The following is a 110,939-nucleotide window of genomic DNA, read 5'->3' on the forward strand; positions in this document are numbered from 1 at the left end:
GTGCATCGCCATCGATTTGAAAGCCTCCAGCACGCTAGCCGGGTCATCGGCGATTGGATCGGGTTCTACAACAATCAGCGACCTCACCAGGCGCTGGGCATGAAAACACCCGCTGAGGCATTCAAATTAGCGGCATAACCTGAGCAGGAAACGCTGGGTCATTACACCCGCCGCCTGCCGCATGCGATTCTTGTATTAGACGTTGCTGGTGTTCTTGGGAAGTCCCGCCATTTCGGCTCCTCAATATGCCAATGGTGTTGGCAATTTTTTGGCAAGATTATTGACGAAATGGCGGGTTTTTTCGCCGTTCGGATTAGCGGGTAATCGGCTTGTAGCGGATGCGCTTGGGCTTGGCCCCTTCCTCGCCCAGACGTTTCTTCTTGTCGGCTTCGTATTCCTGGTAGTTGCCGTCGAAGAAAACCACCTGGGAATTGCCTTCGAAGGCCAGGATGTGGGTCGCGATGCGGTCGAGGAACCAGCGGTCGTGCGAGATCACCATCACGCTGCCGGCAAACTCGAGCAGCGCATCTTCCAGCGCGCGCAGGGTTTCCACGTCGAGGTCGTTGGACGGTTCGTCCAGCAGCAGCACATTGCCGCCCTTGAGCAGGGTCTTGGCCAGGTGCAGACGCCCGCGCTCACCGCCGGACAGGGTGCCGACCGGCTTCTGCTGGTCCGCGCCCTTGAAGTTGAAGCGGCCCAGATAGGCGCGCGAGGGCATCTCGAAGCGGCCCACGCTCAGGGTGTCGGCGCCACCGGTGACGTCCTCGAACACGGTCTTGTTGTCGCTGAGATTGTCGCGGCTCTGGTCGACCATCGAGACCTTGGCCGTCTTGCCGATCACGACTTCGCCGCTGTCGGGCTGCTCTTTGCCGGTGATCATCTTGAACAGCGTCGACTTACCGGCGCCGTTGGGACCGATGATGCCGACGATGGCGCCGGCCGGAATCTGGAAGGACAGATTGTCGATCAGCAGGCGGTCGCCGAAGGCCTTGGAGACGTTCTTGAACTCGATCACCTCATTGCCCAGGCGCTCGGCCACGGGAATGAAGATCTCCTGGGTCTCGTTGCGCTTCTGGTATTCGTATTCGCTGAGCTCATTGAAGCGGGCCAGACGCGCCTTCGACTTGGCCTGGCGGCCTTTCGGATTCTGGCGCGCCCATTCGAGTTCCTTGGCCAGGGCTTTCTGGCGTGCCGACTCGTTCGCTTCTTCCTGCTTCAGGCGGGCCGATTTCTGATCGAGCCAGGACGAGTAGTTGCCTTTCCACGGAATGCCGTGGCCGCGGTCGAGTTCGAGAATCCATTCGGCCGCATTGTCGAGGAAGTAGCGGTCGTGGGTAATCGCCACCACGGTGCCGGGGAAGCGCAGCAGGAATTGTTCGAGCCAGTCGACCGATTCGGCGTCCAGGTGGTTGGTCGGCTCGTCGAGCAGCAGCATGTCGGGCTTGGACAGCAGCAGGCGGCACAGGGCCACGCGGCGTTTTTCACCGCCCGACAGCACGCCGATCTTCTGGTCCCAGGGCGGCAGGCGCAGCGCGTCGGCCGCCATTTCCAGCTGCAGATTCAGGTTGCCGCCATCGGAGGCGGCGATGATCGCTTCCAGCCGCGCCTGCTCTGCGGCGAGGGCGTCGAAGTCGGCGTCCGGCTCGGCATAGGCGGCGTAGACGGCGTCCAGCTTGGCCTGGGCCGCGAAGGCTTCGCCCAGGCCCGATTCGACCGCCTGGCGCACCGTCATTTCCGGATCGAGCTGGGGCTCCTGCGGCAGGTAGCCGATGTTCAGATTCGGCATGGGGCGCGCTTCGCCCTGGATGTCGGTGTCGATGCCGGCCATGATTTTCAGCAGGGTCGACTTGCCCGAGCCATTCAGGCCCAGCACGCCGATCTTGGCGCCCGGGAAGAAGGACAGGGAAATGTCCTTCAGAATCTGGCGCTTGGGCGGGACGATTTTGCCCACCCGGTTCATGGTGTAGACGTAATTGGCCATGGTTTACAAGTTCTCTCGTGATGCAAAGGGCATCAGCATACGCGAAAAGCCCCTGAAACAGAACGGTGTCAGGCGCGCCGCCGCCACAGTCCCTCGCCCGCATACAAGGCCAGGGCGGCCCAGATGACCAGGAAGCCGACCAGGCGCTCGGACGAGAAGGGCTCGTGGAACAACAGGGTGCCGGTCAGGAAGACCATGGTCGGGGCCACATATTGCAGCAGACCCAGCAGCGAGAGCGGAATGCGCCGCGCGCCGGCCGCGAACAGCAGCAGGGGTACGGCCGTGACGGGGCCGGCGCCGATCAGCACCCAGCGCGTCAGGCCCCAGTCGGCATTGGCGAACACATTCGTGCCGGCCGCCGATTGCCACAGCAGATAGCCGGCCGCGAGCGGGAACAAGGCCAGGGTTTCGATGGTCAGACCTTCGAGGGCGCCGAGCGCCGCCGTTTTACGCATCAGACCGTAAAAGCCGAAGCTCAGCGCCAGAGCCAGGGCGATCCAGGGCATGTGGCCGGCCTGGATGGCCAGCCACAGCACGCCGGCTGCGGCTAGGCCCACGGCGGCCCATTGGGCCGGGCGCATGCGCTCGTGCAGCAGCACATAGCCAAGCAGCACATTGACGAGCGGATTGATGAAATAGCCGAGGCTGGCATCGAGCACATGGCCATTATTGATGGCCCAGATGTAGATGAACCAGTTGGCCGCCAGCAGCAGGGCGCTGCCGGCGCAATTGGCCAGCACGCGCGGGCGCGCCAGCACGCCGGGCAGCCAGGCCCATTGGCGGCGCACGGCCAGCACGCCGGCCAGGAACAGCAGGCACCACAGCACGCGGTGGGCCAGGATCTGCAGGGCCGGAACCTCGGCGATCAGGTGAAAATACAGGGGGAACAGTCCCCAGATGACGAAGGCCAGGCCGCCGTACAGGACGCCAGTGCGCATGGTGGGCTCGCGGTGAGGTGAGAATCAAAACGACAATTATCCGCTAAGCCCCGGATCGGTGCATACAAGCAACAGCATTTCGCGATACGGAATGGTATGCTAGGCCGACGTGTTGTCAATTGACACGCATTGCTTGCTTTTTACATGTGCATCGCCTATTGTGCGACGCACCAAAAAACAAATATGGTGCAACTGTGAGTTCGCAGCACAACAAAAGCAGCCTGTCGGCCCTGACCCTGGCTGCGATCGGTATCGTCTATGGCGACATCGGTACCAGCCCGCTTTACACGCTCAAAACCATTTTTGACCCGACCCACGGCTTGCAGCTGAGCGAGGGCAATCTGCTGGGCATCGTCTCGATGATCCTGTGGGGCCTGACGATCATCGTCTCGCTCAAGTATGTGACCCTGGTGCTGCGCGCCGACAACCGCGGCGAAGGCGGGATCATGGCCCTGACGGCCCTGGCCCTGTCCTCGGTGCCGAAGAATTCGCGCTGGCAGCCGCTGCTGATGATGATCGGCGTGTTCGGCGCCACCCTGTTCTGCGGCGAGTCGGTGATCACCCCCGCCATTTCGGTGCTGTCGGCGATTGAAGGTGTCGAGGTCGCGGCGCCGGGCATGGCCCATTATGTGGTGCCGCTGACGATCATCGTGCTGGTCGCGCTGTACGCGATGCAAAGCCGCGGCACGGCCGGCATCGGCAAATGGTTCGGCCCGATCATGGTGCTGTGGTTCGCCGCCCTGGCCATCATGGGCCTGGTCAACATCGTCCGCTATCCGGGCGTGCTGAACGCCTTCAACCCGCTGTACGCGCTGAACTTCATCGCCGGCCATCCGGGCGCGGCCTTCCTCTCGCTCGGCGCCGTGGTGCTGGCTTTCACCGGAGTCGAGGCCCTGTATGCCGACATGGGCCACTTCGGCAAGCGTCCGATCCGCCTGGCCTGGTTCGCCATCGTCTTCCCCTCGCTGGCGCTGAACTACCTGGGCCAGGGCGCCTTGCTGCTGACCAATCCGAAGGCCATCGAAAACCCCTTCTTCCAGCAGCTCGGCCCGTGGAGCGTGCTGCCGCTGGTGGTGCTGTCGACCATGGCCACGGTGATCGCCTCGCAGGCGACGATCTCGGGCACCTTCTCGATGACCAAGCAGGCCATCGCGCTCGGCTTCCTGCCGCGCATGCGCGTGCTGCACACCTCGGCCAGCGAGATCGGCCAGATCTACATGCCGGCCGTGAACTGGCTGCAGCTGGTCATCGTCCTGATCGCCGTGGTCAGCTTCGGTTCCTCCGAGAACCTGGCGGCCGCCTACGGCATCGCCGTCACCGCCACCATGCTGGCCACCACCACGCTGACCTTCTTCGTGATCCGCTATGGCTGGCAGCTGCCGCTGGCCCTGTGCTTCGGCGCCACCGGCTTCTTCATCCTGATCGACCTCAGCCTGTTCGGCGCCACCAGCCTGAAATTCCTGCACGGCGGCTGGTTCCCGCTGCTGGCTGGTTCGATCCTGTTCACGATCATGCTGACCTGGAAGCGCGGCCGCTATCTGGTCGGGCAGAACCTGCTCAAGCACGCGATTCCGCTCGAGGAGTTCCTCGACTCCCTGTTCGTGGCCCCGCCTGTGCGCGTGTACGGCACCGCGATCTTCCTGCGCGGCGAGACCGACGGCGTGCCGCATGCCCTGCTGCACAATCTGTCGCACAACAAGGTGCTGCACGAGCGCGTCGTCTTCCTCACCGTGCACATCCACGACGAGCCCTATGTGCCGAACGAGCAGCGGGTGCGGGTGGCGGCCCTGGGCCACGAGTGCTACCAGCTGCACGTCGAGTATGGCTTCAAGGACGAGCCCGATATTCCGGGCGCGCTGGCCCTGTGCGCGCCGCTCGGCCTGAAGTTCGAGATGATGGAAACCTCCTTCTTCATCGCGCGCCAGACCGTGGTGTCGGCGCCCGAAGGCGGCATGGCGCCGTGGCGCGAACGCCTGTATGTGGCGATGAGCCGCAATGCGCGCGGCGCGGCCGACTACTACCAGATTCCGACCAACCGGGTGATCGAGCTGGGCACCCAGGTCGAAATCTGAGGCCGAGACAATTGCTTACATCTTGATCACAAAGCAGATCGGATCGTCCGCGGTCCGACCTGCTACACTTCCCGCTTTCCGTATCTGCTTGCGATCCCCATGAAACTCATTTCCCTGCCCGTCATTGCTGCCTTCGTTGGCCTGCTGAGCCTGACCGCCTGCGGCGGCGGCGGTACCAAGAACAACTTCGTCTCGACCGAGCCGAACCAGCCGACCGCGCTGCAGATCACCGATACCGTGGTCGGCACCGGCAATGCGGCCCAGACCGGTTCCGTGATCACGGCCAATTACACGGGCTGGCTGTGGAGCTCGACGGCGAGCGGCAACAAGGGCACCCAGTTCGACAGCAATGCCGGCAAGGCGCCGATCCAGGTCACGCTGGGCGCGGGCCAGGTCATCAAGGGTTGGGATCAGGGTCTGGTCGGCATGAAGACCGGCGGCAAGCGCACGCTGGTGATTCCGGCCTCGCTGGCCTACGGCGCCAACGGCAATCCGCCCACGATCCCGGGCAACTCGGCCCTGGTGTTCGAAATCGAACTGCTGTCGGTGCGTTAAGCCAGACGCTGAAAGTAGTAGGTGGTGCCGCCGAACTCAGGCGGCGCCACATAGGTCTCCACCGCCCCGCGCTGCACGGCCACCGGGGCGCTGAAGGCGGGTCCATCGACCACGAAGGTATGGAACTCGCCATTCTCGCCGCAGGCATCGACGCCGTCCGGCAGCTCGGCCAGAAAGCGCGCATCGAAGTCGCGCCCGCACCATTCCGGCCCCAGATAATTCCCGTTCACACAGACGACGATGGCGCGAAAGCCCGCCGCCAGAAACGCGTCGACCAAGTCGCGCCGCGCCGCGCCCCATAGCGGCAGGCTGGCGCGCAGACCGGCGGCCGCGCAGACTTTCTCCTCCCAGTCGCGGTGCGGCTGCAGGTCGATGTCGCCGAACACGGCTTCGTCGATGCCGCGTGCGCGCGCTGCCTGCAGCAGGGCGATGAAACGCGCCTCATAGGTCTGCCAGCTGGTCGGGTAGAACTGCAGCGGCAGGCCGAGCGCGGCCGCCTGGGCCTCGAGCAGATGCGGTGGCACCCCGTGCGAGCGCGAGCGCTGGCCGTCCTCGTCCATGGCCGTGACCAGCAGGGCCAGCTCGGTGCCGGCCTGGCGCGCGCGCCACAGGGCCAGGCAGGAATCCTTGCCCCCGCTCCAGGACACCAGGGCGCTCATGCCTGGCCCTTGAGGCTGGCGCTGGCGGTCTGCAGGCGTTTGACCAGCTCGGCCTGGAGCTGGCGCGTGAAGCTGTTCCAGTGCTGCATTTCTTTCTCGAGCTCGGGCAGATGCTGGCGCGCCAGCGCCGGCTCGCCGTGGGCGGCGGCCCAGATCACCAGTTCGGCGCGGCTCTCGAAGCTGCGCGTCAGGCCGCTGGCGAACAGGAACTCGGCGCGCGCCTCGTCCTGGCGGCCGGCGCGCGCATAGGCTTTGCCCAGCAGCAGAGCCACGGCCTCCTGCTGGAAGCGGGCGTCGCGCGCGCGGATCGCCAGCGCGTGCTCGATGGCGGCCTCGGTGTGGCCGCTGGCCGCATGGGCGCGCGCGGCGCCCAAGCGGATGTCGAGGTCGTTCGCGAACGGCCCCTGCAGGCAGGCGTCATAGGTGCGCGCCGCTTCCTCGGCCTGGCCGGCGGCCAGCAGCGCGGCGGCCAGGCGCATCTGGTTCTGGGCCGTCGGCGTGAAATCGTAGGCGGCGCGCGCCTCGCGCAGATCGCGCCCCGGATCGAGCGCGCGGCCGGCCGCGGCCATGGCCTTGCGCGCGCCATGCGGCAGGCGCGTCTCGGGCAGGTAGATGGCGAAGAAGTAGACCAGGCTACCGAGCAGCGGGAAGGAGAACAGAATGAACAGCCAGTACAGCTGCTGGCCGCTGCGGATCACATGGATCGCAAAGAAGATGGCCACCAGCACGTGCAGGCCAATGCCGCCGAAAAGCATGGGAGTCTCCGAAAAGCCTGAATTTTATCGCAACATTTCGACGTGCATGATCCCATCTTCCTCGTAGGGATCGCTGACCGTCGCGAAGCCGAAGCTCTGGTAGAACTTTTCCAGATACTGTTGGGCGCCGATGCGGATGCGCTGCTGTGGATACAGGGCGGTCGTATGGCGGATCGCCTCGTGCATCAGGGCGCGCCCGGCCCCCGTGCCGCGCTCGGCGCGGGTGGTCAGCACGCGCCCGATCGAGGCTTCTTCGGGATAGGCGACGCCCGGCGCCAGCACGCGCACACAGGCGGCGAAACGGCCGTCGCGCCAGCCGAGCAGGTGGTGCGCGTCCTGGTCCTTGTCATCGAGGTCGGCCCACAGGCAGGTCTGCTCGAGGATGAACACGTCCTGGCGCGCCTTGAGCATGGCGTACAGCTGCTCGACGGACAGATCGCGGAAATGGGTGAATTGCCAGTGCAGGGGACTCATACAGCGGTTTCGAAACCTTCCAGAACGTTGACGACATTGGTGCCCAGTTCGGCCACCGCATAGCCGCCCTCGAACACGAAGGCGGTCGGCAGGCCGAGCGCGGCCAGGCGCTCGCCGATGCGCAGGAAGTCGGCGCTGTGCAGCTGGAAGTGCGACAGCGGATCGCCGGCGAAGGTGTCGACGCCGAGCGAGACGACCAGGTATTCGGGGCCGTAGGCGGCGATTTTCAGGCAGGCCGTTTCGAGCGCGGCGAACCACTGGGCCGCCGTGCTGCCGAAGGGCAGCGGCAGATTCAGGTTGTAGCCTGCGCCCGCGCCTTCGCCCGTTTCGTCGGCGTGGCCGAGGAAGAACGGGTATTCGAAACGCGGATCGGCATGGATCGAGACGAACAGCACGTCCTCGCGCTGGTAGAAGATCTGCTGGGTGCCGTTGCCGTGGTGGTAGTCGATATCGAGGATGGCCACGCGCGTGGCGCCATCGTCGAGCAGATGCTGGGCCGCCAGCGCCGCGTTATTCAGGAAGCAGTAGCCGCCGAAATAATCGGCCCCCGCGTGGTGGCCGGGCGGACGCGTCAGCGCGAAGGTGGCGCGCTCGCCCAGGCGCAGCGCATGGGCGGCGTTGACGGCGCAGTCGGCCCCGCTCTTGGCGGCCATCCAGGTGCCGGCCGTCAGCGGGGTGCCGCTGTCCATCGAATACAGGCCGAGGCGGGCGCAGAAATTGGCCGGCTCGACATCGCGCCGCAGGCCATGCACGGGCCAGACGGCGGGGAAGGCCTCCTTCTCGGCATTGGCCGGGTCGAGCGCGATCCACTCGCTCCAGGCATTGCGCAGAAAGGCCAGGTAATGCGGGCGGTGCACGCGCTCGAGCGTCATCAGCGGCACGCCATGCGGCGTGACGATGCGGCCCAGGCCGCGCCGCTCGAACTCGGCGGCGACGGCGGCGAGGCGCTCGGGCTTCTCGAAGGCGGGAACGATGTCCCCGCGGAAGATTTCGTAGCGGGCGTGGTGGTGGACGTGGTGTTCGTTGAAGAACGTGAGCATGGCGTCATTCGCAGCACAGGGTGCTGTTATTGTACGCCGCCACGAAGTCATCGAAACTACCGCTGTCGGCCGCCTCGATCGCCGCCTGTTCGGCCAGCGACGCGCGCGCCATGTCTTCGAACACCGCCTGCTCCATGGGCAGCAGGGCGCCGTCGCGGAAATGGGCCGCGTGCAGGCGGCTCTGGGCCAGGCCGAAGGCGGGGAAGGAGCCGCCATGCGTGGCGAGCGCGCCCAGCACGCGCGCTGAGGGCGTGCGGTCCGGGTGCTCGATCTTGGCCAGCTGCTGTTCGAGCGCGTCGGCATGGGCGCTGCTGCCGAGGTCCTGGTCGAGCAGGGCGGCGACCGGGCGCAGCCGCTCGATCAGTTCGGCGCCCCAGACGCGCAGTTCGACCTGCTCATTGCCGCGCTGCAGAGTCAGGCCCGGCTTGCGCCCTTCCTTCACGGCGCGCGCGAAGTTCTGCGAGTAGATATCGCTTTCGAAGGGCGCGATCTTGGGACTGGCTTCGAGCGCGCAGTAGAGCAGGAAGGTGTCGAGGAAGCGCCCCGTTTCGAGCGCGATGCCGACCGGCTCGAAGGGATCGACGTCCATGCAGCGCACTTCGACATACTGCACGCCGCGCCGGCACAGGGCCTGCACCGGGCGCTCGCCGGTCTTGATCACGCGCTTGGGGCGGATCGTGGCGTAGTACTCGTTCTCGATCTGCAGCACGTTCGTGTTCAGCTGGATCCACTCGCCATCGCGTTTCACGCCCAGCGCATCATAGGCCTGGTAGGGGCGCTTGACGGCGTCGGTCAGGGTCGTCACATAGCTGTCGAGGCAGTTTTCGTGCGGGCGCAGGCCGGCCTGGGCATTGTTCTGGTAGCCGAGGTCGCTCATGCGCAGGCTGGTCGCATACGGCAGATACAGGGTGTCGTCCGACAGGCGCTCGAGCTGGTGTTCGCGCCCGCGCAGGAAGCTGGTGGCCAGGGCCGGCGAGGCGCCGAACAGATACATGAGCAGCCAGCTGTGGCGGCGGAAATTGCGGATCAGGCCGAAGTAGGCCTCGGACTGGTAGGCCAGGCGCGGCATGGCCTGCTTGCCTTCGTCGGCCGCCAGCAGCGGCCACAGGCCCTCGGCCAGCGAATAGTTGTAGTGCACGCCGGCGATGCATTGCATGGCCTTGCCGTAGCGCAGAGCCAGGCCGCGCCGGTACACGTGCTTGAGCATGCCGATATGGCTCTTGCCATACCAGGCGATCTCGATCTCGGCCTCGCCCGGCAGTTCGCAGGGCATGGACTCGCTCCAGAACATCTCGCTGCCGAGCTGCTGGGCGGCGAAGCGGTGGATGGTGTCGAGGCGCTGCAGGGTGGTGGCGATATCGTGTTCGGCCGGGGTGATGAATTCAAGCAGGGCCTCGGCGTAGTCGGTGGTGATCTGCGGATGGGTCAGGGCAGACCCCAGCGCCGCCGGGTGGGGCGTACGCGCGAGCTGGCCGGCGCCATCGACGCGCAGGGTCTCGCGCTCGATGCCACGCAGCCCCTGGCCCAGCAGGGCATGATGGTCATCCTCACCGAGGAGGGCCAGGCGGCGGGTCAGTTGTTCGGACAAGATGCTTCCTTTCATCGGGCAGCGCGTGCCTGGGCGGGCCGCGCGTCAATCAGTCGTGCAGGGTAACTCAAAATTGACGACAGCGTCGTGACAGCTTGATTTTCCTGACAAGTTATTGATTTTGCTGCGTAATCCAGCGTTCGATCTGCTGCTCGAGGACGCCCAGCGGGAGTGGCCCGTTGTCGATCACGGCATTGTGGAAGCGGCGCAGATCGAAGCGCGCGCCGAGCACGCTCTGGGCGCGCTGGCGCAGTTCCAGAATCTTCATCTGGCCGATCTTGTAGCCGAGCGCCTGGCCCGGCCAGCCGATGTAGCGGTCGACCTCGACCTCGTTGTCGCCGGGCGGATTGGCGCTGTTGGCGTTCATGTAGTCGAGCGCCTGCTGGCGGCTCCAGCCGAACGCATGGATGCCGGTGTCGACCACCAGGCGCACGGCGCGCAGCAGCTCGTCATTGAGGTGGCCGAAGTCGGCATACGGATCGCTGAACAGGCCCAGCTCGTAGCCGAGGCCCTCGGCATACAGGGCCCAGCCTTCGCCGAAGGCCACATACCAGCCGTGGCGGCGAAACGGCGGCAGCTCGCTCAGCTCGTGCGCGCGCGCCACCTGGGTGTGGTGGCCGGGCACGGCTTCGTGCAGGGCCAGGGTCTCCATCTCCCATTTGGCGCGCGTGTGCAGGCGCGTGGTGTTGACCACGAAGGCGCCCGGATCGCCGCCGATCCCGGCTTCGTAGAAGGCGGCGCTCTGCTCTTCGGCGCCCGGATACTGGATCGGGCGCACCTCGACCGCCTCCTGCGGCAGGCGCCAGAACAGCTGCGGCAGGCGCTGGCTGGCGCGCGCGATGATGCTGCGGTAGGCGGCCAGCAGGGCCTCGGGATCGGTGAAGAAGAAGCGCGGGTCGCTCGTCACATAGCGCACGAACTCGCTGTAGCTGCCGCTGAAGCCGGTGCGCGCGATGGCGCCGCGCAGCTCGCCCTGCAGGCGCGCCACTTCGCGCAGGCCGATCGCGTGGATCTCGGCCGGGGTGAGGGCGGTGGTGGTGGCCTGTTCGGCCAGCAGTGCGTAGTAGTCGGCGCCGCCCGGCAGGGCCGAGGCGGCCAGGCTGCTGCGCGTGGCCGGCAGATAGACCTGCTCGATGAACTGCTCGAGCCGGCGCAGGGCCGGCGCCGCCACCGTCTGCAGCAGCTGCGGGCCGAAGCTGGCAATGCGGTCGCGCGCCGGCTGGGCAATGCCCGCCGGGACGCGCCGGAACGGCGTCGCCAGCGGTCCCTGGGTGATGCCCTTGCGCAGCTGGCGCAGCTGGGCCGGGACGCCCTTGATCACGGCCTGGGGCGTGGTCCAGCCGCTGCGCAGGCCTTCGCGCAGCTGGGCGATCAGGCCGTCCACATAGCGCGGCAGGGCCTGGATGCGGGCGAAGTAGTTGCGGTAGTCGCGCTCGCTGGCAAACGGCATCTGGGCCGCCATCTGCACGAAGTCCAGGTGCAGGCCGTCCTGGGTGGTGATCGGCTGCCAGTTGTAGGGGTAGAAGGCGGCGGCGCGCTGGGCCAGGCTTTTTTCGTAGATGAACAGGTCGAGCGAGATCTGCTCCTGCAGCGGCAGCGCGCGCCGCTCGATCGCGCGGGCCTGCGCGAGCATGGCCTGGTCGTGGGCGGCGGCGGCCAGGCTGGCGGCCAGGCTAGTGTCGCTCAGCTTGTCGTCGTAGCGGTGGTCGCCGACCGAGGTGGCGAATTCGGGCTGGGTGCGCAGGCGCCACTGCCAGTCGGCCTCGAACAGGGCGCGCGCCTGCTCGGCCGGACTGGCGGCCAGCAGCGGTGCGGACAGCAGCAACAGGATCAGAAAGACGAGGCGGGCGCGCATGCGGCCATTGTGCAGTATCTGGCCGGGGCCGCCAGCGCCCTGTGCCGCTGGCACAACAGTCAGGTTCAGGTCAGCAGGCGGGCGCCGCTCACGCGCTCGATGCCGGCCAGGTCCTGCCAGCTGGCGATGTCGCCGAAGCGGCCGCTGGCGGCCAGCAGGGCGCGCACGGCGGCGGCCTGGTCGTAGCCATGCTCCATCAGCAGCCAGCCGTCCGGTTGCAGGTGGGCGGGGGCGCCGTCGATGATGGCGCGCAGGCAGCTCAGGCCGTCCTGCTGGTCGGTCAGCGCGCCCGCCGGTTCAAAGCGCAGATCGCCCTGGCTCAGGTGCGGGTCGGCGGCCGCGATATACGGCGGGTTGGCGACGATCAGGCCGAAGCGCTCGCCGGCCACGGCGCTGTACCAGTCGCTGTGCAGGAAGCGCACGCGCGCCCGGTGGCGCGCTGCATTCGCGGCGGCCACGGCCAGCGCGGCCGGGCTGCGGTCGAGCGCGCTGTAGTCGGCGTCGGGCCGGGTATGGGCCAGGGCCACGATGATGGCGCCGCTGCCGGTGCCCAGATCGAGCACGCGCAGGCCCGGGGTGATGCGCGCGAGCGCCAGTTCGACCAGCAGTTCGGTGTCCGGGCGCGGGATCAGCACGTCCGGCGTGACGCTGAAGGCGAGGCCGAAAAATTCGCGGCTGCCGACGATGTAGGCGATCGGCTCGCCGGCCGCGCGGCGCGCCACCAGGGCCTGCAGGCGCGCGGCCTCGGCGGCGGTCAGCGTGCGCTCGCTCTGGGTGATCAGGGCGACCCGGCCGAGGCCGAGCGCATGTCCGAGCAGGATGCGGTTTTCGAGTGCGTCGAAGGGCAGGCTGCGCTGCAGGGCGCCGAGGGTGGCGCCGGCTTCGATCGCCATCAGCGGCGGCCGCGCCGCCAGGTCAGCAGCAGCGCCAGGCTGACCAGGGCAAAGGCGATCGCCGCCCAGGTCGGCACGTTCAGGCCCAGCAGGCGTTCGGTCGCCAGTTCGCAGATGCCGTTGGCGAGGAAGACGTCGGGCAGCAGGCTGGCCGTGGGCAGGCGGTTGAGGAAGGTCTCGGTCGGGTCGATCCCGCACGAGACGCCCGGATGGGCCAGCACCCACAGATGCTTGGCGACCGTGACGATGCCGCCGGCGATGCACAGGCCGGCCACGAGCAGGCCGGCGCGCGGCGTCTTGAAGGCCGCCGCCAGCAGGCAGGCGATGCCGGCGCCGAGGAAGGCATAGCGCTGGATGATGCACAGCGGGCAGGGCAGCATGTCCAGGGCCAGCTGCAAATACACAGCGAAGGCGACGAAACCGAAGCAGACAAGGCCGATGGCGGCGAGGAGTTTTCGTTGGTCCAGCATGGCAGGCAGTCGAGACAAAAAAAGCAGAGCGCATTGTCGCACAGTTCATCGTCCTGTCATCTGGCGCGCTTAGGATGCGGCCATCCGGTCCCGACAGGTATGCATGATGAGCAGGCTTTCTCTTTCGACTGGGCTGCGCGTGCTGGGCGCGCTGGCCCTGGCAGGCGCCATCTGGGCCTGCGATCTGAACCCGCCCGAGCGGCCCGCGCCGGCCGAGATTCTGGCTTTGAGCCAGGCTGCCAATGAAGGCCAGCAGCACGCGGCCGAGCTGCGTCTGCGTCACTGGGCCGGGGCCGGCGTGGCGGCCGCGCGGCGCGAGCTGGGCCGCCTGTGGCTGCGCCGCCCAGGCATGCAGCGCGACGCCTTCCACCAGTACGAACTGGCCGCGCGCGACGGCGACGCCGAGGCCGCGCTGGTGCTGGGGAACTGGCTGCGCAATTCGCCCGACGCCCGCCAGGCCCTGCGCTGGTACCAGCTGGCGGCCGCCCAGGGTCAGGCCGAGGCCGCGCTGGCGCTCGGCCAGATGGCGCTCGGCGGCGAGGGCATGGCGCCCGATCCGGCGCTGGCCATGCGCTGGCTGCAGCGCGCCGCCCAGCTCGGCAATGCCGAGGCGATCAGCCTGGTCTCGGTCGACCGCGGCAGCGTGGTCGCCCTCTGAAAAGTTGCCTTTTCAGTCGAACGCATCCAAGATGAGCGCGGATTCAATTGTTCCTGCTCGTTATGCACGCTACTTACACCTTTGACTTTCTAACGACGGTCTCACGTCAACTGAGTGACCAACTGGAGGGGATGGAATCGACTGCGCTCAATTCCGGCACTTTGAGGCAGCTTTCTAATTTTCAGGATAAAGTTGGTTCACGCCAGGGCGTATACGTGCTCTATTACGCCGATGCCCCGGTTTACCTAGGTAAGGCCGAGAACGTTAGCGCCCGTTTGTTTCAGCACCTTGAGAAACTGCGTGGCCGGCGCGGTATCGATCAGGCAAAGATTGGATATAAAGCGCTCCTACTTGGCAAGAGCATGAGTACAGCGGCCAACGAGAATATTCTCATCAACATCTTCAAAGAGCGCCACCCAGACCTATGGAACGGGAGAGGCTTTGGCCCAAAGGATCCAGGGAAGGAGCGCGATACGACGAAGCCTGGTTGGTTCGACCAAGCATTCCCGATTGAACCAGCGTATCCGATTACCTTGACTGAGGTGGTGCAAGGGGCAATCGAGATCGGCAAGCTTTTCGAACAGATGAAGGCTCAGCTACCTTATGTGTTCCGATTCGACATCGATGCCGATCTCTTGCGTGAAACGATCGATATCACACAAGTCCCATGTGACGCGCGAAGTCTTTTTCAGGCCGCAATCGACAAATTGGGTGTGAATTGGAAGGGCGCGATTCTAAGTTATGGGATGGTGTTGTACCGCACGGACAAGACATATCCGTACGGGGAGGAGATTACTGCGCGCTTAGGCAGCGCGTAGTTGGCTGCACACACTGTCGGCGATCGCGGATGCAAGCCGGACGGGAACGGCATTACCCAACTGCCGCATGACTTCGCCCCAGGATCCCTCAAATACAAACTCATCCGGAAAAGTCTGAATCCGCGCGGACTCGCGTACGGTGAAATATCGTACCGATCCGTCGTGGCGACGAAGCATGTTCTCTCCACCGGGGACGCCGTGGTCTCCTGCCTTCAGAGCTTTCGCCGGCTCGTCCATGGGGCTACCCGTATGGCCTGGGTACGCGCGGGCACCCGGTTGGAATTTGTGCGCTTGATGCTTGTTCGAGGCCTTGCTCGACTCCGGGTCGGGTAGGTCATGGATTGCGTCCCGAACAGTCCTCCAGGGCATGCTTGGAGTTTCGCCCACTTGCTCTCTCAGTCGTTCCAATTTGGTGGCAATACCTTCAGGTGGCGCCGGACGGTGCCGTTTGGCGACCTTATGCCTGTCCCAATACTCGCCCGAGTCCCATTGGTCGAGCAGCAGCGCCGCTTCGCTATGCGTCTCGCTCGGGAAGGTCCAGGGGCGGTGCATATCGGCCCGAAAACCCACGATGAACACCCGCATGCGCTTCTGGGGTACGCCATAGTTGGCGGCGTTGACGAGCCGCGTTACCAGGTGATATTCGCTCGGTCGACCCTTGGTCTTGTGTTGCTCGAGCCGCTTCAAGTGAGCAAGCCACTCCTCGCCCCGCTTGGCCAGCAAAGACGGAAATTCCAGTTGAAGCTGGATGTAATTGAAGTAGTTGAAAAATGCGGAGCGCGTCAGGCCGCGCACATTCTCAAACACGAATGCTTTGGGACGTGTTTCGCGTACCGCCCGTATGGCCTGGGGAAACATGTCGCGCTCGTCCAAAAAGCCGCGGTGCTTGCCCCCCATTGAGAAGGGCTGGCAGGGCGGGCCACCGGTGACTAGATCGATACCGCGAAATTCATCGTAGTCAAACGTCCGCACGTCGAGTTCCGACACCTCCGGCCAATGGGCGATCGGGTGGACTTGGAGTCGGCGGTTAAGGCGAATGGTTTCACATGCGTGACGATTCCACTCAACAACGGCTCGGTGGAGCACGCCATTCGCGGAAAAGCCGAGGGCGAGGCCGCCAGCGCCGGCAAAAAGTTCGAGTGATTGCAGTGCCACGTTCAAGGACCTGATAAGTAAGCGCCTGAGCATTGTACTGTACCGATGTACAGTGTCAATTCATCGTGCCCTGGCCTACACTAAAGCGTGGGGGGGAAATGAACAATTGTGGACACGATCTCGGCAGAGGAACGGAGCCGCCTTATGGCGCGCGTGGGTGGCAAGAACACTGCACCCGAGCGCGAGGTACGTCGAGCCTTACACGCCTTGGGTTATCGCTACCGATTGCATGATCGCGCGCTTCCGGGAAAGCCGGACATTGTATTTGGCGCGCGACGCAAAGTGATTATGGTGCACGGATGCTTCTGGCATCGGCATTCCGATTGCCCGTTTGCCCGTATCCCGAAATCGAGAGTCAAGTTTTGGACTGAAAAGCTCGAAGGCAATCGCCGCCGTGACCAGCACGTCGTGGAGCGGCTGCAGTCTCTGGGATGGGCGGTTCTAGTGATCTGGGAGTGTGAGATTCGCGATCGGGCGCATTTGAATGCGCGCTTGCGGGCCTTTCTCGGCCCGACGCGGGCCTCAGTCCCCTAGCGCGGCCAGCAGCTCGGCCTGGTGCTCGGCCGCCAGCGCATTGCTCAGCTCATCGAGGTCGCCGTCCATGATGGCGTCGAGCTTGTACAGGGTCAGGTTGATGCGGTGATCGGTCATCCGGCCCTGCGGGTAGTTGTAGGTGCGGATGCGCTCCGAGCGGTCGCCCGAGCCGATCAGGCTCTTGCGCGTGGCCGCTTCCTTCGATTGCTGCTCGCGCAGCTGGATGTCCTTGATGCGCGCGGCCAGCACCTTCATGGCCGAGGCCTTGTTCTTGTGCTGGCTGCGGTCGTCCTGGCATTCGACCACGATCCCGGTCGGCAGGTGGGTGATGCGCACGGCCGAATCGGTCTTGTTGATGTGCTGGCCGCCGGCGCCCGAGGCGCGGAAGGTGTCGATGCGCAGCTCGGCCGGATTGATCTGCACGTCCTCGACTTCATCGGCTTCGGGCAGCACCGCCACCGTGCAGGCCGAGGTGTGGATGCGGCCCTGGGTCTCGGTGGCCGGCACCCGCTGCACGCGGTGGCCGCCCGACTCGAACTTCAGGCGCGAATAGGCGCCGTGGCCGATGATGCGGACGATGACTTCGCGGTAGCCGCCGAGGTCGGAGGCCGACTCGCTGACCATCTCGACCTGCCAGCGCTGGCGCTCGGCGAAGCGGGTGTACATGCGCAGCAGGTCGCCGGCGAACAGGGCCGATTCGTCGCCGCCGGTGCCGGCGCGGATCTCGAGGAAGATATTGCGCTCGTCGTTCGGGTCCTTCGGCAGCAGCATCTTCTGCAGCTCGAGGTCGAGCGCCGCCTGGCGCGCGCGCGCGGCCTCGATCTCGTCGCGCGCGAACTCCTTCATCTCGGGATCGGCCAGCATCTCCTGGGCGGCGGCGCTGTCACCCTCGGTCTGCAGATAGTCCTTGTAGACGGCCACCAGCGGGCCCAGTTCGGCATGCTCGCGCGTGAGCTTGCGGTACTGGTCCATATTCCCGGTGGCCTCGGGCTGGGCCAGCAGTTCATCCAGTTCGACGAGTCGGTTGGCCAGTTGATCGAGCTTGGCCAGCATCGAGGGTTTCATAGGGCGATAGCGGAAAAGAGATGGGGCCGCGCGCGGCGGCCGGGCAGGGCGCGCCTAACGGCGGCCGCGGAACAGCTGGGGCAGCAGCGAGGCCAGGCGCGCGCGTTCGTCGCCCTTGGCGTGGTGCAGGGCTTGCTGCGGCCCGTGCAGGAATTTGGCGGTCAGGCCGCGCGACAGGGCCTCGAGCACGGCCTCCGGGTCCTCGCCGCGCGCCAGCAGCTTGCGCGCGCGTTCGAGTTCGTGCAGGCGCAGCGCTTCGCTGGTGTCGTGCAGGTCGCGGATCAGGGGCACCACGGCGCGGTCGTCGACCCAGTGCATGAAGGACTGGACCCGGGTTTCGATGATGGCTTCGGCCTGGGCCACGGCGGCGCGGCGGCTCTCGATGCCCGACTGGACCACCTTGCCCAGATCGTCGACCGTGTACAGGAAGACGTCGTTGAGGCGGCCGACTTCGGCCTCGATATCGCGCGGCACGGCCAGGTCGACCATGAACATCGGCTTGTGGCGGCGCGCCTTGATCGCCCGTTCGACCAGGCCCAGGCCGATCAGCGGCAGCGAGGAGGCGGTGCAGGACACCACGATGTCGAATTTGTGCAGCTCGTTGGGCAGGTCGGCCAGGCGGATGGCGCGCCCGTCGAAACGGCGCGCCAGCGCCTCGCCGCGCTCCATCGTGCGGTTGGCCACGGTGACCGATTTGGGCAGCTGGGCGCCGAAGTGGGTGGCGCACAGCTCGATCATTTCGCCGGCGCCGATGAATAGCACGTGCTGCTCGCGGATGGTGTCGAAAATCCGTTCGGCCAGGCGCACGGCGGCCGCCGCCATCGACACGCTGGCGGCCCCGATCTCGGTCGTGCTGCGCACTTCCTTGGCGACCGAGAACGAGCGCTGGAACAGCTGGTGCAGATAGGTGCCGAGGCCGCCGTATTCTTCGGCCACGCGCACCGCGTCCTTCATCTGGCCGAGAATCTGGGGTTCGCCCAGCACCATCGAATCGAGGCCGGACGCGACCCGGAACGCATGCCGCACGGCCTCGTGCTGGGGCAGCAGATACAGGTGCGGGCGCAGCTCGGAAGGATTGACCTTGTGGAAGTCGGCGAGGAAGTGGGCCGCCGCGTCGAGCGCGTTGGGCACCTCGGAGGCGGCATACATCTCGGTGCGGTTGCAGGTCGAGAGGATGGCCGATTCGTCATTTCCGCGCGGCTCGATGCGGGCGAACCACTGGCGCGCGGCCTGCACCGCCTGACCGATCTGGTCAGGGCCGAACGCCAGCCGTTCGCGCAGGGCGACGGGCGCGGTCGTGTGGTTCAGGCCAACGGCAACGAGCTGCATGCAGGGTGGGGCGTAAAAGGATAGCCGCCATTATAGCCGCAAAGCCGGTGGGGAATTGCACGCGCCTCAGGCGCCCAGCTTTTCCAGGCGGTAGCCGTAGCTGTAGACGGGCACCAGGCGGTAGCCGTTTTCGGGGCGCAGCTGCAGCTTGTTGCGCACGCGCGAGACATGGGTGTCCATCGTGCGCGAGGGCAGGGCGGTCTCGCGGATCCAGACCGATTCGTGGATGAAGGCGCGCGACAGCGGCCGCCCGATATTGCGGAAGAACAGCAGCGCCAGGTAGAACTCCTTGTGCGTGACGTCGACCGCCTGGCCGTGCATCAGCAGGCGCCCGGGCCGGGTTTCGAACACATACGGGCCGAATACCAGCTGCTCGGCTCCGCTCTGGCTCGGGTAGGCGCGCCGCAGCTGGGCCTGGACGCGCGCCGTCAGTTCGCCGCGGCGCAGCGGCTTGACCAGGTAGTCGTCGGCGCCGGCGGCCAGGGCCTGGACGATATCGTCCTCGCCCGCATTGGTGGTCAGGAACAGCACGGGGCCGTTGCCGCCCATTTTTTCCTTGGCGCGCTGGAGCACCTCGACCGGGTCGGTCTCCGCCCCCGGCCACTCCATGATCAGCAGCTCGAACGGGTCCTTGCGCATGGCGGCCAGCGCGTCCTTGCCAGTCTCGAAGCCATGGCAGCTATGGCCGGCCACGCTCAAGACCTGGCAGATGAGGTCGACCTGGCTGCGGTCACTGTCGAGAACGGCAATTCTCATGGGGAAGCTCGTTCTGAGGGGAAAATGGTTAGCTTGATATTACAGAGTTTTACAATCGACGGCTACAAAACCGACTGGCCATCACTGCGCTACACTGGCCACGGTGTTGCGAAAATGGTCAATGGAGGTGGGGTATGGCCAAGCTGGCGGCGAGTGCCTGGACGGTATTGCCGGGTAGTAAGAAAGATATTGAACGACTGCGCGCCGACTGCCGCCGCCTGGTGCGCCGGCGTGCCGCCATCGCGGCCGGTCTGGGCGCTGTGCCGATTCCCGGGGTCGATGTGCTGTCCGATGTCAGCCTGTTCGCCCTGATGGTGGAAGACATCAACCAGGCCTTCGGTCTGACGCCCGGCCAGATCGACCGCCTGCATCCGCGCTACCGCACGCTGGCCTACGAGGCGGCGGCCGGGATCGGCGGCATGATGGTGGGCAAATTGGTGACGCGGGAAATGGTGCTGGCCCTGCTGCGCCGCACCGGCATGGCCGGGCTGGGCCGCTATGCCGGCAAATTCGTGCCCCTGGCCGGCCAGGTGGCGGCGGCGGCGATCGGCTTTGCAGTGTTCCGCAAGATGGGCTACCAGCATGTGGACGCCTGCGCCGCCGTGGCGCAGGACGTGCTCGACAAGACGACTTAGGCGTCCGGCAGCACCACGTTCACGTCGAGCACTTCCAGGTTGCCCTGGCGGTCGAGCGAGATCTTGATGTCGTCCGGGTTGACCTTGGTGTACTTCGAGATGACTTCGATCAGCTCGCGGTGCAGGGCCGGCAGGAAGTCCGGGCCGCTGCGGTGATGGCGCTCACGCGCGATGATGATCTGCAAGCGCTCCTTGGCCGCGCTCGCGCTCTTCTCTTTTTTGGGAAACAGGAAAGACAGCAGGGCCATTTCACTTCCCTCCGAACAAACGTTGCAGCAGGCCCGGCTTTTCGTAAGTCGTGAACCGCAGCGGAACATCTTCACCCAGGAAGCGGGCGACCACGTCCTGGTAGGCCTGGGCCACGTCGGTTTCCTTGAAGTGGATCGCCGGATTGCCCTGGTTGGAGGCGTGCAGCACCTGTTCCGATTCCGGAATGATGCCGATCAGGGGAATGCGCAGGATGTCCTGCACGTCCTGGTGGGACAGCATTTCGCCGGCCTCGACCCGCTTCGGCGAATAGCGCGTGATCAGCAGATGCTCCCTGACCGGCTCGCCGCCGGACAGGGCGCGGCGCGATTTGGCCTGGATGATGCCGAGGATGCGGTCCGAGTCGCGCACCGAGGACACTTCCGGGTTGGTCACGATCACGGCTTCGTCGGCGAAGGTCAGGGCCATCAGGGCCCCGTGCTCGATACCGGCCGGCGAGTCGCAGACGACGAAGTCGAAATTCATGTTGACCAGCTCGTGCAGCACGCGCTCGACCCCTTCTTCGCTCAGGGCGTCCTTGTCGCGCGTTTGCGAGGCCGGCAGGATGAACAGGTTGTCGCAGTGCTTGTCCTTGATCAGGGCCTGGTGCAGCGTGGCCTCGCCATTGATGACATTGATCAGGTCGTAGACGACGCGGCGCTCGCAACCCATGATCAGGTCGAGGTTACGCAGGCCGACGTCGAAGTCGATCACGGCCGTCTTGAAGCCGCGCAGGGCCAGGCCGGTGGAGAAGCTCGCGCTCGAGGTGGTCTTGCCGACGCCGCCCTTGCCGGACGTTACAACAATGATTCGTGTCACAAGGAGATCCTTTTCTTAAACAGGTTTATGTGCGGGCTACCGGCTGCATCTCGATGCGCTCACCGGCAAGACGGACCTGGACCGGCTGACGCGCCAGGTCCTTGGGGAAACCTTCTTCAAAGGTACGATACACGCCGGCGATCGAGACCAGTTCCGGCTCCATAGCCAGGGCGAAGATGCGCGCCTCGGCGTTGCCGGCCGCGCCCGCCAGTGCGCGCCCGAACAGAGGCGCGTAGACGTGGATCGAGCCGTCGGCGATGACTTCGGCGCCATTGTTGACGGCGGCCGTGATGACCAGGTCGGCGCCGCGCGCATAAATACGCTGACCGGCGCGCACCGGCTGGTCGACATACACGGTGCTGGCGCTGGCCGGGGCCGGGGCCGGCGCGGGGCTCGGGGCCGGACGCGCGGCCGGAGCGGGCGCCGGCGCCGGCGCCGCAGCGGCACTCACGGCCGTGGCCGGCGCCGGTGCGTCCGGCGTGTGCTTGGCGCTGTCGTCGAGCGTCAGGCCGAGCGCGCGGATCGCGCCTTCCATGGCGGCGGTGGCGCCGCGCACGGCGACCGCGTTCAGGTTGTATTGCTTGAGCAGGGCGACCAGGGCGGGAAAGTCGATGGCCTGGTCCTGGATATTCGACACGTCGATGACGGCGAATTCGTCCTCGAAGAAGTCGGCCACGCCGCCCGTCATGCGGCGCAGGGCCGCTTCCACGTCGGCAGCTTGCGCCGAATGCAAGATAGTTGAAATTGCAACAACTGTAGAGATCTTGATTTCGACGGGATGCTTGGACATAGAACTGAGGGTAAATGGGCCACAACGTCGCCCAAAACGGGGCGCCGGCGCTGCATTCTACTTTGAAAACGGCGGGCTGGGGAGAGTCGTCGAGTTCGTCGGGCAGGGGAGTTTCGTGATATAAAGCGACCCACTCAGGCAATTTTGTAGGCTTCTTGGATGAAACGTGGTTTCTATACAATTATGGCGGCGCAGTTTTGTTCCTCGCTTGCCGACAATGCCCTGTTCATCGCCTGTATTGCCATCCTGACGACGATGCACGCGCCGGCCTGGATGGCGCCCTTCCTGAAGTGGTCGTTCTCCCTGTTTTACGTCTTGCTGGCGGCCTTCGTCGGCGCCTTCGCCGATGCCTATCCCAAAGGCAAGGTGATGTTCGCGACCAATATCATCAAGATTTTCGGCTGCTCGCTGATCTTCCTCGACGTGCATCCGGCGATTGCCTACGGCATCGTCGGCATGGGCGCGGCCGCCTATTCGCCGGCCAAGTACGGCATCCTGACCGAGCTGCTGCCGCCCGAACAGCTGGTGGCCGCGAATGGCTGGATCGAAGGCCTGACGATTGCCTCGATCGTGCTCGGGGTGGTGCTCGGCGGCCAGCTGGTCGGCAATCCGGCCTGGTACAACTATCTGCTCAGTTTCGACATGCCCGGCATCGACACCGGCATCGACACCCCGGCCGCGGCGGCCCTGGCCGTGATCACCGGTATTTACCTGCTGGCCGCGCTGTTCAATCTGCGCATTCCGGCCACTGGCGCCGTGTATGCAAAGCAGTACCACACGCCGGGCAAGCTGATCGAAGATTTCGCCCATTGCTGCAGCACCCTTTGGCGTGACAAGCTCGGCCAGATTTCGCTGGCCGTCACCACCCTGTTCTGGGGCTGCGGGATGGCGCTGCAATACATCGTGCTGCGCTGGGGCCAGGAGCAGCTCGGCCTGACGCTGGCCAAGGCCACCGTGTTGCAGGGCGTGTTCTCGATCGGCCTGGCGGTGGGCGCGGTGACGGCGGCCAAGTTCGTCAGCCTGCGCCGGTCGCTGTCCGTGGTCTGGGTCGGGATTGCGATGGGCCTGATCGTGATGGTCATGACCCTGGTGCACCAGATCTGGCTCGCCTATCCGCTGCTGATCCTGATTGGGGCCCTGGCCGGTTATTTCGTCGTGCCCATGAATGCCCTGCTGCAGCACCGCGGCCACGTGCTGATGAGCGCCGGCCACTCGATCGCCGTGCAGAACTTCAACGAGAACCTGTCAGTACTGACGGTGCTGGCCTTCTACGCGCTGCTGCTGCGTCTCGAAGTCGGCCTCGGCATCACGATCTGCCTGTTCGGCGGTCTGGTGGCCCTGGTCATGTACCTGGTGATCCGCCGCCACCAGGCCAACCAGCGCGAATTCGACAACGAAGCGCTGATCGGCATCGACCCCAAGGCCCCCCACTAAGCCAGAGTTTCCCCCCAAACAAATCGGGGTCAGACCCCATTTATCCGCACGGATAAATGGGGTCTGACCCCGATTTGTTTGGGGGGAAAGGTTTGGGGCTGTCATCGGGATTTCATCTTGCCGCTGCAGAATCGGGGGCTCGTTCATCGTGAATGGCTCTCATGTTGGAAATCCGTCACCTGCGCACCCTGCGTGCGCTGCGCTCGGCTGGCAGCCTGGTGCGCGCCGCCGAAATGCTGCACCTGACCCAGTCGGCCCTCTCGCACCAGGTCAAATTGCTGGAGGACCGCTTCGGCGCGCCTCTGTTTGAACGCAAGTCCCTGCCGGTGGTGTTCACCGCCGCCGGCAGCCGTCTGCTGGCCCTGGCCGATCAGGTCCTGCCCAGCGTGGAACAGGCCGAACGCGATGTGGCGCGCATGCGCGCGGCGGAACCGGCCGCCCTGCGCCTGGCGCTCGACTGCCCGGCCTGCTTTGAGTGGCTGCTGCCGGTGCTCGCCCAGTTCCGCCTGCGCTGGCCCGATGTGGCGATCGACGTGGTGGAGGAGGGCGCGGCCGATCTGGTGCTCGGTGGCGCACCCGACTGGGCCCTGTTTCGCCAGGAATGGGTGCTGCTGCTGCCGGCCCGCCATCCCTTGGGCAGCCTGCGCCGGCTGGCGGCGCGCGATCTGCGCGGCCAAACCCTGCTGCGCCTGCAGCACCAGCGCGGCGCCGATCCGCTCGTCGACATGCTGCTGGCGCCGGCCGGCATCGACCTCGCCCAGGTTGACTGCCCGAGCGTCGGCGCCCTGGCCCATGCGGTCGCCTGCGGGCGCGGCATCGCCGTGCTGCCGCGCTGGGCCGTGCAGCCCTATCTGCTCGACGGCCTGCTGCAGGCGCGTCCGCTCGGCGAGCCGGGCGCCTGGCCGGAGTTCGGCCTGCGCGCCACCAGCGCCGTGCTGGGCCTGGCCTGTGTGGCCGATCTGGCCGGCCTGCTGCGCGCCCACGCGGCCGAGCATTTGCGGGGTGTCCGCCTCGCCATCTGATGTCATTGATGCAGATCAAAACACTCCGATTAGTTGGCCGGAGAATGCTTGTCTTTTGCAGGAAGTCGGCCCCTGTTGCTTTGCTGTGCTTGCCGGATACGTCAAGTCGCCAGCACGGAAACAACTGGTTAGAATGAAAGTTCGTCATCAACATACGTGAACCGAGGAGCGTAAGCATGGAAGAGGTGGTGATCGTCGCGGCGGGCCGTACCGCAGTGGGCAAATTCGGGGGCAGCCTCGCGAAAGTGCCGGCAGCGGAACTGGGCGCCACCGTGATCAAGGGCCTGTTGGCCAAAACGGGCATCGACCCGGCCAGCATCAATGAAGTCATCCTCGGGCAGGTGCTGACGGCTGGCTGCGGCCAGAATCCGGCGCGTCAGGCCGTCATCAAGGCCGGTCTGCCGGATATGGTGCCGGCCTTCGTCGTCAGCAAAGTCTGCGGTTCCGGCCTGAAGGCCACCCACCTGGCGGCCCAGGCCATCCAGTGCGGCGACGCTTCGATCATCATTGCCGGCGGCCAGGAAAACATGAGCGCCTCGCCGCACGTGCTGCCGAATTCGCGCGATGGCTTCCGCATGGGCGACGCCAAGCTGGTCGACACCATGATCGTCGACGGCCTGTGGGACGTGTACAACCAGTACCACATGGGCATCACGGCCGAGAACGTCGCGAAGAAATTCGACGTCACGCGCGAAGAGCAGGACCAGTTCGCTCTGGCCTCGCAGGCCAAGGCCGAAGCGGCCCAGAAGGCCGGCAAGTTCAAGGACGAAATCATTCCTGTGGAGATCGCGTCGAAGAAGGGCAACGTGGTGGTCGACACCGACGAATACCCGAAGCACGGCAGCACCTACGAATCGCTGGCCGGCCTGCGCCCCGCCTTCAGCAAGGACGGCACGGTCACGGCCGGCAACGCCTCGGGTATCAATGACGGGGCCGCCGCGGTGATCATGATGTCCGCCTCCAAGGCGCGCGAGCTGGGTCTGACCCCGCTGGCCAAGGTCAAGGCCTATGCCTCGTCCGGCCTGGAGCCCTCGATCATGGGCATGGGCCCGGTCTCGGCCTCGCGCGCCTGCCTCAAAAAGGCGGGCTGGACGCCGGCCGATCTGGACCTGATGGAGATTAACGAAGCCTTCGCCGCCCAAGCCATCGCGGTGAACAAGGAAATGGGCTGGGACACCAGCAAGATCAACGTCAACGGCGGCGCCATCGCCCTCGGCCACCCGATCGGGGCCTCGGGCGCGCGCGTGCTGGTGACGCTGCTGCACGAAATGATCCGGCGCGACGCCAAGAAGGGGCTGGCCAGCCTCTGCATCGGCGGCGGCATGGGCGTGGCCCTGGCCGTGGAACGCGCGTAATCCGCATCCTGTGAGCGCCCGGCCATACGGGCCGGGTTTGGACAATAAAAGAGGAGATAAGACATGGCACGAGTAGCATTGGTAACCGGCGGTATGGGTGGTCTGGGCGAAGCAATCTGCATCAAGATGGCCGCCCTCGGTTACAAGGTCGTCACCACCTATTCGCCCGGCAACACCAAGGCCAAGGATTGGCTGGCGCAAATGAAAGAGCAGGGCTATGACTTCCACGCCTACCCCTGCGACGTGGCCGATTACGCCTCGGCCCAGGCCTGCGTGGCCGAGATCGAAAAGGACATCGGCCCCGTCGATGTGCTGGTCAACAACGCCGGCATCACGCGCGACATGACCTTCAAGAAAATGGACAAGCCGAACTGGGACGCCGTCATCGGCACCAACCTCGACTCGGTCTTCAACATGACCAAGCCGGTCTGCGATGGCATGGTTGAGCGCGGCTGGGGCCGCATCATCAATATCTCCTCGGTCAATGGCCAGAAGGGCGCTTTCGGCCAGACCAACTACTCGGCCGCCAAGGCCGGCATGCACGGCTTCACCAAGGCGCTGGCGCTGGAAGTGGCGCGCAAGGGCGTGACCGTGAACACCATCTCGCCCGGCTATATCGGCACCAAGATGGTGATGGCGATTCCGGCCGAAGTGCTGGAGACCAAGATCGTGCCGCAGATCCCGATGGCGCGCCTGGGCAAGCCGGAAGAAGTGGCCGGCCTGGTCGCCTACCTGGCCTCGGACGAGGCGGCCTTCGTGACGGGCGCCAACATCGCCATCAACGGCGGCCAGCACATGTACTGATGAATGGGGGGGCGGCGTCCTGCCGCTCCCTGGCGCGGGCGGATTCGTTACAATGTGCCATTCCATCCCGCCGCCGCCGCCATGACTGCCAGTGCCACCCCCCTGTTCCCGCCGATCCAGCCGCTGCGCCATGGCATGCTCGAGGTCGACGAACTGCACACCATCTACTGGGAAGAAGTCGGCAATCCCCAGGGCCAGCCCGTGCTGTTTCTGCACGGCGGCCCGGGCGCCGGCCTGTCGCCCCAGCACCGGCGCTTCTTCGATCCCGAGCACTACCGCGTGATCCTGTTCGACCAGCGCGGCGCCGGCCAATCGACGCCGACCGGCGAGTGGCGCAACAACACCACCCAGCTGCTGATTGCCGACATCGAACGCCTGCGCGAGCTGATGGGCATCCGCCAGTGGCTGGTGTTCGGCGGCTCGTGGGGCTCGACCCTGGCCCTGGCCTATGGCGAAGCGCATCCCGAGCGCTGCCTCGGTTTCATCCTGCGCGGCATCTTCTTGTGCACGCAGGCTGAAATCGACTGGTTCCTGCACGGGGTCGAATGGTTCTATCCGGAGCTGTACGACGAGTTCGTGGCGCCGATTCCGGCCGCCGAGCGCGCCGATCTGCTGCAGGCCTATGCGCGCCGCCTGTTCAGCGACGATCCGCGCCAGTACTGGCCGGCCGCGCGCGCCTGGTCGCGCTTCGAGGGGCGGCGCGTGTTCCTGATGCCGCAGCCGGAAGACCCGCCCAATGATGTGCTGGACCTGGGCGTCGGCCGGCTCGAATGCCATTACATGGCCCATCTGGGTTTTTTTGCCGAGGACGAATTGCGCCGCAATGTCGGCCGCATCGCCCATCTGCCCTGCGTGATCGTGCAGGGCCGCTATGATGTGATCTGCCCGCCCGTTTCGGCCTACCGCCTGCACCAGGCCTGGCCCGGCTCGCACCTGCGCATGGTGGCCGATGCCGGCCACGGCGCCATGGACCCGGGCATCACGGCCGCCCTCGTGGCCGCCACCGAAGCATTCAAGCTGCACCAGCGTTTCGACTGACATGAACATCCAGATCAGCGACATCGGACACATCATCCAGCTGTCCATCGCCCCGGTTTTCCTGCTGACCGGCGTCGGCACCAATCTGATGGTGCTGACCAACCGGCTGGCGCGCATCATCGACCGCACGCGCGTGCTCGAAGACAAGCTCGACCTCGGCTACAACGAAGACCACATGGAGGAGCTCGACGTGCTGTTCCAGCGCATGGGCCTGATCAACACGGCGATCACGCTGTCCGCCATCTGCGGCCTGCTGGTCTGCTGTGTGATCGCCATGCTGTTCCTGGCCGATACCACCGATCTGCCGCTCGACAAATACGTGGCCGCCGCCTTCGTGCTGGCCATGATCGCCCTGACCACGGCCCTGCTGGTCTTCCTGCGCGAGATCTTCATCGCCTCGCGCAGCCTGCAGTCGCGCCGCCACACGCGCCCGCCCGTTCAACAGTGAGTTTCCCATGCAAGACTACCAACGCCCGCCCACCCTGCACCGCTATGGCCAGCGGGCCGATCTCGAACTGGCCCTGCGCGAGGGCCAGTTCCGCCTGGTGCCGCACGGCCCCTGCCTGAGCCTGAGCTTTTCCAGCGCCTGGGACCAGCGCCTGTTCGACGTGCTGGCCCCGGCCGACTGCTGCCTGGTGATCCATCACACCGAAGCCTTCGGCGAGCGCCTGCACCGCGCCGTGCAGCAGCTGCTGCCGGCCTGGGCCGGCATCGACGGCGCCATCGACTACGCCGGCCGCTCGCCGCTCGGCCCGATCTTCTGCAAGGACCCGGCCCAGAAAATCCTCAAGGAATGGATGTTCGCCTGGCGCCCGACCACGCCGGGTACCAGCCTGCATCCGGTCACCGTGCGCATGGGTAATCTCGAAGCCTTCGCCGAGCTGCGCGCGCGCGACGCCTACCTGGCCTGAAGCTCGCCCTCGAGGCGGGCGCGCACGGCCTGCAGCATGCGTTCGATGTCGGCGCGCACGATGGTGTTGCCGAGCAGGCGAGGAATCGAGAAATTCGGCGCCAGCCGGCCGCTGTAGCGGATGCGGGTGCCGCCCTCGGGGGCCAGATCGAATTCCCAGCGGCAGTTGTAGTGGCGCATATCGCCGCCGGCCAGGCTGATGTCGATGCTGCTGATCGGGGTTTCGCGCACGTCCACGAACAGGTGGATGTCGCGCGCGAAGAACAGCCAGCTGGCTGTGCCAAATTGTTCAAGCCGCACGTGATGGCCGTCGCGCGCGAGGATGCGCGCCCGGCGCAGATCGGGCACGAACTCGGGCATGCGCTCGTAGTCGGTCAGCACGCGCCAGACCGTGAACGGGTCGGCACGCACGGTGAGCGAGGCCTGGATGCTGAACAGCTCGTCCTGGCGCGCGACCTGGACCGCAATGGGTCCAGCCCGCGCGCTCAGGGCCCAGCACAGCAAGAGGCCGAGTAGGCAGGCGCGCAACATGCGCCCTAGGCTAGTGCAAAACACTGCCTAAGGGCAAGTACGCACGCTTCAGTTCAAGAAGCCGAGGTCGGTGACCGGGAAATTCCCCAGCTCATTCTTGAACACCTGGTTGGCCAGGGTGTCGGGATCGGCCCCGAACCATTTGCCGATGGTGGCCCCGAACTGCTGGTTGGAGATCTGCGGAATCCAGGCGCCGCGCCCGGTGGCGTCGTCCTGCCCGCCGAGCGTGAAGTCGGGGAAGGCGCCGTACAGGCCGCCCTTGACGGCGCCGCTGATGACCAGGTGGTGGTTGCCCCAGGCATGGTCGGTGCCGCCCGAGTTCGGCATGAGCGTGCGGCCGAAGTCCGACATCGTGAACGTCGTCACGTTCTGCAGCGCACCGATCTCGGCCATCGCCAGCTGGAAGGCCGCCACCGCCGCCGACACCTGGCGCAGCATGTCGAACTGCTGGTAGGCCTGGCCGCCGTGGGTGTCGAAGCCGCCCTGGGAGACGAAGAACACCTGGCGCCCCGGACCCTGGGTCTGGCGCAGCTTGATCAGCTGGGCCACGGTGCGCAGCTGCACGCCGATCGATGTACCGGGGAAGGGGGTCGAGAGCGCGCCGCCGCTATTGGCCGCGGCCAGGTCGGTGACCAGGTCCATGCCCTGCAGCAGGGCCTTGTTGGCGGTGTCCGCGATCAGGTTCGGATGGTTGGCGCTGAGGATGGCGCGCAGGGCATCCTGGCGCGCCTTGGCTTCCGAGGCCGGCCAGAAGTTCATGCCCGCCAGGCTCAGCTGGCCGCTCTGGGGCAGCTGGTTGCCGTGCGTGGTCTTGCCTTCGATGAAGAGGCCGCCCGTGCCGAGGGCCACGGCATCGAGGTGGCCGCCGGTGCCGAGCGCATCGACCAGGCGCCCGCCCCAGCCGCTGGCGGCGCCGGCCGGGCTGCCGGCCTGGTTCTGCAGGGTCTGGTCGGGGTGGGAGAACAGCTGCGGCGGCACCGCCACGCCGGCCACATACTGGGCCTTGGTCAACGGCTGGGTCAGGCTGCCCATGTTCAGCACGCAGGCCACCTGGCCCTGGCCGTAGAGGGCGTCGATCTCGGGCATGCCGTAGTGGAAGGCGAACGGCTGGTTGACCGGATTGGCCACGGCCTGGGTCGTGGCCGAGCGGCCCGGGCACAGGGTGTTGGCCGCAGTCGACAGGGCCAGGCCGGCGCTGCCGCGGATCTGCTGGTATTTCGGATAGCGCACGCCGTCGAGCGGCACGATCATATTATTGCCATCGTTACCGCCGAACATATACAGGCAGACCAGGGCCTTGTAGTCGCTGACGGCGGCCTGGGCCGGACGGGCCCCGAGCAGGCCGATGGCCGAGAGAGTGCTGAGCATGCCAGCCTGGGCCGACAGTTTGAGAAAACCGCGGCGCGAATGCGAAGTCGTCATGGTGTGGATCCTTTCGATGTCTTATTGCTGCACCGCGAATTCGCCGGTGATCGCCGTCAGGTACAGGGCCGTGATGGCGCGCTGCTTGTTGTCGCTGCTGGCCAGGATGGCATTGCCGATCTGGCTGCGCGCCGTGGCCGACATGCGGCCCTGCAGCAGATTGGCGTCCACCATGTTCAGCAGGGCGGTCGGGTCGCCGGCCACGTTCACATACGGTGTAATGTCGAAAGCCACCATGCCGTTGTACTGGCCCGTGATGAAGTTGTAGAGGAAGTTGGCGCGGGCGATGGCCAGGCTGGGCGCATAGATCTGGAACTCCGGCCCGTGGTAGCCGGGGTTGCCAGGCAGGCGCGTCAGCGGCGAGTAGAAGTTGAACACGCTCGGCGAATTGGCGATCTTCTGACCCAGCAGGAAGTAGTCCCAGAACAGATTGGACGGATCGACGAGGGTCGCGTTCATCGCACGCATCAGGCTCAGCGAGTGCAGCATCGGGTCCTTCAGATGGCCCTGGCTGCCCGTGGTCTGCAGGGCTTCGGGGTCGGTCAAGATGGCGCGCAGGGTGTCGGCCAGATCGCCGCGACCGTGCGGGCCATTGGCGAACACGTCGGCCACGCGCTGCACATAGGCCGGGCTCGGATTGCTGGTGGTGAAGGCGCGGATCAGGCGCGTGGCGATGAAGGGGGCCGTGTTCGGGTGGTTGAACAGCATGTTCATCACGGCGTCGAAGTCCGAGGTCGTGCTGCCGCCGCCGGCCAGGGTGTAGCCGTCGAGCAGGGTCTTGCTGCCCTTGTCATGGTAGTTGTCGCGCGGCTGCAGCGGACCGGTGAAGTTCTCCCAGTTGATGCCGGTGGCGCTCGGGCCCGTGTAAGTCCAGCCCGACAGGGCGCGCGAGAGATTGGCGATCGTGCTCTGGGTGTAGGTCGGGATGGTGTTGCCATAGCTGTCGAGCAGCGGCGTGCCATCGGTGTTCAGCTTGACCGTGCCGATCGTGAACAGCTGCATGACCTCGCGCGCATAGTTCTCGTTCGGGGCCGGCATCACACTATTGCCGAGGTCGAGATACTTGGCCATCGACGGGTTGAGCGACATCTCGCGCAGCAGATTATTGAAATTGCCGAAGGCGTGCTTGTCGAGCGTGACCAGCCAGGGGCGCATCTCATTGCCATACGGGTTCTTGTCGGCCGAGACGACGAACAGCTGCGAGAGCGCGAAGATCATGCGCTGGCGCAGCTGGTCCTTGCCATTGACCATATTCGTGAACCAGGCATTGCGCAGGGTGCTCAGGTCGGTGGTGTTGGCAATCGGGCTGGCCGGTACGTTCTGGATCTGATCGGTGATCCAGGCATCCACGCCCATCTGCTTGAGCTTGGCGATCTCGGCGGCCGTGGGGCCGAAGCTGGCCTTTTCGAGGAAGCGGGCGGCGGCCACGGTCTGGGCGTCCTGGGCCGGCTGCGGGCCGATCACGACCGGGGTCGGGGTCGGCGCCGGGCTCGGGCTTGGCGACGGGGACGGCGAGGGGCTCGGAGTCGGCGTGGGGCTCGTGCAGGTGCCGGTCTTCACGCTGTAGTTTTCGGCGCTGGTGCCGATCACCGGGCTGACCACCTTGATCGACAGGGTGCCGTTCGAGATGCCGGTCACATACTTGGCCTGCAGCTGGGTCGGCGAGACATAGGTCGTCGTCACCGGGGCGTTGCGGATGTAGACGAGCTGATCGGGCGCGTAGCGGGTGCCGGTCAGGGTCAGCGTGAATTCGCTGCCGCAGGGCACCAGGGTCGGCGTGATCGAGGCGATCGTCGGGGCGGCCGGCTTGAGCGTCAGCACCGTGCTGCCCGTGATGCTGGGGTCGCTCAGCGAGGTGGCCGTGATCGTCACCTGCTGATTCGGCGGCATCACCGTCGGGGCCACGTACAGCCCGTTCTGGTTGTTGATGCTGCCCACTGTGCTGTTGCCACCCACGATACCGTTGACGGCCAGCTTCATCATCTGGCTCTTGCCGTCCACCTTGGTGACAAACCACACATTACTGCCCAACTCGTACGGCGCGCTGCCCGAGAACTGGATGGTGACGGTCGCGGCGAATGCCGGTTGCGCCAAAGCCAGCCAGACCAGACTAGTCGGTAAAGCTTTCATAGGATTCTCCCTTTTTATAGAAATTGCGGAGAACCCCCAGCGCAAAAGCCGTGCCATGCGGTTTTGGGCGGAAATGGCTGACGGAATTTGTCGATCTGACGAAAATTATCATTAAAATAATCTTAAGGCGCAGAATGTCAGCATTTAATCTGCATACGATTAGAATCAAAGCACTAGTCAACTCGGGTTCTAATGCGCTGTTGCTTTCATAACCAAAAAGAAGAGACATGCCCGCCTATTCCCATCTGCTTGCCCCGCTCGACCTCGGCTTCACCACGCTCAAGAACCGCGTGATGATGGGTTCGATGCACACCGGCCTGGAAGACCGCTTCTACAACTACGGCAAACTGGCCGCCTTCTACCGCGAACGGGCGCGTGGCGGCGTCGGTTTGATCGTGACCGGTGGCATCTCGCCGAACCGCGAGGGCTGGCTGCTGCCCTTCGGCGGCACGATGAACTGGCTCGGCGACGTGCTCAACCACCGCAAGGTGACGCGCGCCGTGCACGAGGAGGGCGGCAAGATCCTGATGCAGATTCTGCACGCGGGCCGCTATGGTTATCAGCCTTTCTGTGTGTCGGCCTCCGATGTGAAAAGCCCGATTTCACCGTTCAAGCCCAAGGCCCTGAGCGAGGCCGGCATCGAGAAGACCATCCGCGCCTATGCGCGCGCCGCCCGGCTGGCGCGCCAGGCCGGCTATGACGGCGTCGAGATCATGGGCAGCGAAGGCTATCTGATCAACCAGTTCCTGTGCGCGCGCACCAATCAGCGCGATGATGGCTGGGGCGGCCCGATCGAGAACCGCATGCGTCTGCCGGTCGAGATCGTCAAGCGTGTACGCGCCGCCGTCGGCCCCGACTTCATCATCATGTACCGCCATTCGCTGCTCGACCTCGTCGACGGCGGTAATACCTGGGAGGAAGTGGTGCAGGTCGCCCAGGCGCTCGAAGCGGCTGGCGTGAGCATCATTAACACCGGCATCGGCTGGCACGAGGCGCGCGTGCCGACCATCGTTACCTCGGTGCCGCGCGCCGCCTTCGCGGGCGTGGCCGGCCTGCTCAAGCAGCGCGTGAAGATTCCGGTGGTGGCCTCGAACCGCATCAATATGCCGGACGAGGCCGAAGCCCTGCTGGCGCGCGGCGATGCCGACATGGTGTCGATGGCGCGCCCCTTCCTGGCCGATGCCGAATTCGTGATCAAGGTGGCCCAGAATCGCGTCGACGAAATCAATACCTGTATCGGCTGCAACCAGGCCTGCCTCGACCACACCTTCTCGAACAAGCGCGCGAGCTGTCTGGTCAATCCGCGCGCCTGCTACGAGACCGAACTGGTCTACAGCAAGACCAGCGCGCCGAAGAAAATCGCCGTCGTCGGGGCCGGTCCGGCCGGGCTGTCGGCGGCCACCGTGGCGGCCGAGCGCGGCCACGCGGTGACCCTGTTCGAAGCGGGGCAGGAGATCGGCGGGCAATTCAATATCGCCAAGCAGATTCCGGGCAAGGAAGAATTCCACGAGACCATCCGCTACTTCGGCCGCAAGCTGGCGCTGAGCGGCGTGCGCTGCGAATTCGGCAAGAAGGTCGGGCGCGAGGACCTGGCCGGCTTCGATGAAGTGATCGTCGCCACCGGCATCCGTGTGCGCAAGCCGGCCATCCCCGGCATCGAGCATCCGAAGGTGCTGTCCTACCTCGACGTGCTGCGCGACAAGCAGCCGGTCGGCAAGCGCGTGGCCATCATCGGCGCGGGCGGCATCGGTTTCGACGTCGGCGAGTACCTGCTGCACGACAGCAGCCATCCGCTGCCGATCGGGGTGGCGCAATGGGCGCGCGAATGGGGCGTTGACCTGCATGGACATCAGGCCAATGGCGGCCTGGTCGAAGCGGCCGCGCCGAACCCGATCCGCCAGATCTACCTGCTGCAGCGCAAGGCGAGCAAGCCCGGCGCCGGGCTGGGCAAGACGAGCGGCTGGGTGCACCGCGCCGTGCTGAGCCGCAATGGCGTGGCCATGATGGGCGGGGTGCAGTACAAGAAGATCGACGATGAAGGCCTGCACATCCAGATCGGCGATCAGGAGCGCCTGCTGGCGGTGGACCACATCGTAATCTGCGCCGGCCAGGACCCGCTCGACGAGCTGATGCCCACTGGCGAGCAGAGCGGTGGCCCGCGTTACCACAAGATCGGCGGCGCGGCCCTGGCGGCCGAGCTGGACGCCAAGCGCGCCATCCGCGAAGGCGCCGAACTGGCCGCCCGCCTCTAAAACTTACCTGCCAAACAAATCGGGGTCAGACCCCATTTTTCTGCCGAGACTTATTTCTTGCGGACGACGACGCAGCCGATCGAGTAGCCGGCGCCGAAGCTGCAGATCACGCCGTGGCTGCCGCTGGCCATGTCGGCCTGGTGCTTGTGGAAGGCGATGATCGAACCGGCGCTGCTGGTGTTGGCATAGGTGTCGAGAATCACCGGCGCTTCGCCGGCCTCGGCGTCGCGGCCGAGCAGCATGCGCGCGATCAGCTGGTTCATGTTGAGGTTGGCCTGGTGCAGCCAGAAGCGGCGGATCGCGCCGATCTCGAGCCCGGCCTTGCCGACCGTGTCCTTGATCATCTCGGCCGCCATCGGGCAGACCTCCTTGAACACCTTGCGGCCCTGCTGGCGGAACAGCTTGTCGGGCTGGCCGATGCCGCTCTCGTCGAAGCGGTTCATGAAGCCGAAGTTGTTGCGGATATTGTTGGAGAACTTGGTCTTCAGGCGCGTCTCCAGCACTTCCCATTGCTGGGCGCTGGTGGCGCTGTCGCCGGCTTCGAGGATGATGGCCGTGCAGGCGTCGCCGAAGATGAAGTGGCTGTCGCGGTCGCGGAAATTCAGGTGGCCGCTGGTGATCTCGGGGTTGAGCACGAGCACGGCGCGCGCCTGGCCGCTCTGGATCGCGGCCACCGCCGTCTGGATGCCGAAAGTGGCCGAGGAGCAGGCCACGTTCATGTCGAAGCCGTAGCCGTCGATGCCGAGCGCTTCCTGCACCTCGACCGCCATGGCCGGGTAGGCGCGCTGCATGTTCGAACAGGCGACCAGCACCATGTCGATGTCGGCCCCGCTCTTGTTGGCGGTGGCCATGGCCTCGCGCGCGGCGGCCACGCAGATCTCGGCCTGCAGCGACAGGGTCTCGTCGCTGCGCTCGGGGATGCGCGGGGTCATGCGGGTGGGGTCGAGGATGCCGCTCTTTTCCATCACATAGCGCGACTTGATGCCGGATGCCTTCTCGATGAAGGCTTCGCTCGAGGGTTCGAGGGCGCTGCAGGTGCCGGCCGCGATCTCAGCCGCATGTTCGGCGTTGTAGAGTTCGACGTAGGCGTTGAAGGCGGTGACCAGCTCGGCGTTGGAAATCGACTGGGCGGGGGTAAACAGCCCGGTGCCGCTGATGACGACAGATTGCATTGTTATTCTCTCTGGGGGGGGGGTAAGTCCGGCCAATTGTACACAATGGCCCGTCTTCTGCCGTGAATTTTAGGGGTGGCGCTCTAGCTGGCCGTAGCGTGCCGCGACCGATCTGGACAGCTGCACGGACTGGCCCTTGAGGTGGCGCAGGGCCTGCTGCAGCTGGAAGTCGGCGGCGCTGCCGTAGTCGACCGGCTTGCGCGCGGCCGCCAGGCGCGCGGCGGCGGCCAGCTCGGCTGCGCTGCGCGCGGGCGCCGGCTCGGCCCCGCCCTCGCCGCGCAGATGGCGTTCGAGGTCGGCTTCGCGCAGGCGCAGGTCGTTGAGGTCGCCATCGGGCCATTCATCGACGGCGAAATCGGGAATGATGCCCTTGGCCTGGATCGCGCGCCCGCTCGGCGTGTAGTAGCGTGCCGTGGTCAGCTTGACGGCGGTGTCCTTGAGCAGCGGGCGGATGGTCTGGACCGAGCCCTTGCCGAAGGTCTGGCTGCCGAGGATGGCGGCGCGTTTGTAGTCCTGCAGGGCGCCGGCCACGATTTCGGAGGCCGAGGCGGTGCCGCCATTGACCAGCACCACCAGCGGCAGATCCTTGACGGCGGCCGGCAGGCGCGCCAGCGCGTCCTCGCCGCGCAGCGAGTAAAACTCCGGCCGGCTGTAGAAGGTCTGCTTGGCCTCGGCCAGCTGGCCATTGGTCGCGACGATTTCGACATCGCGCGGCAGGAAGGCCGCAGCCACGCCGATGGCACCCTGCACGAGGCCGCCGGGGTCGTTGCGCAGATCGAGCACGAGGCCTTTCAGATCGGGGTTCTCGGCATACAGCTTGAGCATCTGTTTGACCAGGTCCTCGAGCGTCGGTTCCTGGAACTGGGCGATGCGCAGCCAGGCGTAGCCGGGTTCGACCATGCGCGCCTTGACGCTGCGCTGGTGGATCTCTTCGCGCATCACGCTGATGTCGAACGGCTGGGCCAGGCCGCTGCGCACGATGCTGAGCGCGACCTTGGTGCGCGGTTCGCCGCGCATGCGCTTGACGGTCTCGTCCAGGCCCAGACCCTGCACCGACACCCCGTCCATGCGCGTGATCACATCGCCCGCGCGCAGGCCGGCGCGCTCGGCCGGCGAGCCTTCGATCGGAGCGATGATGCGCACATAGCCGTCGTCGGTGCTGACGACTTCGATGCCGAGGCCGACAAAGCGGCCCTCGGTGCCTTCGCGCAGTTCGCGGTAGGCCTTCTGATCGAGATAGGCCGAATGGGGATCGAGCGCCGCCACCATGCCGTTGATGGCCTCGGTCAGCAGCTTGCGGTCATCGACCGGCTCGACATAGTCCGACTTGATGAGGCCGTAGACATCGGCCAGCTGGCGCAATTCTTCCAGCGGCAGGCCCTGCTCGACCGGTTTCTGGGCGAGCGCCGAGAACTGCATCGACGCAGCGATGCCAGCAAGGATGCCCAGACCAATGAGGGCGGCGTTGTTCCAGCGGGAGCCCATGGGCGCCGAGTATAGACGGATTTCCTGTGAAGCGCTGTGAAGGCCGATGTGGCAATTGTTTGCAGCCGTTACCAATTGTAATAAAGCGCGCGGGGCCAAAAACCGAGGTATAGAGTGAACTTGTTTTTCTCTCTCCACAGTCAAAGTGGTCTTGCCCGCGGCCCCCTCCGCGGGCTTTTTTTGCCCAAAACATATGCACCTCCGATCGCTTGCCGCCTGCTTCGCCCTGAGTGCCGCGCTGTCCCTGCCGGCCGCTGCCGTCCCGCTGGCCGAGATGCGGGCCGAAGACCTGATGCTGCTGGCCGCCGATATCAAGACCCAGCTGCAGCTGAACGCCAACCAGACCACGCTGTGGCAGCAGACCGAGGCCAAGGCGCGCGCCATCCTGCGCGACCGGGCCAGCCGGCGCGAGGCCCTGCAGAGCCAGGCGCGCCAGATGCTGAGCACGCCGGCCAAGGTCGAGCTGCGCGAACTCGGCGCCCTGATGGACGCAGAGACCCAGGCCACGGCCAACGAGGAAAAGCAGCTGCGCGCCCTGTGGCTGACCGTCAATGACGCGCTCGACGACCGCCAGCGCCAACTGGTCGCCACCCAGGTGGTCGAGCAGATGCTGCGCGTGCTGCGCCCCGAGGCCGGGGCGCGCGAGCGCGGACCCGAAGGCGGCCAGACGCACCAGCGCGGCCCGAATGGCGGCGGCCGCCGCGGCGGCGGCATGCCGGGCGGCGCCGGTCCCAACGGCTAAGTCCCGTCTCTTGCTCTCGCGCACCAGCGCGCTGTCTGCCGTCAGGCGGGCGGCGCGCTATTTTTTTCATACATACGTGTTGTACAAATTTAACCCGGCCCTGCATTTGCCTGCGGGCGCGAGTAAGATGCTGGCCGAGGCGTGCAGACGGGCGATCTGCGACACGCGCCGCCCATCCGATTGAATTGAACGAGGAGAGAGAAGTGAAGTTGTGCATCCTGACCCTGAGCCTGCTGACCGCATTCGCCCAGGCTGCCGATACCGCACCCGTGGTGTCCGGCATCGAGAAGCGTTTCATGGAACCGAGCATCCGTCCGCAGGACGACTTCTACATGTACACCAATGGCCAGTGGCAGAAGACGGTCGAGATTCCGGCCGATCAATCGCGCTGGGGCAGCTTCAATGTGCTGCGCGACGAGATCACGCCCAAGCTGCGCGGCCTGATCGAACAGGCCCAGGCCGACAAGAGCAAGAAGCACGGCTCGGAAGCCCAGAAGCTGGCCGACTGGTATGCCAGCTACATGGATGAGGCCAAGCGCGAGGCCCTCGGCGTCAAGCCCCTGCTGGGCGAGCTGAGCCGCATCGAACACCTGAAGGACAAGAAAGGCCTGCCGGCCCAGTTCGCGCACCTGTCGCGCATCGGCGTGGGCGGCCCCTACGGCATCGGCGTGTCCCAGGACGCGCGCAACGCCACCCAGTACGCGGCCTATATGGGCCAGTCGGGCCTGGGTCTGCCGGACCGCGACTACTACCTGAAGACGGATGACGCCAAGATGAACGACATCCGTGCCAAGTACGAAGCCCATATCGCCAAGACCCTGGCGCTGGCGAACATCAAGGATGCCGAGGCCAAGGCCAAGGCCGTGGTCGCGCTCGAAACCGAGCTGGCCAAGGTGCAGTGGACGCGCGTGGAAAACCGCGACCCCGTCAAGCGCTACAACAAGACCGAGATCGCCAAGCTGGCCGAGATGGCCCCCGGCTATGACTGGAGCGCCGCCCTGGCCGCGGCCGGCATCGCCAGCAAGACCGACACCGTGATCGTGTCCCAGCCCAGCTACCTGAAAGGCTTCGCCGAGATCGTCAACAAGACCGACCTCGACAGCTGGAAGGCCTACATGAGCTGGCACCTGCTGCGTTCGTATTCGGACGTGCTGTCCAAGCCCTTCGTGCAGGCCAACTTCGCCTTCTACGGCACCACCCTGACCGGCGTGACCGAACAGCGTCCGCTGTGGAAGCGCGGCGTGTCCTCGGTCGAGAGCGCGCTCGGCGAAGCGCTCGGCAAGCAGTATGTGAAGGCCTATTTCCCGCCCGAGTACAAGGCCAAGATGGAAGTGCTGGTGAAGAACCTGCTGGCCGCCTACAAGGAAAGCATCGACACCCTCGATTGGATGAGCCCGGAAACCAAGCAGGCCGCCCAGGCCAAGCTGGCCAAGTTCACGCCGAAGATCGGCTATCCGAACAAGTGGAAGGACTTCAGCAAGCTCGAGGTCAAGGCGGGCGACGCCGTCGGCAATGCCATGCGTGCGGCCGAATGGGCGCGCAACGAGAACGTGGCCAAGCTCGGCAAGCCGATCGACAAGGAAGAGTGGGGCATGACGCCGCAGACCATCAATGCCTACTACCGTCCGACCGCCAACGAGATCGTGTTCCCGGCCGCGATCCTGCAGCCGCCTTTCTTTGACGCCAAGGCCGACGACGCCGTCAACTACGGCGGCATCGGCGCCGTGATCGGCCACGAAATCAGCCACGGCTTCGACGACAGCGGCGCCCAGTACGACGGCGACGGCAATCTGCGCGACTGGTGGACGCCGGCCGACAAGGCCAACTTCAAGGCCAAGACCGACCAGCTGGTGGCCCAGTACAACGCCTTCAGCCCGGTGCCCGGCTACAACGTCAACGGCCGCCTGACCCTGGGCGAGAATATCGCCGACAACTCCGGTCTGGCGATCGCCTACAAGGCCTATAAGCTGTCGCTGGGCGGCAAGCCGGCGCCGGTGATCGACGGCATGACGGGCGAGCAGCGCCTCTACCTCGGCTGGGGCCAGGTGTGGCGCAACAAGGCGCGCGCCGACGAAGCGATCCGTCTGATCAAGACCGATCCGCACTCGCCGGGCGAATTCCGCGCCAATGGCACGCTGCGCAACCAGGCCGGCTTCTACGAGGCCTTCGGCGTCAAGGACGGCGACAAGATGTATCTGGACCCGAAAGAGCGCGTGACCATCTGGTAATCCAGGTGCTACAGTAGGGGGCTGGGCCATAAGCCCGGCCCCTTTTTCTTTAGAGAAATCAAATACATACATCACGGGAGTCACAGTGAAACGCCATACCCTCAGCGCCCTGATCCTGAGCATCTGCGCCGGCTTTGCCAGCGCCGCCGACCAGGCCCCGAAAGCCCCCGCCCAGCGCAGCTCGGGCGTCGACCTGCAGTACATGGACAAGAGTACGCGTGCGCAGGACGATTTCTTCCGCCATCTGAATGGCGAATGGCTGAAGACGGCCGAGATCCCGGCCGACAAGTCGAGCTGGGGCAGCTTCGTCAAGCTGTACGACGACACCCAGCCGCTGCTGCTGAAGATCATCGAAGAAGCGGCCAAGGGCAAGAACAAGGCCGGTTCGGACGCCCAGAAGATCGGCGACTTCTACGCCGCCTTCATGGACGAGGCCAAGCTCGAGAGCCTGGGCGTGAGCCCGCTGGCCGGCGAATTCGCGCGCATTCAGGCCGTGCAGGACAAGGCCGGCCTGGCCGCCCTGATGGCCCAGCTGTCGCGGCGCGGCGTCGGCCTGCCGTTTGACATCGCGATCCACCAGGACAACAAGGATTCGACCAAGTATGTGGCCGACCTCTACCAGGGCGGCCTCGGTCTGCCCGACCGCGACTACTATCTGAAGGCCGACGACGCCAAGCTGGCCGACTACCGCGCCAAATACGTGACCCACATCGAGAAGATGCTGGCGCTGGCCGGCGACAAGGAGGCCGCCGCCCACGCCCAGGCCGTGATGGCGCTGGAGACCGAGCTGGCCAAGGTCCAGTGGTCGCGCGTGGAAAACCGCGATCCGGTGAAGACCTATAACAAGGTCGAGATCGCCAAGCTGGGCGAACTGATGCCCGGCTTCCAGTGGAAGGCCTGGCTGGACGGCGTCGGCATCGCCGGCAAGACCAGCTATGTGATCGTGTCGCAGCCCAGCTATCTGCAGGGTCTGGACAAGGTCATCGCCGGCACCGATCTGGCCACCTGGAAGGCCTACCTGACCTGGAGCACCCTGCGCGCCTACAGCGACTACCTGAACAAGGCCGTGGTCGACCAGCAGTTCGAGTTCTACGGCAAGACCCTGTCGGGCACCAAGGAACTGCGTCCGCGCTGGAAGCGTGGCGTCAGCACGGTCGAAGGCGCGCTCGGCGAAATGATCGGCAAGCAGTATGTGGCCAAATACTTCCCGGCCGAGCGCAAGCAGCGCATGGAAGCCCTGGTGAAGAACCTGCTGGCGGCCTACAAGCAGAGCATCGACACGCTCGACTGGATGAGCCCGGAAACGAAGAAGGAAGCCCAGGCCAAGCTGGCCAAGTTCACGCCCAAGATCGCCTATCCGAACAAGTGGAAAGACTATTCGGGTCTGGTGGTCAAGCGTGACGATCTGGTCGGCAACGTGATGCGTTCGCGCGAGCTCGAGCACAACCGCGAGGTGGGCAAGCTCGGCAAGCCGATCGACCGCGCCGAGTGGGGCATGACGCCGCAGACGATCAATGCCTACTACAACCCGGAGATGAACGAGATCGTGTTCCCGGCCGCCATCCTGCAGCCGCCTTTCTTCAACGCCAATGCCGATGATGCCGTCAACTATGGCGCGATCGGCGCCGTGATCGGCCACGAGATCAGCCACGGCTTCGACGACCAGGGCGCCCAGTACGACGGCGACGGCAATCTGCGCGACTGGTGGACCAAGGCCGACCACGAGAACTTCGACAAGAAGACTGGCCAGCTGGTGGCCCAGTACGAAGCCTTCAGCCCGCTGCCGGGCTACCACGTGAACGGCAAGCTGACTCTGGGCGAGAACATTGCCGACAACTCGGGTCTGGCGATTGCCTACAAGGCCTACAAGCTCTCGCTGAAGGGCAAGCCGGCCCCGGTGATTGACGGCCTGACGGGCGACCAGCGCTTCTTCATGGGCTTCGGCCAGGTATGGCGCAGCAAGATGCGTGACGACGCGATGATTGCGCGTCTGAAGACGGACCCGCACTCGCCGGGCGAGTTCCGCGCCAACGGCACGCTGCGCAACCAGCCGGGCTTCTACGAGACCTTCGGCGTCAAGCCGGGCGACAAGATGTACCTCGACCCGAAAGACCGCGTGACGATCTGGTAAGCCAGTCACCCGGTCCCAGGCCTGGCCCCCGCAAGGGCGCCAGGCCTTTTTCATACCCCAAAGAAAAATCGGGGTCAGACCCCATTTATCCGGGAAGAAAAATGGGGTCTGACCCCGATTTTTCCGGGCGAAAAAAAACCGCCCGGGGGGCGGTTTTTGTGGCGGCGCGGGACGCTTATTTGGCGGAGGCGGCGGCGCTGGCGCTGGCGGCGGCGGCCTTCACTTCGGGTTCCTTGAACGCGGCGCCCGATTTGTTGGCCATGTAGACCACGGCACGCGCCACTTCGACGTCGTCCAGATCCGGGTTGCCGCCCTTGGCCGGCATCGCGCGCAGACCTTCGATGGCGTGCTTGATCACGGTGTCCTGACCCTGAGCGATACGGGCCTTCCAGGCACCGGCGTCACCCAGCTTCGGCGCACCCGCAGCACCGGTGGCGTGGCAGGCCTGGCACACGGCGGCGAACACGGCTTCACCGGTCTGCAGCACTTTCGGACCGGCCGCATCTTTGAAGTTGTAGCCGTCGTCGGACACCGGACGGATGCGCGCAGCAATCGCTTCCGGCGCCTGGCTGTCAGTGCCGGCCCCCGTCAGCTTGCTTGCGGTCACGTATTCGACCAGCAGGACGATACCGAAAATGGTGACAACAAAAAAGCCGATGACAGCCATGATGAGCTGCTTCGGAGTCTTGATCGCGGATTCGTGTTCGTTGTGTGCGTCGCTCATGATGTCCTTCATGCAATTTGGAAGACGGCCGGCGCGGGTGGGGCGCCGAATACGCGATTATAGACGGAAATGCCTTGACTTGGAACGTGTTTTCCCGCCGCCCTGGCGTTTTGCATGGACGGCGCCGGGGAAAACCGGTATCCTTCGGGCTCTCCGCGCTCCCGTAGCTCAGTTGGATAGAGTGACGCCCTCCGAAGGCGTAGGTCGCACGTTCGAATCGTGTCGGGAGCGCCAGTCCCTCTGCCCGCCCGTGTGCGGCAGTCCGCAGCCGTGTCAGCCCTGCAACAGCCGGGCCGCTGTCACGCAACTGTCATCCCCCGTCCATACGGTTGTCATGTTTCCGCGCCATGCTCGTGGGCTTTGTTCCCTATCTCGCGAGACATCATGCCGACCCCGCCCCGCCGTTTGCCCCTGCCCCTGCTGATCGCCAGCGCCCTGTTGACCCTGCAAGCCCAGGCGGCCGATCCAGCCGTGCCCGAGGGCGGCCTGCAGACCGTGGTGGTGTCGGCCACCAACGGCAGCTACCGCAAGGACGAAAGCGACAAGGGGACGGCCACGGCCGTCGCGCCGACCCAGGCCAGCCTCGATGCGACCCAGCCGCAGTCGATCATCACGCGCGAATTCATCGAACTGTCGGTGGCCCCGACGGCCGAGTACACGCGGGTCGTGAATATCGCGCCGAGCCTGTCGGGCGATTCGGCCAATGGCCCGGGCCTGTCGGAAACCAAGAGCACGATGCGCGGCTTTTCCGACGACCAGTACAACGTCACCTATGACGGCATCCCGTTTGCCGACACCAACAACCCGGCCCACCACTCGACTTCCTACTTCCCCGGCGCCGTGATCGGCGGCGCCATCGTCGAGCGCGGCCCGGGCAATGCCAGCAATGTCGGCTACGCCACCTTCGGCGGCTCGATCAACCTGTATTCGAAAGCCCCGGCGCGCGAGGCCCAGGGCAGCGTGTTCGGCTCGCTCGGCAAATGGCATACCAGCCTGGCCGGCATCGCCCTCGAGACCGGCCGCATGAGCAGTCTCGACAATGCGACCCTGCAGCTCAATCTGCAGCGCCTGAGCTCGGACGGCTATCTGACCGGCAACCGCATCAAGAGCGAAAACTATTTCCTCAAATTCCAGCGCCGCCTGCTCGCCTCGACCAAGCTGACCATCGTCGCCACCGACAATGAGATCAAGTATGTGCAGCCCGATAACAGCAAGGGCCCGACCCTGGCCCAGGTGGCCCAGTTCGGCAAGAACTACAGCCTGAACGAGGACCCGAACAGCTTCAACTACAGCGGCTACAACTACACGCACAAGAACACGGATTTCAGCTATCTGCGTCTGGAAACGGCCTGGGGCGACGGCCTGCAATCGGAGAACACCGTCTACACCTATGCCTACAATAACCAGACGATCTCCTCGACCGACCCGACCGGCGCCAGCGCCCCGGGCACCAAGGCGGGCCCGGCCGGTAACAAGAACATTCCGGGCATCGACAAGCAGAACAAATACCGCGTCTACGGCGACCTGTTCAAGCTGACCCAGACCCTGCGCTGGGGCCTGCTGCGCGGCGGCGTCTGGCTCGAACATTCGAACACCGACCGCCACCAGTACGACATCGACCTCAGCCTCGGGAATATCCGCGATCCGCGCGAAACCAAGCCGACCCCGCTGCAGTTCCCGAGCGTGCTGTTCGATCAGCAATCGAGCATCCGCAATGTCCAGCCCTTCCTCGAGGCCGAATGGGCCGTCACGCCGGACCTGCGCCTGAGCCCGGGCTTCAAGGCCGTGCGCATCACCCGCAATGTCGACGCCGCCGTCAATCAGAGCACGCGCCAGCCGCAGCACACTTCCGTGGATTACCACACGGGCCTGCCGTTCCTGACGGCCAACCAGCAGCTCGGCGACAGCCTGGCCGTGTATGCCCAGTACGCCAAAGGCTTCCAGATCCCGGACCTGAAATCCTTCTACATCGCCGATCCGACCCACAACAGCCCGGAACCGCAGCTGTCCACCAACTACCAGCTGGGCATCGTCGGCAAGCGCGAGCACCTGACCTGGGACCTCGACGTCTACCAGATCGACTTCAAGAACAAGTATGTGTCGAACGGCCTGGGCGGCACCGCGGCCGCCTATGTGAACATCGGCGGCGCCACCTACAAGGGCCTGGAGGGGCAGCTGACCTGGGTGCTCGGCCATGGCCTGGCCCTGTATGTGAACGGCTCGCGCAACGTGGCCGAAGCGAATGACACTGGCAAGCAGATCTCGGGCGCGCCCGACATGACGGCCGCGCTCGGCGCGCTGTATCACGCCGGCCCGTGGTCGGCCTCGCTGATCGGCAAGCGGACCGGCAAGGTGCGCCAGGTCGACTATGACGCCAGCAAGCCGGCCGCGTATGACAGCTACCAGACCCCGGCCTACACGAGCACCGATCTGTCGCTTGCCTACAATGTCGAGCGGCCGGGCCTGGGCATCGGCGTCAAATCCCTGAAGCTGCAGCTGAATGTGTTCAACCTGCAGAACCACCAGGCCATCGTCAACATCTCGACCGGCAAGACGGTGGCCTTCGACCAGTACACCTTCCAGGCGCCGCGCAGCTATCAGGTGTCGCTGAAGGCGGGCTTCTGATGCTGCTGGCGGCGCTGGCGGCCAGCGCGTTCACCGTGCTGGGGCCGGATGGCCAGGCCAGCGTGCGCGTGCTCAGCGCGGGCGCCTGTCCCAGCCTGCGCGTCGACGGCCGCATGCAGCCGAGCCGCGAGCGGGTCGGTCCGGCCAGCGTGGCGGCCCGTCCCGACAGCGCCCAGGCCGAGCGTCAGGATGCCGTCTTCCCCAGCCGCGTGTGCGAGCTGGCGCTGGCGCGCGGCGCCCAGCGCGTGCAGCTCGGCGCCCAGCGCTTGCCGCAGGCGCCGGCGCGCGTCACGCGCTTTGTCGTTCTCGGCGATTCGGGCTGCCGCCTCAAGGGCAGCGAAGGGCGCTTTCAGGATTGCGCCGACCCGGCCGCCTGGCCGTTCGCGGCCGTGGCACGCGCCGCCGCGCGCCTACATCCGCAGCTGGTGGTCCACCTCGGTGACCTGCATTACCGCGAGAGTCCCTGTCCCGACAGCCAGCCCGGCTGCCGCCAGTCGCCCTGGGGCTATGGCGAAGCGGCCTGGCGCGCCGATCTGTTCACGCCGGCGGCGCCGCTGCTGGCGGCCGCGCCCTGGGTCTTTGTGCGCGGCAATCACGAGAGCTGCGCCCGCGCCGGCGTCGGCTGGTTCCGTTTTCTGGCCAGCGAACCGTGGACGCCGGTACGCGCGTGCGTCGATCCGGCGCGCGACAGCACGGCCGACTTCAGCACGCCCTACGCGGTGCCGCTCGGCGGCGCTCAGCAACTGATCGTGTTCGATTCCGCGCGCGTCAGCGGCAAGGCGTATGCGGCCCAGGATCCGGCCATGCTGCGCTACCAGCAGGACCTGGCCAGCGTGGCGCAGCTGGCGACGCGGGCGCGCGCCAATCTCTTCCTCAGCCACCACCCGATTCTCGGCCTGGGCCCGGCCAAGGATGAGGGACGCGGCGCGCCGGGGCCGTCCGTGCTGGGCCTGGCCTCGGCGGCGCGCGCGCTCTATCCGGACAGCCTGCTACCGCCGGGCATTACGCTGGCCATGCATGGCCATGTGCATCTGTTCGAAGCCCTGGATTTCAGCAGCGCCCATGTGCCGACCGTGGTGGCCGGCAATAGCGGTTCGGCGCGCGAGGGCGCGCTGCCCGCCACGCTCGACAGCACCCAGCTGCCGTTTGCCGACACCGACCTCGCCCACTTCTACACCCATGCCGAGTACGGCTTCACCCTGTTCGAGCGGGCCGGCGCCGGCTGGCGCATCACGCCCTACGACCGCACGGGGCGCGCGCTGGCGCACTGCCGCCAGCAGGGCGCCAGCCTGCGCTGCACGGCCTCACAGGAAGCCCAGCACGCGGTTGCTGGCGTTGAAGTTCGCCAGGTTCGGTAGCAGGTCGAGCAGCTGGCTGTCGCTCGCGCCCATCCAGCGCCCGAGCGTGGCCGCATACTGGTCGACCGCCATGGTCGGCAACAGGCGGCCCTGGCCGACGTCGTCGGGGCCGTTGTTGGCCACGGCCGGCGCGATGCCGTAAAAGTTCTGACCCTTGACGGCGCCGCCGAGCACGAAATGCATGCTGCCCCAGCCGTGGTCGGAACCGTCCTTGTTGCTCGTCAGCGTGCGCCCGAAGTCCGAGGCGGTAAAGCTGGTCACCTTGTCGGCCGCGCCGATTTCCTTCAGCGAGGCATGGAAGGCGGCCATCGCCTGGCTGACCAGGGTCAGCAGATTCGGGTGGGCCGTGGTCAGACCGTCGTGGGTGTCGAAACCGTTGAGGGCGACGAAGAACACCTGGCGCTTGGCGCCGAGCGCGTCGGCGCTGCCGATCATGCGCGCCACCATTTTCAGCTGGTCGGCCAGGCTGCTCTGGATCGGCCAGTTGGTCTGGAAATTCGGGGCCTTGGCCAGCGCCGCCGTCAGGCTGGCATTGGCGTCGATGGCGCGCTTGGTGACGCGGTTGTATTCGCTTTCGAACAGATTGCTGCGGTTCTGGGTGATCAGGCTCTGCAGGGCGCTGGTGGCGGCGCTCGAGCCGAACAGCGGCGTGCTCAGCGCGCCCAGCGCGACCGAGCCGGTGGTCGTCACCATGTACTGGTTGACGTTGCGGCCGGCCAGGTAGACGGCATTGCCCGACACGTTCACGGCGGTGAAGGTGGCATTTCCATTCCCGGCCTGGAACAGGTCGCCGATGCGCCCGCCCCAGCCCGAGGTCGCGCCCTCCGGATTCGAGGACTGCCACAGCGACTGCTGGTCATTGTGCGAGAACAGCTTGGGCGGCAGCTTGACGCTCTTGGCGTTGTACTGGGCCTTGGTGGTCGGCTGCACCAGGGTGCCGACATTGAGCAGCACGGCCAGCTCGCCGCTATTGAACAGCGGCAGCAGCGGGGCCAGCTCGGGCGCCAGCGCGTACTGGCGCGCGAAGCCGCCACTGTCGAGCGGCGCCGTCTTCGGGCTCAGCACTGTGCCGGCCAGTTCGGCGCGCGTGTAGGCCAGCACCGGGCGCAGATTGGCGTAGGCCGTGTAGTTCGTGCTGTCGTAGGGAATCAGGGTATTCGCGTAGTCATTCCCGCCATACAGGAAGACACAGACGAGGGCCTTGTAATCGGTGGCCGTCGCGGCAGCGGCCTCGGCCATGGCGGCCAGGTTCAGGGCCCAGGGCGCGGCCACCCCGGTCAAGGACAGGGCGGACGCACGCTGGAGGAAGGCGCGGCGCGACGCATTCGGGCGGTGGGACATGGCGCTTTCCTTTACTTGAGAACGAGGTAATCGGGCGCGGCCATCACCAGCGTGAGGGCGGCGTAGATGCGGTTCAGCTTGGCTGTATCGGTGTTGCTGGCCATGCTGTCGAGGGCGGTGCGGATCGTGCCCAGGGTGTCGCTGCCGAGCTGGCCGGCGGCCAGCACGGTATTGATCTCGTCGAGCAGGGCCTTGCTGTCGGCCGCCAGCGGCAGCAGGCTGCTGTAGTCGGCCGTCACGTCGTCCCAGCCGCGGCTGACCACGCGCTGCATGTAGTTGATGTAGCCGATCACCGCGCTTTCATTGGTGATCTGGAATTCCGGCGCGACCAGGCCGGCATTCGCGATGCCGCTATTCGGCGGCACATAGCCGGGCCGGAAGAAGTTGAACACCGTCGGCGAGCGCAGCGGGCTCTGGCCGAGGCGGCTGGCCGGATCGCTGGTATTGCCGATCGCCCAGTTGCCGCTGGGCGAGCCGGCATTGTAGGCGCGCGCCCAGCCGCTCAGGCGCAGGATCGGCTCGCGCAGCTTGCCGCCGCTGGCCGCCGTGGCCAGGCTGCGCGCTTCGCTGTCGAGCAGCAGGGCCTTGAGCACAGCGCGCAGATTGCCGCGCGCGCCGCTGCCGTCGTTCTCGAACACGGCCGCGACCCGGCCTACATAGGCGGGCGAGGGATTGCTGGTGACCAGGCGCTGGATCAGCTGCTTGCTGACAAACGGCGCCACGTTCGGATGGGCGTAGATGATGTCGAGCGCGCGTTCGAGCGCGGCCGCGCCGTCGAGTCCGGCGCCGACGGTCTGGCCGAGGAAGCTCGAGGCGCCCGTTTCGTGGCGGCTGGCCACCATCGCCATCGGGCGGCGCAGGAAGTCGGGGGGCGAGGTGTCGCCGCCGGCCAGGTCGAAATCCCAGCCGGTGAACACGCGCGCCAGCTGGGTGATGTCGTCCTGGGTATAGGTTTCGACGATGGCGCCGTTCTTCAGCACCGGGGTGCCGTCCAGGTTCAGCTGGACCAGACCGATCGTGAACAGCTGCAGCAGCTCGCGCGCATAGTTTTCGTCGGGCAGGGCGCCGGTCGTCGCATTGGCCTTGAGGTTGCCGCGGAAAGTCAGGTACATGCCCATGGCCGGGCTCTTCGACACGGCGCTCAGCAGCTGCCGATAATTGCCGAAGGCATAGCTTTCCAGCAGGTCGAGCCAGGCGGCGCCGGCGAACTGGCGCCAGCCGCCGCTGTTGAGGCTGGATACGGAGACGACCAGGATTTCCGACAGCGCCAGGGTCATGCGCTGACGCAGGGTGTCGCCCGCGTTCAGCAGCTTGAACCAGACCACATTGTCGAAGCCGGTCTCGCTGTTCTTGTAGGTGGCGTTGTTATAGCCCTTGCTGATCAGCCAGTCCCAGCGCGAGGGCGTCGGCGCCATGTTGAACTGGGCCTCGAGCCAGGCCGCATAGCCCTGGTTCTGCACCTGGCCGATGTCGGCCCGGGTGGCGCCCATGCTGGCCTGGGCCAGGAAGCGCGCGGCCTCGTTGCTGGCAAGCGGGGCCGGGGTCGGACTCGGCGCCGGGCTCGGCACCGGTTGCACGGGGCTGCCACCACCACTGCCACCACCGCCGCAGGCGGTGAGCAGGGCAGCGCCGGCGAGGGCGGCGGGCAGCGCTGGGATCGGGGAGAGAGTGTCGTCGCTCATGAGGTCCTCGCATTTGTCTGTACGAAACTCTAGGCCAATTTGCCTGCCAGCACCATAGAGAAGTTGTTACACTGTGTTTTTATCACCGCGCTGATCGATGAACCGCTTTTTCAGCCTGCTTGCACTGTGGCTGGCCGGAGTGACTTCGGCCATGGCCGGCTGTTCGCGTCCGATCCAGGTGCCGGTGGCGGCGATCGGCTTTTCCGTGACGGTCAAGAACGGTGAGGTCGGCGGCGTGTTTCCCGAGATGTTGAATGCCGTCATGGGCCGGCTCGGCTGCGAGCTGCGCTGGTCGGTGGTGCCGCGCGCGCGTCTGGAAGCGATGTTCGAAACCGGCCGCGCCGACATCCTGCTGGCGGCCACCCATTCGGCGCGGCGCGACCAGTACGGCGTGTTCATTCCGATGGTCAGTTCGCGCGCGACCATGGTCTCGCTGAAAAGCCGGCGCGCACCGATCAACACGATGGCCCAGCTGCTCGAGATGAAGGAGCTGCGCGTGGCCCTGGTGCGCGGCTACGATTACGGCGAGGCCTATCAGGACCTGATCCAGAAGCTGACGGCCCAGGGCCGCCTGTATCTGGAGCCCGATCCGCTGTCGGTGGCGCGCCTGCTCAGTGCGGGGATGGCCGATGTCAGCATCCTGCCGCCGTCGGTGATGCTGGCCGTGGCCCAGAACGATCCGCGCGTCGAGCCCCTGCTGGCCCAGGTGCGCTTCGAGGCCCTTGCCGAGCTGCCCTGGATTCCGAGCGGCGTCTATCTGTCGCTGCGCTCGCTCAGTCCGGCCGACCGCGTCCAGATCGAAGCGGCCCTGGTGGCGGCCGGCAAGAGCGGCGTGCTCTACCAGGCCTTCCGCAAGGTCTTCCCGCCCGATATTCTGGCCGAGGGCACGCGTCCGCTCTGAGGCCGCCTAGTCGTTCTTGCGCAGGCGCGCGAGCAGAGCCTGGACATTGCTGCTGACCGGCTGGCCGTGGCGGCGCAGCAGCTGCACATTGAGCACGAGGTTTTCCAGCACCAGCTTGGCCGAGACGGCCAGCAGCGTCGTCAGCTTGTCCTCCGCGCTGAAGCTGTCCATGCGCTCGGCCATATCGCACAGGTGGCTGGCCACCAGCAGGTGCAGTTCCTCTTCCGCGAAGGGCAGATCGGCAAAGTCGATCGGGTCTTCGAGTTCGACTTCGTGCATCAGGGCGGCCAGCTGTTCGGGAGTAATCGCCATGCGCTTCTTTCGTGTTGGCAGTGGCTCCATTCTAGGACTAAAATCGGCCGCTGTTAGGCTTCTTGCGGGGGGCGCATGCCGCGTCTGGTTTTCACCCAACAACTTGCGCGCTTCCTGCCCGTGCCCGAGCAAACCGTGGCCGCGCTCAGCCTGCGCGGCGCGCTCGAAGAAGCCTTTGTCCACACGCCGCGCCTGCGCAGCTATGTGCTCGACGACCAGGCCCATCTGCGCGAGAACGTCGTGATCTTCATCGATGGCCAGGCCCTGTCCGAGCGCGTGCGCCTCGACCAGGTCCTGCAAGCGGGCAGCACCGTGCATGTGCTGCAAGCCCTGTCCGGAGGCTGATATGCCCCAACACCAACTCCACGTCGCGACCCGCAAAGGCCTGTTCACCCTGGAGCGCGGCGGCGCCGCCTGGCAGGTCGCCGCGACGGCCTTCCTCGGCGACCCCGTCAGCGCCGTGCTGGCCGATGCGCGCGACGGCAGCCTGTACGCGGCCCTGAACCTCGGCCATTTCGGCGTCAAGCTGCACCGGCGCGACGCGGCCGGCTGGCAGGAGGTGGCGGCCCCCGCCTATCCGCCCCAGCCCGAGGGCGTGGACGACAAGCTGGCCTGGAAGAACAAGCTGATCTGGACGCTGGAAGCGGGCGGCGCCGACCAGCCCGGCGTACTGTGGGCCGGCACGATTCCGGGCGGCCTGTTCCGCTCGGGCGACCGTGGCGCCAGCTGGGAACTGGTGCGCGGCCTGTGGGGCCGGCCCGAGCGCCAGGGCTGGTTCGGCGGCGGCTATCCGGAGCCGGGCATCCACAGCATCTGCGTCGACCCGCGCAACAGCGCCCATCTGCTGCTGGCCGTGTCCTGCGGCGGCGTCTGGCGCAGCGAGGATGGCGGGGCCAGCTGGTCGATCAGCGCGCGCGGCATGCGCGCCCACTACATGCCGCCCGAGCTCGTGGACGACCAGAACACCCAGGACCCGCACCGCATGCAGCGCTGCGCCGGCGCACCCGACACGCTGTGGGTGCAGCATCACGGCGGCATCTTCATCAGCCGCGACAATGCCCACAGCTGGCAGGAAATCTCGGCCCCGGTGTCGTCGTTTGGCTTTGCGCTGGCCGTCCATCCGCAGGACCCGGGCCAGGCCTGGTTCGTGCCGGCCCAGGCCGACCAGTGCCGGGTGCCGGTGGACGGCGCCCTGATCGTCAACCACACGCGCGATGGCGGCGCCAGCTTTGCCACGGCGCGCGCCGGCCTGCCGCAGACCCAGTGCTACGACCTCGTGTATCGCCACGGTCTGGCCGTGGCCGACGACGGCCGCACGCTGGCCTTCGGTTCGACCAGTGGCGGGTTGTGGCTGTCGGACGATGGCGGGCAGCAGTGGCAGGCGCTGGACGCGCGCCTGCCGCCCGTTTATGCGCTGGCCTTCGCGAAGTAGGCGAGGAACATCCCGGCCAGGGTCTGGACCAGCAGTTCGCCCTCGTCGGGGCTGAGCGGCGGACGTCCCATCATGATCTGCGGGAACAGGGCCTGGCCCTTGAGCTGGCCATGCAGCAGGGTCGCCATGAAGGCCGGATCGCCGGCCTGCAGGCGCCCGTCCTGCTGGGCCGCGCGCACCCAGGCCGTGATCGCTTCTTCCTTTTCACCGAGGCGCGCCACCAGTTCGCGCGCACGCGCCGGGCTGCGGATCGCCTCGGCCGTGGCGACGCGGGCGATGTCGACCACGTTCGGGTCGGACAGCATGCGCAGCTTCTGGCGCAGCAGGGCCACCAGCTGCTCGCCCAGCGGCTGGGCCGGCGTGTAGCTGAGTTCGACGGCGGCCACCTTGCTCAGCATCATGCACTGGATGATGGCGAGGAAGAGTTCGTCCTTGCTGGGGAAATGGTTGTAGACCGTGCGCTTGGACACCCCGGCCAAGGCCGCGATGCGGTCCATGCTGGTGGCCTCGAAACCGTGCTCGCGAAAGGCGGCCACGGCGGCATCGAGGATGGCCTGGCGTTTGCGGTCGGTAAGGCGGAGGGGGGCGCTCATGCAGATATTCTACACCAGCCAGTTTACTTTCCTCAAAAAGGGAACTACACTGTGTAGTGTACTTTTAGAACGGAGACCCCCATGCCCTACACGACCCTGGCGCTGGACCGCAATCACGACAGCACCGAGCGCCACGCGCCGAACTACCACAATGGCAAGTTCTACAACACGCGGCCGATGCGGCGCATGGGCGTGCTCGAGTCGCTCGGCGTGATGTGGCGCTTCGCCTTCCACAAGCCGGCCAACACGGTGCCGCGCGGCCAGGTGCCGGTGCAGCGGCTGACGCGTGCCGACCTGATGGCGGCGCCCGACCAGACCCTGTTCCGGCTCGGCCATTCGACCATGCTGCTCAAGCTGCGCAATGGCTTCTGGCTGACCGATCCGGTGTTCTCCGAGCGCGCCTCGCCCGTGCAGTGGGCCGGCCCGGCACGCTTTCACGCGCCGCCGATCAGCATTGCCGAGCTGCCGCCGATCCAGGGGGTGATCCTCTCGCATAACCATTACGACCACCTCGACAAGGCGGCGATTCTGGCGCTGGCGGCGCGGACCGAGCATTTCCTGGCCCCGCTCGGCGTCGGCGACACCCTGATCCGCTGGGGCGTGGGCGCGGCCAAGGTCCAGCAGTTCGCGTGGTGGGAAGAAACCGTGGTGCGCGGCATCCGTTTCGTGGCCACGCCGGCGCGCCATTTCTCCGGGCGCGGCCTGGGCGACGCCAATGCCAGCCTGTGGTGTTCGTGGGTGATCGAGCAGCCCGGCCTGCGCCTGTTCTTCAGCGGTGACTCCGGCTATTTCGAGGGCTTTCGCGAGATCGGCGCGCGCTTCGGCGGCTTCGATCTGGCCATGGTCGAGACCGGCGCCTACAACCAGCAGTGGCCCGACGTCCACATGCAGCCCGAAGAAACCCTGCAGGCCCATCTCGATCTGGGCGGGCGCGTGCTGATGCCGATCCACAATGGCACCTTCGACCTCAGCATGCATGGCTGGACCGAGCCTTTCGAGCGCATCAGCACGCTGGCGGCGGCGGCCGGCGTGGCCCTGGCCACGCCCGCGATGGGCGAGCCGGTTGCACTGGCGGCCGCGGCCGGCGGACGCGCCTGGTGGCGTGAAGTCGATTAAGGCGTCGCGGCTCAGGCCGTGACGTTGATCAGGCGGCCCAGTGCCTGGCCCTGGGTGTTGACGCTGCTGGCCTCGGCGGCGGTCGGCACAGAGCCGGCCACGGCGGGCGGAACGGGTACGGTCGGGGTCGTGGCCACGGCCGGCGCGCTGGCGCTGCTGGCCGGTGCAGTCGGCGTCTGCGCCGAGATGGCGCGGTCGAGACTGGGCTGGGTGGCGCGCGCGGCCGACTGCTCGGCCCGGTTGCTCTGCTGCTGCAGGCTGTCGTACTGACGCTGGTCGCGCTCGAGCGCGCGCCGGCTGTCGGTCAGGCGCTGCGCATCCTCGCTGACCTGCGCCTGATCACGCTGGACCTGGCGCTCGGCCTGGACCAGCGCAGCGCGCAGACTGCTGAGGGAAGCCACAGAGGGCACGATGCTATCCTTTCAAGAAAAAAGCGGCAGGCTAGAGTTTCCCAGAATCGCTGCCTAGCTTTAGCGTAGGTCAAAATCGGACCTTGCGCTAGCTCAATTTGCTTGTTTTAGCGAAATGGTAGATGCTGTCAGGACGCTGCGAATGGCTAGCCGGCGGCCAGCGCACTCAAGTATAATGACCGGTTATCACCTTATGCTTACAGGTAATTCCGCCATGAATCTGAAGAGCCTTGCCCGTGATCTCGGGATCTCGAAAACGACGGTGAGCCGTGCCCTCAATGGTTATCCCGAAGTCAACGCCCTGACGCGCGAGCGCGTGCTGGCCGCGGCCAAGGCGGTCGGCTACGAAGCCAACCCGATGGCGCGCAGCTTGGCCGTCGGCCGTTCCAATACCCTCGGCCTGATTTTCCCGATCGGCGCCTGCGGCAGCGACGCCATGTTCCACGCGATCGTGGGCGGCATGGCGCGCGCGCTCGAGGCCGACCGCAAGACCCTGTTCATGCAACCGGTCTCGGCCGCGCAGGAGCTCGGCGCCTACGAACAGATGGTGCGCGGGCGCCGCGTCGATGGCCTGGTCGTGTGCCGTCCGCGCGTCGACGATGCGCGCATCGCCCTGCTGCAGGAAAAGAACTTCCCCTTCATCGCCTTCGGCCGTTCCGAAGCGCGGCCCGGCTATGCCTGGTTCGACTATGACGACGTGGCCGGCGTGCGCCTGGCCGCCGAGCATCTGCTTGGCCATGGGCACCGCCGCATCGCCATGCTCAGCGGCCCGGAGGAGCTGCACTGCGTGCGCCAGCGCCGCGCCGGCCTGCTCGAGGCCCTGGCCGCGGCCGGGCTGCAGGCCGACCCGCGCCATCTGCATGGCGGCCTGAGCGACCGCCGTGGCGGCTATCAGGCGACCCAGGCCCTGCTGGCCCTGTCCGAGCGGCCGAGCGCGATTATCGTGGATAATCACCTGGCGGGCGCCGGCTGTGTGCAGGCCCTGCACGACGCCGGCCTGGCGCTCGGCAAAGACATGTCGGTCGTGGTCTGGGGCCAGCTCGAAGACAGTCTGTGCCGGACGGAACTGACCACCGTGTCCGAACCGAAGGGCGAATGGGTGGGCGAGACTGTGATCTCGATGCTCAATGCGCGTGTGAAAGGCACGCCGGCCGAAGAACTGCAAACCCTGTGGCAGCCCGCGCTGATGGTGGGCGCCTCGACCGGACCCTGTCCCAGTTAAACGACGATGATTCTCCAGCTGCTGCTTCCCCTGTTTGTTCTGAGTGCCCTGGGCACGATCCTGGTGAAGAGCGGCTGGCTCAAGCCGAGCGCGCAGGCGGGGCTCGGCGAATTCACGGGCCGGGTGCTGATCCCGGCCCTGCTGTTTCAGGGCACCTACCAGAACGGCCTGCCGGGCGCCCAATCGTGGTCGCTGCTGCTGGCTTTTTATCTGCCGCTGGCGCTGGTGTTCGCGCTGTTCGCCTTCAGCGGCGCGCGCGACGCCGACCGCGCCAGCCGCGCGCTGGCGGCCAGCTACGGCAATGCCGCCTTTGTCGGCATCCCCGTCATCCAGCAGGTGCTCGGCCAGGATGCGCTGCACTTCGCCTTTCCGATCATCGCCTTTCACGGCCTGGTGGCCTTCACCCTGTACTACAGCCGCGCGCATGCGGGCGGGCGCCTGCGCGACGCCGTGCTGGCGGCCGTGCGCAATCCGATCGTCGTCAGTCTGATGGCCGGGCTGGCCTGCAATCTGACGGGCCTGAAGCTGCCGGCCGTCGTGATGCAGGGCGTGGCCACGCTGGCCCAGGCCACGATGCCATGCGCGCTGGTGGCACTGGGCGCGGCCCTGGCCGGCTTCCACCTCGGCCACGCGGCGGTGGCGCTGCGCATCACCGTGGCCAAGCTCGGCCTGCTACCGCTGCTGGTGTGGGCGCTGACCACCTATGTGGTGCCGCTGGCGCCCGAGGCGCGGCTGGTGCTGATCCTGATTGCGGCCTGCCCGGTCGGCATCAATGCCGGCGTGGTGGTCAGCGCCAACCGTGCCGACACGGCCGCCGTCAACGCCGCCACCTTGCTGTCTTCGCTTGGCGCCTGCCTCACCATCCCCGCCTGGCTTGCGCTGGCTATGCACTAAAGAAAAATCGGGGTCAGACCCCGATTTTCTTGGCAGGAAAATGGGGTCTGACCCCATTTTTTCTGTGGATTACATATTGCGGCGGTATTGGCCGCCGACTTCGAACAGGGCGTTGGTGATCTGGCCCAGCGAGCAGACGCGCACGGCGTCCATCAGCTTCTCGAACACGTTGATGTTGTCGATCGCCGCCTGCTGCAGCGCGGCCAGTGCGGCCGGCGCCTCGGCCGCATGGCGCGCATGGAAGTCGGCCAGGCGCGTCAGCTGCGACTGCTTTTCGTCCTCGGTCGAACGGGCCAGCTCGAGCTTCAGCGTCTCCTGGCTGCCCTTCGGATTGCGGAAGGTGTTCACGCCGATGATCGGCAGGCTGCCGTCGTGCTTGAGGTGCTCGTACAGCATCGACTCTTCCTGGATCTTGCCGCGCTGGTAGCCGGTCTCCATCGCACCGAGCACGCCGCCACGCTCGGCGATGCGCTCGAACTCCTGCAGCACGGCTTCTTCCACCAGATCGGTCAGCTCTTCGATGATGAAGGAACCCTGGTTCGGATTCTCGTTCTTGGCCAGACCCCACTCGCGGTTGATGATCAGCTGGATGGCCAGCGCGCGGCGCACCGATTCGTCGGTCGGCGTGGTGATCGCCTCGTCGTAGGCATTCGTGTGCAGCGAGTTGCAGTTGTCGTAGATGGCGATCAGGGCCTGCAGCGTGGTGCGGATGTCGTTGAAGTCGATCTCCTGCGCGTGCAGCGAACGGCCCGAGGTCTGGATGTGGTACTTGAGCTTCTGCGAACGCTCGTTGGCGCCGTACTTCTCGCGCATGGCCACGGCCCAGATGCGGCGCGCCACCCGGCCCAGCACCGTGTACTCGGGGTCCATCCCGTTGGAGAAGAAGAAGGACAGGTTGGGCGCGAAGTCGTCGATGTGCATGCCGCGCGCCAGATAGGCTTCCACGAAGGTGAAGCCGTTCGACAGCGTGAAGGCCAGCTGCGAAATCGGATTCGCGCCCGCTTCGGCGATGTGGTAGCCGGAGATCGACACCGAGTAGAAATTGCGCACCTGGTGGTGCACGAAGTACTCCTGGATGTCGCCCATGACCTTGAGCGAGAACTCGGTCGAGAAGATGCAGGTGTTCTGGCCCTGGTCCTCCTTGAGGATGTCGGCCTGCACGGTGCCGCGCACGTTCTGCAGCACCCAGGCGCGGATCTTGGCCGCTTCGTCATCGGTCGGCTGGCGTCCGTTCTCGGCCACGAATTTGTCCATCTGCTGGTCGATCGCGGTATTCATGAACATCGCCAGGATGGTCGGCGCCGGGCCGTTGATGGTCATCGACACCGAGGTGTTGGGCGCGCACAGATTGAAGCCCTGGTACAGCTCCTTCATGTCGTCCAGGGTGGCGATCGAGACGCCGGAGTTGCCGATCTTGCCGTAGATGTCGGGGCGCAGCGCGGGGTCGGCGCCGTACAGGGTCACCGAGTCGAAGGCGGTCGACAGGCGCTTGGCCTCGAGCCCTTCGGACACCAGCTTGAAGCGGCGGTTGGTGCGGAAGGCGTCGCCTTCGCCGGCGAACATGCGGGTCGGGTCTTCGCCCTCGCGCTTGAAGGCGAATACGCCGGCCGTGTAGGGGAAGGAGCCGGGCACGTTCTCCAGCATCAGCCAGCGCAGGATCTCGCCGTGGTCCTCGAAGCGCGGCAGGGCCACCTTGCGGATCTTGGTGCCCGACAGGGTCTGCTGCACCAGGCGCGTGCGGATCTCCTTATCGCGGATCTTGACCACGTAGTCGTCGCCCGAATAGGCGGCCTGCATGTCGGGCCACATGGCCAGCAGCTTGCGCGCGCCGGCGTCGAGGGCATGCTCCTTCTCGGCGATCAGGTCGTCGAAATTGGCGTCCTTGCCGGCGGCGGCCAGCATCTGCTTGGCGGCCGCCAGCTGCTGGCGCTCGCGCGCGATGCGCACCTGCTTGTGGGTGTGGCGGTGGTAGCCGCGCAGGGTATCGGCGATTTCGGCCAGATAGCGCGCACGCGCCGGCGGCACGATCACGTGCTTGCCGCTCGAATGGCGCACCCGCACTTCGGGCAGTTTGCCGGGGGCGATGTCGAGACCGAAGTCGCCCAGCTTGGGCAGCAGGCCCTGGTACAGGGCGGTCACGCCGTCGTCGTTGAAGCGCGAGGCCTGGGTGCCATAGACCGGCATGTCCTCGGGCTTTTGCGCCCACAGTTCGCGGTTGCGCTGGTACTGTTTGGCGACGTCGCGCAGCGCGTCCTGGGCGCCCTTGCGGTCGAACTTGTTAATCGCGATGAAGTCGGCGAAATCGAGCATGTCGATTTTTTCGAGCTGCGAAGCGGCGCCGAATTCGGGCGTCATCACATACATCGACACGTCGACCAGCGGCACGATGGCGGCGTCGCCCTGGCCGATGCCCGAGGTCTCGACCACCACCAGATCGAAGCCGGCCACCTTGCAGGCGGCGATCACGTCGGGCAGGGCCTGCGAGACTTCGGAACCGGCTTCGCGCGTGGCCAGCGAGCGCATGAAGATGCGCTGCTTGCCGTTCCACGGATTGATCGCGTTCATGCGGATGCGGTCGCCCAGCAGGGCGCCGCCCGATTTGCGGCGCGAGGGATCGATCGAGATGATGGCGATGTTCAGGCGGTCGTCCTGATCGAGGCGGAAGCGGCGGATCAGTTCATCGGTCAGCGAGGACTTGCCGGCGCCGCCGGTGCCGGTGATGCCGAGGGTCGGCACATTCAGGCTGGCGGCGCGCTCGAGCAGCTCCTTGCGCAGGGCCGGGTCGGCCTTGCCGTTTTCGAGGGCCGTGATCAGCTGCGCCAGCGGGCGGTGGCGCGCGCCGATCTCGCCCGTGGTCAGCGGCGCCAGCGTGCTCGGGGCGTAGACCGAGAGGTCGATGTCGCAGGCCTCGATCATCGACTGGATCATGCCGACCAGGCCCATACGCTGGCCGTCTTCGGGGCTGAAGATGCGCGCCACGCCGTAGGCATGCAGCTCCTTGATTTCGTCCGGGACGATCACGCCGCCGCCGCCGCCGAACACCTTGATGTGGGCGCCGCCGCGCTCGCGCAGCAGGTCGATCATGTATTTGAAGTATTCGACGTGGCCGCCCTGGTAGGACGAGACGGCGATGCCCTGGGCGTCTTCGGCCAGGGCGGCGGTGACGACCTCGTCGACCGAGCGGTTATGCCCGAGGTGGATGACTTCCACGCCGTTCGACTGCAGGATGCGGCGCATGATGTTGATCGAGGCGTCGTGGCCGTCGAACAGCGAGGCGGCGGTGACGAAGCGCACCTTGTTGGCCGGCTTGGGCGGCTCGGCGGCGGCATGCAGCTTGGCGGGGGAAGTCAGGTCGTTCATGGTGATCTCGGGCGTAGAGGATACGGGCAATTATATGCCGTTTACGTTAACGTCAAGTCAAGCGCGGGCGCGGACCCGAAGGCCCGCGCCCGCGGCGCCTCAGGCGGCGCGCTGGAGGCCGGCGGCGGCCAGCAGGCGGGCCTGCTCGGCGTGGTATTCGGCCACGGCCTTTTCCTTCACGTGGCCGAAGCCGCGGATCTTCTCGGGCAGGGCGGCCAGGGCGATCGCGTTCGGCAGGCTGGCGGCCGTCAGACCGTTCAGCAGGCGCGCGATCAGGGCTTCGTATTCGCCGATCAGGGCGCGCTCCATCTTGCGCTCGGCCGTGTAGCCGAACACGTCGAGGGCGCTGCCGCGCAGGCCCTTGAGCTTGGCCAGCAGCTTGAAGGCGCCCATCATCCAGGCGCCGTATTCGGCCTTCTGCAGGCGGCCGTTGGCGTCCTTCTTGGCGAACAGCGGCGGGGCCAGGTTGAACTTGAGCTTGACCTCGCCTTCGAACTGGGCCTGCAGCTGCTGGAGGAAGCGGCCGTCCGTGTACAGGCGCGCGACTTCGTATTCGTCCTTGTAGGCCATCAGCTTGTACAGGTTCTTGGCCACGGCCATGCTCAGCCTATTGCCCTGGCCCAGCGCCTGTTCGGCCGCGCGCACCTGGTCCACCAGGGCGCTGTAGCGGGCGGCGTAGGCGGCGTTCTGGTAGGCGGTCAGCTGCTCGACGCGCTGCTTGATCACGTTGTCCAGGCTTTGCGGCATCTGCACCACGATGGCCTGGGTCGGCAGGGCGATCTTCTCGACGCGCTTGAGGTCGACGGCGGCGCGGCGGCCCCACAGGAAGCTCTTCTTGTTCGACTCGATGGCCACGCCATTGAGTTCGATCGCGCGCAGGATGGCCGCTTCGCTCAGGGGGATGCGGCCCTTCTGCCAGGCGTAGCCGAGCATGAACAGATTGGCCGCGATCGAGTCGCCCATCAGGGCCGTGGCCAGCTTGGTGGCATCGAGGAAGTCGGCGGCGCCGCCGGCCGATTCCTGGATCAGGGCCTGGATGTCGGCGGCCGGGTAGGTCCAGTCGGGCTGCTGGGCGAAGGTGCCGGGCGGCTGTTCGTACAGGTTGACGATGGCCATCGTGCGGCCCGGGCGCATCTTCGAGATCGCGTCCTGGGCGCCGGTGGTCATCATGTCGCAGCCGAGCACCAGATCGGCCTCGCCGGTGGCGATGCGCGCGGCGCGCAGGTGGGCCGGGGTGCGCGCCACCTTCACGTGCGAGGTGACCGAGCCGTTCTTCTGGCTCATGCCGGTCATGTCGAGCACCGAGGCGCCCTTGCCTTCGAGGTGGGCGGCCATCCCGAGCAGGGCGCCGACCGTGATCACGCCGGTGCCGCCGATGCCGTTGATGAGGATGTTGTAGGGCTGTTCGCACTCGGGCAGGGCCGGCACCGGCAGGTCGCCGAAATCGTCGGTTTTGGCCACGCCGGTCTTGGATTTTTTCAGCGTGCCGCCTTCGACCGTGACGAAGGAGGGGCAGAAGCCCTTGACGCACGAGTAGTCCTTGTTACAGGCCGACTGGTCGATCATGCGCTTGCGTCCGAAATCGGTTTCCTTCGGCAGGATCGACACGCAGTTGGACTGGATGCCGCAGTCGCCGCAGCCCTCGCACACCTGTTCGTTGATGAACATGCGCTGGTTCGGGTCCGGGAATTCCTTCTTCTTGCGGCGGCGGCGCTTCTCGGCGGCGCAGGTCTGGTCGTAGATGATGACGGTGCAGCCGGGCAGTTCGCGCAGCTCGCGCTGGACCGCGTCCATCTCCTTGCGGTCGTGCAGGGAGACGATGGCCGGCAGGGCGCCGCGCTCGGTGTAGCGGCTCAGGTCCTCGGTCACCAGGGCAATGCGCTTGACGCCTTCGGCCGCCATCTGCTGGGCGATCAGGGGCACGCTGGTGGTGCCGTCCACGGGCTGGCCGCCGGTCATGGCGACGGCGTCGTTGTACAGGATCTTGTAGGTGATGTTGACCTTGGCCGCGATCGCCGCGCGGATCGCCAGATAGCCGGAGTGGAAGTAGGTGCCGTCGCCCAGATTCTGGAACACGTGCGGCACTTGCGAGAAGGCGGCCTGGCCGATCCAGGGTGCACCTTCGCCGCCCATGTGGGTGGTCAGCTTGTTCATGCCCGGGTAGATGGCGGTGGCCATCACGTGGCAGCCGATGCCGGCCAGGGCGAAGGAGCCGTCCGGCACCTTGGTCGAGGTATTGTGCGGGCAGCCGGAGCAGTAGAAGGCCGGGCGGAAGGGCGTGCTGATGGCTTTTTGCAGCACCGCGTCCTTGGCGTCGAGGAAGCTCAGGCGCGCCTTGATCTGGTCCTGGATGCTGGTGTCCGTGATGTAGCGGCGGATGCGCGAGGCGATCACGCGCGCCACCTGGGACACCGAGAAGTCGGCCTTGGAGGTCAGCAGCCATTCGCCGCGCGGGGCCACCCATTCGCCTTTTTCGTCGAACTTGCCGATCACGCGCGGGCGCACATCGTCGCGCCAGTTGTACAGCTGTTCCTTGAGCTGGTATTCGACGATCTGGCGTTTTTCTTCGACCACCAGAATTTCATCGAGGCCGCGCGCGAATTCGCGCACGCCGTCCGGTTCCAGCGGCCAGGGCATGGCCACCTTGAACACGCGCAGGCCGACCTTGGCGGCCATGGCTTCGTCGATGCCCAGTTCTTCCAGGGCCTCGAGCACGTCGAGATAGGACTTGCCGCTGGCGATGATGCCGAGCTTGGCGTCGTCGCTGTCGATGGTCGTGCGGTTGAGCTTGTTCTCGCGCGCATAGGCCAGGGCCGCGTAGATCTTGTAGTCCTGCATCAGGGCTTCCTGCTTGCGCGCCTGCAGGCCGAGCGGGTCGCTCGACAGGCGCGTGTTCAGGCCGCCTTCGGGCATCACGAAGTCCTTCGGAATCTTGACTTCGACGCGGAAGGGATTGGCGTCGACCGAGGCGCTCGACTCGACCGTGTCGGCCAGGGCCTTGAACGCCACGTCGCAGCCGGAGAAGCGGCTCATGGCCCAGCCGTGGATACCGAGGTCGAGGTATTCCTGCACATTGCACGGATACAGGACCGGAATCATGCAGGCCGAGAAGATGTGGTCGGACTGGTGCGGCAGGGTCGAGGAATAGGCGCCGTGGTCGTCGCCGGCCACCAGCAGCACGCCGCCATGCTCGGCGGTGCCGGCGTGGTTCATGTGCTTGAAGACGTCGCCGCAGCGGTCCACGCCCGGGCCCTTGCCGTACCACATGGCGAACACGCCATCGTATTTGGCCGGCCCGATCAGGCCGACGGTCTGGGTGCCCCACACGGCCGTGGCGGCCAGGTCTTCGTTGACGCCGGGGACGAACTGGATGTGGTGGGCGGCCAGATGGCCCTTGGCCTTCCACAGGTTCTCGTCGAGCCCGCCGAGCGGCGAACCGCGGTAGCCGGAGATGAAGCCGGCCGTGTTCAGCCCGGCGGCCTGGTCGCGCAGGCGCTGCATGATGGGCAGGCGCACCAGGGCCTGGATACCGGACAAGAAAATCTTGCCATCGGTGGCGGTGTACTTATCGTCGAGAGAAACCTCGCGCAGGGATGCGCTGGCGGTCGCCGTAGCGTCGGACATGGTGGGGCTCCAAATGGGTCATTCAGGTGCCTGCCGGTCGGGCGTTTGCCGCTGGGTAAGCGGAGCGCCGGATGGCCAGGCGGTCGCAGGATCGCGAGAGTGTATGCCTTTCCCGGCCGGGGCGGAAATACGGTTTGTCGATGGTGGCTATAAGATTTTCTTATAGCATGGCCGAAACATTAGCTGAGCAGATGGGCGCCCATCCACTGGCCGCTCTGGCACTGGCCGCGCGTGACCTGGGCCACGAGGCGGCTGACGGCCTGTCCGGCCTGGGTGAGCGGAATGCTCTTGGACGCACACAAGGTGACCGTGCGCGAAATGGCCGGCGAACAGATGGGGCGGGCGGCGAGGGCGCCACTGGCGACCTCGGCCTGCAGCGGGGCCAGCGGCAGGATGGTGCCGCCCATGTCGGCCAGCAGGGCCGATTTGAGAATGGCGATGGAATTGATTTCCAACACCTGTCCGAGCGCGAGCCCGGCCTGGGCCGCCACGGCCTCGATGCGCGGACGCACGCCCTGGCCCTGCACGGGCAGGATCAGCGGCTGGGCCAGCACCTCGGCCAGGGCCAGCGGGCGCGGCGTTTTGCTGCGCGACTTGCCCTGCACGCGCGCTGGGGCGCCAATGAACATCAGCTCTTCTTCGACCAGCGGCGTGGTGGCGAAGTTCCCGAGCTGGCCATCGTCAAACAGCACGGCCAGATTGACGCGGCCCGATTTCAGCTGGTCGATCAGATTGCCCGACAGCTCTTCCGACAATTGCAGGGTGATGTCCGGGTACTGGCTCTGCACGGCCTGCAGCAGCGGCAGGGCGAGGGCGCCCGAGATGCTGTGCGGCAGGCCCAGGGTCACATGGCCGGCCGGGCTGGCGGCGGTCTGCGTGACGGCCGAGGCGGCATCGGCGACCTGCTTGAGGATGGCCAGGGCATGCTCGTAGAACAATTTGCCGGCTTCGGTGCTGCTGACGCCCTGGGCCGTACGGTGCAGCAGCTGCGCGCCGAGTTCGTCTTCGAGTTGGCGCAGCTGCTGGGTCAGCGCCGGTTGCGCGATGTGCAGCACCTGGGCCGCGCGCGACAGCGAACCTTGATTAACGATAGCAACGAAATAACGAAGTTGGCGAAGTTCCATCAAATAGCTGTCTCAGGGGTGGGGCCAGGCGCTATACTCATTCTATCGCGCCAGTTGTGCGCGATATCAGAAATGCAGGTGCCGTATGCTCAAAAAGATTGACGCGTCCCAACTCAAGGTGGGCATGTACATCCATGACCTCAGTGTCGACTGGATGACCCACCCCTTCGTGCGCAACCGTTTCAAGATCAGTTCCGACGACGAGATCCGCAAGATCATCCAGGCCGGTATCCACGACGTGGTGATCGACAGCGACAAGGGCTTGGACGTGCAGGACGCGCCGACGCTGGCCGAGGCACGCGCCCAGACGGAAAAGGAGCTGACGGCCCTGGCCCAGGAGGCGCCGGCCGCGCCGCAGCGCGTGAGCCTGGGCGAGGAACTCAAGCGCGCCAGCGTGATCCGCCACCAGGCCTCGGGGCTGGTGCGCTCGGTCATGCAGGATGCGCGCCTGGGCAAGGCGATCGAGGTCGAGCAGGTCTCGCCGATGGTGCAGACGATTACCGAATCGATCCTGCGCAATCCGGGCGCCCTGCTGGGCATGCTGCGCATCAAAACCAAGGACGACTACACCTTCCTGCACTCGGTCAGCGTGTGCGCCCTGCTGGTGGCCTTCTGCCGCTCGCGCGGGATGGATGCGGACACGACCTATCAGGCCGGGCTCGGTGGTCTGCTGCACGACACCGGCAAGGCCCTGGTGCCGGACAAGGTGCTCAACAAGCCGGGCCCGCTGACGGACGAAGAATTCCTGCTGATTAAAAAGCACCCGAAGGACGGCTACGACATTCTGCTCAAGTCACCCGAGATCGGTCCGATTCCGCTCGACATTACCCTGCACCACCACGAGCGCCGCGACGGCTCCGGCTATCCGGACAAACAGGGCGAGGGCACGATTTCCGAATTGGCGCAGATGGCCGCGATTGTCGACGTCTACGATGCGATCACGGCCGATCGCTGCTATCACAAAGGCCTGCCCGCGGCCGAGGCCCTGCGCAAGATTTATGAGTGGAGCAAGTTCCACTTCAATCCGAAGTATGTGCAGGAATTTATGCGCTGCGTCGGGATCTATCCGGTCGGCACCATGGTGCTGCTGGAATCGGGCCGCCTCGGCGTGGTGGTCGAGCCGCACGAGACCAATCTGCTGGCGCCCAAGGTCAATGTCTTCTTCAACACCAAGAAGAATGTCTACATCAAGCCGGAGACGGTAGACCTGTCGCGCGCGCTCGGTTTCGGCGGCGGCGACAAGATCGTGCGCCACGAGTCGCCGGCCAAATGGAATGTCGACCCGATGCGCTTCATGGCCCTGGCCGAGGCCTGAGTTCAGAAGAATTCGGCGGTGTCGTTCGAGGCCGCCGACTGCAATTCGCCGGTCTGCACCAGGTCGTCGTAGTGGCAGGCCTGGTTGCGCCCGTGGCTCTTGGCGTAGTACAGGGCCTGGTCGGCGCGGCCGAGCGTGGCGACCGGCGATTCGTAGGCGCTGACGGTCACAAAGCCGACGCTCACCGTGACTTTGCCGACCTGGGGGAAGACGTGGGATTCGACGTTTTTGCGGAAGCGTTCGATGATCTTGCGCGCGTTTTCCAGGGAGGTGGAACGCAGCAGCACGACGAACTCCTCGCCGCCGAAACGGAACACGCGGTCCTGGGCGCGGAACGAGGAGGTCAGCAGATTGGCGATCAGGATCAGCACCTCGTCGCCATACAGATGGCCGAAGCGGTCATTCACGGCCTTGAAGTGGTCGACGTCGACCACGGCCAGCCAGTTCTTTTCCTGTTCGCTGTGGTGGCGCCGTTCGGGCGCGCCCGGCAGATTCAGTTCTTCGGCGCTGGTCTGCAGCATCTTTGACAACTGGTCGTCAAAGGTCTTGCGGTTGAGCAGGCCGGTCAGCGAATCGCGTTCGCTGTAGTCGAGCAGGTTCTGGAAATTGCGGTAGACGGCGACGATGCCGAGGATCATCTGCACGCGGTCGGGATCGCATTTCTCCGGCATATGGATCTCGAGCACGGTGTCGAGCTTGTCGCCGATCCAGATCGGCATCCACAGCAGCATGCTGCCGTCGGCTTCGACCAGTTCGGCGCAGGCCTCGCGGTTGGCGATGCAGTTGGCCAGAGCGGGGAAGTGTTCGAGCGGATCGCCGGGCAGGCCTGGCTCGGGGCCGTCCTCCATGCGCGGCGGCTGGCCGGGGATGGCGACGGCGCGCGCGCGCACGAACTTTCGTCCGCGCACCGCGCCAATGGTCAGCACGCGGGTGCGCCGCGCGCCCGACAATTCCTGGACGGCCGCCAGCACCGAGATGTCGAGCATCGAGTGATCGCGGTGGCCAGTCATGTCCACCATGTGTTTCAGGAGGGAATCCATTCCGCTATGCTGAGTGCCACCACCGACTGTCAATCATCGCCCGACCTTCTCGTTGTTCTGTACGCCAGGCAGTGTGCAGCCAAGCTAAACGCGGTTCCCGGAAAATAGCTTCGCAGCATAATGTTTTTTGAAAGTCTAGGCAATCCGGGAAAGCCGGAAAATCGCCATCGTTTGACCTCTTCACGTATCTCAAGTTTCCCATAGAAAAGCTTGATGCCGCTTGGAAATCTTGCGGACCGTCAACTTGCGGATTTTTCCGACTCCTAAGATGCCACTAATGGCGTGGGCCGCGGATCCCGGTTCCCGCCAGAGTCCTTCATCAACGCACTATGAGGAGGTCAAAATGAAATCGCTGATCCGTGCTGCGCACACCTTCGTCCAGGATGAGAACGGTGTGACCGCAATCGAGTATGGCCTGATCGCAGCCATGGTGGCTGCCGGTCTGTCTGTGGCGATCGTGCTCTTGACCGACGGGCTGACCGCGACCTTTACGAAGATCAAGGGTGTGCTGACGCAGTAATCGTCGTTGGCCGTCGCGCGCACCGGGCCCGGTGCGCGTGGCGGTTTTTTTTCGCCCCGCCCGGAGTGTGTGATGAATCCTCAATTCGCTCTCGAAGCCAGTGTGCTGCTGCTGGTCGTGCTCGCGGCTGCGCAAGATGTCCGAACACGGACGATTCCGAATCGCCTGCTGGCCGCCGGTCTGCTGCTGGCCCTGCTGCTGCACCTATTGTCGGCCTCGCCCGGCCCGGCCGTGGCCAATGCGGCCGCTGGCGCCGCCACGGGACTGGCCCTGTTCCTCCCTTTGTATCTTCTGCGCGGTATGGCCGCCGGCGATGTGAAGCTGCTGGCCACGGTCGGCGCCTTCGTCGGTCCTGGTGGCGTGTGCGCGATTGCCTTGGCCACTTGTTGTTTTGGCGGCTTCATGGCCCTGGCGGTGACGGCCGCGCGCGGCCAGTTGTCGCGCTTGATTGCGAATCTGCACCAGATGTGGCTGCGTCTGGCCGGCTTGGGCGCGCCGCCGCTGGCGCCCGCGGCCAGTGTCGGCGGCCTGCCCTATGGCCTGGCGATCGCCGCCGGCACGCTGTTTGAGATCGGGCTGCGGCACCTGTTCTGAGCTTGCTATTGCTCAAGAGCGGTAAGGCTGAGCTCGGCAGAATCAATTCTCGGCAGGAGGAGAAACAGCATGATGGATGTTCTGAGCAATGATGCAGATCTGCGCGTGCCGCCGCTGGTGCCGCCGCAACCGAAATGCGTGCGCGACACCGGCCTGCCGCCGGCCTGGGTCGACGCCCTGGTGCTGAAGACCCTGTTTAACAGCGGCAAGCTGTTGCTGCCGGTGCTGACCGCCAAGCTGCGTCTGTCGATCAATGTGCTGCGCGAGGTGCTCGATGGCCTGGGCGCCGAGCAGCTGGTCGAAATCACCTGGCGCGGCGAATCCGACATCGACATCGCCTACCAGCTCACGGCCCAGGGCAAGCTGCGCGCCCAGGAGGCCCTGGTGCGCTGCCGCTACACGGGCCCGGCGCCGGTGACGGTCGATGCCTACCGGCAGATGGTCGAGCGCCAGGCCGTGCGTGCGCGCAATGGTGACGTCAGCGCGGCCGAGGTCCAGGCGGCGTTTGCCGATGATGTGCTGGAACCGGCCATGCTGGCCGTGATTGGGGCGGCCATGCAATCGAGCCGCGCGCTCTTGCTGCACGGACCTTCGGGCAGCGGCAAGACCACGCTGGCGCGTAAGCTGGCCCGCCTGCGCCAGGGCATGATCGCCGTGCCCTTCGCCCTGTTGGCGGAGGAGCAGGTGATCGCCTTCCACGATCCCGTGCTGCACCCCGCGCCGAGCCCTTTGATGCTCCGCAACGGCGAAGAGCGGCGCGGGACCGATACCCGCTGGACTTTGTGCCAGCGGCCCCTGGTGCAGGCGGGCACGGAACTGTCGGCCGCCATGCTCGATCTGCGTTTCGACGCCGAGCGCGGCTGCTTTCTGGCGCCGCCCCATCTGCTGGCCAATGGCGGCCTGTTCCTGATTGACGATCTGGGCCGCCAGCGCGTGCCTCTGTCCGAATTGCTGAACCGCTGGACCGGCCCGCTCGACCTGGGCCAGGACCAGCTGAGCCTGGCTGCGGGGCAGACGCTCAGCCTGCCGCTCGACCTGACCATCGTGTTCGCCACCAATCTGCCCTTGGCCCAGATCGCCGACGAGGCCTTCCTGCGCCGCGTGGCCTACAAACTGTTTGTCGGTCCTCTGACCGAAAGCAATTACCGCCGCCTCGTGCGCGAACAGTGCCGGCTGCAGCGCATCGTGTTCGACGAGGCTGGGCTCGATTATCTGCTGCGCCATCTGCACGCCGGCGCCGGGCAGCCGCTGCTGGCCGCCACGGTGTCGGAGTTGCTTGGCCGTGTGCTCGATTTTGCCGCCTATGAAGGCATGGCGCCGCGCCTGTCGGTGGCGGCGCTCGATCAGGCCTGGGTCAGCCTGTTCGCCGCCGAGGCGCCCGACCCCGTCACCTTGCAGGAGAGGATCGCATGAAACCGACACGCGCCGTGGGAATGATGGTGGTGGCCGTGGTGCTGGGCATCGCGGCCGTGGTGCTGGCCTCGCGCTGGCTGGTCAACAAGGGCGGGCCGGGCACGCGCCAGGTGGTGGTGGCGGCGACCGATATCAATCTCGGTCAGCGCCTCGCGCCCGAGCTGCTGAAGCTGGTCGACTGGCCAGTCGGCAGCCTGCCGCCCGGGGCACTGGCCGATCCGGCCGCCCTGCATGGACGGGTCTTGCGCACCAGCATGTTGCGTGGCGAACCGGTGCTGGAGGCCAAGCTGGCCCCGGTCGGCACGCTCGGCGGTTTGTCGGCCCTGATCGATCCGGGCAAGCGCGCGATCACCGTGCGCGTCAATGATGTGATCGGCGTGGCGGGCTTCGCGCTGCCCGGCAATTACGTCGACATCATCGTCAGCACCCACCGTGATCCGCCGCCCGAGCAGCGCGTCACCCAGGAGCAGAGCATCTCGAAGATTGTGCTCGAACGCATACTCGTGCTGGCCGTGGCCCAGGAGGTCAACCGCGACGACACCAAGCCGCGCGTGGTCAATGCCGTGACCCTGGAAGTGAGCCCGGAGCAGGCCGAGAAGCTGGACCTGGCGCGCAGTGTCGGCGCCTTGTCCCTGGTGCTGCGCAACCAGGTGGATCCGAAACCGGCCGCGACCGAGGGCGCCACCAAGGACAGTCTGCTGGGCCTGCAAACGCCGCCGCCGCCCGTGCCCAAGCCCAAGGCCAGCGCGCCCAAACCGGCCGTGGTGGCGGCGGCCAAGTCGCGCCAGTGCAGCGCCGCCATCGACGGCCTGCATCAAACCCAAGAATGTTTCTGATGCGAAGGGAGCTGCCATGATCGGTCGCCTTGTCCCCTGCCTGCCCCTGTTGATCGCGATGCATGCGGCCTGGGGCGCCGCGCCACCGCGCACGCCCGCCAAGCCGGCCGCGCCGATGCCGGAACATACGGTGTCCGGCCCCGCCTGCTCGGGTGCCGCCACGCCGACGGAGATTGCCCTCGTAGTCGGCAAATCGACGCTGATGCGCATGCCCGAACCCGTGGCCAACCGCAGCCTCGGCAATCCGGCGGTGGCCCAGGCCATGCTGGTGTCGCCTGATACCTTGTATTTGGTCGGCATGGATCTGGGCAGCACGAATGTCATCGTGCAAGGTCGCTCGGGCGCCTGCAATGTCATCGATGTGCATGTGGGCATGGACATTTCGGCCGTGCAGTTGGCACTCGCCAACACGATGCCGGAGGAGAAGCAGATCAAGGTGCAGGCCGTCGGCGACGCCATCGTGCTCAGCGGTGTGGTCAGCGACAGCCAGGCGGTGGCGCGCGCCCAGGAGATTGCGGCCGCCTTTGTGCGCCGGCCGCTGCGCTCGCTCGCCACGCGCAAGAACGAGGATCAGGACCAGCCGGCGCGCGAGCAGGGCCCGGTCGGCGAGTCGCGCATCGTCAATCTGCTGACGGTGCTCGGGGCCCAGCAGGTGATGCTCGAAGTGAAGGTGGCGGAAGTGTCGAAGAGCCTGCTGGAAAAAGTCGAAGGCAATTCCCTGCTCAAGCTGAGCTCGGGGAGCTGGGTGGCGACGGCCGCCGCCGCCTTTGTGACCGGGCAATTGAAATCCGGCGTGCAGGCCGCCAAGAGCAATGGCAACAAGATCGGTTTCGATGCGCAGAAGGAAAACAATCTTGTGCGCGTGCTGGCGGAACCGACGGTCATGGCCATCAGCGGCCAGGAAGGTAGTTTCCTGGCGGGCGGCAAATTCTTCATTCCTGTGTCCCAGGACAACAACAAGATCACCCTGCAGGAGAAGGAATTCGGCATTGGTCTGCGCTTCCGTCCGACCGTGCTTTCTGGCGGGCGCATCAACCTGTTTGTGGCGCCCGAGGTGTCCGAACTGTCGCGCGAGGGCATCGGGGTGACCGGCGGTGGCGGTTTTACCCCGGCGATCTTGCCGGTGGTGACGACGCGGCGTGCCACCACCACCGTGCAGCTGATGGACGGCCAGACCTTTGTCATCGGTGGGCTGATCAAGAACAACACGGTGGCCAATGTGAAGGCGTTTCCCTTCCTTGGCGAAATTCCGGTGCTTGGCGCCTTGTTCCGTAGCACGGATTACCAGAATGATCGTAGCGAGCTGGTGTTTGTTGTCACGCCCCACCTCGTGAAGCCGCTCGAAGGCCCGGTGCGCTTGCCCACGGACCAGACGCCGCCGCCCTCGCCTGCGGATGTGCATGTGAAAGGGACGGTCGAACCGTCTGTCCAACACTAGGAGGCCGCCATGAAACGCTATTGCTTGTTCCCGCTGATGCTGCTGGCCAGCGCCTGTTCGACGGTCGCGCCGATCACCGGTGGCGAGACGGTGCGGGCGCTGTGGGCGGCCCAGATCCAGGGCGGCGCGGCGCAGAAGGATGTGCTCGACGCGGCGACGGCGCGGGCCGCCATCACCAGCTACCACAAGGCGGCAGCCCAGCCTGACATGCATGCGCAATCGCAAGCAATGATCGTGGGCCTGTCAAAATGAAACAGCATGCGCCGATCCGGCGGCAGCGTGGCGCGTTTGCCGTCGCGTTTGCGATGATGGCCGTGGTGATTCTGGCCATCATCGGCATTGCCCTCGATGGTGCGCAGATGTTCGCCCGCGCGACCGACTTGCAGATCGCGGCCGATGCCGGCGCCCTGGCCGCCGCGCGCAAGCTCGACGGGACCAGCACGGGCATCGATTCCGCCGTGCAGGCTGCGCGCACCGTGGTGACGGGAAACCGCTACGCCTTGTGGAAGAACTTTCCCTGGAACGACACCGCCCTGAGCTTTTCCACGACGCCCGATGGCAGCACCGGCTGGCTGGCGGTGGATGCGGCGCGCGCGGCGCCCTCGGGCCTGCTGTACGCGCGCCTCGACACGCAGAGCCTGGCCGAAGACAGCCCGGTCGGCGATGTCGCGCTCGGCTTTTCGCTCTTGATCAGTGGCGACAGCACGCCTGCCAGTCTGCATGCCGTGGCGGTCGCAGGCCGCTCACAGATCGGCGCAATTCCGCTCGGCATTTGTGCGCTGTCCTCGACCCCGGCTGCTCCGCGTCCGCCCGCCAATCAGGAGCTGCTTGAATTTGGCTTCCGGCGTGGCGTCGGCTACAACCTGCTGAACCTCAATCCGAATGGCAATGTTGCAGCCAACTACCTGATCAACCCGGTCAATGATGGCAGCGGCAGCAGTTCTGACAGCAATTTCGCCAGCAGTGCGATCACCCCGCTGCTGTGCGCGGGCAGCATTCCCCTGCGCACACTGACGGGCGGCACGGGCAAGGTCTTCGTGCGCTACCCGTTTCCGGGTGGCCTGGCGACGGCCTTGAACAGCCGTTTCGACGATTTCAGCAATTCTTCGTGCAACCAATACACGGCCCCGCCCGATCGGAATATCCGCCAGTACAACGGTGCCTATATCCCTTGGTATATGAACGCGATCAGCGGCCAAAGCGCCGCCGCAGCTTCGGGCAGCAGTCTGATCACGATTGCGGACCTGGCCGACCCGGGCAGCGTCAGCGCGGGGGCCTACGGTCCGCTATGGGCGGCGACGCGCGCGGCCAAATACAGCGCGGCGCCGCCGTATGCCACGTTTGCCAAGAGCGATTGGGCCACGCTTTACCCGGCCAGCCCGTCGGCGCCAGCCGCGAACAGCAGTTACCCGGCCTCCGGTACGCCCTATCAGTCGAGCACGCAGTCGCCGAGCCATACCGGCCTGAAGAACCGGCGTTTTGTGCACGTGGCCCTGCTTGCCTGCCCGATTGCGAACGGGTCTGGTGTGCAAGCGCAAGTTTTGGGCATCGGCAAGTTCTTTTTGACAGCGAAAGCAACGTCGAGCGGCATCTATGCTGAATTTGCCGGTGCTGTGAAAGATGAAGCGCTGACAACGCGTGTGGAGCTCTTCAAATGAACCGTCGATCCCAGCGCGGCGCCGCCGCATTTGAGTGTGCCCTGATCCTGGTCTTATTTCTGAGCCTGATTCCAGTGCCCATCTACTTCGGCAAGGCCTTCTTGAGTTACAACGTGCTGCATAAGGCTGCCGGAAATGCCGCCTTGCTTTTTGCGCAGGCCGAGGAAGCGGAAGTGACCGACCCAAATCGGGCCGGGACGCTACGCGCACAGGCTTTGGGTCTTATCAGCGCGGACACGGCCGAGAGTCGTTTATCGGTGCCTGTTGGTAGTGCGTATCTCAGTTGCGACAATTCATCTTGTGGAAGTATCAGTCCACCGTCGACCTTGAGCCTCAGTATCAACATGCAATTCTCGGTGCCAGAATTGGATGCCCTCGTGGCGGCCGCCATCTCCGCCGACACACTCGTGGAGATCGAAGGCAGCGTCAAGGTGCCCTATGCAAACTAGGCCACAGTCGCAGCGCGGCGCAGCCGCGGTCGAGGTCGCGATTCTCAGCCTCGTCTTCTTTCTGTTCTTGCTACTCTGCATCGAAGGCGCGCGCGCCCTGTATGTCTGGAACGCTATTCAGGAGGTGACGCGCCGCGCCGCGCGCCTGGCGACGGTGACCGACTTCACGGATGCCGCCAAGCTCGACGGCGTGCGAATCACCGCCCTGATGCCGCCCGACGGCAAATTGCCGCTGGCACCCGAGATCCAGTCCGCAGCGCTGCGCATCGACTATCTGCAGATGAGCGAGAACGGCAGCATGAGCGTACTCAGCAGCTTGCCGGCCTGTCCCGCCCAGAACAAGCTCAATTGCCTGAGCGACCCTTACGGCAGCAATTGCATCCGCCTGGTGCGCGCCAGCCTGTGCAAGGAAGGCGCGAGCAACTGCACCGGGCTCGACTACACGCCGCTGTTTGGCTTCTTCAATAGCTATCTGGGCGGCGCCATCACGCTGCCGACCGCCAGCACCACCGTGCCAGCACAGAGTCTGGGCTACCAGCCCGGCAGCAATGCCTGTCCCTGAGTCCTTCTCCCTCCGAGAGGTGCGCCATGAAAGCCTTGATCATCACCCGCGACAGTCAACTGCATACCGAGATCGCCGCCCAGGGCGCCGCCCGCGTGCCCGCCCTGAGCGTCGCCGAAAGCCGCACCAGCATGCGCGATGCGCTCGAACGCCTGGCCGAAGCGCCCGAACTGGTCATCATCGATGCCAGCGATTTTGATGCCACAGCGGCCGAGGGCATCGACCGCCTCACCCGCCACTACGCGAGCGCCAGCTTCATGCTGCTGACGCGCGGCGAGCAGCAGGAGGTGCTGATCCGCGCCATGCGCGCCGGCGTGCGCGAGGTGCTCGAACTGCCGCTCGTGCACCGCGCCTTTCACGAGGCGATGGATCGCATCGACCTCGCTGCCGGGGTGGCCAATATGCGCGATGGGAAGGTCCTTGCCTTCATCGCCTGCAAGGGCGGCAGCGGGGCCACTTTCATCTCGACCAATTTTGCCTATGCGCTGGCGACGCTGGCCGCCAAGAAGGTGCTGCTGATCGACCTGCATGGACAGTTCGGCGATGCGACGCTGTACGTCTCGGACCAGAAGCCCGGCATGACGCTGGCTGACGTCTGCAGCCAGATCCAGCGCATCGACGGCGCCTTCCTCGAATCCTCGGCCGTGCAGGTGGCGCCCAATTTCGGCGTGCTGGCGGCGGCCGACAGCGACACCGCGCCCAAGCCGGAGCAGATGGAGACGGTGCTGCGCATCGCGCGCCAGCATTACGACTACATCGTGCTCGACGTCGGCCGGCAGATCGACGCGCTCTCGCTGCGCGCGCTCGATGAAGCCGACGCCATCTATCCGGTGCTGCAGCTTGGTCTGCCCGACATCCGCGACGGCCGCCGCCTGCTCGACATCTTCCGCTCGCTCGGCTACCCGATCGATCAGATCCGCCTGATCGTCAATCGCTACGAGAAGGGCGGCCGCCTGCGCCTGCAGGACGTGCAGAACGCGCTCGGCGCCCAGGTGGTGCACACGGTACCGAACGACTACGTGGCCGTGACCGATTCGGTGAACCAGGGCGTGCCGGTGCTGCAGATTGCGCGCGCCAGCGCGGTCGCGCGCAGCCTGGCCGAGCTGGTGGAGCTGGTGACCTCGCGCCGCGTGGCCGAGAGCAAAGGCCTGTTCGACCGCCTGTTCGGCCGCGCCGATCACGAAACCTATTGAGGAGGAGTGCCATGAGTCTGCGCGAAATCCTGTCCGGCCACGACGAGCCGCGTACGCCGGCGCCGGCCGGCCACAGCCAGGCCTATCAGGAGCTGAAGAAGCACATGCACCAGATGATCCTCGACCGGATCGACCTGGAGCGGCTGAAGCGCCTGACGCCGGAGCAGTTCAAACACGAACTGGCCCTGCTGGTGCAGCGCCTGATCGAGGAGGAGCGCATCGTGCTCAATCAGCACGAGCGGCATAACCTGGTGCTCGATATCCAGCACGAGATGCTCGGCTTCGGCCCGCTCGAGCCGCTGCTGTCCGACCCGACCATCTCCGACATCCTCGTCAACACCGCTTCACGCGTCTACGTCGAGCGGCGCGGACGCCTGGAGCTGACCGATGTGAGCTTCAACGACAACGCCCACCTGCTGAAGATCATCGAGAAGATCGTCTCACGCGTTGGGCGGCGGGTGGATGAATCGAGCCCGATGGTGGACGCCCGCCTGCCCGATGGCTCGCGCGTCAACGCCATCATCCCGCCGCTGGCCGTCGACGGCCCGCTGCTGTCGATCCGGCGCTTTTCGGCCAAGCCGCTCACGGTGGACGATCTGCTGAACCTGAAGAGCCTGACCCCGCCGATGGTGCAGGTGCTGCAGTCGCTGGCCCAGGCCAAGGTGAATATCCTGATCTCGGGCGGCACTGGCAGCGGCAAGACGACTTTGCTCAATCTGCTCTCTGGCTTCATTCCGTCCGGAGAGCGCATCGTGACGATTGAAGATGCGGCCGAACTGCAGCTGCGCCAGCCGCACGTGGTGCGCCTGGAGACGCGCCCGCCGAATATCGAGGGCAAAGGCGAGGTCAATCAACGCGCCCTGGTGCGCAATGCACTGCGTATGCGCCCGGATCGCATCATCCTCGGCGAAGTGCGCGGCGCCGAGGCCCTCGACATGCTGCAGGCGATGAACACCGGTCACGAAGGCTCCTTCGCGACGATCCACTCGAACACGCCGCGCGACGCGCTGTCGCGCCTGGAGAACATGGTCGCCATGGCCGGCGTCCACCAGCTCGCGCGCGCCATGCGCCAGCAGATTTGCGCCGCCATCACCGTCATTCTGCAGGTGGCGCGGCTGACCGATGGCGGACGCAAGCTGGTGAGCGTATCCGAGATCACTGGCATGGAAGGCGAAGTGATCGCGATGCAGGAGATCTTCCGCTTCGAGCAGACCGGCATCGACCCGAGCGGCAAGGTGCTGGGCCACTTCCGCGCCAGCGGCGTTCGTCCGCGCTTCGCCGAGCGCCTGCGCATGTTCGGCGTGCCAGTGCCCGATAGCGTGTTCGATCCCGACCGCACCTTTGAATAGGAGGGCGCATGGATACCCTGTTCTATGCCTTCGCCGTGCTGGTCTTCGCCGCCGTCAGCCTGTTGATTGAAGGCGCCTACCTGTGGTGGTCCAGCAGCCGCGGGGGCCAGGCCGCGCGCGTGGCGCGCCGCCTGCGCCTGATGACGCCGGGCGCCGCCGCGCATGAGCACCAGATCAGCATCCTCAAGCAGCGCCGCCTGGCTGGCTCCGTGGCGGCCGACCGCATGCTGCGCCGTATGCCGCTGGCCCTGCGCCTTGACCATCTGCTGCAGCAGTCCGGCTTGCGCTGGCTGCTGTCGCACCTGATCGGGATGATCCTCACCGGCCTGTTCCTCGGCTGGATCGTGGTGCGGGTCTGCGATATTCCGGTGGCACCGGCGATGCTGATCGTGGTCGGCTTCGGCATGGTGCCGATGCTGATGGTGGTGCGCCTGCGCGGTGAGCGCATGCGCAAGCTGGAGGAGCAGCTGCCCGAGGTGGCGGACTTCCTGGCGCGCGCGCTGCGCGCCGGCCACTCGCTGACCAATGTCCTGCACATGCTCGGCGCGGAGATGCCCGAGCCGATCGCCAGCGAATTCCGCTTTACCCACGAGGAGATTCATTACGGTCTGTCGATGCACGATGCCCTGCATTCGCTGGCTACGCGCGTGCCGCTGACGGACCTGCGCTACATGGTCATCGCCATCCTCATCCAGCGCGAATCGGGCGGCAATCTGGCCGATATTCTCAGCTCCATCGGCTGCATCATCCGCGCGCGCCTCAAGTTGATCGCACAGGTGCGCGTGCTGTCGGCGGAAGGGCGCCTGTCGGCCTGGGTCCTGGGGCTGCTGCCGTTCATCGTCATCGTCGTGATGACGCTGACGAACCGGCGCTATATCAGCGTGTTGTGGACCGACCCGGCCGGCATCCAGATCCTGTGGTACGGCGCTGGCATGATGCTGGTGGGCGTGCTGTGGCTGCGCCGGCTGGTGCGCATCAAAGTCTAGGAGGCCGCCATGCAAGGCTCACAGATCCTGTTTCTGGTGGTGGTGTTCGTTGTCGTCACCGCCGTTGCGCTGGTGGCGATGGCCGTCTTCGGCAGCGGCGGCTTGCGCCAGCGCCTGCAGGGCTTCCTCGGCAAACGCGAAGAGACGCAGGCGCCGTCCAATGGCTGGGTGGAGCGTGTGGTGAAGGCGGCGCGCCCGTTCTCGCAGCTGTCGGTGCCGGAGGAGGGCTGGGAGCGCTCCGCGCTGCGCACCCGTTTCATGAATGCCGGCTGGCGCGATCCGGCTTCCACCACGCTGTACTTCGCCGCCAAAACCCTGCTGGCGCTCGGCTTGCCCGCGCTGGTGGTGGTCAGCGCCGTCAGCCTGCCGCGCCATGTGCCGGCGAACGCCTTTCTACTGCTGCTGTTCTTCCTTGCCACCACCGGCTACTACCTGCCCAACCTGGTGCTGGCGCAGCGCGTGCGCCGCCGCCAAGCCGAGATCTTTGAATGCATACCGGATGCCCTGGACCTGCTGACCGTCTGCGTGGAGGCGGGCCTGAGCCTGGAGCGCGCGATGATGAAGGTGGCGAGCGAGATCGACATCAAGAGCCGCGTGCTGGCCGAGGAACTGCAGCTGGTGCTGATGGAGATGCGCGCGGGCTTTTCAAAGGAGAAGGCGCTGCGCAACTTCGCCCTGCGCACCGGCGTGGAGGATATCGACACCCTGGTCGCCATGCTCGTGCAGTCCGAGCGCTTCGGCACCAGCATGGGCGAATCCTTGCGCGTCCACTCCGACAATCTGCGTACCAAGCGGCGCATGCTGGCCGAGGAGGCGGCCGCGAAAATCGCCCTGAAGCTGATGTTCCCGCTGATTTTCTTCATCTTCCCCACGCTGCTGATGGTGCTGATGGCGCCTGCCTTCCTCGCCCTGGCACGCACCTTGATGCCGGCCCTGAACGGTAACTGAAAAATTTGTATCAAGGCGCGCCGCTGCTGGCGCGCCGCCTTACAATCCGGCCCATGAAAATCACGATCGGCTGGAAGTACGCGCTTGCCTTCCTCACCCTGAATGGCGTGGTCAGTGAACTGCACGAGCAGGCGCACATCAATGTGGGGCGTCTGATCAGCGGCTGCTATGGGCCGCGCGATTTCAACGTGTGGCAGGGCTGCGCAACGGGCGTCCCAGCGCTGCCGTTTGCGGCGCCGCTGGCGGGTCCCGTCTTCAGTTACGCGGTGATGTGGCTGGGTGTGCTGATGCTGCGCGCGGCGACCCCGCTGCGCCGGGCGCTCGGCTTCGCGCTGGTGTTTGCGCCACTGCCGTTTGCCCGCATGCTGACCGCAGCCACTGGCGGCAGCGACGAGAAGGTGTTTCTGCTGGCGGTGTTGGGCGATGCGATTTCGCCCAGTGCGGCGCGCTGGGGCGCCTTCGCCATCACGCTGGCAGCCTGTCTGCCGCCGGTGCTGCAGGCCTGGCGTGCGCTCGAACATCCGCGCCGCAGCCTGGTGGTGCTGGGCCTGTGCGTGCTGCCCTTGCCGGTGATTTGGCTGTACAAGCTCACTTGGCTCAATGGTCTGCTGCGCGGCGGCCTGCTCGATCAGGTGCACCTGCTCGGCACACCCGATCTGGTGCTACTGGTATGGGTCGCCATGGCGGCCGGGGTGGCCGCCACCTGGCGCTGGCTTACTGCCAGCTGACCGAACCCAGACCGCGCGCGCTGGTGTTGCGGTTGGCCGGTTTGCCGTACACGGTGGCCGAGCCCAGGCCCGACAGATTCAGGCTGGCGCTGCTCTTGGCGTACACGCTGGCGCTGCCCAGACCCGACATATCGAGGTCCACACTGTCAGCTTCGAACTTCTTCGCATCCAGGCTGCCGATGCCACCGAGCTTGCCGACCAGGTTGCGCGTGCTGCCATTGAGCGTGACGGCGCCCGCGCCCTGCATACTCAGGTTCATGGTGTCGGTGGCGGTGTTGGTGATCGTAAGCGAGCCGACGCCACCGAGGTGGGCATCGAGCTTGCGGTAGCTGGTGTTGACCTTGATGGCGCCGGCGCCTTCCAGATCCAGTTTCAGGCGCTCGCCGCTGAAGCCCGAGACTTCGGTCGAGCCGACGCCATTCGACACCAGTTCCGTCATCGCCGGCAGCGTCAGTTCCGCGCGCAGATGGCGCTTGCTGCTGCCGCCGAATTCGATATGCATTTTGCGCGATTCGAAATCGATGTTCAGCGTATCGCCGCGCTGCTCGGTGATCACCTTGGCGACCATGCCCTTGTCACCGTAGATCACCAGACCCGGCGTCGCGCCTTGTTTCACCTGCAGATCCACCACCCCGCCCAGTTTCACGCGCTGCACTGCGGCCGTGACGGGACGCGCTTCGTTGACCAGTTCATCGGCCATGGCCTGGGACAGGGGCAGGCCCAGGGCGGTGAGGACGGCGGCGGCGCCAAACAAAGCTTTCATGCTGATCTCCAAATAGGTAGCGGATGGAGACAGCTTAGGGCAGACGCTGCGCACACTGGTCACGATTGCGACGAATTGCAAAAAACGCGGGTCGAGTGGTGAATTCACCGGCCAGACGCGCTATGCTTCGCGCATGGAGCGTATTCAACCCGATACCCTGCCCACCCTGGTCGATCTGCTGCTCGACGCCGTCTTTCTGGTCGATACGACCGGCGTGATCGCCTACGCGAACGCGGCCTGCGAACCGATCTTCGGCTACACGCCAGCGGAGATGGTGGGCCGCCACATCCTCGACTTCGTCCATCCGGAAGACCACGAGCGCACCCGTACTGAGGCGCGCCGCGTGCTGGCCGGTGAAGAGCGGGTCGGCTTCGAGAACCGCTACCTGCGCAAGGATGGCAGTGTGGCCCACATCATGTGGTCGGCCCGCTACGCCCAGCAGGAGGGCCTGCGCATCGGCGTGGCGCGCGATATCACCGAGCGCAAGCTGGCCGAGGAACGCCAGGCAGCGCTGCTGGCCCTGTCCCAGGCGGCGCACGCCTCGCTCGATCTGGGCCAGATGTTCGCCAGCTTCCACGCCATCTTCGCGCCCTTGCTGCAATGCGGGGCCATGGCCGCCGTGCTGGAGGGCGGCCGCAAGACCGTCTACAGCGCCAGCGCGCCGGGCGTGCCGGCCAAGCGTCTGGGGCGCAGCGGCTGGTTCGCGCTGCCGCTGTCGACACCGGCGGCCAATCTCGGCGAGATGCGCCTGCAGTTCGCACCCGGCACCCCGATCGGCGCGCGCGAGAAGGCCCTGCTGCAGTTCGCCGCCAGCCAGGCCGCTGCCGCCATCGAACGCCAGCTGCTGCATGACGATCTCGAATACGCGGCCCGGTACGACGAGCTGACCGGTCTGCCCAATCGCCGCCTGTTCCAGGACCGGCTGCGGCTCGCCTTCGCGCGCAGCCGCCGCGGCCAGAGCGGCATTGCCCTGCTGTTTGTCGATATCGACGACTTCAAGCACATCAACGACCATCACGGCCACGCCGTCGGCGACCAGCTGCTGAAAGCCGTGGCGCGCCGCATCAGCGCCTGCATCCGCGAGGCCGACACCGTGGCGCGCATGGGCGGCGACGAATTCGTCGCGCTGCTGGAGAACGTGCGCACACCGCAGGATGCGCAGCGCGTGGCCGAGAAGATCCGCAAGTCGGTCGCGAACGGCCTGGACCTCGGCCAGCAGCGCCTGCCGGCGCAGGCCAGCATCGGCATCGCCATCTACCCCGAGCACGGCACCGACGCCGAGCAATTGCTGCGTCACGCAGACAAGGCCATGTATCTGGACAAAGCGGCACGCAAAGGCGCCAGGGCAGGCTGAGACTCAGCCGAAGAAGAGGGGGGTGGTGCCGGCGGTCTGTTTTGAGCGGATTACCGGGGTGATCGAGCGGACCAGGAGCCCCCGAATGCTGAGCTGGCCTCTCAATGCCCACCTTTCATTTGCAGATAAAGACGAGTTCGTTCAGTGCGCCGCGCTGCCGCTTCCCCGTAGCTGAGCAGATGGTGGCGCGAGGGTCGACCTTCTGAAACAGCTGCAGGCCTTCCCCATACTGACAGTACAACCAGGTTTCGAACATGTGGGGTTGGCCAAGCTCCCAGATCTCGACGTCGGTGCTCAGTTGGCTATTCTTGGTGCTTCGGATGGCGTCCGGTTTGAGATAAGCCTGGTCCGCTGGATCTCCATGCAGAAGACCGCCTGCTGTGACGCGCGTATCTTGAGGCATCAAGAGCTTCCAACCTGGTACAGGACGGGCCTCGGCTGCGGCCCCAGCCGGCAAGAAAAGCGGGCACGTGACGCGTTGCTCGAGCGCCGGGGCCGGGCCGGCTAAGGCGGCCACGAGGAGCATCAACGCGTAGTGCATTTTTCGATCACGTGAGAGGCCAAGGCGTTGTCACTTGGCCTGGCCAAGCTCCCGTCGGCGTTGCGCTGCTTCCAACGCGGTGGCACCTTGATCAACCGCAAACCGATGTTTGGTCGGTTTTCGGCCGTCCACTGGTCCACGACCCAGATCCCAGAACCGATGACCGATACGACGATTGCCGCATGGTTGCCACGCGAGCGATTCGGGTAGCGGCCGTTCTCGAAGGTGGCGATCGCCGTCCCTGTGGGTATGTGGAGCCAGCGACCTCGGATTTGGGAAGATGAATGGCACCGCCCGCCCCATATGTGGATGACGAAGCCATGGTGACTGCCTCAGAAGCCGACGCATTGCGCGCGAGCAATGTTTGTGGGGTGCTGCTTCACGCCCGAACAAGTGAATGCCCGGTCGTTACCGTTGCGGCGGGAAGCCCTCCGACTGCTTACCCAGCAGTTACATTGGCACAAAACAAAAAGAGTTGCGACAGATCATACGCCGCAACTCTTTGATTTTTCTGGTGCCGGCTATCCGATTCGAACGGATCACCTGATGATTACAAATTAGCCAAGAAGACAGTATGTCTTTGATTATTAAGAGAATTGTACCGTAATCTCACGAAAGCTAAAACACTTTAGCATCAGTAACTTAGCGGAGCTTGGCGAAGGTAACGGGACGTGATTGCTGTACCGGATTTGTACCTGGGAGTTCCCTAAATTTCTTTGGACCATAAGGGTATTCAGGAAACTTTTCATTGACCTAAGTACTCTAGGCGACGGGGATGGTCCATGTTAGCGCGCCACAGGATTGATCGTCTGCTGACAATCTATCTTGTGCACCCCAGTTCTCCACAGTATTAAATAGTTCCGTTTGTTCCCATACTTGCGGATACGCTGTCCGGATCACTAGACGCATAAACCTAGAAGGTTCCATAGCGCGTTGGACCGGCAAGCGGAAGTCTTCTTTTCCCATATGCAAATGGGTAGCGGAGTGGTTTGGCCCGATTTGGTGTGGGGCGAAATCGAATCGCAATGGGGCCTGCAGCGACAGAAGCTCCGTTGGAGAACTAAGAATCATTTCTTCCAACGAGGCATATGTAAGCTCTTCTTGTGAGAACTCAATCGGGCAAGGATACCAAACGAGCCGACTCGAAACGACTTCAGAACTTTGGTTCCTAATGTCGTATGACATTTGGATCAAAGAGCCATCAGTTAGTTGGAATTGAAAATGTCTTCCAGCTAGAAACGCCAAGTATTCGCTAATATTTGAGACAGTAACGCCTGAAAGATCGGGCCTCGTTCCATTTGTCGCCCACGTAACTCTTGATACCCCATGGCGAACCGCTTCCCGAATGCTTGGATTCCAGTCGTACAGAATTCCAGCCTCGTGGAGTCGGGCTTTCAGACTCTCCAAAGACTGGATGATCGAGTTTGCGTTCGCGTGCATGCGCAGTAATTATCGAACGCCTTTACGGAGCAGATCAGCCAATTGGGGAGGGAGTTCGTCGAGATCAATTTCTCCGCTAAGAATGCGCTGCAACAAGCGCTCTGCGGACTTGATTTCTTTCTTGACTGCCTGCCGTTCCTTCGTGGTGCGCTCTCGATACGAGGTCTTGATCTTCTCAAGTTCTCGCATTGTTGGGTATTGAAAAGCGAGTTCGAAACCATCTCTTGCAATTGCATCCATCTCTGCAGCAAGAATCTTCATGCGGCTTCCTACGCCGCAAACCCGAACCCAAGCTTTTGCTCTTGTAAGAGACGTAAAAAGGATGTTTCGTCGTCGGCTCAGTTCAAAGCTCCCGTTCTCGCAGTACTCAGCGTTCACTACGTAAACCAGCGGCGCTTCATTGCCTTTGGCACGGAAGATACCGCTCATTGCAACGGACTGCTCCGCAAAAACCGCGTCGCGTGTACCTGTAACACCAACGAGATGGCTCTTAATATTGAATTTTTTTAAGGCCTCAGACAGAAGTAGACCAATGCTGGATGCATTGATCATATCGGGGATAACGATAAGGATGTCGTTAGCATCAAGCTCCTGCAAGGTAAGAGCGCGATTAATATCGGTCGCTATCCAATCAGCTTGCTCCTGGGCGCTTTCAAAAGATTTCCACGTCACAGATTCCGAAGGTTCTAGCCGTTCAGCGAAAAAGGGAGCGCTGCGGTCTGCTGCGCGACGAAGTCTTGCTGGCTCCCCAAGAGCAAGAGTCCCTTCAACTGGCTCGAATCCGATCTCGCCCCAAAATTCTGGCTCTTTGAACATCTGAGCAAACTCACGATTCTCACGCTTGATTCCGAGGCCCAGGCCAAGCGCCATTGAAAGAAGCCAAGGCGGATTTCTGTAGCAGATTGGTAGCAGAATATCTTTCTTGGGTTGTCCTTCCTCATTCTGAACGTCAATTACCGGTGTGCCGTCCTCATTTGTGCCAAAGAGCTGGTCAAGCGTCGGCATAGTTGAGTCGCTTAGATTCTGCAATTCGTCATACGCCCAAACGATTCTTTTTGGCGGTTTAGTGGAGAGATAAGCGAGTTGAAAGAACGAGGGTGGAAAGTCCTGGGCCTCATCAATCAGCATATAGTCAAATATCGGTGTGAAGTCCGACCGTCGTATATGCGTAACCAGTTCTGTGCAGACACCGGCGAAGGCAGCAGGGAAACCAAACCGGTGGCGAGCAATGCCAAAGGGTACGGGTGAGGTCTTTGCCGCTGCCGCTATCGTTGAATAGACGCCAGGATCAGTTTCGCTTCCCCATGCGTGAAGGATTCGTAACTTCTCCCAGTTAGGTTCGTCAAAAACCAAATCGAAATAGAATCGCCGTATCAGGGTCTTGAACTGCTGGTAAAGCGAGCGTGTGTTGAATGTGACGACAATATCTGCATCAGGATCATTGGAGTGCAGATAGGCTGCTTTGAGAGCGAGAATGATAGTCTTTCCACTTCCAGCTAGGCCGCGGATACGTTGGGGGCCTTCCGGAGACTCGATGGCTGCGTTCTTCTGCCAGCGGTCCAGGTTTGCAATTTGGCTGTCGAGAAACTTCATAGTCGCGCCCATCGAATCGTCTTTCTTGACGTTTAGGCGCTTCTTCTTCGGTTTCAACGCCGCTGTCTTTTGAACGGCAGCATTTAGCGGAACAAAGTACTTGGCTTCCAAAGCAGGCTGGCGCGTAATCCAACCAAGTAGCGTTTCTTCAGTTACGGTATTTGGAACGTCAGCGGTTGTGACAGCATACGGAAGGTAGGTCACGACTTGCAGTGGGATAGCAAGGGTAACGCCGTCGTCCTTGACCAAGTCCTCATAAGCAACAAGACGGGAATTCAAACGACGTAGAAGGTCCCTTTGTCTTGCTTTGACGACCGTATCCATCTCCTCTGGTACGTCTATCGAGTCTTGCGAAGACAGATCAAAGACGACGACGCCATGCTCGATGCATGTGAGTAACGCATCTGTCACTGAGTTGGAGTCTTCACCTCCAAAAACAGGGTACCCAACATAGAGCGTGCCTTGCCAATCTTGGCTTCGAAGGATGTTGACAATCGCTTCGACGGCGATAGGGTTGGTCTTCTTACCGTAGACGATGTCTAGCATATGCAGCGGTCGCTTTCATGGATGGTGGCAACTTGTGGCACGCTTCACCGGAGATTTCTTGCTAAAGCCAAGAGTAATCCAATTGTCGAGGTGCGGTTGCCAAGAACATCAAGATTTTAAGTGATTGCCGAGCGACGGGCACAATGAAGGGTAAAGTCCAGCCTCTTCTTGTTCATGATTCTTCGACACAAATCCCGTAGCATAGCTGCAACCGTTCCAAAAGTGCTAAAGTATTAACCTACTATCAGGATTCGGCGGGTACGGACGGGGAATCGCTGAAGATAAATTGCTCGGAGGTCAGCTTGGATCGACTTGAGACGGATACTGCAACGGTTGTTAGCCTGTGGGTTGGGATTTTTGGCATGTTTCTTGGTGTCGCAGGCGTGGGCTTGACGCTTTACTCTTTTTACCGAGACCGGCCCGACACAGTTGCGCTAACGGCATCGGGCTGGGGCGCGGCGTTTCTGACTGCATTCGTTTGTGGTTGGGTCGGCAAGCGTTTGGTCAAATTGATTGCTACGCTTTCCAATCGAGTTGCTGAACTGACTTCCGACCTGGCGGAACTCAAGGCAGAGAAAGATCGTATGGTCGTAATCGGTGAATACCTGGCGGCGCACTCTCAGCGAAATGCTAGGCGCAAACAATCTAAGTCAAACGACGAATCCATAGTACAGGAGTGACATATGGCAATCGAATTCGGCGATTTTCACTATTACCCTAGCCTCCGCACGCGTCCGGCTGAAATTACCGGGTATGCGAATTTGCGGCCTCACGTTAAGAAGGGGATTGCTCCAATCATGCGTGTAGGGGCATGGCCGCGTTGCGATGATCTGTCGCAGTCGATGGATGAGCTCATGCGAGCGTCAGAGGGGTGTCCCTTTATCCTCGACGTGACGCGGGAAACCATGTACCAAAACAGCGCGGTTCACAAACTTCTTGAACCCGCTGACAATTTCAAGGCATGGAGCGACTTCGTTCGATCGTTTGACCAAGCTATTCCGACGGTCCAGTTCTCGACACATGCTCGTCTGCCTCAAATAATTCGTCAGACTCGTCAACTTGAGTCCTGGGGAAGGCGAATCGCCTTTCGTATATCTGATTTCCAAGCCGATACTGCTAAAGTTATTACAGCGATGTCAGCGATGGATGATCCAAGGAACGCGCTGATCGTGATTGATGCTGGATATATCAGGGAGACTATGGCCGCAAGTATTGCCGCATGTGTTTCATCTGTGAATGATATTCGTGATGAAATTCCGAATGCTGAGATCGCCGTAATTTCTACAAGCTATCCGGCATCGGTTACGTCCTTTCTTCAGCCGACAGGGCAAGTGACTGCCGGCGTGATCGGCATCTTGGAGCGTGATCTGTTTGAGGCAATAGGTGCAGATGCAGTGATTTATGGTGATCACGGATCAATTCATGCTCGCACAAAGGCTGCCACCGGCGGAAAATACACGCCCCAAATCGATTGCTCGCTGTTCGACGCGTGGATATTTGAGAGGCGTCCTGACTCGGATGGCGAAGGCTATGTTGACGCTGCACGTCTTGTACTGGCGCGCTGGAAAGAGGGGATGTCTGACGATACCTGGGGCGCGGAAATGATTCGCAAGGCAGCTTCAGGAGATGTGACAGGAATGAAGAGCCGAGCGCATTGGATTGCCGTGCGGGTGAATCTTCATTTGACCAGGCAGTTCGAACTCTCGCAGCAAGAAAACGGCCCTGACGATGAGTGATACCACTAGGCTCGGCGGCGTACAAACGAAGGCATCTCTGGCGGCAATGGCCCAAATTTCTTTGAAATGGCCTTAAGGTCCAGTGCTTTTGCATTTTGGACGTCGGTGTCACCGTCGTTCAGCCCTGTGACGGATTCTTGGGCCTGGGTCTGAAGCCGAAATTTGCGCAAGTTGACTAAGTCGCTCGGTTGAGTTTGGCTCATGCGGCTATCACAGAATCGTTCAAAAGGCTCCCGATAGCGCTTCTTTAGAGCCTCTAACACAAACTCTTTTATCCTTCGAGAGGACAGAGCATCTGCGGCAAATTCTAGCTGTGTCCTGGTCATTTCTGTATTGGCTGCGCAGCCAGCATTTTTTAGAAGCTCAACCAGTTCAGGCTTATGTAGGTAGCCATAAAGGATGCGCTTGTTAGAGACGGGCGTCGTTTGTCCTCGGCGATACACGGACAACTTCACGCCATCTGCCGTGCTTGCGGCGCACCAAATCTCAACTCTAGCTTCCGTGCTTTCCTTTACAAGATGGGCAAATTTCGGAGTGCATACTACAGTTACTTTATCGAAGCGAGTAAGGTAGGTTTCAATTTGCCCGTGAAGACGGCGGAGGCTGTCGAAATCACTCTTGATTTCGAACGCGTGCAACTTCCCGTTGGCGACGACGAGATCCGCACGTCGGCTCCAATTTGCAATCACCATTTCGTTAATCAGAACTGCGTCCGAAAGTGCCGCTGACGCGAACAACTTGTCGATAACTGCAGCTTTGATATCGCTTTCGTTTAGCACTACTTTCCCTGGCTCATAAATCGGAAGGTTTTAGGCTTAGCCTATCGTTACCAGCCTAACCCTCCAGTATACATTCAAGATTAACATCTTCCAAAGAAATACATGGAAGGGCAATGCAATTTGATGAACGGCCCCATCCCGCTGTCCGGTAGTAAGCGGCACTCAGTTCGACGCTGTCGATCTCACGGAATTGAACGCCCTCGGTCAGATCACGTGGCACCGAAAGAACCGTCCACGGCTCATCCGTACCCAGCTCCTGAAGTTCGTCCAGTTCATAGTACGAAATCGGGGTCACAATCATATTGCCGCCTTGGTTGTGTTCCCACGCCATAAAGTTCAGTCCATCCACCTCAATCAAATAGTGGATAGGTCCGTCACCAAATACGGTGCCTGCGGGATCGTAGTAGAAGTCTGTCCGGGTAACGCGGGACAGCCGTAGCATCGCCTCACGAATTCGCATCATTGTCTCCATTGCTGTGTGATCCTTCTGTTCTTTACCGTACACAGTCAACCAATCGATCTGTGGGAAATGGCCGGCTGGCCCAGATCGTCGGCGAAAGCCGCGCCGCACTTGTCGGGCGATGCGTTCCAATTGCTGCAATACCAAAACATCCGTCCTTTCTTATCCTCCTTGTACCGCAAGTGCCCGGTTCCACAGGCAGGGCAAGGAATAACGCCGGCATGCTTGTCATCCATGAATTTCGAGAGCTTGGCACGGCTTTGCGAAACGAATTTCGCCGGCAGGTCGCGGTAGAAGACTTCGCGGCGCTCACTATGTAACTGCTCGGCTAGAGCTCTGTCGGGCGGGGATGGAAGCACAAATGCCAGCCAATCACATAAGTGATCCAGAACCCCGACGACCAGTTGCTGCTCCGCCCTGTCCTTCTCGACTTGGCGAGCTAGTTTGGTGAACGACGTGCTGATGGCCGCTTGGACTTCGCCCAAATAGTTCTTCTCTTCTTGCTGTCGCAAGTAGTCATCAATTGCATTGCGAATCAGGTGGCCAGTTGGCAGGCCGATCTTCGCGGCCTGCGCTTCCAGCTGCTCGCGCTGCGCATCTTCCAATCGGACTGAATAGGTCCGTTTTGTTGCCATCAGTTCCTCCATTTCCGTATTACGAAGCTGCGTTGCGTTCGTAATGCGCTTCAAGACAGTGCAATACGCCAGGATCGGTATGCTGTCTGGCCAAAACTGGAAAAACACAACCTGGGCGTATTGCCCCCTTTATGTTCCACTCAGGTTTCTTGGGGTTGCTCGTGCCCTGCATTTCGTTGTTCTGAACGCTCTTGCCGGGGTGTCCCAACGTTTAGCGGTCTTGATCTAGCAATTCACTAACAAATCACTAACGATTTACTAACAAGTGGATGCACTTCGGATGTGTTTCACTAACAAAAAACTTACAAACACCCAACAAAAAACTTACATCGACTCCACAAAAAACTTACATCGCACCACAAAAAATCGACAAAAAACTTACGTTGCAGCGGTCCCTACCGTGACGGCGCGGGCCATCCAAAATCAGAGCGTGTACACGACGTGAATTCAAAGGACATCAGGCGAGAGCGGCGGGCGTGACGCAAGCCAGCGAAGCATCATCAGGGCGCGATGATTGCCCCGACTACGAGGTGGCCTTGGGGGCTTGAGGCCCTGGTCGCGGTATGCGACTTTGATGTCATCCCAAGTCCTGCCCAACAGCGCCATGGCGTCCGGCAATGAGTTGGCCTCGGCCTTGGCGCTCGGGTAATCAGTGAGACGGACGAGAAACCAGACCTTCCCTCCCCTGACCGACTCGAACACCTCGACCTTAAAGCCATCGATTCGCTTCATTTGTTTCACGTCTGCCCTTTCGTTCGACTCAGTCGTGTCATTCGTCGCTGTGGTGAGTCTGGATACCTGCCCCGCCGCCGTCCGTTTTTTGCATCTCATCCAAAACACGCTGCGCCGCGTCGATGCTCCTGCTGGCAGCGGTCGGGCTGGCAGGCGCTGGCGGCTGTCCTAGCTCTTTGGTGTGGTGCTCTGGTGCGCCGATTGCCGGTGCTGCTGGCGCTGCTGGTGCGGCCGCCACCGGCGGCGCTGGCGGCGTTGCGCGTTCGGGCTGACTGGTCGGCGACGACACCTGGCTCGCGGCGCTGGCCTGAAGTGCTGGCGCAGACGCGGGCGGCTGCAACTGATTTTCCGCACGGGCCTGCCCAGCGGTCGATGCGACGCTGCTCGGCGCGGCAGTTGGTGCTGGCGGTTGGGCCTGGCCCGGGCCAGTTGTTTGTGAAGCGCCTGTTGTGGTGCCGGGATTCACTGCGCCGGTCGTACTGCCCGCTGGCGAAATGGCGCTACCGCTCATGCCAGGAACCGAGGCAGCGATACCAGGGGCGGCTTGGCTAACACCCCTTCCCATACCAGTAGCGGCGCTAATTGCGTCGGAACCGGCTTGTATCGCCGAGCTGACGCTACCCGTAGCTTTTCCGCCGGCCGCGTAGATGCCGCCGGCGGCGGCAGCGATAGCGCCACCGCCAGCAACCACCGCGCCAACACCATCGGCCGCCGATGTCGAAGCGGCTCCGCCCAACAGGTCTGACGCCAAGGTAGGCACCTTCATTGCCAAGACCAGCAGCATCACAGAGCCCGCCAGGACGGTCCAGATTGGCGTCAGATCGGTCAGGGAGAGCTTGGCAATCTCTGTGCCGAAATCTGCGGCCAATCCGGTCCCTACAGCGATAACGAAGTAGATGGCGAGGAATCGGATGCCGTAAACCAGGGGCGTCGTAATGATCTTCATGGCGATGTCCTTCGTCCACTTCATCACACCGAAGGCCAAAGCAATCGGATAAACGGCGAGGTAGAACCACAGCTGAATCCAGGCGACCGCGAACTGTGCGGCCAGCATCCCGAAGCACACGATGATGATGATGAGCGAGCCGCCGACAAGGAAGGCCGCAAACGGATTGGTCATGGCCGCCACGCCGGCCGGCACGGGTATGCCGGCGATGCTGGCATTGTCGGCCAGCTTGGACATCATTAAGTTCACCAAGTCGATGCCTTGCCAAAAGACCTCGCCGGGGCTGATCGCAGAGGTGTGCGCGCCGTCCTTGCCGATCTGGATGAAGCTGTTGACCACCGATAGCGGAATGTTGGGGTTATTCATCACCCAGAGAATCAGGCCCATCCACATCGAGCGCATGATGACGACCGTGAGCATCTCCACGGCGTCAGCGCCTTTCAAGAGTCGGGCGATGATGGCCCACGCCAGGTCAGCGGCGAAGAGCTTGTAGCACAGCGACAGCGCTATCGAGGTGATGTTCGCCCCGAACACGGTTGCGGCATCACGGTACTTGTTCATGATTGTGCCGAGGTCATATCCGGTTGGAGTGTCGGCAAACGCCGGCGATGTCAGAAGCAGCAGGCCGGCCAGCAACAGAAGGCGGGCTTTTGAGGTACTGGTCATGTTCATTCCTTGATCCGGTTAGAACGACTTGAAGCCGCTTTCGCCAGGCTTGCGCACGGTTTTCTTATCGCCGCCTTGCTTCATCATTTCTTGGGTGGCCTTGTTCGCGGCGTTCCGCTGTTCAGTCACCATTTGGGCTTCCGGCTTGTCGCAGCTAGTCAGCACCGACGCCAGGCAAACGATGGCGATTGCGAGGCCGAGGGAAAGGAATTTTTTTTGGTTGAAGGTCATGATCTTGCCCCTGATGGCGAGTGCTTAGAACGACTTGAAATTGCTGCTGCCGGGTTGGCGCACAGTCCCGTTACCCTGCTTCATGAACGTTTGGGCGGCGTCCACCTGGTCGGCTTGCATTTGCGCTTGGCCGGCCATGAACGAGTTCTGCGCTTGCATCTGCGCCATATAGAGCTGACGCAGCTTCTGCAGCTGGTCCACGGTGGCCGAGGCCACCATGTTCCCGGCCTGCAGTGCCTGTAGCGAGCCTTGTGACCCGGCCGACATGCTTTGAATTTGCTGTAGCGCAGCTCGCTCATTGGCGAACTGCGACGACTGCAAGCCGGCGGCCTGAAGGGCCGAATTCAAGCCGTCCAGCTGAGTCTGCACCAGGCCCTGGAATTGCCCACCGAAGTTAGTGCTTCCGGCCGATCTAGAAAAACCAGGGAATCGCTGCTTGAAGAGCTGGTCGATGTTCCTACCGGCGTAGGACAAGGCAGCCGTCTTGTTCACGAGGTCGGCCAGCGCGGCTAGCTCCTGCTGTGCCTGGCCCCAGGTTTGCGTCGGGGTGGTCAGTAGGTTCTTCAGTTGCTGCTGGGAGTGCTGAACCGCCGTGATCGTGTTCTGAACCTGCTGGTACATCTGCGCTGATTGGTTGACCAGTTCAACATTGTTGAGAATCTGTGTAACTTCGGTTGAGCCGCCGAAGCCAGCAACGCTGCCGGCGTTGGCGCTAGTGCCAAGCGCGACCGTCAGGACTAGGACGATGGCGGTCCAGGGTCTAAGTGTGAACTTCAGCATTAACATGGTTGTCGTTCCTTTGGGTGTGCGGTTGATTAAGCAGCGAATGACGTCGATGTTCGAGACGAGCCTTGATGGCTGGAGGCAGAGTGGAAACGAATTCGGCGAACTGATCGGAGTTCATTTGCCGCATGCTCTCGTCGGCGGTAGCCTGGCTTCTTGCTAGCTCCACTTGGTTGAAATGATGGAGGTCTTTCAGTTTCCTGGCGTTCTCCCGAGCCTCTTTGACGCTCAATCCATCGGAGAGCGAAAACTTGTCCAAATTTGAAATTAAATACTTCGCAAGAGCGATGACTCCTGACTTTAGTTTTCCCTTAGTTCTCTTGCCTTCAAGCTCATCCAAGATGTCCTGCCGAACTTCAATCGGCGCACGCTCGATTAGTGCCTGCAATTTGGATTTTTCTGTTTCTGGAAGTGCAGGGAAGTGCAGGCCTATCGCGCTGTCTAGTTGTGTAGTTCTTGATGACTTGAGTCCTTGTTTCGTCTTAGTTCTTATTAGCTTCGGTTTTCTCGAATCCGGATTTCCCGTGACCGGAGCATCCGTGTTCGGATTTTCCGACTTCGGTGGCAATTCATTAGCCTCCACTGAAAACGGAACGTCCGTCACATGCCACGTCGTACAAGAGAACGTGCCTGAGGGATGTCGTTCGAACCGAATGCTCAGGTATCCGACTTCTTGCAGCTCTTGAAGCCCTGAGCGCGTCGCGTCGCGTCCTGTCGGACGTTGCGCTGCAAGATGTTTCAGGCGAAGTCGGAAGTCGGGCGGTAGGTGCAGAAGGTAGGTCAGCAAGCCAAGCGCCTTCCAAGACAATCGGCAGTCCGAGATGACCGCATTGTCGAGAACAGTGAAGTTCGTCCGCAGCTTGCGTCGGACAATGACGTGATCGCTCATTGGCTCGTCACGTCGTCCAAAATTTGGCTGATTACGCTGGCTTTGAAGAGAATGCGCCGGCCGATCTTTACGCGAGCTGGGCGCAGCTTGTTGGCGAAGTCATTATTGCCAGCGAGGGAAACTCGGAGGCCCTCCGCGCTGCGGCAAAAAAGCTCGGCGCAGTCGCGAAGGGAAAGTAGTACGCCGTAGCGCTGAACGAGCATTTCTTCGGTGGTCATGTTGCGGCTCCAAGTTTTGGTTTGCCGAACAGTAAATTGCCGAAATATGCCGGTCAATTGGCGAAGAATTACGACTGTTACGTAATCTTTCGCAATATGTTGGTTCTCTGATAACGGTAAAAAGGTAGGCTCAAAATCAATTTTCCCGACATCTATGCGCCTACCAAATTTCGCAAAATGTTTTTGAAAATCAACGGTTTATTAGGGGTGAGTTACTATAAATGCAATTATAGCGCGAATTATTGTCAAATCTCGAAATCCGACGTTACAATTTGTTTCAATTATTTGAGCTCATGGCGGCGCTGATTCTGGGGTCGCCGTCGTTCGGATGGTCGGCCGGGAGTGCCGCTGTCGGTAATTGGTAGCGCTCTCGAATTTCTGTGGCCCATCCTGGCGCATTTTGGTGAACTGATTTCGGTCAAAAAGACGTGGCCCGCTCCCGTAACCGTGAAAAGGTTCCCTATGAAAGCTGCCTTTTCGTGAACTGAAAATTTCCGATATATACGAAATTTTCGTGTCGTAACACTTTGAATTTAAATGCAAAAAGTCGAATTCTTTTAGGAAATTAATCGGAACGCTTTCTAGAAACAGCTGTGCCGATTCCCTAAACTTGGTAGCACATCCATAACCAAGAAAGGGATGCACTATGGACGCTGCTAACAAGTTGTTGAACGCCATTCTTAATATCCACGATTCGCAAACCCAGCTATTTGTGCTGGCAACAGGATCACTCGCAATTGCCGGCCTTGCGCTGTACGTCGTGTTGCTCGCGATCAAGCACGGAGGTAAGCGCGAATGAGCAGGCTTCCCTACGCCAAAATGCCGTCGCGCTGGGCGCGCAAGGAGCCCGAATGGTTTTTTGGTGAATTCGGCCCGGAGGGCTACGTCGAGGTTCCCGGCGTGCGGGACGAGAAGGGCAACCCCGGCTGGGTACTTGGATCGCTACACGAGCTGCAATGGCGACGAGTGAAGGGCGGGGGTACTGCTGCCATCCTGATTCTGTTCGCGCTATCCATCATCTCGAATCAAAAGCAAAGAAGAGACGGGTTGCGCAAGGACGATACGGTTGCAGCAACCTATGAGGAAATTCAGGCCGTGCTACCGATATCGCGTGCCTTGGTGGCCAGGGGGCTGATGCACTTGAAACGTCTAGGTGCTATTACCGTGCAGCGTGACGGCCGGCGCAGCATCTATGCGCTGGCTGGCATCGACGAACCAGGTGAATGGTGCGAACTACCGCAAGCCCATCTGCTCGAACGCCGGGAATACCTGCAGCGGCTGCAGCACTTCGTCAATGAAATCAAGAACCCAAGGTCGCTCCATGCCATGAAGTTGTATATGCTGCTATTGGCGTTCCGCGCGAATCGAGATAACATCGCACGCATGAGCTATGATCATATTAAGGACTACACGGGACTGCGGCGTGAGGATACCGCACTTGCGATCCAGGCGCTGATCGGTGCAGGTCTGGTCCGCATCGTAAGCGACGAAGAGAAGCCTCGGCGTAAGGGTGACGCCATGCACAACCGCTATTTCATACTCGGCTTAGCTGCCGCCTGACGATCCCGCGTCAGTCCATATGACATATCAGGGCCAGAGCACTAGCATCAACGACTGTGCAGGGAAGGCTTCATGCCTATCCCCTGTCATCATTCTGGGCTAGGCTTGCCGTGGCTTCTTCAAAGCGTCCAGCTTAGAGACTAGGTCTTCGGCGCGTAAATGGGTATAGCGACGGAGCATCTGCATGGACTTGTGCCCACTAATGGAGGCAACTTCTTGGTCGCTCAGTCCGCCCTCTACAAGTCGGCTTACAGCCTCATGACGAAGATCGTGAAAATGTAGGTCGTCGATCCCGAGCGATTCCTTTATGCCCGCCCAAGTCTTGGTGAACTGATAGGGCCGGCGTTCGCCATCCTTGCCAGGTTCGCCGAAGAACACAAGGTCACAATCTTTCGGACGTAATGGATTTTCGAGCGCCGCTTTCAGTGCGGTGGTTGCGGCTGCAGTCAGGGGTACTGTACGAGCAGAGTCATTCTTAGTGTCGGTTAGGCGCACGACACGCAATGCCAGGTCGACTTGCGCCTTCCGCAAGTTCAAAATCTCCGATTGGCGCATGCCGGTCTCGATGGCAATGTGGACGATCCAGCCTAACATCGGATTGCTGTGCTGCTCAACGGCTTCCATCAATCGCTTCTCTTCGTCTGCATTTAGGCGACGGTCGCGCCCTTTACCTGGGCTGGGCTTACGGATCGCAGCGACGGGGTTGTGCGTGAGGCCTAGACCCCATTCTTGGATGGCGACGGTGAAGAGGTTACTGAGCATCGCCAGCTCGATTCGCACGGTGTTGTTCGATTTGCCAGCGGCGACACGATGATCGCGGTACGAAGCGACCAGGTCGTTTGATAGCGCGGCCATTGAATATTTGCCGAGGAAGCCGATCAGATGCTCGGCGGTGATTTTCTCGCTGCGTTGCGTAGTAGGCTTCTTCGTTGGAGTGACTTCGCGCAGATAGCGTTCAAGTGCTTCCGTCACTGTCAGGCGCTCGGCGCCGGCGCGTGAGATGTACACGCCGCGCACCATCTCATCTTCTGCGCTACGCGCCCAATCCGTGGCGTCGCGTTTGGTGCGGAAAGTCTTGGAAGTGATCGGCCATCCTTGCTTGCGGATGATGGCCTTCCAAGTGCCTGCGTCGGTCTTAACGAATGTCGCCATGAAGCCCCTGTGATCTGTGTCTGTACCTAAAGTGTACCTTTTCGAGATTCACAAAGACAAATGCCTTAGACCGCTATGGTCTAAGGCACTGTTTTCAAAGCTAATTTCTGGTGCCGGCTACCCGAATCGAACGGGTCACCTGATGATTACAAATCAACTGCTCTACCTAATGAGCTAAGCCGGCGAATCGGGCGGATTATAGCTTATTTAATCCGGGTCAAGGTCGGGCGCGGGCCCTTCTTGGGCGGCTCGTCGTCGCCATCGGGCGGCTCGGGCGTGTCGCTCGGTTCCGCGGGCACGGCGGCCAGCGGCGCCGCCTCGGGGGCGGGCGCCGGCGTGGCGTCGGCGGCCGGAGCGGTGACGTCGAAAGCCATGCCCTGGCCGTTTTCGGCCGCGTAGATGGCCATGATGTGGGTCACGGGCACGTAGATCTCGCGGGCGACGCCGGCGAAGCGGGCTTTGAAGCTGATCGCCTCGTTATCCATCTTCAGGCCATGGGTGGCGCCAAAGCTGATGTTGAGCACGATTTCGCCCTTGCGCACGTATTCGGGCGGCACCTGGGTGCTGCCATCGACCTTGACGGCGATATGGGGCGTGTAGCCGTTGTCGGTGCACCACTCGTAGAGGGCGCGCAGCAGATAGGGCTTGGTGGAGGTGTCGGCCATGGTACTTGGACAGCGAAGGCCGCGCCCGGTTCCCCGAACGCGGCCGGCAGGCACGCCTTAGCGGCGCATCACTTTTTCGGACGGGGTCAGCGCTTCGATATAGGCCGGGCGCGAGAAGATGCGCTCGGCATATTTCATCAGCGGGGCGGCCGTCTTCGACAGCTCGATCCCGTAATGGTCGAGGCGCCACAGCAGCGGGGCCACGGCCACGTCCAGCATCGAGAATTCGTCGCCGAGCATGTACTTGTTCTTCAGGAACAGCGGGGCCAGCTGGGTCAGACGGTCGCGGATTTCGGCGCGCGCCTTGTCGTGGCTCTTGTCATTGGCCTTGTTGCGCTCCGATTCGAGCGTGTGCACGTGCACGAACAGCTCTTTCTCGAAGTTGAACAGCATCAGGCGGGCGCGCGCGCGCATCAGCGGATCGGCCGGCATCAGCTGCGGGTGCGGGAAACGCTCGTCGATGTACTCGTTGATGATGTTCGATTCGTACAGGATCAGCTCGCGCTCGACCAGGATCGGCACCTGACCGTAGGGGTTCATGGTCGAAATGTCTTCCGGTTTGTTGAACAGGTCGACATCGCGCACCTCAAAGTCCATGCCTTTTTCGAACAGGACCAGGCGGCAGCGCTGAGAGAAGGGGCAGGTGGTGCCCGAGTAGAGAACCATCATATTTTGTAGTTCCTTAGAAACAAAGGGGGCGAAACGACAAGCGGTTCACCCCAGCATACAAGGGTCCGCGCAAGGCGGACCTTGATACAGATTGATTTACTTCACTTCTTTCCAGAAGGAGGCGTTCAGACGCCAGGCCAGCAAGGCGAACAGGGTCATGAACAGCACCACCCAGGCGCCCAGCATCTTACGGGTGCCCTGGGCCGGTTCGGCCATCCATTCCATGTAGCCGACCAGATCAGCCACGGCCGTATCGAACTCGGCCGGGGTCATCTTGCCTTTGCTCACTTGCTCAAAGCCGACGAACTTGTGCACGGTCTTGGCGGCGTCGTGCGGGTCCTTCTCTTCCGCGAACTTGGCCACGCGCACACCCTGCAGTTCCCACATGGCGTGCGGCATGGCCACATTATTCATGACCATGTTGTTCCAGCCAGTCGGACGGCCTTCGTCCTTGTAGAAAGTGCGCAGATAGGTGTACAGGTAGTCGCCGCCGGTGCCGGCGCCCGAGGCTTTCGCGCGCGCGATCACCGACAGGTCGGGCGGCACGGCGCCGAACCACTCCTTGGCGTCCTTCGGATCGAGGGCGGTCTTCATCAGATCGCCCACCTTGGCGCCGCTGAGCACCAGGTTTTCCTTGATCTGCTGCTCGGACAGGCCGAGGTCGCGCAGACGGTTGTAGCGCATCGACGAGGCCGAGTGGCAGTTCAGGCAGTAGTTGACGAACAGCTTGGCGCCGTTCTGCAGCGAAGCCAGACTGGTGCGGGCCGGGGCCTGGTCCAGCGGATAGCCGGCTTCATTGGCCATGGCGAACGCCGGAACGGCGAGGGCCAGGATGGCGATCAGTTTCTTCGAAAAAGTCATTTGTCTCTGTCCTGTTCTCGTCAATTAGTGAGGATGGTAGTTGACGCGGGCCGGCACCTGTTTGAAGGTACCTGCAGCGGACCACCACGGCATCAACAGGAAGAAGCTGAAGTACAGCAGCGTGGCGACCTGGGCCATGATCGTGGCGGTCGGGGTCGGCAGCTGGGTGCCGAGGTAGCCGAGCGTCAGGAAGGACAGGAAGAACACCAGGTAGACATATTTATGCCAGTCCGGACGGTAGCGGATCGACTTCACTTTCGAGTGATCGAGCCAGGGCAGGCCGGCCAGGATCACCACCGAGGAACCGAACAGCACCACACCCCAGAACTTGGCGTCCAGCATGCCAGGCAGCATGCCGATGATGGCCAGCAGCGACACGCCGGCGATGGCGGCCTTGACCTTGAACGACAGCTGGGACTTGAGCCAGATGAAGGTCACGTAGGCGGCCAGGCCAACGATCACCACCCACAGGAAGTCCGAGGTGGTGGCGCGCAGCACCGAGTAGAAGGGCGTGAAGTACCAGGTCGGCGCGATGTGCGGCGGGGTCTTCATCGGGTCGGCCGGCAGGAAGTTGTTGTACTCCAGGAAGTAGCCGCCCATTTCCGGGGCCCAGAACACCACGATCGAGAAGATCAGCAGGAAGATCGAGGCGCCGAACATGTCGTGCACCGAGTAGTAGGGGTGCGAGGGGATGGCGTCGACCGGGTGGCCGTCCGGACCCAGGTTTTCCTTGACTTCGATGCCGTCCGGGTTCAGCGAGCCGACTTCGTGCAGGGCGATCAGGTGGGCTGCGACCAGACCCAGCAGCACCAGCGGAATCGCGATCACGTGGAAGGCGAAGAAGCGGTTCAGGGTCGCGTCGGACACAACGTAGTCGCCGCGGATCCACAGCGACAGGTCGGGACCGATCACGGGGATGGCGCCGAACAGGTTGACGATCACCTGGGCGCCCCAGTAGGACATCTGGCCCCAGGGCAGCAGGTAGCCGAAGAAGGCCTCGGCCATCAGGCACAGGAAGATGGCGAAGCCGAACAGCCACACCAGTTCACGCGGCTTACGGTAGGAACCGTAGAGCAGGCCGCGCGTCATGTGCAGGTAGACGATGATGAAGAAGGCCGAAGCGCCGGTCGAGTGCATGTAACGCACCAGCCAGCCCCAGGGCACTTCGCGCATGATGTATTCGACCGAACCGAAGGCCAGGGTGGCGTCCGGCTTGTAGTGCATGGTCAGGAAGATACCGGTGACGATCTGCAGCACCAGCACCAGCATGGCCAGCGAGCCGAAGATGTACCACATGTTGAAGTTCTTGGGCGCGTAATACTTGCCCCACTGGTCGTTCCACAGCTTGGTCAGGGGGAAGCGGTCGTCGACCCAGGCCAGGCCCTTCTGCAGTGCCGGCGCGTCGGCCGGGAGTTTCGTCTCTTTAAAAGCCGCCATGATTATGCTTCACCTTTCTCGTCTTTACCGATCAGGATCTTGGTCTCGCTCAGGTACATGTGGCGCGGCACCTGGAGGTTGTCCGGCGCCGGCTTGTTCTTGAACACGCGGCCGGCCAGGTCGAAGGTCGAGCCGTGGCAGGGGCAGAGGAAGCCGCCGGCCCAGTTGTCAGGCAGGTTCGGTTGCGGGCCTTCGGCGAAGCGCGAGGAGGGCGAGCAGCCGAGGTGCGAGCAGATCCCGATGGCGACCAGGATTTCGGGTTTGATCGAGCGGTATTCGTTGCGCGCGTAGTCCGGGGTCAGTTCGTCCGGTTTGCGTTCCGATTTGGGGTCAGCCACGTCAGCATCGGTCTTCTTCAGCGAGGCCACCATTTCGGGCGAGCGCTTGAGGATCCACACGGGCTTGCCGCGCCATTCGACGGTGATCATATCGCCGACCTTCATGCCACCGATATCAACTTCCACCGGAGCGCCGGCCGCTTTCGCGCGCTCCGACGGTTGGAACGTGCTCACCAGAGCCGCACCCGTGGACAAACCGACAACGCCACCCGCCGCGCACGTCGCGACGAGTAAGCCCCGGCGGCCTGGATCGACCTGCTTTTCGTTACTCATACCAACCCCTAAGTAAAAATACGAATCTTGAAGAACTCATAAAAAAGCTTCTAGCAACCTTTAATTATAAGGGAAGCATATGGCGAATTAAAGAAAAACCTTGATTTTCGGACTGGACGCCCCCATGGGTTTGGCGCGCTCCGGGGGACAGGCTATCATGGGCCTGCCATTTCAATATCATTCTGGAGGGAAGCGCATGTCCATGATGCAGGAGTTCAAGGCCTTTGCGATGCGGGGCAATGTGGTCGATCTGGCCGTCGGTGTCATCATCGGTGGCGCTTTTGGCAAGATTGTCGATTCGATGGTCCAGGACGTGATCATGCCGCCGATCGGCAAGGCGCTCGGCGGCCTCGATTTCGCCAACTACTACCTGCCGCTCAACGGCCAGGACCCGCACCTGACCCTGGCCGAGGCCAAGAAGCTCGGCGCCGTGTTGGCGTACGGCAACTTCATGACCGTGCTGCTGAACTTTGTGATCCTCGCCTTTGTCATCTTCATGATGGTCCGTCTGATTAACAAGGCGCGCCATGTGGAGCCGGCCCCGGCCCCGGCCGCCCCGGCGCCGACGCCGGAAGACATCGTCCTGCTGCGCGAGATCCGCGACGCACTGAAGAAATAGGGCCCTGCGGCCCGCCGCCATGCTGCGCACACTCTGGCTCCTGTTCGCCCAGGTCGTCACGGCCGGGCTGGCCATTTACATGGTCGTGGCCGCCGTGCGCGGCCCGCGCGAGCCGTCCCGCCTGCAAAGCGGCACGGTCGAGCGGCCGGCCGCCATCCTGCAGGCCCCGGCCGGGGCCACGCCGGCCTTCAGCTACCGCGAGGCGGCCGCGCGCGCGATGCCGGCTGTGGTCAACATCCTCACCAGCAAGGTGGTGCGCCCGCGCCGCTTTCTTGAGGACCCGTTTTTCCGCCGCTTCTTCGGCGACCGCGTGCCCGAGGAAGAGCAGCAGAGCCTGGGTTCGGGCGTGATCGTCAGCCCCGACGGCTATATCTTGACCAATAACCATGTGGTCGAGGCGGCCGACGACATCCAGGTGATCCTGGCCGATGGGCGCAAGGCTGGCGCCAAAATCGTCGGCACCGATCCCGAGACCGACCTGGCCGTGATCCGCGTGGCCCTGCGCGATCTGCCCGTGATCGTGCTCGGCCATTCGGACGAGGCGCGCGTCGGCGATGTGGTGCTGGCCATCGGCAATCCCTTCGGCGTCGGCCAGACGGTGACGATGGGCATCATCTCGGCCCTGGGCCGCAAGAATCTGCACATCAATCCTTTCGAGAACTTCATCCAGACCGACGCCGCGATCAACTTCGGCAATTCGGGCGGGGCCCTGATCGACACCGGCGGCAATCTGATCGGCATCAACTCGGCCATCTATTCGCAAAGCGGCGGCTCGGTCGGCATCGGCTTTGCCATTCCCACCAGCACGGCCAAGAGCGTGATGGAAGCCATCATCAAGACCGGCTATGTGGTGCGCGGCTGGATCGGCATCGAATCCCAGGACATCACGCCCGAACTGGCCGAGAACTTCGGCCTGGCCGCGCGCAGCGGCGTGATCATCGCGGGCGTGGTGCGCAATGGCCCGGCCGACCGCGCCGGCCTGCGCCCCGGCGATATCCTGCTGAGCATCAACCAGCAGCCGGTGGCCGACACGGCCGGCATGCTGACCCAGATCGCCGCCCTCAGCCCGGGGACGGCTGCTACCATGACGGTGCTGCGCAAGAATCAGCGCGCTCAGCTGAGCGTGCAGGTGGCCCTGCGCCCGCGCAGCCCGACCGAATGAGGACCCCATGCATTTGCGCGACCTGAGCCAGTTCCTGCGCGAACTGAGCGAGAACAACAACCGCCCCTGGTTCATCATGAACAAACCGCGCTACGACATCCTGCGCGAAGAGTTCCACCAGGTGGTGCAGCAGCTGATCCAGGCCCTGAGCCGTTTTGACAAGGCCGTGGCCGGGGTCGACGCGAAGAAGGCCATGTTTCGCATCAACCGCGATGTGCGCTTTTCACACGACAAAAGCCCGTATAAAACGCGCTTCTCCGCCGCCATCACGGCCAGCAACCAGCGCCGCCCGAGCGCGGCTGGCGGCCCGGCCTATTACTTCCACATCGAAGGCAATGGCAAGCTGCTGTTCGGCGCCGGCGAATACATGCCGCCGCCGCCACGCCTGAAGGCGATCCGCCAGCACCTGGTCAACGATGCGCCAGGCTTTGCCAAAGTCCTCAAGAATAAGGCCCTGGTGGCGCGCTACGGCGACCTGCAGCCCGAAGACAAGCTGCAGCGTCCGCCGAAAGGTTTCGCGCCCGATCATCCGCACATCGAGTACATCAAGCTGAAAAGCTTTTTCGTCTGGACTGAAGTCGATCTCAATCTCAACGCGCCGGAACAGCTCGTGCCCCTGCTGGCCAGTGGCCTGCAGGACGCGTTTGCGCTGGTCAGCTGGCTGCGCACCGTGAACGACCATTTTGAGGAGTAAGCCATGGCCCTGCCACATGCCGCCTCGGGCGACCTGATTCCCTTGCGCCGCGAGGGCGATGACCTCGCCAATTTCACCTCGATCGCGCTGGCCAAGACCGAGAGCATGGAACTGATCCGCCTGGTGCTGCCCAAGGGCCGCGCCATGCCCAGCCACGCGATCGAGCGCGAGTGCACGCTGCTGTGCCTGCATGGCAGTCTGGTGGTCGAGATGAACGGCAGGGAAACGCGCATGGCGCCGTCCGAGCTGATGTGGATTGCCGGGCGCCAGCAGCACGCCGTGCGCGCCGAGGAGGATGCGGTCGCCCTGCTGACCATCCTGCTCGGGTCTTCGCGCCACGGCCACGCCGGCGGCTAAAGCCTCAGGCCAGCTCCCCGCGCGGGTCGCGCGCCAGCAGGCGGCCGACCATCTCGCGCGCATTGTCGCCATCGAACAGCACGCCGGCCACGGCATTCGTGATCGGCATGTCGACGCCGAGGCGCGCGGCCAGCGCACGCACGGCACGCGCGCAGGGCACGCCCTCGGCCACATGGCCGAGTTCGGCCACGATGGTGTCGAGATTCTTGCCCTGGGCCAGGCCGAGGCCGACGCGCCGGTTGCGGCTGAGGTCGCCCGTGCAGGTGAGGATCAGGTCGCCCATGCCGGTCAGGCCCATGAAGGTGGCCGCCTGGCCACCCAGCGCCAGGCCGAGCCGTGTGATTTCGGCCAGGCCGCGCGTGATCAGGGCCGCGCGCGCATTCAGGCCCAGGCCCAGGCCGTCGGCCACGCCGGTGGCAATCGCCAGCACATTCTTGACCGCGCCGCCGACTTCCACGCCGATCAGATCGGGGCAGGAATACACGCGGATATGGCCACCATGGACGATGTTGACGACACGTTCGCACAAGGCGGCCGAACTGGAGGCGACCGTCAGCGCGCACGGCATGCCGCGCGCCACTTCCTGGGCGAAGGAGGGACCGGACAGGGCCGCGCCCGCCACATCGGGGCCGAGCACCTCGCGCACGACCTGGTGCGGCAGCAGGCTGCTGCCGTTTTCAAAGCCCTTGCACAGCCAGACCACGTTCGGCAGCGCGCGCCCCTTCAGCTGTTCGAGCAGGGGGCGCAGGCCGGCTACCGGATTGGCCAGAATCAGCAGATCCTCGGGGCCGACATGGGCCAGGGCCGCATCCAGATCGCTGCTGATCTGCAGCGCGGGCGGGAAGGCAAAGTCGGGCAGATAGTGGGCATTGCTGCGCGTGCGCGCCATCTGCGCCATGGCGGCCGGATTGCGGCCCCACAGCAGCACCGCATGGCGCTCGGCCAGGGCGATGGCGACCGCCGTGCCCCATGCGCCGGCGCCGAGGATGCTGACGTGGCGCCGTGTTTTAGAGACCGAAGACATCATTCACCTTCACATAGCCGCTGATCCCGTCGCGATGGCGCACCTTGGCCCAGGCCGACGGGGCCGGCTCGAGCAGCTCGAGCAGCACACCCTTGTCGGCCACGAGCACCGGGCTGGCGTGCTCATCGGCATTGGCGCGGACTTTCACATTTGCATTGCGTGCCACCACGGTACGCCGTCCGGCCAGGCTTTTCAACTCCACCCAGCCGGCGTCGCCGTTGGCGTCGCGCACCTTGAGCCAGTCGCCATGGGTGATCAGGATTTCGACCGGCATGCCGCGCGGGGCGACGTACAGCTTATTGCCTTTGGGCGAAGGAGCGTCGTAGACGATGGCCGGCGCCGGGCCGACCGAACGGAATTCAGCCGCCTGGGCGCTGGCAGCGGCCAGCAGCAGACCCAGACAGGCGCGCAGGGGCAGGGACAAGATGCTCTCCTCGGCAGGAATGTGAAACGCCCCCGGACCCTGGGGTGCCGGGGGCGTTGGGTGCGCCAGCTTAATGCGTGGCGGCGGCGTCCGGAGCGCCTTTGGCGGCTTCAGCCAGGGCCTGCAGGCGCTGCTGGTAGAAGGCTTCGAAGTTGATCTCGGCCAGGTGGATCGGCGGGAAGCCGGCCCGCTGAATCATATCGGCGACGTTAGCGCGCAGATACGGGTAGATGATGTTCGGGCAGCCGATTCCCAGCAGCGGGTCGAGCTGCTCGGCCGGGATGTTGCGGGCTTCGAAGATGCCGGCTTGCTTGCCTTCGACCAGGAAGGCGACCTTGTCTTTCAGCTTGGCGGTGACGGTCACGGTCACGGTGGCTTCGTAGATGCCTTCCTGCAGCGGCTCGGCGCCGACGTCGAGCGAGATCTCGATCGACGGGGCTTCCTGCTCGAGGAAGATGGCCGGCGAGTTCGGCTGTTCCAGCGACATGTCCTTCAGGTAGACGCGTTGGATTTGGAATACGGGTTGCAGTTGTTCGTCAGACATGGAACGCTTTCAGTTGAATAGAGATAAAGAATTGGGACGGCAATTGTAGCAAAACCCGATGGGTTTCCATAGCCGCCAGCTAGTTAGTACTCACTCACCGCGCAGCAGGGGATCCAGGCGGCCCGCCTGGTCGAGCGCGTAGAGGTCGTCGAAACCGCCGACGTGGGTGTCGCCGATATAGATCTGCGGCACCGTGCGGCGGCCCGTGCGTTCCATCATGATGACGCGCTGGGCCGGGTCGAGATCGACACGGATTTTTTCAATGTCCGTCACGCCCTTGGCTTCGAGCAGGCGCTCGGCCCGCACGCAGTAGGGACACATGGCGGTGTGGTACAGCACAACCTTGTTCATGCCTGCTCCTTATTTCACCAGCGGCAGATTGGCTGCTTGCCAAGCAGCAATGCCACCCTCGAGATTGGTGACATCGCTGAAGCCGGCCTTGGCCAGGATGCGCGCCGCGCGCGCCGAGCGGGCGCCGCTCTGGCAGACCAGCACCACCGCCTTGTCGGTCTTGAACTCGCCGACACGCTGGGCCAATTCTGCCAGCGGGACGTTCTTTGCGTCGCGCAAATGCCCATTGGCAAACTCGGCCGGTTCGCGCACGTCGATCACCGTGGTCTTGCCGCGGTTGATCAGCAGGGTCACCTCGGTCGGCGAGCCTTGCTTACCGGCGCGAAACAGCACGGGCCAGACCAGCATACCGCCCGAGACCAGGGCCAGGCCGACGAGAAAAATATTATCGATTAAGAATTTCACAGGCATCCCGTAGTGAGAATGAATCGGCGCATTATAAAATAGATGGCTACTGCCCGTTTTCTCGACCCTTCGGAAGCTTTCTATGTACAAAATCGTCTTCATGCGCCATGGCGAATCGACCTGGAACCTGGAAAACCGTTTCACCGGCTGGACCGATGTGGACCTGACCGACAAAGGCGTGCACGAAGCGCGCCAGGCCGGCCGGCTGCTGAAGGAAGCCGGCTTCGAGTTCGATCTGTGCTACACCTCGGTGCTCAAGCGCGCGATCCGCACGCTCTGGCTGGCGCTCGACGAAATGGACCGCATGTACCTGCCGATCAAGCACGACTGGCGTCTGAACGAGCGCCACTACGGCGCCCTGCAGGGCCTCGACAAGGCCGAGACCGCCGCCAAATTCGGCGACGCCCAGGTGCTGGTCTGGCGCCGCGCCTACGACACCCCGCCGCCGGCCCTGGAGCCGGGCGACAGCCGCACCTCGTTCGCCGATCCGCGCTATGCGGGCCTGCCGCGCGCGGCGATTCCGCTGACCGAATGCCTGAAGGACACGGTGGCGCGCGTGATGCCGGCCTGGGACGAGGAGATCGCCCCGGCCATCAAGGCGGGCAAGCAGATCCTGATTTCGGCCCACGGCAACAGCCTGCGCGCCATCATCAAGATGCTCGACGGGATCAGCGACGCCGACATCGTCGGCCTCAACATCCCGAACGGCACCCCGCTGGTCTACGAGCTCGACGCCGAGCTGAAGCCGATCAAGCACTACTACCTGGGCGACCAGGCCGCGATCGCTGCCGCCATGGCCGCCGTCGCCAACCAGGGCAAGGCCAAGTAATCCATGCGCCGCGCGTTGTGGCTGGCTTCGCTCGCCCTCGTGGCGGGCGCGGCCCTGGCTGCGCCCAAACCGACGGAGCGCAGCAAGCAGAAGCTGGAAGCCGAAGCCCAGCGCAAGGCCATCGCCCAGCGCCTGGCCGCCCTGAACAAGGACATCAGCAAGACCGAAAGCGAAAAGGACGCGGTGGCCGATCAGCTGGCCGAGGCCGAGGAAAGCATTTCCGACGCCATCCGCAATCTGCGCGATCTGCAGCAGGAGCAGGCGCAGACCAATGCCAAGCTCAAGGATCTGGCCGAGTCGCGCACGCGCCTGGCGGCCCAGGTCGAGGCGCAGAAGGCCCAGATCGCCAAGCTGCTGCGCGAGCATTATGTGGCCGGCAATGAGGACCGCATCAAGCTGCTGCTCTCGGGCGACAATCCGAACCGCATCAACCGTGATCTGCAGCTGATGGCCTATGTGTCCCAGGCCCAGGGCAAGCTGCTCGAGGCCCTGCGCACCAACCTCGCCACGCTCGAACAGAACCAGGCCGAGACCGAGGACGCCAAGGCCAGCCTGGAAGAAATCGTGGCCGAGCAGAAGGCCGAGAAGGACAAGCTGGAGAAGGACAAGGCGCGCCGCAAGGAGCTGCTGGGCAAGGTCAACAAGAAGCTGGTGGCGCAGAAGAAGCAGGCCGTGGACCTCGAGAAGGAAGACCAGCGCATGCAGGCGATGATCAACCAGCTCGCCGAACTGATCCGCAAACAGAACGAGGCCGCGGCCGCCGAGAAGAAGCGCCAGGAGGCGCTGGCCGTGGCGCGCGCCAAGGCCGAGGCCGAAGCCCGGGCGAAAGCCGAGGAAGAGCGCAAGAAGAAACTGGCGGCCGCCAGCAAGCCGCCCAGCACGCCGGGCAAGCCGGCCTTCAAGCCGACCCCGATCGACGATGTCGAGCCGCCCAAGCCGGTGGCGAAGAAGGAGCCGCCGAAACCCGATCCGGACGCGCCCAATCCGGCCGATGTGGCTCTGGCCACGGTGATGCCGCCCGATACGCTGCCGAATCTGAAAGGCCAGATGAAGCTGCCCGTGGCCGGCAAGGTGGTGGTGAAATTCGGCCAGCGCGTCGACAACAGCCTGCCGTGGAAGGGCCTGTTCATCAAGGCGCCCGAAGGCGCCGAAGTGCACGCCGTGGCGCCGGGCAAGGTGATCTTCGCCGAACGCCAGGGCTTCCTCGGCAACACCATCATCATCGACCACGGCGGCGACTACTGGAGCGTGTATGCGTATAACCAGGCCCTGCTCAAGCGTAAGGGCGACATCGTCAAGGCGGGCGAGGCCGTGGCACTGGTCGGAAACACCGGCAGCATGGAGGATTCCGGTCTATACTTCGACCTGAGGCGCAAGTACCTGCCGTTCGACCCGGCGGGCTGGGTCAAGTTCTAAGAGGCGCACATGCGATTCCCGCTCAAAAGCATCGGACTGGTGGCCGGCGGCATGGCCGTCGGCTTCGCCATTTCCCTGCAGTTCAGCGCCATTGCCCAGCGCGTCGGCGGCAATGCCCTGCCGCTCGACGAACTGCGCCAGCTGTCCGACGTCTACGCCCTGATCAAGAGCGATTATGTCGAGCCCGTCGACGAGAAAAAACTGCTGTCCGACGCCATCGCCGGCATGGTCGCCTCGCTCGATCCGCACTCGGTCTATCTCGACAAAAAAGCCTACCGCGACATGCGCGAATCGGTGCAGGGCCGCTTCGTCGGCATCGGCATCGAAGTCGCGCTCGAAGACGGCTACGTCAAGGTGATTGCGCCGATCGAAGATTCGCCCGCCTTCAAGGCCGGCATCCGCCCCGGCGACCTGATCACGCGGGTGGACGGCCAGTCGGTCAAGGGCCTGAGCCTCGATGAAGCCGTCAAGCGCATGCGCGGCGAACCCAAAACCCGGCTCACCCTGACGCTCGCGCGCAAGGGCGAAGACCAGCCGCGCGTGCTGCCGATCCAGCGCGAGGAAATCCAGGTCAAGAGCGTCAAATCCAAGATCGTCGAGCCCGGCTATGGCTGGCTGCGCGTCAGCCAGTTCCAGGAAAAGACCCTGGACGATCTGGCCCGTCATCTGACCCAGCTGTACGCCCAGGAGCCGCGCCTCAAGGGCCTCGTGCTCGATCTGCGCAACGACCCCGGCGGCCTGCTGCCGGGCGCGATCGGGGTGGCCGCCGCCTTCCTGCCGCAGGAATCGGAAATCGTCTCGACGCGCGGCCAGATGGCCGAATCGAGCCAGGTCTTCTACGGCAAGCCCGAGTACTACGCGCTCGACGGCGGCGCCGATCCGCTGGCGCGCCTGCCGGCCGCGCTGAAAACCGTGCCGATGGTGGTGCTGGTCAATGGCGGTTCGGCCTCGGCCTCGGAAATCGTGGCCGGCGCCCTGCAGGACTACAAGCGCGCCACCATCCTCGGCACCCAGACCTTCGGCAAGGGCTCGGTCCAGACTCTGCGCCAGATCACCCCCGAAACGGCGGTCAAGCTGACCACGGCGCGCTACTACACGCCGCTGGGCCGGGCGATCCAGGCGCGCGGCATCGTGCCCGATCTGCTCGTCGATGAAGCGGCCGACGGCGATCCGGCCGCCGCGCTGCGCCTGCGCGAAGCCGACCTGGCGCGCCACCTCGGCAGCGAGGGCGGCACGGCCGACGCCAAGCGCGACAGCCTGGAGCAGGAGATGCGCGCCGCCGCCGCCGAGCGCGGCCGCAAGCTGCTCGACTACGGCAGCGCCGACGACTTCCAGCTGGCCCAGGCCCTGCGCCATCTG

110 protein-coding genes and 2 tRNA genes (1 of these 112 running past the window's edge) are annotated in these 110,939 nt (G+C 64.2%); 54 read left to right on the forward strand and 58 right to left on the reverse strand.

The window, feature by feature from the left end; translation table 11 throughout:
- Positions 1-138, forward strand: coding sequence for an integrase core domain-containing protein (locus LZ005_RS15495; protein ID WP_237809282.1), 138 nt, complete (start codon positions 1-3; stop codon positions 136-138).
- Between the two features lie 175 nt (positions 139-313).
- On the opposite strand, the gene ettA is transcribed toward LZ005_RS15495, so the two are convergent.
- Together ettA and rarD are read right to left on the reverse strand one after the other, a co-directional pair.
- Positions 314-1,981 carry an energy-dependent translational throttle protein EttA gene (gene ettA, locus LZ005_RS15500; protein ID WP_237809053.1) on the reverse strand — a complete coding sequence of 556 codons (1,668 nt, stop codon included), beginning with the start codon at positions 1,979-1,981 and terminating at the stop codon, positions 314-316.
- Between the two features lie 68 nt (positions 1,982-2,049).
- On the reverse strand, positions 2,050-2,919 hold the full coding sequence (gene rarD, locus LZ005_RS15505) for an EamA family transporter RarD (protein ID WP_237809054.1): 870 nt from the start codon (positions 2,917-2,919) through the stop codon (positions 2,050-2,052).
- 194 nt (positions 2,920-3,113) lie between these two features.
- Here rarD and LZ005_RS15510 point away from each other — a divergent pair, with 194 nt between their 5' ends.
- Both LZ005_RS15510 and LZ005_RS15515 read left to right on the forward strand, forming a co-directional pair.
- Positions 3,114-4,991: a potassium transporter Kup gene (locus tag LZ005_RS15510; RefSeq protein WP_237809055.1), complete on the forward strand. Its 1,878-nt coding sequence runs from the start codon at positions 3,114-3,116 to the stop codon at positions 4,989-4,991.
- Between the two features lie 99 nt (positions 4,992-5,090).
- Positions 5,091-5,546: an FKBP-type peptidyl-prolyl cis-trans isomerase gene (locus tag LZ005_RS15515; RefSeq protein WP_237809056.1), complete on the forward strand. Its 456-nt coding sequence runs from the start codon at positions 5,091-5,093 to the stop codon at positions 5,544-5,546.
- On the opposite strand, the gene LZ005_RS15520 is transcribed toward LZ005_RS15515, so the two are convergent.
- From LZ005_RS15520 to LZ005_RS15555, 8 genes are all read right to left on the reverse strand, one after another.
- A complete protein-coding gene (locus LZ005_RS15520) occupies positions 5,543-6,205 on the reverse strand; it encodes a diphthine--ammonia ligase (RefSeq protein ID WP_237809057.1) in 663 nt (220 codons plus the stop codon). The genes LZ005_RS15515 and LZ005_RS15520 overlap by 4 nt on opposite strands.
- Positions 6,202-6,960, reverse strand: a complete 759-nt coding sequence (locus LZ005_RS15525; protein WP_237809058.1) for a hypothetical protein — start codon at positions 6,958-6,960, stop codon at positions 6,202-6,204. Before LZ005_RS15525 ends, LZ005_RS15520 begins: the two co-directional genes overlap by 4 nt.
- 24 nt (positions 6,961-6,984) lie before the next feature.
- On the reverse strand, positions 6,985-7,434 hold the full coding sequence (locus tag LZ005_RS15530) for a GNAT family N-acetyltransferase (protein WP_237809059.1): 450 nt from the start codon (positions 7,432-7,434) through the stop codon (positions 6,985-6,987).
- Positions 7,431-8,474: a histone deacetylase family protein gene (locus tag LZ005_RS15535; RefSeq protein ID WP_237809060.1), complete on the reverse strand. Its 1,044-nt coding sequence runs from the start codon at positions 8,472-8,474 to the stop codon at positions 7,431-7,433. The genes LZ005_RS15530 and LZ005_RS15535 overlap by 4 nt, the downstream gene beginning before the upstream one ends.
- 4 nt (positions 8,475-8,478) lie before the next feature.
- Positions 8,479-10,062 (reverse strand): glutamate--cysteine ligase, encoded by a 1,584-nt coding sequence (gshA, locus tag LZ005_RS15540; RefSeq protein ID WP_237809061.1) that lies wholly within the window; start codon positions 10,060-10,062, stop codon positions 8,479-8,481.
- Positions 10,063-10,174: 112 nt separating this feature from the next.
- A complete protein-coding gene (locus LZ005_RS15545) occupies positions 10,175-11,917 on the reverse strand; it encodes a DUF885 family protein (protein ID WP_237809062.1) in 1,743 nt (580 codons plus the stop codon).
- A gap of 65 nt (positions 11,918-11,982) precedes the next feature.
- A complete protein-coding gene (prmC, locus tag LZ005_RS15550) occupies positions 11,983-12,810 on the reverse strand; it encodes a peptide chain release factor N(5)-glutamine methyltransferase (protein WP_237809063.1) in 828 nt (275 codons plus the stop codon).
- Positions 12,810-13,280, reverse strand: a complete 471-nt coding sequence (locus LZ005_RS15555; RefSeq protein WP_237809064.1) for a disulfide bond formation protein B — start codon at positions 13,278-13,280, stop codon at positions 12,810-12,812. The genes prmC and LZ005_RS15555 overlap by 1 nt, the downstream gene beginning before the upstream one ends.
- Before the next feature lie 106 nt (positions 13,281-13,386).
- Between LZ005_RS15555 and LZ005_RS15560 the strand changes: the two genes are divergently transcribed.
- Positions 13,387-13,938, forward strand: coding sequence for a tetratricopeptide repeat protein (locus tag LZ005_RS15560; protein WP_237809065.1), 552 nt, complete (start codon positions 13,387-13,389; stop codon positions 13,936-13,938).
- 47 nt (positions 13,939-13,985) lie between these two features.
- A complete protein-coding gene (locus LZ005_RS15565) occupies positions 13,986-14,756 on the forward strand; it encodes a hypothetical protein (protein WP_237809066.1) in 771 nt (256 codons plus the stop codon).
- Here the strand turns inward: LZ005_RS15565 and LZ005_RS15570 are convergent.
- Positions 14,742-15,911, reverse strand: a complete 1,170-nt coding sequence (locus tag LZ005_RS15570; protein WP_237809284.1) for a DNA cytosine methyltransferase — start codon at positions 15,909-15,911, stop codon at positions 14,742-14,744. The genes LZ005_RS15565 and LZ005_RS15570 overlap by 15 nt on opposite strands.
- 108 nt (positions 15,912-16,019) lie before the next feature.
- Between LZ005_RS15570 and LZ005_RS15575 the strand changes: the two genes are divergently transcribed.
- Complete coding sequence (locus LZ005_RS15575; protein ID WP_373889338.1) at positions 16,020-16,445, forward strand: very short patch repair endonuclease; 426 nt, start codon at positions 16,020-16,022, stop codon at positions 16,443-16,445.
- Here the strand turns inward: LZ005_RS15575 and prfA are convergent.
- From prfA to LZ005_RS15590, 3 genes are all read right to left on the reverse strand, one after another.
- Positions 16,434-17,510 (reverse strand): peptide chain release factor 1, encoded by a 1,077-nt coding sequence (gene prfA, locus LZ005_RS15580; RefSeq protein WP_237809068.1) that lies wholly within the window; start codon positions 17,508-17,510, stop codon positions 16,434-16,436. The genes LZ005_RS15575 and prfA overlap by 12 nt on opposite strands.
- A 54-nt stretch (positions 17,511-17,564) precedes the next feature.
- The gene (gene hemA, locus LZ005_RS15585) at positions 17,565-18,839 is read right to left on the reverse strand and encodes a glutamyl-tRNA reductase (protein ID WP_237809069.1); all 1,275 of its coding nucleotides are present in this window, start codon (positions 18,837-18,839) and stop codon (positions 17,565-17,567) included.
- Positions 18,840-18,905: 66 nt separating this feature from the next.
- Positions 18,906-19,595 (reverse strand): response regulator transcription factor, encoded by a 690-nt coding sequence (locus tag LZ005_RS15590; RefSeq protein WP_237809070.1) that lies wholly within the window; start codon positions 19,593-19,595, stop codon positions 18,906-18,908.
- Between the two features lie 134 nt (positions 19,596-19,729).
- On the opposite strand from LZ005_RS15590, the gene LZ005_RS15595 reads away from it, so the two are divergent.
- Positions 19,730-20,230 carry a hypothetical protein gene (locus tag LZ005_RS15595; RefSeq protein WP_237809071.1) on the forward strand — a complete coding sequence of 167 codons (501 nt, stop codon included), beginning with the start codon at positions 19,730-19,732 and terminating at the stop codon, positions 20,228-20,230.
- Here the strand turns inward: LZ005_RS15595 and minE are convergent.
- The 3 genes from minE to minC are packed head-to-tail and all read right to left on the reverse strand — an operon-like array spanning position 20,227 to position 22,085.
- Positions 20,227-20,478 (reverse strand): cell division topological specificity factor MinE, encoded by a 252-nt coding sequence (gene minE, locus LZ005_RS15600; protein WP_237809072.1) that lies wholly within the window; start codon positions 20,476-20,478, stop codon positions 20,227-20,229. The genes LZ005_RS15595 and minE overlap by 4 nt on opposite strands.
- A gap of 1 nt (position 20,479) precedes the next feature.
- Positions 20,480-21,295 (reverse strand): septum site-determining protein MinD, encoded by an 816-nt coding sequence (gene minD / locus LZ005_RS15605; protein WP_237809073.1) that lies wholly within the window; start codon positions 21,293-21,295, stop codon positions 20,480-20,482.
- Positions 21,296-21,320: 25 nt separating this feature from the next.
- Complete coding sequence (gene minC, locus LZ005_RS15610; RefSeq protein ID WP_237809074.1) at positions 21,321-22,085, reverse strand: septum site-determining protein MinC; 765 nt, start codon at positions 22,083-22,085, stop codon at positions 21,321-21,323.
- A gap of 159 nt (positions 22,086-22,244) precedes the next feature.
- On the opposite strand from minC, the gene lplT reads away from it, so the two are divergent.
- From lplT to LZ005_RS15645, 7 genes are all read left to right on the forward strand, one after another.
- Positions 22,245-23,519, forward strand: a complete 1,275-nt coding sequence (lplT, locus tag LZ005_RS15615; protein WP_237809075.1) for a lysophospholipid transporter LplT — start codon at positions 22,245-22,247, stop codon at positions 23,517-23,519.
- 161 nt (positions 23,520-23,680) lie between these two features.
- Positions 23,681-24,541 carry a LysR substrate-binding domain-containing protein gene (locus tag LZ005_RS15620; RefSeq protein WP_237809076.1) on the forward strand — a complete coding sequence of 287 codons (861 nt, stop codon included), beginning with the start codon at positions 23,681-23,683 and terminating at the stop codon, positions 24,539-24,541.
- A 176-nt stretch (positions 24,542-24,717) separates the two neighbouring features.
- Positions 24,718-25,896, forward strand: coding sequence for an acetyl-CoA C-acetyltransferase (locus tag LZ005_RS15625; protein WP_237809077.1), 1,179 nt, complete (start codon positions 24,718-24,720; stop codon positions 25,894-25,896).
- 63 nt (positions 25,897-25,959) lie between these two features.
- Positions 25,960-26,700: a beta-ketoacyl-ACP reductase gene (locus tag LZ005_RS15630; RefSeq protein WP_237809078.1), complete on the forward strand. Its 741-nt coding sequence runs from the start codon at positions 25,960-25,962 to the stop codon at positions 26,698-26,700.
- An 81-nt stretch (positions 26,701-26,781) separates the two neighbouring features.
- Positions 26,782-27,738 carry a prolyl aminopeptidase gene (pip, locus tag LZ005_RS15635; protein ID WP_237809079.1) on the forward strand — a complete coding sequence of 319 codons (957 nt, stop codon included), beginning with the start codon at positions 26,782-26,784 and terminating at the stop codon, positions 27,736-27,738.
- Position 27,739: 1 nt separating this feature from the next.
- Positions 27,740-28,186, forward strand: coding sequence for a DUF2721 domain-containing protein (locus LZ005_RS15640; RefSeq protein WP_237809080.1), 447 nt, complete (start codon positions 27,740-27,742; stop codon positions 28,184-28,186).
- A 7-nt stretch (positions 28,187-28,193) separates the two neighbouring features.
- Entirely contained in the window at positions 28,194-28,649 is a 456-nt protein-coding gene (locus LZ005_RS15645) for a hypothetical protein (protein ID WP_237809081.1), read from the forward strand.
- Here the strand turns inward: LZ005_RS15645 and LZ005_RS15650 are convergent.
- Genes LZ005_RS15650 through LZ005_RS15660 form a run of 3 tightly spaced genes read right to left on the reverse strand, consistent with a single transcriptional unit; the run spans position 28,637 to position 32,731 of the window.
- Positions 28,637-29,179: an SRPBCC family protein gene (locus tag LZ005_RS15650; protein WP_237809082.1), complete on the reverse strand. Its 543-nt coding sequence runs from the start codon at positions 29,177-29,179 to the stop codon at positions 28,637-28,639. The two genes, LZ005_RS15645 and LZ005_RS15650, sit on opposite strands and share 13 nt — an antisense overlap.
- 48 nt (positions 29,180-29,227) lie before the next feature.
- Positions 29,228-30,601, reverse strand: coding sequence for a DUF1501 domain-containing protein (locus LZ005_RS15655; RefSeq protein WP_237809083.1), 1,374 nt, complete (start codon positions 30,599-30,601; stop codon positions 29,228-29,230).
- Between the two features lie 21 nt (positions 30,602-30,622).
- A complete protein-coding gene (locus LZ005_RS15660) occupies positions 30,623-32,731 on the reverse strand; it encodes a DUF1800 family protein (RefSeq protein WP_237809084.1) in 2,109 nt (702 codons plus the stop codon).
- Between the two features lie 227 nt (positions 32,732-32,958).
- Between LZ005_RS15660 and LZ005_RS15665 the strand changes: the two genes are divergently transcribed.
- Positions 32,959-34,983 (forward strand): NADPH-dependent 2,4-dienoyl-CoA reductase, encoded by a 2,025-nt coding sequence (locus tag LZ005_RS15665; RefSeq protein WP_237809085.1) that lies wholly within the window; start codon positions 32,959-32,961, stop codon positions 34,981-34,983.
- Positions 34,984-35,033: 50 nt separating this feature from the next.
- On the opposite strand, the gene LZ005_RS15670 is transcribed toward LZ005_RS15665, so the two are convergent.
- Positions 35,034-36,155: a beta-ketoacyl-ACP synthase III gene (locus LZ005_RS15670; RefSeq protein WP_237809086.1), complete on the reverse strand. Its 1,122-nt coding sequence runs from the start codon at positions 36,153-36,155 to the stop codon at positions 35,034-35,036.
- 69 nt (positions 36,156-36,224) lie between these two features.
- Positions 36,225-37,640, reverse strand: coding sequence for a S41 family peptidase (locus LZ005_RS15675; RefSeq protein WP_237809087.1), 1,416 nt, complete (start codon positions 37,638-37,640; stop codon positions 36,225-36,227).
- Between the two features lie 193 nt (positions 37,641-37,833).
- On the opposite strand from LZ005_RS15675, the gene LZ005_RS15680 reads away from it, so the two are divergent.
- From LZ005_RS15680 to LZ005_RS15690, 3 genes are all read left to right on the forward strand, one after another.
- Positions 37,834-38,382, forward strand: a complete 549-nt coding sequence (locus LZ005_RS15680) for a hypothetical protein (protein ID WP_237809088.1) — start codon at positions 37,834-37,836, stop codon at positions 38,380-38,382.
- 203 nt (positions 38,383-38,585) lie between these two features.
- Positions 38,586-40,610, forward strand: a complete 2,025-nt coding sequence (locus tag LZ005_RS15685) for a M13 family metallopeptidase (protein WP_373889339.1) — start codon at positions 38,586-38,588, stop codon at positions 40,608-40,610.
- 85 nt (positions 40,611-40,695) lie between these two features.
- The gene (locus LZ005_RS15690) at positions 40,696-42,741 is read left to right on the forward strand and encodes a M13 family metallopeptidase (RefSeq protein ID WP_373889340.1); all 2,046 of its coding nucleotides are present in this window, start codon (positions 40,696-40,698) and stop codon (positions 42,739-42,741) included.
- Positions 42,742-42,916: 175 nt separating this feature from the next.
- Here LZ005_RS15690 and LZ005_RS15695 read toward each other — a convergent pair whose 3' ends face one another.
- On the reverse strand, positions 42,917-43,465 hold the full coding sequence (locus LZ005_RS15695) for a cytochrome c5 family protein (RefSeq protein ID WP_237809089.1): 549 nt from the start codon (positions 43,463-43,465) through the stop codon (positions 42,917-42,919).
- Positions 43,466-43,622: 157 nt separating this feature from the next.
- Here LZ005_RS15695 and LZ005_RS15700 point away from each other — a divergent pair.
- The 3 genes from LZ005_RS15700 to LZ005_RS15710 all read left to right on the forward strand — a co-directional run bounded on the left by LZ005_RS15700 (position 43,623) and on the right by LZ005_RS15710 (position 47,448).
- Positions 43,623-43,699, forward strand: a tRNA-Arg gene (locus LZ005_RS15700).
- Between the two features lie 150 nt (positions 43,700-43,849).
- Complete coding sequence (locus LZ005_RS15705) at positions 43,850-46,090, forward strand: TonB-dependent receptor (RefSeq protein WP_237809090.1); 2,241 nt, start codon at positions 43,850-43,852, stop codon at positions 46,088-46,090.
- Complete coding sequence (locus LZ005_RS15710) at positions 46,090-47,448, forward strand: metallophosphoesterase (protein WP_237809091.1); 1,359 nt, start codon at positions 46,090-46,092, stop codon at positions 47,446-47,448. The genes LZ005_RS15705 and LZ005_RS15710 overlap by 1 nt, the downstream gene beginning before the upstream one ends.
- Here the strand turns inward: LZ005_RS15710 and LZ005_RS15715 are convergent.
- Both LZ005_RS15715 and LZ005_RS15720 read right to left on the reverse strand, forming a co-directional pair.
- Positions 47,395-48,789 (reverse strand): DUF1501 domain-containing protein, encoded by a 1,395-nt coding sequence (locus LZ005_RS15715; RefSeq protein ID WP_237809092.1) that lies wholly within the window; start codon positions 48,787-48,789, stop codon positions 47,395-47,397. The genes LZ005_RS15710 and LZ005_RS15715 overlap by 54 nt on opposite strands.
- Positions 48,790-48,800: 11 nt before the next feature.
- On the reverse strand, positions 48,801-50,471 hold the full coding sequence (locus LZ005_RS15720) for a DUF1800 family protein (RefSeq protein ID WP_237809093.1): 1,671 nt from the start codon (positions 50,469-50,471) through the stop codon (positions 48,801-48,803).
- Between the two features lie 97 nt (positions 50,472-50,568).
- Here LZ005_RS15720 and LZ005_RS15725 point away from each other — a divergent pair, with 97 nt between their 5' ends.
- Positions 50,569-51,372, forward strand: a complete 804-nt coding sequence (locus LZ005_RS15725; protein ID WP_237809094.1) for an ABC transporter substrate-binding protein — start codon at positions 50,569-50,571, stop codon at positions 51,370-51,372.
- Positions 51,373-51,378: 6 nt separating this feature from the next.
- Here LZ005_RS15725 and LZ005_RS15730 read toward each other — a convergent pair whose 3' ends face one another.
- On the reverse strand, positions 51,379-51,684 hold the full coding sequence (locus LZ005_RS15730; RefSeq protein WP_237809095.1) for a hypothetical protein: 306 nt from the start codon (positions 51,682-51,684) through the stop codon (positions 51,379-51,381).
- Positions 51,685-51,759: 75 nt separating this feature from the next.
- On the opposite strand from LZ005_RS15730, the gene LZ005_RS15735 reads away from it, so the two are divergent.
- Entirely contained in the window at positions 51,760-52,029 is a 270-nt protein-coding gene (locus tag LZ005_RS15735; RefSeq protein ID WP_237809096.1) for a MoaD/ThiS family protein, read from the forward strand.
- A gap of 1 nt (position 52,030) precedes the next feature.
- A complete protein-coding gene (locus tag LZ005_RS15740) occupies positions 52,031-53,116 on the forward strand; it encodes an exo-alpha-sialidase (protein WP_237809097.1) in 1,086 nt (361 codons plus the stop codon).
- On the opposite strand, the gene LZ005_RS15745 is transcribed toward LZ005_RS15740, so the two are convergent.
- Positions 53,092-53,709 carry a TetR/AcrR family transcriptional regulator gene (locus LZ005_RS15745; protein ID WP_237809098.1) on the reverse strand — a complete coding sequence of 206 codons (618 nt, stop codon included), beginning with the start codon at positions 53,707-53,709 and terminating at the stop codon, positions 53,092-53,094. The genes LZ005_RS15740 and LZ005_RS15745 overlap by 25 nt on opposite strands.
- Positions 53,710-53,790: 81 nt before the next feature.
- Here LZ005_RS15745 and LZ005_RS15750 point away from each other — a divergent pair, with 81 nt between their 5' ends.
- The gene (locus LZ005_RS15750; RefSeq protein WP_237809099.1) at positions 53,791-54,825 is read left to right on the forward strand and encodes an MBL fold metallo-hydrolase; all 1,035 of its coding nucleotides are present in this window, start codon (positions 53,791-53,793) and stop codon (positions 54,823-54,825) included.
- 11 nt (positions 54,826-54,836) lie between these two features.
- Here LZ005_RS15750 and LZ005_RS15755 read toward each other — a convergent pair whose 3' ends face one another.
- Positions 54,837-55,235: a hypothetical protein gene (locus LZ005_RS15755; RefSeq protein WP_237809100.1), complete on the reverse strand. Its 399-nt coding sequence runs from the start codon at positions 55,233-55,235 to the stop codon at positions 54,837-54,839.
- A 214-nt stretch (positions 55,236-55,449) separates the two neighbouring features.
- Between LZ005_RS15755 and LZ005_RS15760 the strand changes: the two genes are divergently transcribed.
- Together LZ005_RS15760 and LZ005_RS15765 are read left to right on the forward strand one after the other, a co-directional pair.
- Positions 55,450-56,457, forward strand: a complete 1,008-nt coding sequence (locus LZ005_RS15760; protein ID WP_237809101.1) for a LacI family DNA-binding transcriptional regulator — start codon at positions 55,450-55,452, stop codon at positions 56,455-56,457.
- 6 nt (positions 56,458-56,463) lie between these two features.
- Entirely contained in the window at positions 56,464-57,351 is an 888-nt protein-coding gene (locus LZ005_RS15765) for an AEC family transporter (RefSeq protein WP_237809102.1), read from the forward strand.
- 69 nt (positions 57,352-57,420) lie between these two features.
- Here the strand turns inward: LZ005_RS15765 and icmF are convergent, their stop codons facing one another.
- From icmF to LZ005_RS15780, 3 genes are all read right to left on the reverse strand, one after another.
- Positions 57,421-60,711 (reverse strand): fused isobutyryl-CoA mutase/GTPase IcmF, encoded by a 3,291-nt coding sequence (gene icmF / locus LZ005_RS15770; protein ID WP_237809103.1) that lies wholly within the window; start codon positions 60,709-60,711, stop codon positions 57,421-57,423.
- A 99-nt stretch (positions 60,712-60,810) separates the two neighbouring features.
- The gene (locus LZ005_RS15775) at positions 60,811-64,335 is read right to left on the reverse strand and encodes an indolepyruvate ferredoxin oxidoreductase family protein (RefSeq protein ID WP_237809104.1); all 3,525 of its coding nucleotides are present in this window, start codon (positions 64,333-64,335) and stop codon (positions 60,811-60,813) included.
- Between the two features lie 179 nt (positions 64,336-64,514).
- Positions 64,515-65,459, reverse strand: a complete 945-nt coding sequence (locus tag LZ005_RS15780) for a LysR substrate-binding domain-containing protein (RefSeq protein ID WP_237809105.1) — start codon at positions 65,457-65,459, stop codon at positions 64,515-64,517.
- A gap of 85 nt (positions 65,460-65,544) precedes the next feature.
- Here LZ005_RS15780 and LZ005_RS15785 point away from each other — a divergent pair, with 85 nt between their 5' ends.
- The gene (locus tag LZ005_RS15785) at positions 65,545-66,774 is read left to right on the forward strand and encodes an HD-GYP domain-containing protein (RefSeq protein ID WP_237809107.1); all 1,230 of its coding nucleotides are present in this window, start codon (positions 65,545-65,547) and stop codon (positions 66,772-66,774) included.
- 2 nt (positions 66,775-66,776) lie between these two features.
- On the opposite strand, the gene LZ005_RS15790 is transcribed toward LZ005_RS15785, so the two are convergent.
- The gene (locus tag LZ005_RS15790) at positions 66,777-67,814 is read right to left on the reverse strand and encodes a GGDEF domain-containing protein (protein ID WP_237809108.1); all 1,038 of its coding nucleotides are present in this window, start codon (positions 67,812-67,814) and stop codon (positions 66,777-66,779) included.
- A 343-nt stretch (positions 67,815-68,157) separates the two neighbouring features.
- On the opposite strand from LZ005_RS15790, the gene LZ005_RS15795 reads away from it, so the two are divergent.
- The 14 genes from LZ005_RS15795 to LZ005_RS15860 all read left to right on the forward strand — a co-directional run bounded on the left by LZ005_RS15795 (position 68,158) and on the right by LZ005_RS15860 (position 80,488).
- Positions 68,158-68,334 (forward strand): Flp family type IVb pilin, encoded by a 177-nt coding sequence (locus tag LZ005_RS15795; RefSeq protein ID WP_237809110.1) that lies wholly within the window; start codon positions 68,158-68,160, stop codon positions 68,332-68,334.
- A gap of 72 nt (positions 68,335-68,406) precedes the next feature.
- Positions 68,407-68,928 (forward strand): prepilin peptidase, encoded by a 522-nt coding sequence (locus LZ005_RS15800; RefSeq protein WP_237809112.1) that lies wholly within the window; start codon positions 68,407-68,409, stop codon positions 68,926-68,928.
- A 69-nt stretch (positions 68,929-68,997) separates the two neighbouring features.
- Entirely contained in the window at positions 68,998-70,341 is a 1,344-nt protein-coding gene (locus tag LZ005_RS15805) for an ATP-binding protein (protein ID WP_237809113.1), read from the forward strand.
- Positions 70,338-71,177: a Flp pilus assembly protein CpaB gene (gene cpaB / locus LZ005_RS15810; RefSeq protein ID WP_237809115.1), complete on the forward strand. Its 840-nt coding sequence runs from the start codon at positions 70,338-70,340 to the stop codon at positions 71,175-71,177. Before LZ005_RS15805 ends, cpaB begins: the two co-directional genes overlap by 4 nt.
- A 16-nt stretch (positions 71,178-71,193) precedes the next feature.
- A complete protein-coding gene (locus LZ005_RS15815; RefSeq protein ID WP_237809118.1) occupies positions 71,194-72,615 on the forward strand; it encodes a type II and III secretion system protein family protein in 1,422 nt (473 codons plus the stop codon).
- 9 nt (positions 72,616-72,624) lie between these two features.
- Positions 72,625-72,867, forward strand: coding sequence for a hypothetical protein (locus LZ005_RS15820; RefSeq protein ID WP_237809119.1), 243 nt, complete (start codon positions 72,625-72,627; stop codon positions 72,865-72,867).
- A complete protein-coding gene (locus tag LZ005_RS15825; protein WP_237809121.1) occupies positions 72,864-74,273 on the forward strand; it encodes a pilus assembly protein TadG-related protein in 1,410 nt (469 codons plus the stop codon). Before LZ005_RS15820 ends, LZ005_RS15825 begins: the two co-directional genes overlap by 4 nt.
- A complete protein-coding gene (locus LZ005_RS15830) occupies positions 74,270-74,722 on the forward strand; it encodes a TadE/TadG family type IV pilus assembly protein (protein WP_237809122.1) in 453 nt (150 codons plus the stop codon). Before LZ005_RS15825 ends, LZ005_RS15830 begins: the two co-directional genes overlap by 4 nt.
- On the forward strand, positions 74,712-75,284 hold the full coding sequence (locus LZ005_RS15835) for a TadE/TadG family type IV pilus assembly protein (protein WP_237809124.1): 573 nt from the start codon (positions 74,712-74,714) through the stop codon (positions 75,282-75,284). The genes LZ005_RS15830 and LZ005_RS15835 overlap by 11 nt, the downstream gene beginning before the upstream one ends.
- 26 nt (positions 75,285-75,310) lie before the next feature.
- Positions 75,311-76,477, forward strand: coding sequence for an AAA family ATPase (locus LZ005_RS15840; protein WP_237809125.1), 1,167 nt, complete (start codon positions 75,311-75,313; stop codon positions 76,475-76,477).
- Between the two features lie 11 nt (positions 76,478-76,488).
- Positions 76,489-77,826, forward strand: a complete 1,338-nt coding sequence (locus tag LZ005_RS15845; protein WP_237809127.1) for a CpaF family protein — start codon at positions 76,489-76,491, stop codon at positions 77,824-77,826.
- Positions 77,827-77,834: 8 nt separating this feature from the next.
- Entirely contained in the window at positions 77,835-78,812 is a 978-nt protein-coding gene (locus LZ005_RS15850) for a type II secretion system F family protein (protein WP_237809130.1), read from the forward strand.
- 9 nt (positions 78,813-78,821) lie between these two features.
- Complete coding sequence (locus LZ005_RS15855) at positions 78,822-79,760, forward strand: type II secretion system F family protein (protein ID WP_237809132.1); 939 nt, start codon at positions 78,822-78,824, stop codon at positions 79,758-79,760.
- 53 nt (positions 79,761-79,813) lie between these two features.
- Positions 79,814-80,488: a hypothetical protein gene (locus LZ005_RS15860; RefSeq protein WP_237809133.1), complete on the forward strand. Its 675-nt coding sequence runs from the start codon at positions 79,814-79,816 to the stop codon at positions 80,486-80,488.
- On the opposite strand, the gene LZ005_RS15865 is transcribed toward LZ005_RS15860, so the two are convergent.
- Complete coding sequence (locus LZ005_RS15865; protein WP_237809135.1) at positions 80,475-81,251, reverse strand: GIN domain-containing protein; 777 nt, start codon at positions 81,249-81,251, stop codon at positions 80,475-80,477. The two genes, LZ005_RS15860 and LZ005_RS15865, sit on opposite strands and share 14 nt — an antisense overlap.
- A gap of 133 nt (positions 81,252-81,384) precedes the next feature.
- Between LZ005_RS15865 and LZ005_RS15870 the strand changes: the two genes are divergently transcribed.
- The gene (locus tag LZ005_RS15870; protein WP_237809138.1) at positions 81,385-82,605 is read left to right on the forward strand and encodes a GGDEF domain-containing protein; all 1,221 of its coding nucleotides are present in this window, start codon (positions 81,385-81,387) and stop codon (positions 82,603-82,605) included.
- A gap of 115 nt (positions 82,606-82,720) precedes the next feature.
- On the opposite strand, the gene LZ005_RS15875 is transcribed toward LZ005_RS15870, so the two are convergent.
- The 4 genes from LZ005_RS15875 to LZ005_RS15885 form a co-directional block, all read right to left on the reverse strand.
- Positions 82,721-83,146, reverse strand: a complete 426-nt coding sequence (locus tag LZ005_RS15875) for an STY0301 family protein (protein WP_307727808.1) — start codon at positions 83,144-83,146, stop codon at positions 82,721-82,723.
- The gene (locus tag LZ005_RS15880; protein WP_373889343.1) at positions 83,131-83,457 is read right to left on the reverse strand and encodes a BPSL0067 family protein; all 327 of its coding nucleotides are present in this window, start codon (positions 83,455-83,457) and stop codon (positions 83,131-83,133) included. The genes LZ005_RS15875 and LZ005_RS15880 overlap by 16 nt, the downstream gene beginning before the upstream one ends.
- Before the next feature lie 451 nt (positions 83,458-83,908).
- Entirely contained in the window at positions 83,909-84,586 is a 678-nt protein-coding gene (locus LZ005_RS21910) for a DUF2290 domain-containing protein (RefSeq protein ID WP_373889341.1), read from the reverse strand.
- A 9-nt stretch (positions 84,587-84,595) separates the two neighbouring features.
- Positions 84,596-86,725: a DEAD/DEAH box helicase gene (locus LZ005_RS15885; protein WP_237809141.1), complete on the reverse strand. Its 2,130-nt coding sequence runs from the start codon at positions 86,723-86,725 to the stop codon at positions 84,596-84,598.
- Between the two features lie 302 nt (positions 86,726-87,027).
- Here LZ005_RS15885 and LZ005_RS15890 point away from each other — a divergent pair, with 302 nt between their 5' ends.
- Together LZ005_RS15890 and LZ005_RS15895 are read left to right on the forward strand one after the other, a co-directional pair.
- On the forward strand, positions 87,028-87,405 hold the full coding sequence (locus LZ005_RS15890) for a hypothetical protein (RefSeq protein ID WP_237809145.1): 378 nt from the start codon (positions 87,028-87,030) through the stop codon (positions 87,403-87,405).
- 3 nt (positions 87,406-87,408) lie between these two features.
- Complete coding sequence (locus LZ005_RS15895; RefSeq protein ID WP_237809147.1) at positions 87,409-88,461, forward strand: beta family protein; 1,053 nt, start codon at positions 87,409-87,411, stop codon at positions 88,459-88,461.
- Between the two features lie 5 nt (positions 88,462-88,466).
- Here LZ005_RS15895 and LZ005_RS15900 read toward each other — a convergent pair whose 3' ends face one another.
- The 9 genes from LZ005_RS15900 to LZ005_RS15940 form a co-directional block, all read right to left on the reverse strand.
- Entirely contained in the window at positions 88,467-89,240 is a 774-nt protein-coding gene (locus tag LZ005_RS15900; RefSeq protein WP_237809148.1) for a sce7726 family protein, read from the reverse strand.
- A 55-nt stretch (positions 89,241-89,295) separates the two neighbouring features.
- Positions 89,296-89,700 (reverse strand): hypothetical protein, encoded by a 405-nt coding sequence (locus tag LZ005_RS15905; protein WP_237809150.1) that lies wholly within the window; start codon positions 89,698-89,700, stop codon positions 89,296-89,298.
- Positions 89,701-89,747: 47 nt separating this feature from the next.
- On the reverse strand, positions 89,748-90,389 hold the full coding sequence (locus tag LZ005_RS15910; RefSeq protein WP_237809152.1) for a hypothetical protein: 642 nt from the start codon (positions 90,387-90,389) through the stop codon (positions 89,748-89,750).
- A 393-nt stretch (positions 90,390-90,782) separates the two neighbouring features.
- Positions 90,783-91,067, reverse strand: coding sequence for a hypothetical protein (locus LZ005_RS15915; RefSeq protein WP_237809155.1), 285 nt, complete (start codon positions 91,065-91,067; stop codon positions 90,783-90,785).
- A gap of 37 nt (positions 91,068-91,104) precedes the next feature.
- Positions 91,105-92,685, reverse strand: coding sequence for a P-type conjugative transfer protein TrbL (gene trbL / locus LZ005_RS15920; RefSeq protein ID WP_237809156.1), 1,581 nt, complete (start codon positions 92,683-92,685; stop codon positions 91,105-91,107).
- Between the two features lie 12 nt (positions 92,686-92,697).
- Entirely contained in the window at positions 92,698-92,910 is a 213-nt protein-coding gene (locus tag LZ005_RS15925) for a hypothetical protein (RefSeq protein WP_237809157.1), read from the reverse strand.
- Positions 92,911-92,934: 24 nt separating this feature from the next.
- Complete coding sequence (trbJ, locus tag LZ005_RS15930; protein WP_237809159.1) at positions 92,935-93,696, reverse strand: P-type conjugative transfer protein TrbJ; 762 nt, start codon at positions 93,694-93,696, stop codon at positions 92,935-92,937.
- Positions 93,671-94,582, reverse strand: coding sequence for a hypothetical protein (locus tag LZ005_RS15935; protein ID WP_237809160.1), 912 nt, complete (start codon positions 94,580-94,582; stop codon positions 93,671-93,673). Before LZ005_RS15935 ends, trbJ begins: the two co-directional genes overlap by 26 nt.
- Positions 94,579-94,800, reverse strand: coding sequence for a DNA-binding protein (locus LZ005_RS15940; RefSeq protein WP_237809161.1), 222 nt, complete (start codon positions 94,798-94,800; stop codon positions 94,579-94,581). Before LZ005_RS15940 ends, LZ005_RS15935 begins: the two co-directional genes overlap by 4 nt.
- Before the next feature lie 646 nt (positions 94,801-95,446).
- Between LZ005_RS15940 and LZ005_RS15945 the strand changes: the two genes are divergently transcribed.
- Both LZ005_RS15945 and LZ005_RS15950 read left to right on the forward strand, forming a co-directional pair.
- Positions 95,447-95,599 (forward strand): hypothetical protein, encoded by a 153-nt coding sequence (locus tag LZ005_RS15945; RefSeq protein ID WP_237809163.1) that lies wholly within the window; start codon positions 95,447-95,449, stop codon positions 95,597-95,599.
- A complete protein-coding gene (locus LZ005_RS15950; RefSeq protein WP_237809164.1) occupies positions 95,596-96,360 on the forward strand; it encodes a hypothetical protein in 765 nt (254 codons plus the stop codon). The genes LZ005_RS15945 and LZ005_RS15950 overlap by 4 nt, the downstream gene beginning before the upstream one ends.
- Positions 96,361-96,459: 99 nt before the next feature.
- Here LZ005_RS15950 and LZ005_RS15955 read toward each other — a convergent pair whose 3' ends face one another.
- From LZ005_RS15955 to petA, 7 genes are all read right to left on the reverse strand, one after another.
- The gene (locus tag LZ005_RS15955; protein WP_237809166.1) at positions 96,460-97,512 is read right to left on the reverse strand and encodes a site-specific integrase; all 1,053 of its coding nucleotides are present in this window, start codon (positions 97,510-97,512) and stop codon (positions 96,460-96,462) included.
- Positions 97,513-97,620: 108 nt separating this feature from the next.
- Positions 97,621-97,696, reverse strand: a tRNA-Thr gene (locus tag LZ005_RS15960).
- Between the two features lie 19 nt (positions 97,697-97,715).
- Complete coding sequence (locus LZ005_RS15965; protein ID WP_237809169.1) at positions 97,716-98,177, reverse strand: ClpXP protease specificity-enhancing factor; 462 nt, start codon at positions 98,175-98,177, stop codon at positions 97,716-97,718.
- Between the two features lie 57 nt (positions 98,178-98,234).
- Entirely contained in the window at positions 98,235-98,846 is a 612-nt protein-coding gene (locus tag LZ005_RS15970) for a glutathione S-transferase N-terminal domain-containing protein (RefSeq protein WP_237809171.1), read from the reverse strand.
- A gap of 96 nt (positions 98,847-98,942) precedes the next feature.
- Entirely contained in the window at positions 98,943-99,707 is a 765-nt protein-coding gene (locus LZ005_RS15975; RefSeq protein WP_237809172.1) for a cytochrome c1, read from the reverse strand.
- A gap of 24 nt (positions 99,708-99,731) precedes the next feature.
- Positions 99,732-101,144 (reverse strand): cytochrome bc complex cytochrome b subunit, encoded by a 1,413-nt coding sequence (locus LZ005_RS15980; RefSeq protein ID WP_237809173.1) that lies wholly within the window; start codon positions 101,142-101,144, stop codon positions 99,732-99,734.
- Between the two features lie 2 nt (positions 101,145-101,146).
- Positions 101,147-101,755, reverse strand: a complete 609-nt coding sequence (gene petA / locus LZ005_RS15985; protein ID WP_237809177.1) for a ubiquinol-cytochrome c reductase iron-sulfur subunit — start codon at positions 101,753-101,755, stop codon at positions 101,147-101,149.
- A 196-nt stretch (positions 101,756-101,951) separates the two neighbouring features.
- On the opposite strand from petA, the gene mscL reads away from it, so the two are divergent.
- From mscL to LZ005_RS16005, 4 genes are read left to right on the forward strand one after another with little or no spacing between them, the layout of a single operon-like run.
- A complete protein-coding gene (gene mscL, locus LZ005_RS15990) occupies positions 101,952-102,374 on the forward strand; it encodes a large conductance mechanosensitive channel protein MscL (protein WP_237809179.1) in 423 nt (140 codons plus the stop codon).
- A 22-nt stretch (positions 102,375-102,396) separates the two neighbouring features.
- Positions 102,397-103,536 (forward strand): trypsin-like peptidase domain-containing protein, encoded by a 1,140-nt coding sequence (locus tag LZ005_RS15995; RefSeq protein ID WP_237809297.1) that lies wholly within the window; start codon positions 102,397-102,399, stop codon positions 103,534-103,536.
- Positions 103,537-103,543: 7 nt separating this feature from the next.
- Positions 103,544-104,230, forward strand: a complete 687-nt coding sequence (locus LZ005_RS16000; RefSeq protein ID WP_237809184.1) for a DUF2461 domain-containing protein — start codon at positions 103,544-103,546, stop codon at positions 104,228-104,230.
- Between the two features lie 3 nt (positions 104,231-104,233).
- The gene (locus tag LZ005_RS16005) at positions 104,234-104,587 is read left to right on the forward strand and encodes a hypothetical protein (RefSeq protein WP_237809185.1); all 354 of its coding nucleotides are present in this window, start codon (positions 104,234-104,236) and stop codon (positions 104,585-104,587) included.
- Between the two features lie 4 nt (positions 104,588-104,591).
- On the opposite strand, the gene LZ005_RS16010 is transcribed toward LZ005_RS16005, so the two are convergent.
- From LZ005_RS16010 to LZ005_RS16030, 5 genes are all read right to left on the reverse strand, one after another.
- A complete protein-coding gene (locus LZ005_RS16010) occupies positions 104,592-105,611 on the reverse strand; it encodes an NAD(P)H-dependent glycerol-3-phosphate dehydrogenase (RefSeq protein WP_373889342.1) in 1,020 nt (339 codons plus the stop codon).
- On the reverse strand, positions 105,595-106,035 hold the full coding sequence (locus LZ005_RS16015; protein WP_237809190.1) for an SH3 domain-containing protein: 441 nt from the start codon (positions 106,033-106,035) through the stop codon (positions 105,595-105,597). The genes LZ005_RS16010 and LZ005_RS16015 overlap by 17 nt, the downstream gene beginning before the upstream one ends.
- Before the next feature lie 70 nt (positions 106,036-106,105).
- Complete coding sequence (gene secB / locus LZ005_RS16020) at positions 106,106-106,579, reverse strand: protein-export chaperone SecB (protein ID WP_237809192.1); 474 nt, start codon at positions 106,577-106,579, stop codon at positions 106,106-106,108.
- Positions 106,580-106,669: 90 nt separating this feature from the next.
- Positions 106,670-106,930: a glutaredoxin 3 gene (grxC, locus tag LZ005_RS16025; protein ID WP_237809196.1), complete on the reverse strand. Its 261-nt coding sequence runs from the start codon at positions 106,928-106,930 to the stop codon at positions 106,670-106,672.
- 9 nt (positions 106,931-106,939) lie between these two features.
- Positions 106,940-107,335, reverse strand: coding sequence for a rhodanese-like domain-containing protein (locus LZ005_RS16030; RefSeq protein ID WP_237809199.1), 396 nt, complete (start codon positions 107,333-107,335; stop codon positions 106,940-106,942).
- An 82-nt stretch (positions 107,336-107,417) separates the two neighbouring features.
- Here LZ005_RS16030 and gpmA point away from each other — a divergent pair, with 82 nt between their 5' ends.
- The 3 genes in view from gpmA to LZ005_RS16045 are tightly spaced (at most 9 nt apart) and all read left to right on the forward strand, a layout consistent with a single transcriptional unit that may run on beyond the window.
- On the forward strand, positions 107,418-108,164 hold the full coding sequence (gpmA, locus tag LZ005_RS16035; protein WP_237809203.1) for a 2,3-diphosphoglycerate-dependent phosphoglycerate mutase: 747 nt from the start codon (positions 107,418-107,420) through the stop codon (positions 108,162-108,164).
- A gap of 3 nt (positions 108,165-108,167) precedes the next feature.
- Positions 108,168-109,580 (forward strand): murein hydrolase activator EnvC, encoded by a 1,413-nt coding sequence (locus LZ005_RS16040; RefSeq protein ID WP_237809206.1) that lies wholly within the window; start codon positions 108,168-108,170, stop codon positions 109,578-109,580.
- Positions 109,581-109,589: 9 nt separating this feature from the next.
- On the forward strand, positions 109,590-110,939 hold the 5' portion of the coding sequence (locus LZ005_RS16045) for a S41 family peptidase (RefSeq protein ID WP_237809208.1). The gene runs 54 nt beyond the window's last position; 1,350 of the gene's 1,404 nt are visible here — the first part of the coding sequence; its start codon is at positions 109,590-109,592; the stop codon falls past the right edge of the window.

The sequence above is a fragment of the Massilia sp. TS11 genome (assembly GCF_022012445.1).
Taxonomy (GTDB): Bacteria; Pseudomonadota; Gammaproteobacteria; order Burkholderiales; family Burkholderiaceae_D; genus Telluria.

What these genes read in the sequence shown, in the direction of transcription:
- LZ005_RS15915 (WP_237809155.1), bottom strand. Translation starts at nt 91,067, where the DNA reads ATGAAGCGAATCGATGGCTTTAAGGTCGAGGTGTTCGAGTCGGTCAGG.
- pip (WP_237809079.1), top strand. Translation starts at nt 26,782, where the DNA reads ATGACTGCCAGTGCCACCCCCCTGTTCCCGCCGATCCAGCCGCTGCGC.
- LZ005_RS15830 (WP_237809122.1), top strand. Translation starts at nt 74,270, where the DNA reads ATGAACCGTCGATCCCAGCGCGGCGCCGCCGCATTTGAGTGTGCCCTG.
- LZ005_RS15780 (WP_237809105.1), bottom strand. Translation starts at nt 65,459, where the DNA reads ATGGAACTTCGCCAACTTCGTTATTTCGTTGCTATCGTTAATCAAGGT.
- LZ005_RS15860 (WP_237809133.1), top strand. Translation starts at nt 79,814, where the DNA reads ATGAAAATCACGATCGGCTGGAAGTACGCGCTTGCCTTCCTCACCCTG.
- LZ005_RS15525 (WP_237809058.1), bottom strand. Translation starts at nt 6,960, where the DNA reads ATGCTTTTCGGCGGCATTGGCCTGCACGTGCTGGTGGCCATCTTCTTT.
- hemA (WP_237809069.1), bottom strand. Translation starts at nt 18,839, where the DNA reads ATGCAGCTCGTTGCCGTTGGCCTGAACCACACGACCGCGCCCGTCGCC.
- LZ005_RS15640 (WP_237809080.1), top strand. Translation starts at nt 27,740, where the DNA reads ATGAACATCCAGATCAGCGACATCGGACACATCATCCAGCTGTCCATC.
- LZ005_RS15520 (WP_237809057.1), bottom strand. Translation starts at nt 6,205, where the DNA reads ATGAGCGCCCTGGTGTCCTGGAGCGGGGGCAAGGATTCCTGCCTGGCC.
- trbL (WP_237809156.1), bottom strand. Translation starts at nt 92,685, where the DNA reads ATGAACATGACCAGTACCTCAAAAGCCCGCCTTCTGTTGCTGGCCGGC.
- LZ005_RS15545 (WP_237809062.1), bottom strand. Translation starts at nt 11,917, where the DNA reads ATGCGCGCCCGCCTCGTCTTTCTGATCCTGTTGCTGCTGTCCGCACCG.
- LZ005_RS15845 (WP_237809127.1), top strand. Translation starts at nt 76,489, where the DNA reads ATGAGTCTGCGCGAAATCCTGTCCGGCCACGACGAGCCGCGTACGCCG.
- LZ005_RS15630 (WP_237809078.1), top strand. Translation starts at nt 25,960, where the DNA reads ATGGCACGAGTAGCATTGGTAACCGGCGGTATGGGTGGTCTGGGCGAA.
- LZ005_RS15595 (WP_237809071.1), top strand. Translation starts at nt 19,730, where the DNA reads ATGGCCAAGCTGGCGGCGAGTGCCTGGACGGTATTGCCGGGTAGTAAG.
- secB (WP_237809192.1), bottom strand. Translation starts at nt 106,579, where the DNA reads ATGTCTGACGAACAACTGCAACCCGTATTCCAAATCCAACGCGTCTAC.
- LZ005_RS15970 (WP_237809171.1), bottom strand. Translation starts at nt 98,846, where the DNA reads ATGATGGTTCTCTACTCGGGCACCACCTGCCCCTTCTCTCAGCGCTGC.
- LZ005_RS15645 (WP_237809081.1), top strand. Translation starts at nt 28,194, where the DNA reads ATGCAAGACTACCAACGCCCGCCCACCCTGCACCGCTATGGCCAGCGG.
- rarD (WP_237809054.1), bottom strand. Translation starts at nt 2,919, where the DNA reads ATGCGCACTGGCGTCCTGTACGGCGGCCTGGCCTTCGTCATCTGGGGA.
- LZ005_RS15515 (WP_237809056.1), top strand. Translation starts at nt 5,091, where the DNA reads ATGAAACTCATTTCCCTGCCCGTCATTGCTGCCTTCGTTGGCCTGCTG.
- prfA (WP_237809068.1), bottom strand. Translation starts at nt 17,510, where the DNA reads ATGAAACCCTCGATGCTGGCCAAGCTCGATCAACTGGCCAACCGACTC.
- LZ005_RS15825 (WP_237809121.1), top strand. Translation starts at nt 72,864, where the DNA reads ATGAAACAGCATGCGCCGATCCGGCGGCAGCGTGGCGCGTTTGCCGTC.
- LZ005_RS15940 (WP_237809161.1), bottom strand. Translation starts at nt 94,800, where the DNA reads ATGACCACCGAAGAAATGCTCGTTCAGCGCTACGGCGTACTACTTTCC.
- LZ005_RS15800 (WP_237809112.1), top strand. Translation starts at nt 68,407, where the DNA reads ATGAATCCTCAATTCGCTCTCGAAGCCAGTGTGCTGCTGCTGGTCGTG.
- LZ005_RS15560 (WP_237809065.1), top strand. Translation starts at nt 13,387, where the DNA reads ATGAGCAGGCTTTCTCTTTCGACTGGGCTGCGCGTGCTGGGCGCGCTG.
- LZ005_RS15730 (WP_237809095.1), bottom strand. Translation starts at nt 51,684, where the DNA reads ATGGCGATTACTCCCGAACAGCTGGCCGCCCTGATGCACGAAGTCGAA.
- LZ005_RS15895 (WP_237809147.1), top strand. Translation starts at nt 87,409, where the DNA reads ATGGCAATCGAATTCGGCGATTTTCACTATTACCCTAGCCTCCGCACG.
- LZ005_RS15625 (WP_237809077.1), top strand. Translation starts at nt 24,718, where the DNA reads ATGGAAGAGGTGGTGATCGTCGCGGCGGGCCGTACCGCAGTGGGCAAA.
- LZ005_RS15715 (WP_237809092.1), bottom strand. Translation starts at nt 48,789, where the DNA reads ATGTCCCACCGCCCGAATGCGTCGCGCCGCGCCTTCCTCCAGCGTGCG.
- petA (WP_237809177.1), bottom strand. Translation starts at nt 101,755, where the DNA reads ATGAGTAACGAAAAGCAGGTCGATCCAGGCCGCCGGGGCTTACTCGTC.
- LZ005_RS16000 (WP_237809184.1), top strand. Translation starts at nt 103,544, where the DNA reads ATGCATTTGCGCGACCTGAGCCAGTTCCTGCGCGAACTGAGCGAGAAC.
- LZ005_RS15955 (WP_237809166.1), bottom strand. Translation starts at nt 97,512, where the DNA reads ATGGCGACATTCGTTAAGACCGACGCAGGCACTTGGAAGGCCATCATC.
- ettA (WP_237809053.1), bottom strand. Translation starts at nt 1,981, where the DNA reads ATGGCCAATTACGTCTACACCATGAACCGGGTGGGCAAAATCGTCCCG.
- LZ005_RS15795 (WP_237809110.1), top strand. Translation starts at nt 68,158, where the DNA reads ATGAAATCGCTGATCCGTGCTGCGCACACCTTCGTCCAGGATGAGAAC.
- LZ005_RS15725 (WP_237809094.1), top strand. Translation starts at nt 50,569, where the DNA reads ATGAACCGCTTTTTCAGCCTGCTTGCACTGTGGCTGGCCGGAGTGACT.
- LZ005_RS15850 (WP_237809130.1), top strand. Translation starts at nt 77,835, where the DNA reads ATGGATACCCTGTTCTATGCCTTCGCCGTGCTGGTCTTCGCCGCCGTC.
- minE (WP_237809072.1), bottom strand. Translation starts at nt 20,478, where the DNA reads ATGGCCCTGCTGTCTTTCCTGTTTCCCAAAAAAGAGAAGAGCGCGAGC.
- LZ005_RS15815 (WP_237809118.1), top strand. Translation starts at nt 71,194, where the DNA reads ATGATCGGTCGCCTTGTCCCCTGCCTGCCCCTGTTGATCGCGATGCAT.
- LZ005_RS15710 (WP_237809091.1), top strand. Translation starts at nt 46,090, where the DNA reads ATGCTGCTGGCGGCGCTGGCGGCCAGCGCGTTCACCGTGCTGGGGCCG.
- LZ005_RS16010 (WP_373889342.1), bottom strand. Translation starts at nt 105,611, where the DNA reads ATGTCTTCGGTCTCTAAAACACGGCGCCACGTCAGCATCCTCGGCGCC.
- LZ005_RS15905 (WP_237809150.1), bottom strand. Translation starts at nt 89,700, where the DNA reads ATGCGAATTCGTGAGGCGATGCTACGGCTGTCCCGCGTTACCCGGACA.
- trbJ (WP_237809159.1), bottom strand. Translation starts at nt 93,696, where the DNA reads ATGTTAATGCTGAAGTTCACACTTAGACCCTGGACCGCCATCGTCCTA.
- LZ005_RS15855 (WP_237809132.1), top strand. Translation starts at nt 78,822, where the DNA reads ATGCAAGGCTCACAGATCCTGTTTCTGGTGGTGGTGTTCGTTGTCGTC.
- LZ005_RS15650 (WP_237809082.1), bottom strand. Translation starts at nt 29,179, where the DNA reads ATGTTGCGCGCCTGCCTACTCGGCCTCTTGCTGTGCTGGGCCCTGAGC.
- LZ005_RS15705 (WP_237809090.1), top strand. Translation starts at nt 43,850, where the DNA reads ATGCCGACCCCGCCCCGCCGTTTGCCCCTGCCCCTGCTGATCGCCAGC.
- icmF (WP_237809103.1), bottom strand. Translation starts at nt 60,711, where the DNA reads ATGAACGACCTGACTTCCCCCGCCAAGCTGCATGCCGCCGCCGAGCCG.
- minC (WP_237809074.1), bottom strand. Translation starts at nt 22,085, where the DNA reads ATGTCCAAGCATCCCGTCGAAATCAAGATCTCTACAGTTGTTGCAATT.
- LZ005_RS15965 (WP_237809169.1), bottom strand. Translation starts at nt 98,177, where the DNA reads ATGGCCGACACCTCCACCAAGCCCTATCTGCTGCGCGCCCTCTACGAG.
- lplT (WP_237809075.1), top strand. Translation starts at nt 22,245, where the DNA reads ATGAAACGTGGTTTCTATACAATTATGGCGGCGCAGTTTTGTTCCTCG.
- LZ005_RS16005 (WP_237809185.1), top strand. Translation starts at nt 104,234, where the DNA reads ATGGCCCTGCCACATGCCGCCTCGGGCGACCTGATTCCCTTGCGCCGC.
- LZ005_RS15775 (WP_237809104.1), bottom strand. Translation starts at nt 64,335, where the DNA reads ATGTCCGACGCTACGGCGACCGCCAGCGCATCCCTGCGCGAGGTTTCT.
- LZ005_RS15935 (WP_237809160.1), bottom strand. Translation starts at nt 94,582, where the DNA reads ATGAGCGATCACGTCATTGTCCGACGCAAGCTGCGGACGAACTTCACT.
- LZ005_RS15790 (WP_237809108.1), bottom strand. Translation starts at nt 67,814, where the DNA reads ATGGATTCCCTCCTGAAACACATGGTGGACATGACTGGCCACCGCGAT.
- mscL (WP_237809179.1), top strand. Translation starts at nt 101,952, where the DNA reads ATGTCCATGATGCAGGAGTTCAAGGCCTTTGCGATGCGGGGCAATGTG.
- LZ005_RS16040 (WP_237809206.1), top strand. Translation starts at nt 108,168, where the DNA reads ATGCGCCGCGCGTTGTGGCTGGCTTCGCTCGCCCTCGTGGCGGGCGCG.
- LZ005_RS15975 (WP_237809172.1), bottom strand. Translation starts at nt 99,707, where the DNA reads ATGACTTTTTCGAAGAAACTGATCGCCATCCTGGCCCTCGCCGTTCCG.
- LZ005_RS15875 (WP_307727808.1), bottom strand. Translation starts at nt 83,146, where the DNA reads ATGCACTACGCGTTGATGCTCCTCGTGGCCGCCTTAGCCGGCCCGGCC.
- LZ005_RS15980 (WP_237809173.1), bottom strand. Translation starts at nt 101,144, where the DNA reads ATGGCGGCTTTTAAAGAGACGAAACTCCCGGCCGACGCGCCGGCACTG.
- LZ005_RS15665 (WP_237809085.1), top strand. Translation starts at nt 32,959, where the DNA reads ATGCCCGCCTATTCCCATCTGCTTGCCCCGCTCGACCTCGGCTTCACC.
- LZ005_RS15675 (WP_237809087.1), bottom strand. Translation starts at nt 37,640, where the DNA reads ATGGGCTCCCGCTGGAACAACGCCGCCCTCATTGGTCTGGGCATCCTT.
- LZ005_RS21910 (WP_373889341.1), bottom strand. Translation starts at nt 84,586, where the DNA reads ATGCACGCGAACGCAAACTCGATCATCCAGTCTTTGGAGAGTCTGAAA.
- LZ005_RS15865 (WP_237809135.1), bottom strand. Translation starts at nt 81,251, where the DNA reads ATGAAAGCTTTGTTTGGCGCCGCCGCCGTCCTCACCGCCCTGGGCCTG.
- LZ005_RS15530 (WP_237809059.1), bottom strand. Translation starts at nt 7,434, where the DNA reads ATGAGTCCCCTGCACTGGCAATTCACCCATTTCCGCGATCTGTCCGTC.
- gpmA (WP_237809203.1), top strand. Translation starts at nt 107,418, where the DNA reads ATGTACAAAATCGTCTTCATGCGCCATGGCGAATCGACCTGGAACCTG.
- LZ005_RS15925 (WP_237809157.1), bottom strand. Translation starts at nt 92,910, where the DNA reads ATGACCTTCAACCAAAAAAAATTCCTTTCCCTCGGCCTCGCAATCGCC.
- LZ005_RS15660 (WP_237809084.1), bottom strand. Translation starts at nt 32,731, where the DNA reads ATGAAAGCTTTACCGACTAGTCTGGTCTGGCTGGCTTTGGCGCAACCG.
- prmC (WP_237809063.1), bottom strand. Translation starts at nt 12,810, where the DNA reads ATGGCGATCGAAGCCGGCGCCACCCTCGGCGCCCTGCAGCGCAGCCTG.
- LZ005_RS15745 (WP_237809098.1), bottom strand. Translation starts at nt 53,709, where the DNA reads ATGAGCGCCCCCCTCCGCCTTACCGACCGCAAACGCCAGGCCATCCTC.
- LZ005_RS15750 (WP_237809099.1), top strand. Translation starts at nt 53,791, where the DNA reads ATGCCCTACACGACCCTGGCGCTGGACCGCAATCACGACAGCACCGAG.
- LZ005_RS15555 (WP_237809064.1), bottom strand. Translation starts at nt 13,280, where the DNA reads ATGCTGGACCAACGAAAACTCCTCGCCGCCATCGGCCTTGTCTGCTTC.
- cpaB (WP_237809115.1), top strand. Translation starts at nt 70,338, where the DNA reads ATGAAACCGACACGCGCCGTGGGAATGATGGTGGTGGCCGTGGTGCTG.
- grxC (WP_237809196.1), bottom strand. Translation starts at nt 106,930, where the DNA reads ATGAACAAGGTTGTGCTGTACCACACCGCCATGTGTCCCTACTGCGTG.
- LZ005_RS15805 (WP_237809113.1), top strand. Translation starts at nt 68,998, where the DNA reads ATGATGGATGTTCTGAGCAATGATGCAGATCTGCGCGTGCCGCCGCTG.
- LZ005_RS15670 (WP_237809086.1), bottom strand. Translation starts at nt 36,155, where the DNA reads ATGCAATCTGTCGTCATCAGCGGCACCGGGCTGTTTACCCCCGCCCAG.
- LZ005_RS15765 (WP_237809102.1), top strand. Translation starts at nt 56,464, where the DNA reads ATGATTCTCCAGCTGCTGCTTCCCCTGTTTGTTCTGAGTGCCCTGGGC.
- LZ005_RS15835 (WP_237809124.1), top strand. Translation starts at nt 74,712, where the DNA reads ATGCAAACTAGGCCACAGTCGCAGCGCGGCGCAGCCGCGGTCGAGGTC.
- LZ005_RS15885 (WP_237809141.1), bottom strand. Translation starts at nt 86,725, where the DNA reads ATGCTAGACATCGTCTACGGTAAGAAGACCAACCCTATCGCCGTCGAA.
- LZ005_RS15785 (WP_237809107.1), top strand. Translation starts at nt 65,545, where the DNA reads ATGCTCAAAAAGATTGACGCGTCCCAACTCAAGGTGGGCATGTACATC.
- LZ005_RS15535 (WP_237809060.1), bottom strand. Translation starts at nt 8,474, where the DNA reads ATGCTCACGTTCTTCAACGAACACCACGTCCACCACCACGCCCGCTAC.
- LZ005_RS15735 (WP_237809096.1), top strand. Translation starts at nt 51,760, where the DNA reads ATGCCGCGTCTGGTTTTCACCCAACAACTTGCGCGCTTCCTGCCCGTG.
- LZ005_RS15720 (WP_237809093.1), bottom strand. Translation starts at nt 50,471, where the DNA reads ATGAGCGACGACACTCTCTCCCCGATCCCAGCGCTGCCCGCCGCCCTC.
- LZ005_RS15680 (WP_237809088.1), top strand. Translation starts at nt 37,834, where the DNA reads ATGCACCTCCGATCGCTTGCCGCCTGCTTCGCCCTGAGTGCCGCGCTG.
- LZ005_RS15820 (WP_237809119.1), top strand. Translation starts at nt 72,625, where the DNA reads ATGAAACGCTATTGCTTGTTCCCGCTGATGCTGCTGGCCAGCGCCTGT.
- LZ005_RS15620 (WP_237809076.1), top strand. Translation starts at nt 23,681, where the DNA reads ATGTTGGAAATCCGTCACCTGCGCACCCTGCGTGCGCTGCGCTCGGCT.
- LZ005_RS15840 (WP_237809125.1), top strand. Translation starts at nt 75,311, where the DNA reads ATGAAAGCCTTGATCATCACCCGCGACAGTCAACTGCATACCGAGATC.
- LZ005_RS15590 (WP_237809070.1), bottom strand. Translation starts at nt 19,595, where the DNA reads ATGAGAATTGCCGTTCTCGACAGTGACCGCAGCCAGGTCGACCTCATC.
- LZ005_RS15695 (WP_237809089.1), bottom strand. Translation starts at nt 43,465, where the DNA reads ATGAGCGACGCACACAACGAACACGAATCCGCGATCAAGACTCCGAAG.
- LZ005_RS15950 (WP_237809164.1), top strand. Translation starts at nt 95,596, where the DNA reads ATGAGCAGGCTTCCCTACGCCAAAATGCCGTCGCGCTGGGCGCGCAAG.
- LZ005_RS15945 (WP_237809163.1), top strand. Translation starts at nt 95,447, where the DNA reads ATGGACGCTGCTAACAAGTTGTTGAACGCCATTCTTAATATCCACGAT.
- LZ005_RS15740 (WP_237809097.1), top strand. Translation starts at nt 52,031, where the DNA reads ATGCCCCAACACCAACTCCACGTCGCGACCCGCAAAGGCCTGTTCACC.
- LZ005_RS15760 (WP_237809101.1), top strand. Translation starts at nt 55,450, where the DNA reads ATGAATCTGAAGAGCCTTGCCCGTGATCTCGGGATCTCGAAAACGACG.
- LZ005_RS15870 (WP_237809138.1), top strand. Translation starts at nt 81,385, where the DNA reads ATGGAGCGTATTCAACCCGATACCCTGCCCACCCTGGTCGATCTGCTG.
- LZ005_RS15655 (WP_237809083.1), bottom strand. Translation starts at nt 30,601, where the DNA reads ATGACGACTTCGCATTCGCGCCGCGGTTTTCTCAAACTGTCGGCCCAG.